General features: G+C 64.2%; 83 protein-coding genes and 3 pseudogenes. 37 read left to right on the forward strand and 49 right to left on the reverse strand.

Annotated features, from left to right (window positions below; all coding sequences use genetic code 11):
• Positions 1-273: 273 nt before the first annotated feature.
• The 7 genes from HV675_RS16590 to HV675_RS16620 all read right to left on the reverse strand — a co-directional run bounded on the left by HV675_RS16590 (position 274) and on the right by HV675_RS16620 (position 6,858).
• Positions 274-525 (reverse strand): hypothetical protein, encoded by a 252-nt coding sequence (locus HV675_RS16590; protein WP_175112017.1) that lies wholly within the window; start codon positions 523-525, stop codon positions 274-276.
• Positions 526-584: 59 nt separating this feature from the next.
• Positions 585-1,520, reverse strand: coding sequence for an electron transfer flavoprotein subunit alpha/FixB family protein (locus tag HV675_RS16595; RefSeq protein WP_175112018.1), 936 nt, complete (start codon positions 1,518-1,520; stop codon positions 585-587).
• A gap of 15 nt (positions 1,521-1,535) precedes the next feature.
• Positions 1,536-2,285, reverse strand: coding sequence for an electron transfer flavoprotein subunit beta/FixA family protein (locus HV675_RS16600; RefSeq protein WP_175112019.1), 750 nt, complete (start codon positions 2,283-2,285; stop codon positions 1,536-1,538).
• Positions 2,286-2,349: 64 nt separating this feature from the next.
• Positions 2,350-3,513 (reverse strand): enoyl-CoA hydratase/isomerase family protein, encoded by a 1,164-nt coding sequence (locus tag HV675_RS16605; protein WP_175112020.1) that lies wholly within the window; start codon positions 3,511-3,513, stop codon positions 2,350-2,352.
• Entirely contained in the window at positions 3,510-4,304 is a 795-nt protein-coding gene (locus HV675_RS16610) for an enoyl-CoA hydratase (protein WP_175112021.1), read from the reverse strand. Before HV675_RS16610 ends, HV675_RS16605 begins: the two co-directional genes overlap by 4 nt.
• A gap of 107 nt (positions 4,305-4,411) precedes the next feature.
• Complete coding sequence (gene mmsB, locus HV675_RS16615; RefSeq protein WP_175112022.1) at positions 4,412-5,308, reverse strand: 3-hydroxyisobutyrate dehydrogenase; 897 nt, start codon at positions 5,306-5,308, stop codon at positions 4,412-4,414.
• Between the two features lie 23 nt (positions 5,309-5,331).
• Positions 5,332-6,858 (reverse strand): CoA-acylating methylmalonate-semialdehyde dehydrogenase, encoded by a 1,527-nt coding sequence (locus HV675_RS16620; RefSeq protein ID WP_175112023.1) that lies wholly within the window; start codon positions 6,856-6,858, stop codon positions 5,332-5,334.
• Positions 6,859-6,997: 139 nt separating this feature from the next.
• Between HV675_RS16620 and HV675_RS16625 the strand changes: the two genes are divergently transcribed.
• On the forward strand, positions 6,998-8,002 hold the full coding sequence (locus HV675_RS16625; protein WP_175112024.1) for a LysR family transcriptional regulator: 1,005 nt from the start codon (positions 6,998-7,000) through the stop codon (positions 8,000-8,002).
• Positions 8,003-8,017: 15 nt separating this feature from the next.
• Positions 8,018-8,971 carry a LysR substrate-binding domain-containing protein gene (locus tag HV675_RS16630; protein WP_175112025.1) on the forward strand — a complete coding sequence of 318 codons (954 nt, stop codon included), beginning with the start codon at positions 8,018-8,020 and terminating at the stop codon, positions 8,969-8,971.
• 18 nt (positions 8,972-8,989) lie between these two features.
• Here the strand turns inward: HV675_RS16630 and HV675_RS16635 are convergent, their stop codons facing one another.
• From HV675_RS16635 to HV675_RS16650, 4 genes are all read right to left on the reverse strand, one after another.
• Positions 8,990-10,237 carry an alpha-hydroxy acid oxidase gene (locus HV675_RS16635; RefSeq protein WP_175112026.1) on the reverse strand — a complete coding sequence of 416 codons (1,248 nt, stop codon included), beginning with the start codon at positions 10,235-10,237 and terminating at the stop codon, positions 8,990-8,992.
• Between the two features lie 59 nt (positions 10,238-10,296).
• The gene (locus HV675_RS16640; RefSeq protein WP_175112027.1) at positions 10,297-13,851 is read right to left on the reverse strand and encodes an indolepyruvate ferredoxin oxidoreductase family protein; all 3,555 of its coding nucleotides are present in this window, start codon (positions 13,849-13,851) and stop codon (positions 10,297-10,299) included.
• Between the two features lie 640 nt (positions 13,852-14,491).
• Complete coding sequence (locus tag HV675_RS16645; RefSeq protein WP_175112028.1) at positions 14,492-15,520, reverse strand: peptidoglycan DD-metalloendopeptidase family protein; 1,029 nt, start codon at positions 15,518-15,520, stop codon at positions 14,492-14,494.
• A gap of 654 nt (positions 15,521-16,174) precedes the next feature.
• Positions 16,175-17,179 (reverse strand): aldo/keto reductase, encoded by a 1,005-nt coding sequence (locus HV675_RS16650; protein ID WP_175112029.1) that lies wholly within the window; start codon positions 17,177-17,179, stop codon positions 16,175-16,177.
• A 203-nt stretch (positions 17,180-17,382) separates the two neighbouring features.
• Here HV675_RS16650 and HV675_RS16655 point away from each other — a divergent pair, with 203 nt between their 5' ends.
• The 3 genes from HV675_RS16655 (at position 17,383) to HV675_RS16665 (ending at position 21,123) form a co-directional block, all read left to right on the forward strand.
• Positions 17,383-18,288 (forward strand): LysR family transcriptional regulator, encoded by a 906-nt coding sequence (locus tag HV675_RS16655; protein ID WP_175112030.1) that lies wholly within the window; start codon positions 17,383-17,385, stop codon positions 18,286-18,288.
• 411 nt (positions 18,289-18,699) lie between these two features.
• Complete coding sequence (locus HV675_RS16660) at positions 18,700-19,683, forward strand: helix-turn-helix domain-containing protein (RefSeq protein ID WP_175112031.1); 984 nt, start codon at positions 18,700-18,702, stop codon at positions 19,681-19,683.
• 81 nt (positions 19,684-19,764) lie between these two features.
• Positions 19,765-21,123 (forward strand): undecaprenyl-phosphate glucose phosphotransferase, encoded by a 1,359-nt coding sequence (locus HV675_RS16665; protein WP_246270325.1) that lies wholly within the window; start codon positions 19,765-19,767, stop codon positions 21,121-21,123.
• 183 nt (positions 21,124-21,306) lie between these two features.
• On the opposite strand, the pseudogene HV675_RS16670 reads toward HV675_RS16665, so the two are convergent.
• The 11 genes and pseudogenes from HV675_RS16670 to HV675_RS16720 all read right to left on the reverse strand — a co-directional run.
• Positions 21,307-21,705, reverse strand: a pseudogene (locus HV675_RS16670) (serine O-acetyltransferase); the annotation flags it as partial.
• A 7-nt stretch (positions 21,706-21,712) separates the two neighbouring features.
• Positions 21,713-22,930, reverse strand: coding sequence for an oligosaccharide repeat unit polymerase (locus HV675_RS16675; protein WP_175112033.1), 1,218 nt, complete (start codon positions 22,928-22,930; stop codon positions 21,713-21,715).
• Between the two features lie 19 nt (positions 22,931-22,949).
• A complete protein-coding gene (locus HV675_RS16680) occupies positions 22,950-23,690 on the reverse strand; it encodes a WecB/TagA/CpsF family glycosyltransferase (RefSeq protein WP_175112034.1) in 741 nt (246 codons plus the stop codon).
• 58 nt (positions 23,691-23,748) lie between these two features.
• Positions 23,749-24,564: a heparin lyase I family protein gene (locus HV675_RS16685; RefSeq protein ID WP_175112035.1), complete on the reverse strand. Its 816-nt coding sequence runs from the start codon at positions 24,562-24,564 to the stop codon at positions 23,749-23,751.
• Positions 24,564-25,739, reverse strand: a complete 1,176-nt coding sequence (locus HV675_RS16690) for a glycosyltransferase family 4 protein (protein WP_175112036.1) — start codon at positions 25,737-25,739, stop codon at positions 24,564-24,566. The genes HV675_RS16685 and HV675_RS16690 overlap by 1 nt, the downstream gene beginning before the upstream one ends.
• Complete coding sequence (locus HV675_RS16695) at positions 25,736-27,094, reverse strand: flippase (RefSeq protein ID WP_246270327.1); 1,359 nt, start codon at positions 27,092-27,094, stop codon at positions 25,736-25,738. The genes HV675_RS16690 and HV675_RS16695 overlap by 4 nt, the downstream gene beginning before the upstream one ends.
• Positions 27,087-28,331, reverse strand: a complete 1,245-nt coding sequence (wecC, locus tag HV675_RS16700; protein WP_175112037.1) for a UDP-N-acetyl-D-mannosamine dehydrogenase — start codon at positions 28,329-28,331, stop codon at positions 27,087-27,089. Before wecC ends, HV675_RS16695 begins: the two co-directional genes overlap by 8 nt.
• Before the next feature lie 46 nt (positions 28,332-28,377).
• The gene (wecB, locus tag HV675_RS16705) at positions 28,378-29,550 is read right to left on the reverse strand and encodes a non-hydrolyzing UDP-N-acetylglucosamine 2-epimerase (protein ID WP_175112038.1); all 1,173 of its coding nucleotides are present in this window, start codon (positions 29,548-29,550) and stop codon (positions 28,378-28,380) included.
• Between the two features lie 68 nt (positions 29,551-29,618).
• Positions 29,619-31,814, reverse strand: a complete 2,196-nt coding sequence (locus tag HV675_RS16710; protein WP_175112039.1) for a polysaccharide biosynthesis tyrosine autokinase — start codon at positions 31,812-31,814, stop codon at positions 29,619-29,621.
• Between the two features lie 3 nt (positions 31,815-31,817).
• Positions 31,818-32,258 carry an arsenate reductase/protein-tyrosine-phosphatase family protein gene (locus tag HV675_RS16715; protein ID WP_175112040.1) on the reverse strand — a complete coding sequence of 147 codons (441 nt, stop codon included), beginning with the start codon at positions 32,256-32,258 and terminating at the stop codon, positions 31,818-31,820.
• On the reverse strand, positions 32,255-33,346 hold the full coding sequence (locus tag HV675_RS16720) for a polysaccharide biosynthesis/export family protein (protein WP_246270328.1): 1,092 nt from the start codon (positions 33,344-33,346) through the stop codon (positions 32,255-32,257). The genes HV675_RS16715 and HV675_RS16720 overlap by 4 nt, the downstream gene beginning before the upstream one ends.
• A 624-nt stretch (positions 33,347-33,970) precedes the next feature.
• On the opposite strand from HV675_RS16720, the gene HV675_RS16725 reads away from it, so the two are divergent.
• Together HV675_RS16725 and HV675_RS16730 are read left to right on the forward strand one after the other, a co-directional pair.
• Positions 33,971-35,071 carry an OpgC domain-containing protein gene (locus HV675_RS16725; RefSeq protein WP_175112042.1) on the forward strand — a complete coding sequence of 367 codons (1,101 nt, stop codon included), beginning with the start codon at positions 33,971-33,973 and terminating at the stop codon, positions 35,069-35,071.
• A gap of 142 nt (positions 35,072-35,213) precedes the next feature.
• Positions 35,214-36,068, forward strand: a complete 855-nt coding sequence (locus tag HV675_RS16730) for an alpha/beta hydrolase (protein ID WP_246270339.1) — start codon at positions 35,214-35,216, stop codon at positions 36,066-36,068.
• 70 nt (positions 36,069-36,138) lie between these two features.
• Here the strand turns inward: HV675_RS16730 and HV675_RS16735 are convergent, their stop codons facing one another.
• Entirely contained in the window at positions 36,139-37,242 is a 1,104-nt protein-coding gene (locus HV675_RS16735; RefSeq protein ID WP_175112044.1) for an AI-2E family transporter, read from the reverse strand.
• 332 nt (positions 37,243-37,574) lie between these two features.
• Between HV675_RS16735 and HV675_RS16740 the strand changes: the two genes are divergently transcribed.
• From HV675_RS16740 to HV675_RS16755, 4 genes are all read left to right on the forward strand, one after another.
• The gene (locus tag HV675_RS16740; RefSeq protein ID WP_175112045.1) at positions 37,575-37,865 is read left to right on the forward strand and encodes a DUF3331 domain-containing protein; all 291 of its coding nucleotides are present in this window, start codon (positions 37,575-37,577) and stop codon (positions 37,863-37,865) included.
• 718 nt (positions 37,866-38,583) lie between these two features.
• A complete protein-coding gene (locus HV675_RS16745; RefSeq protein WP_175112046.1) occupies positions 38,584-39,798 on the forward strand; it encodes a sulfotransferase family protein in 1,215 nt (404 codons plus the stop codon).
• A 430-nt stretch (positions 39,799-40,228) separates the two neighbouring features.
• Positions 40,229-40,561, forward strand: coding sequence for a DUF4148 domain-containing protein (locus HV675_RS16750; RefSeq protein ID WP_175112047.1), 333 nt, complete (start codon positions 40,229-40,231; stop codon positions 40,559-40,561).
• Positions 40,562-40,696: 135 nt separating this feature from the next.
• A complete protein-coding gene (locus HV675_RS16755; protein WP_175112048.1) occupies positions 40,697-41,491 on the forward strand; it encodes an alpha/beta hydrolase in 795 nt (264 codons plus the stop codon).
• 145 nt (positions 41,492-41,636) lie between these two features.
• Here HV675_RS16755 and HV675_RS16760 read toward each other — a convergent pair whose 3' ends face one another.
• Together HV675_RS16760 and HV675_RS16765 are read right to left on the reverse strand one after the other, a co-directional pair.
• The gene (locus tag HV675_RS16760) at positions 41,637-42,401 is read right to left on the reverse strand and encodes a T6SS immunity protein Tli3 family protein (protein ID WP_175112049.1); all 765 of its coding nucleotides are present in this window, start codon (positions 42,399-42,401) and stop codon (positions 41,637-41,639) included.
• A gap of 115 nt (positions 42,402-42,516) precedes the next feature.
• Complete coding sequence (locus HV675_RS16765) at positions 42,517-44,514, reverse strand: T6SS effector phospholipase Tle3 domain-containing protein (RefSeq protein WP_175112050.1); 1,998 nt, start codon at positions 44,512-44,514, stop codon at positions 42,517-42,519.
• On the opposite strand from HV675_RS16765, the gene HV675_RS16770 reads away from it, so the two are divergent.
• Positions 44,513-44,794 carry a hypothetical protein gene (locus tag HV675_RS16770; RefSeq protein WP_175112051.1) on the forward strand — a complete coding sequence of 94 codons (282 nt, stop codon included), beginning with the start codon at positions 44,513-44,515 and terminating at the stop codon, positions 44,792-44,794. The two genes, HV675_RS16765 and HV675_RS16770, sit on opposite strands and share 2 nt — an antisense overlap.
• A gap of 326 nt (positions 44,795-45,120) precedes the next feature.
• On the opposite strand, the pseudogene HV675_RS16775 reads toward HV675_RS16770, so the two are convergent.
• Positions 45,121-45,282: pseudogene (locus tag HV675_RS16775) on the reverse strand (IS5/IS1182 family transposase); the annotation flags it as partial.
• A 260-nt stretch (positions 45,283-45,542) separates the two neighbouring features.
• Here HV675_RS16775 and HV675_RS16780 point away from each other — a divergent pair.
• The 4 genes and pseudogenes from HV675_RS16780 to HV675_RS16795 all read left to right on the forward strand — a co-directional run bounded on the left by HV675_RS16780 (position 45,543) and on the right by HV675_RS16795 (position 52,307).
• Positions 45,543-48,086, forward strand: coding sequence for an adenosylcobalamin-dependent ribonucleoside-diphosphate reductase (locus tag HV675_RS16780; RefSeq protein ID WP_175112052.1), 2,544 nt, complete (start codon positions 45,543-45,545; stop codon positions 48,084-48,086).
• Between the two features lie 343 nt (positions 48,087-48,429).
• Positions 48,430-50,046 carry an EAL domain-containing protein gene (locus HV675_RS16785; RefSeq protein WP_175112053.1) on the forward strand — a complete coding sequence of 539 codons (1,617 nt, stop codon included), beginning with the start codon at positions 48,430-48,432 and terminating at the stop codon, positions 50,044-50,046.
• A gap of 147 nt (positions 50,047-50,193) precedes the next feature.
• Positions 50,194-50,967: pseudogene (locus tag HV675_RS16790) on the forward strand (exodeoxyribonuclease III); the annotation flags it as partial.
• 371 nt (positions 50,968-51,338) lie between these two features.
• On the forward strand, positions 51,339-52,307 hold the full coding sequence (locus tag HV675_RS16795; protein WP_175112055.1) for an alpha/beta fold hydrolase: 969 nt from the start codon (positions 51,339-51,341) through the stop codon (positions 52,305-52,307).
• A gap of 161 nt (positions 52,308-52,468) precedes the next feature.
• On the opposite strand, the gene HV675_RS16800 is transcribed toward HV675_RS16795, so the two are convergent.
• The gene (locus HV675_RS16800; protein ID WP_175112056.1) at positions 52,469-54,427 is read right to left on the reverse strand and encodes an acid phosphatase; all 1,959 of its coding nucleotides are present in this window, start codon (positions 54,425-54,427) and stop codon (positions 52,469-52,471) included.
• Between the two features lie 360 nt (positions 54,428-54,787).
• Positions 54,788-55,123, reverse strand: a complete 336-nt coding sequence (locus tag HV675_RS16805) for a DUF4148 domain-containing protein (RefSeq protein ID WP_175112057.1) — start codon at positions 55,121-55,123, stop codon at positions 54,788-54,790.
• A 321-nt stretch (positions 55,124-55,444) separates the two neighbouring features.
• On the opposite strand from HV675_RS16805, the gene HV675_RS16810 reads away from it, so the two are divergent.
• On the forward strand, positions 55,445-56,023 hold the full coding sequence (locus tag HV675_RS16810) for a DUF4337 domain-containing protein (RefSeq protein ID WP_175112058.1): 579 nt from the start codon (positions 55,445-55,447) through the stop codon (positions 56,021-56,023).
• Between the two features lie 63 nt (positions 56,024-56,086).
• On the opposite strand, the gene treF is transcribed toward HV675_RS16810, so the two are convergent.
• Positions 56,087-57,949 (reverse strand): alpha,alpha-trehalase TreF, encoded by a 1,863-nt coding sequence (gene treF / locus HV675_RS16815; RefSeq protein WP_377700788.1) that lies wholly within the window; start codon positions 57,947-57,949, stop codon positions 56,087-56,089.
• 317 nt (positions 57,950-58,266) lie between these two features.
• On the opposite strand from treF, the gene HV675_RS16820 reads away from it, so the two are divergent.
• Positions 58,267-59,697, forward strand: a complete 1,431-nt coding sequence (locus HV675_RS16820; RefSeq protein ID WP_175112059.1) for an alkaline phosphatase family protein — start codon at positions 58,267-58,269, stop codon at positions 59,695-59,697.
• 24 nt (positions 59,698-59,721) lie between these two features.
• On the opposite strand, the gene hyi is transcribed toward HV675_RS16820, so the two are convergent.
• Positions 59,722-60,489 carry a hydroxypyruvate isomerase gene (gene hyi / locus HV675_RS16825; protein WP_175112060.1) on the reverse strand — a complete coding sequence of 256 codons (768 nt, stop codon included), beginning with the start codon at positions 60,487-60,489 and terminating at the stop codon, positions 59,722-59,724.
• Between the two features lie 218 nt (positions 60,490-60,707).
• Entirely contained in the window at positions 60,708-61,502 is a 795-nt protein-coding gene (locus HV675_RS16830) for a GNAT family N-acetyltransferase (RefSeq protein WP_175112061.1), read from the reverse strand.
• 552 nt (positions 61,503-62,054) lie between these two features.
• Here HV675_RS16830 and HV675_RS16835 point away from each other — a divergent pair.
• Complete coding sequence (locus HV675_RS16835) at positions 62,055-62,690, forward strand: LysE family transporter (RefSeq protein ID WP_246270330.1); 636 nt, start codon at positions 62,055-62,057, stop codon at positions 62,688-62,690.
• Between the two features lie 9 nt (positions 62,691-62,699).
• On the opposite strand, the gene HV675_RS16840 is transcribed toward HV675_RS16835, so the two are convergent.
• From HV675_RS16840 to HV675_RS16850, 3 genes are all read right to left on the reverse strand, one after another.
• Positions 62,700-63,137 (reverse strand): hypothetical protein, encoded by a 438-nt coding sequence (locus tag HV675_RS16840; RefSeq protein WP_246270331.1) that lies wholly within the window; start codon positions 63,135-63,137, stop codon positions 62,700-62,702.
• A 327-nt stretch (positions 63,138-63,464) separates the two neighbouring features.
• On the reverse strand, positions 63,465-63,617 hold the full coding sequence (locus HV675_RS16845; RefSeq protein WP_175112063.1) for a hypothetical protein: 153 nt from the start codon (positions 63,615-63,617) through the stop codon (positions 63,465-63,467).
• Between the two features lie 73 nt (positions 63,618-63,690).
• Complete coding sequence (locus HV675_RS16850; RefSeq protein ID WP_175112064.1) at positions 63,691-64,629, reverse strand: 2-hydroxyacid dehydrogenase; 939 nt, start codon at positions 64,627-64,629, stop codon at positions 63,691-63,693.
• 319 nt (positions 64,630-64,948) lie between these two features.
• Here HV675_RS16850 and HV675_RS16855 point away from each other — a divergent pair, with 319 nt between their 5' ends.
• From HV675_RS16855 to HV675_RS16885, 7 genes are all read left to right on the forward strand, one after another.
• Positions 64,949-65,836, forward strand: a complete 888-nt coding sequence (locus HV675_RS16855) for an isocitrate lyase/PEP mutase family protein (RefSeq protein WP_175112065.1) — start codon at positions 64,949-64,951, stop codon at positions 65,834-65,836.
• A 56-nt stretch (positions 65,837-65,892) separates the two neighbouring features.
• On the forward strand, positions 65,893-66,207 hold the full coding sequence (locus HV675_RS16860; protein WP_175112066.1) for a beta-xylosidase: 315 nt from the start codon (positions 65,893-65,895) through the stop codon (positions 66,205-66,207).
• Between the two features lie 466 nt (positions 66,208-66,673).
• Complete coding sequence (locus HV675_RS16865; RefSeq protein WP_246270332.1) at positions 66,674-67,549, forward strand: ABC transporter ATP-binding protein; 876 nt, start codon at positions 66,674-66,676, stop codon at positions 67,547-67,549.
• On the forward strand, positions 67,546-68,361 hold the full coding sequence (locus HV675_RS16870; RefSeq protein ID WP_175112067.1) for an ABC transporter permease: 816 nt from the start codon (positions 67,546-67,548) through the stop codon (positions 68,359-68,361). Before HV675_RS16865 ends, HV675_RS16870 begins: the two co-directional genes overlap by 4 nt.
• Positions 68,343-69,329: an ABC transporter substrate-binding protein gene (locus HV675_RS16875; protein ID WP_175112068.1), complete on the forward strand. Its 987-nt coding sequence runs from the start codon at positions 68,343-68,345 to the stop codon at positions 69,327-69,329. Before HV675_RS16870 ends, HV675_RS16875 begins: the two co-directional genes overlap by 19 nt.
• A gap of 104 nt (positions 69,330-69,433) precedes the next feature.
• A complete protein-coding gene (locus HV675_RS16880; RefSeq protein ID WP_175112069.1) occupies positions 69,434-70,726 on the forward strand; it encodes an amidase in 1,293 nt (430 codons plus the stop codon).
• Positions 70,727-70,785: 59 nt separating this feature from the next.
• Positions 70,786-71,454 (forward strand): GntR family transcriptional regulator, encoded by a 669-nt coding sequence (locus HV675_RS16885; protein ID WP_175112070.1) that lies wholly within the window; start codon positions 70,786-70,788, stop codon positions 71,452-71,454.
• 102 nt (positions 71,455-71,556) lie between these two features.
• Here the strand turns inward: HV675_RS16885 and HV675_RS16890 are convergent, their stop codons facing one another.
• Complete coding sequence (locus HV675_RS16890) at positions 71,557-72,429, reverse strand: methyltransferase domain-containing protein (RefSeq protein ID WP_175112071.1); 873 nt, start codon at positions 72,427-72,429, stop codon at positions 71,557-71,559.
• Between the two features lie 418 nt (positions 72,430-72,847).
• Between HV675_RS16890 and HV675_RS16895 the strand changes: the two genes are divergently transcribed.
• The 5 genes from HV675_RS16895 to HV675_RS16915 all read left to right on the forward strand — a co-directional run bounded on the left by HV675_RS16895 (position 72,848) and on the right by HV675_RS16915 (position 78,933).
• Entirely contained in the window at positions 72,848-73,570 is a 723-nt protein-coding gene (locus tag HV675_RS16895; RefSeq protein WP_175112072.1) for an alpha/beta fold hydrolase, read from the forward strand.
• Between the two features lie 598 nt (positions 73,571-74,168).
• On the forward strand, positions 74,169-75,359 hold the full coding sequence (locus tag HV675_RS16900; RefSeq protein WP_175112073.1) for an MFS transporter: 1,191 nt from the start codon (positions 74,169-74,171) through the stop codon (positions 75,357-75,359).
• A gap of 118 nt (positions 75,360-75,477) precedes the next feature.
• Positions 75,478-75,897, forward strand: coding sequence for an AtzH-like domain-containing protein (locus HV675_RS16905; RefSeq protein WP_175112074.1), 420 nt, complete (start codon positions 75,478-75,480; stop codon positions 75,895-75,897).
• A gap of 305 nt (positions 75,898-76,202) precedes the next feature.
• Entirely contained in the window at positions 76,203-77,621 is a 1,419-nt protein-coding gene (locus HV675_RS16910; protein ID WP_175112075.1) for an FAD-dependent oxidoreductase, read from the forward strand.
• 277 nt (positions 77,622-77,898) lie between these two features.
• On the forward strand, positions 77,899-78,933 hold the full coding sequence (locus tag HV675_RS16915; protein ID WP_175112076.1) for a GlxA family transcriptional regulator: 1,035 nt from the start codon (positions 77,899-77,901) through the stop codon (positions 78,931-78,933).
• Between the two features lie 69 nt (positions 78,934-79,002).
• Here HV675_RS16915 and HV675_RS16920 read toward each other — a convergent pair whose 3' ends face one another.
• On the reverse strand, positions 79,003-79,998 hold the full coding sequence (locus HV675_RS16920; RefSeq protein WP_175112077.1) for a CobW family GTP-binding protein: 996 nt from the start codon (positions 79,996-79,998) through the stop codon (positions 79,003-79,005).
• A 663-nt stretch (positions 79,999-80,661) separates the two neighbouring features.
• Here HV675_RS16920 and HV675_RS16925 point away from each other — a divergent pair.
• The 4 genes from HV675_RS16925 to HV675_RS16940 are packed head-to-tail and all read left to right on the forward strand — an operon-like array spanning position 80,662 to position 85,757.
• Positions 80,662-82,878, forward strand: coding sequence for a TonB-dependent receptor (locus tag HV675_RS16925; protein WP_175112078.1), 2,217 nt, complete (start codon positions 80,662-80,664; stop codon positions 82,876-82,878).
• 25 nt (positions 82,879-82,903) lie between these two features.
• Positions 82,904-83,710, forward strand: a complete 807-nt coding sequence (locus HV675_RS16930; RefSeq protein ID WP_377700784.1) for an ABC transporter ATP-binding protein — start codon at positions 82,904-82,906, stop codon at positions 83,708-83,710.
• Positions 83,707-84,714 carry an ABC transporter substrate-binding protein gene (locus tag HV675_RS16935; protein WP_175112080.1) on the forward strand — a complete coding sequence of 336 codons (1,008 nt, stop codon included), beginning with the start codon at positions 83,707-83,709 and terminating at the stop codon, positions 84,712-84,714. The genes HV675_RS16930 and HV675_RS16935 overlap by 4 nt, the downstream gene beginning before the upstream one ends.
• On the forward strand, positions 84,714-85,757 hold the full coding sequence (locus HV675_RS16940; protein WP_175112081.1) for a FecCD family ABC transporter permease: 1,044 nt from the start codon (positions 84,714-84,716) through the stop codon (positions 85,755-85,757). The genes HV675_RS16935 and HV675_RS16940 overlap by 1 nt, the downstream gene beginning before the upstream one ends.
• A 111-nt stretch (positions 85,758-85,868) precedes the next feature.
• Here HV675_RS16940 and HV675_RS16945 read toward each other — a convergent pair whose 3' ends face one another.
• The 3 genes from HV675_RS16945 to HV675_RS16955 all read right to left on the reverse strand — a co-directional run bounded on the left by HV675_RS16945 (position 85,869) and on the right by HV675_RS16955 (position 89,845).
• The gene (locus HV675_RS16945) at positions 85,869-86,708 is read right to left on the reverse strand and encodes an alpha/beta hydrolase (RefSeq protein ID WP_246270335.1); all 840 of its coding nucleotides are present in this window, start codon (positions 86,706-86,708) and stop codon (positions 85,869-85,871) included.
• Between the two features lie 657 nt (positions 86,709-87,365).
• Positions 87,366-87,644 carry a hypothetical protein gene (locus HV675_RS16950; protein WP_175112082.1) on the reverse strand — a complete coding sequence of 93 codons (279 nt, stop codon included), beginning with the start codon at positions 87,642-87,644 and terminating at the stop codon, positions 87,366-87,368.
• Positions 87,620-89,845 carry a GNAT family N-acetyltransferase gene (locus HV675_RS16955; protein WP_175112083.1) on the reverse strand — a complete coding sequence of 742 codons (2,226 nt, stop codon included), beginning with the start codon at positions 89,843-89,845 and terminating at the stop codon, positions 87,620-87,622. Before HV675_RS16955 ends, HV675_RS16950 begins: the two co-directional genes overlap by 25 nt.
• Before the next feature lie 179 nt (positions 89,846-90,024).
• Here HV675_RS16955 and HV675_RS16960 point away from each other — a divergent pair, with 179 nt between their 5' ends.
• A complete protein-coding gene (locus HV675_RS16960; protein WP_175112084.1) occupies positions 90,025-90,585 on the forward strand; it encodes an SPOR domain-containing protein in 561 nt (186 codons plus the stop codon).
• A gap of 79 nt (positions 90,586-90,664) precedes the next feature.
• Here the strand turns inward: HV675_RS16960 and HV675_RS16965 are convergent, their stop codons facing one another.
• A complete protein-coding gene (locus HV675_RS16965) occupies positions 90,665-90,943 on the reverse strand; it encodes a 7(1) septoil knot domain-containing protein (RefSeq protein ID WP_175112085.1) in 279 nt (92 codons plus the stop codon).
• Positions 90,944-91,204: 261 nt separating this feature from the next.
• Between HV675_RS16965 and HV675_RS16970 the strand changes: the two genes are divergently transcribed.
• On the forward strand, positions 91,205-91,465 hold the full coding sequence (locus HV675_RS16970; protein WP_175112086.1) for a hypothetical protein: 261 nt from the start codon (positions 91,205-91,207) through the stop codon (positions 91,463-91,465).
• A gap of 46 nt (positions 91,466-91,511) precedes the next feature.
• Here the strand turns inward: HV675_RS16970 and tssA are convergent, their stop codons facing one another.
• From tssA to HV675_RS17015, 9 genes are all read right to left on the reverse strand, one after another.
• Complete coding sequence (tssA, locus tag HV675_RS16975) at positions 91,512-92,720, reverse strand: type VI secretion system protein TssA (RefSeq protein ID WP_175112087.1); 1,209 nt, start codon at positions 92,718-92,720, stop codon at positions 91,512-91,514.
• A 24-nt stretch (positions 92,721-92,744) separates the two neighbouring features.
• Entirely contained in the window at positions 92,745-97,076 is a 4,332-nt protein-coding gene (locus HV675_RS16980) for a type VI secretion system protein (protein ID WP_175112088.1), read from the reverse strand.
• A complete protein-coding gene (locus HV675_RS16985; RefSeq protein WP_175112089.1) occupies positions 97,073-98,170 on the reverse strand; it encodes a DotU family type IV/VI secretion system protein in 1,098 nt (365 codons plus the stop codon). Before HV675_RS16985 ends, HV675_RS16980 begins: the two co-directional genes overlap by 4 nt.
• Positions 98,151-99,638, reverse strand: coding sequence for a type VI secretion system baseplate subunit TssK (tssK, locus tag HV675_RS16990; RefSeq protein ID WP_175112090.1), 1,488 nt, complete (start codon positions 99,636-99,638; stop codon positions 98,151-98,153). Before tssK ends, HV675_RS16985 begins: the two co-directional genes overlap by 20 nt.
• A gap of 65 nt (positions 99,639-99,703) precedes the next feature.
• Positions 99,704-100,222, reverse strand: a complete 519-nt coding sequence (locus tag HV675_RS16995) for a hypothetical protein (RefSeq protein ID WP_175112091.1) — start codon at positions 100,220-100,222, stop codon at positions 99,704-99,706.
• Between the two features lie 8 nt (positions 100,223-100,230).
• Positions 100,231-100,617: a DUF4150 domain-containing protein gene (locus HV675_RS17000; RefSeq protein ID WP_175112092.1), complete on the reverse strand. Its 387-nt coding sequence runs from the start codon at positions 100,615-100,617 to the stop codon at positions 100,231-100,233.
• A 4-nt stretch (positions 100,618-100,621) separates the two neighbouring features.
• Entirely contained in the window at positions 100,622-101,185 is a 564-nt protein-coding gene (locus HV675_RS17005; RefSeq protein ID WP_175112093.1) for a DUF3540 domain-containing protein, read from the reverse strand.
• Complete coding sequence (locus HV675_RS17010; protein WP_175112094.1) at positions 101,182-102,300, reverse strand: pentapeptide repeat-containing protein; 1,119 nt, start codon at positions 102,298-102,300, stop codon at positions 101,182-101,184. The genes HV675_RS17005 and HV675_RS17010 overlap by 4 nt, the downstream gene beginning before the upstream one ends.
• The coding region (locus HV675_RS17015) for a pentapeptide repeat-containing protein (protein ID WP_175112095.1) at positions 102,297-103,327 on the reverse strand (1,031 nt) is incomplete at its 5' end. The genes HV675_RS17015 and HV675_RS17010, both read right to left, overlap by 4 nt.

Raw genomic sequence — 103,327 nt, forward strand, 5'->3', positions numbered from 1 at the left:
GAACCTTGCGCGGCGTTTCCCGGCAAAGCAGCAACAGGCGATCCTCGACGTGTCGCTGGATCAGGCAAAGCTCGAAGCGATGCCGGTCAATGAATACGTCGATCTGTACGTTATTTGAGCAAGGCTCGCGGATCGCGACGACCCCTTCGACATGTTTGTTGGGGTCGTCGGTTTATTGGGCGCAAAGGCTGTCTTCCAACCAGTCTGTTGCCCATGTTTGCTCAGGGTGAATGCGCGATGGAGCCCGGGCGGTAGCTGATCGCTGATGAGCGATCACCTGATTCGCGAGCACCCGATAGTCGATAACCCGAGGCCGCGCCTTGTCGCCGCCTCTTTCGCCATCCTGATCGCATCATAGAAATTCTGTTCAGTCGCGACATGGACTCGATCGACATTCACCACCCAGCGACTAAACATATAACGCCAGCGAACGCGCCGCTCCTCGAGCAATCCGGAAAACCAGCGCCAGACCTCTGCATCTTCGGCATTGGCGGCCGCTGCGGCATCCAGACGGATGCGCTGCATCGTGTCGACCTCCGTTGAGGCAACCGGGCGATTGCCGCTCACAGTCCTGTACGGCACCGTTACGCGATCCGCTCGACGAGTTCCGGCACGAGCGTGAACAGATCGCCGACGATGCCGTAATCGGCCACGCTGAAGATCGGCGCCTCCTCGTCCTTGTTGATCGCGACGATGACCTTCGCGTCCTTCATGCCCGCGAGATGCTGGATCGCGCCGGAAATCCCAACCGCAACATACAGTTGCGGCGCGACGATCTTGCCGGTCTGCCCGACCTGATAGTCGTTCGGCGCGAATCCGGCATCGACGGCCGCGCGCGATGCGCCCAGCGCCGCGCCGAGTTTGTCCGCCAGCGGCTCCAGCACCTTCGTGTAGTTTTCCGCGCTGCCTAGCCCCCGGCCGCCCGACACGATGACGTTCGCGCTCGTCAGCTCCGGACGCTCCAGCTTCGTCAGTTCGCGGCTGACCAGCTGCGAAATGCCAGCGTCGGCGGCCGCGGCGATCGCCTCGATCGATGCGCTCCCGCCTCCCGCCTTCACCGGATCGAAGCCGGTCGCCCGCACGGTGATGACCTTGATCGGGTCACCCGACTGCACGGTCGCAATCGCGTTTCCTGCGTAGATCGGCCGTTCGAACGTGTCGGCCGAAACGACCGCCGTGATCTCCGAGATCTGCGCGACGTCCAGCTTCGCGGCGACGCGTGGCGCAATATTCTTGCCGTACGCGGTCGCCGGCGCGAGGATATGCGAATACGCGCTTGCGACGCTCAACACGGTTGCTTCGATGTTTTCCGCGAGACCATCCGCCAGTTGCGGTGCGTCGGCCAGCAGCACCTTGCTTACACCGGCGATCTTCGCCGCCGCTTCTGCTGCATCCTGTGCGTCGTGGCCTGCAACCAGCAGGTGAATGTCGCCGCCGATTTTCTGCGCGGCCGCCACCGTGTTTAGCGTTGCCGCTTTGACCGACGCGTTGTCGTGTTCGGCAATGATCAGAATCGTCATTTACGTCTACTCCCGTTAGAACACCTTAGCTTCGGTCGTCAGTTTGTCGACCAGCGTCTTCACGTCCGCCACCTTTATACCCGCCACGCGCTTCGGCGGTTCCGCCACCTTCAACGTCTTTAGACGCGGTGTGACGTCGACGCCGAGGTCCTCGGGCTTGAGCGTCTCAAACGGCTTCTTCTTTGCCTTCATGATGTTCGGCAGTGTCACGTGGCGGGGCTCGTTCAGGCGCAGATCGGTCGTCACTACAGCCGGCAGCTTCAGCGAAAGCGTCTGTGCTCCGCCATCGACTTCACGCGCGACGATCGCCTTGCCGTCGGCGATCATCACCTTGCACGCGAATGTCGCCTGCGGCAGGCCTGCCAGCGCGGCCAGCATCTGGCCCGTCTGGTTCGAATCGCCGTCGATGGCCTGCTTGCCGAGCATGACCAGTTGCGGCTGTTCCTTGTCCACCAGCGCCTTAAGGATCTTTGCGACGGCCAGCGGCTCGACACCATGGTGCGACTCAACAAGGATCGCGCGGTCTGCACCGAGCGCCAGCGCCGTGCGCAGCGTTTCCTGCGCCTGCGCAACGCCAACCGACACAACCACCACTTCGGTGGCAACGCCCGCTTCTTTCAGCCGAACCGCTTCCTCCACCGCAATCTCGTCGAACGGGTTCATCGACATCTTCACGTTAGCAATGTCGACACCGGTGCCGTCCGACTTCACGTGGACCTTGATGTTGAAGTCGACCACACGCTTTACACTAACCAGTATTTTCACGGGCACTCCAGATCTGCTTACCGAATCAGCGTATTACGGAGACTCGATATGAAATTTCATGAGTTCAGGGATGCAAAATTTCAATGTCACGCAGCGGATGTTCGTCCACCCGCCATGGCGACGCCAAAAAATACTGGACGCGCTCCGGCCTGACTTCCCATACAGACGCCGGCGCCCACCGAGGCTTACGGTCCTTGTCGACAAGGTGCGCACGGACTCCCTCAACAAAATCGCCGTCGTTGATTGCCTTGCTTACGCATCCCAATTCCATCCGGAAGCAGCTGCCCAGCGACGCACATCGACCCCGTAACATCATCTCTCGCGTCACGTAGAGCATCGTGGGCGAATGCTGCTCCAATGCGGTTACCGTAGTTTCAATCCACTGCGCCGCTTCGCTGCCCTTGTTGATTGCTACCCGGTCCTTCAATTTTCCAACGATATTTTCAATTCTCATGCGCGGATCAAAAAAGCATTTGATCAATGGCGCGAGCGTGCGTGTCGGTGCTCTCCCGGCATGACTGGCGCCTGCGTCGAAGACTTCTCGCAAAGCGCGCTTCAACCTGTCGGGAAACGACGGATCCAGGTTGGATGGCGGCACGGCCATTAGCCGCTCTTCGAATGTCGAAAGCCACTCGGATGACACGTGGAGATCAGCGAGATTCCACATCAGTGCGTCGGCTCCGTTGAGCGAGGCGCCCGTGAGTGCGAAATACAGCGCCACTTCAATGGGCATCTTCGTCATGAAACTGGTGGCCCCGACGTCGGGAATCAGCCCGATGCGGGCCTCCGGCATCGCCATTCTGGTCCGCTCAGTCACGACGCGCAGCCACGCGCCCTGTGCGAGCCCCATGCCGCCGCCCATCGTCACGCCGTCGAGGATCGCGACGACCGGCTTCGGAAATTTATGCAGCGCATAGTCGAGTCGATATTCGTCGACGAAGAACTGGAGCCAGGCCTGATCGTTTTTACGGGCCCGTTGATACAACTCGCGCACATCGCCGCCCGCGCAAAACGCCTTCTCTCCGGCGGCCTCGAGGACGACCGCAACAATGCCGTCGTCGATCCGGCATCGACGCAACAAGTCGGAAAGCGCCTTGACCATGTGGTGGGAAAGCGCATTGAGCGCTTGCGGACGATTCAACGTAATGATGGCCACACGATTGACTATGCGAAGCAAAACCGTCGGCTCTGCATAGACCCATTCCATCTTTTCGATCGCAACTTTCATCGAGCAGGCTCCTCAGGCATCGTCGACCAGCGCGCAGCGCGTTTTTCAAGGAACGCGTTCACGCCTTCCCGTTGATTCGGCCCATCAAAGAGGTCAACAAAGCGGGCTCGCTCGAGTGCCAATGCAGCGTGGCGTGGCACCCCCTGACGGGCTTGATGGATCAGCGCCTTCGAATACGTCACCGCATCCGGACTGAGCGATCTCACCCGGTCCGCCAGCCGTAACGCCGCCTCTCTGGCCGCGCCCGTTTCGACAACCTCTTCCACCAGGCCGATGCGCAGTGCGGTTTGCGCGTCGACGCGCTCGCCGGTCAGGATGATGCGTTTGGCCCATCCCTCCCCGACCAGCCACGGAAGCGTCTGCGTTCCACATCCACACGGCAGGAGACCGACTGCGGTTTCCGGCAAGCCCAGTTGAGCATGCTTCTCCGCAATACGAATATCGGTTGCCAATGCGCACTCCAACCCGCCTCCCAATGCATAACCGTTGATCGCAGCGATCACCACCGCGCGCGCATTCTGCAGCGCTTCGAAAGCCGCACCGAAGCGCGCTGCGGCCAACCGCGCGACTTTGCTGTCTGCGTCGGCGAATGCATTGAGGTCGGCTCCCGCGCTAAAGAACTTCGGACCGTCACCGGACACGACGATTGCCCGGACGTGCTCATCCCGATCCAGCTTCCTGACGGTCTGCGTGAGCTCCAGCAATCCTTCCGGCGTGAATGCGTTCACGGGTGGCCGCTTCAGCGTGAGCAACGCCACTTCCCCATTGTCGCGATAGACAAGGTCAATCATGAAGACCCTCCTTCAATCGTCCATCCTCTGAACATGCGTCTCTTTGAGATTGCGCACGATGTCCGACGCGTTGCGTCAACGGGGTCAGCGGCGCGCGTGTCCCTACGCTAAATCGCTACTTTGATGCCGCGATACAGATTGATTACCGCCGAAAAATCGAGGCGCCCTTCTCCGCGCGCGCTCAACGTCTGATAGAGCTGTTGCGTCAACGCACCAAGGTAGGCAGGCTGCCGCGCAAACTTCGCGGCATCGGTCGCAAGACCCAGATCCTTCAACATCAGATCCGCTCCGAAACCGCCGGTGTAACCACGAGCGGCGGGCGCCGAATCGAGCACACCGGGAAACGGATTGCAGGTATCGGAACTCCAGCAACGGCCGGTCGACGTGTTGATCACCCCTGCCAGCACCGCAGCATCGATTCCCAGCGCCTCCCCGAGCGCCATCGCTTCGGAAACGCCGGCCATGGTGATCCCGAGCACGAGGTTGTTGCAGATCTTCGCCACCTGGCCCGTCGACGTTTCCCCGCAACGAACGATGTTCCTGCCCATGGCCTGAAGCACCGGCCTGATTTTCCTGAAGTCGGCAGCGCTTGCACCGACCATGAAGGTCAGCGTGCCCGCCGTCGCGCCGCCCGTCCCGCCCGACACCGGCGCATCGACAAACGTATTGCCGTTCGCTTTCGCCGCCTCCGCCATCGACTTCACCGTGGCAGGGTCGATCGTGCTGCAATCGATAATGATGGTGCCCTCGGGGACGCCGGCCAGAACACCGTCGTCCGCGGTTAGCACACGCTTCACATGCGCGGCTGCGGGCAGCATCGTGACGACCCATTCGACGCCCGTCGCTGCAGCCTTCGGAGATGCCGCCGCCTTCGCGCCGGCGCCGACCAGCGAATGAACCGCTGCGTCATTCAGATCGAAGACATTCAACGAATGTCCCGCTTTCAGAAGATTGAGCGCCATCGGCGCGCCCATGTTGCCAAGCCCGATAAAGCCGATTTTCATGATGCTGTCTTCCTGATCGAGCGTTAGCGCAGACTGATCGTCGTATTGACGCCGTCGCTTACCGTTGCGTCGTCGAACCAGCGAGCCGTTACGGTTTTGGTCTGCGTGTAGAACTGCACGACCTGCTTGCCGTAAGGACCGAGATCGCCAAGCTTGGAGCCGCGCGAACCGGTGAAGCTGAAGAACGGAACGGGCACTGGAATGGGGATATTGATGCCCACCTGCCCGACGTCGATTTCATTCTGGAATTTGCGCGCGGCAGCGCCGCTTTGCGTAAAGAGGCCGACACCGTTGCCGAACGGATTTGCATTCACGAGCCGGATTGCGTCGTCGAGCGTATCGACGCCCAGCACAACGAGGACAGGACCAAAAATCTCGTTGGTGTAGACGCTCATCTGCGTGGTGACGTCCGTGAAAATGGTCGGTCCGATAAAGTTGCCCTCTTCGTAGCCCGCCACCTTGACCTGTCGGCCATCCAGCACGAGCTTCGCTCCGGCGTTCACGCCTTCTTCGATCAGCTTCAGCACGCGCTCCTTCGCTGCTCGCGATACGACAGGACCGACGTCTGTTTTGGCTTCGTGACCTGCATTGACCTTGAGCGCGTGCGCTTTTTCAACAAGGTCCGGCACCCAGTCCCGCGCCGTTCCGACGAGCACCACCACGGAGGTGGCCATGCATCGCTGGCCTGCCGCGCCGAATCCCGCCCCAACCAGCGCGTTCAAGGTCTGCTGACGATTCGCATCCGGCAACACGACCGCGTGATTTTTGGCGCCCATCATCGACTGAGCGCGCTTTCCGTGCTCGCTAGCGAGCCGGTACACGTGCTCGCCGACCGAAGTCGAGCCGACAAACGACACCGCCTGCACCCGCTTATGCGTGCAGAGCGCGTCCACCACTTCTTTCCCGCCGTGGACCACGTTCAGTACGCCTTTCGGCACGCCTGCGTCGAGCGCCAGTTTCACGAGTTCCATCGTCGACAACGGATCCTGCTCGGACGGCTTCAGCACAAACGTGTTACCGCAAACGATCGCCATCGGAAACATCCAGAGCGGAATCATGGCGGGAAAGTTGAACGGCGTAATGCCGGCGCAAACGCCGATTGGCTGGCGCAGCGTGTACGTATCGACGCCGCCGGCCACGTTCTCCGCGAACTCCCCAAGCTGCAGCGTACCGACGGAGCACGCGTGCTCGACGACCTCGAGGCCGCGGAAGATATCGCCCTCTGCATCCGGCAACGTCTTGCCTTGCTCGGCAGTCAGTACTGCTGCAATGCGCGACATGTTCTCGCGCACGAGCGCCTGAAACTTCAGCATGATCCGCATGCGCGAGCCGATCGACGTATTACGCCATGACGCAAAAGCCGCATGTGCCGTTTCGATGGCGGCGTTCACTTCCGCGGCCGTCGCGAGAGGAACGTGAGCCAGCACCTCCTGCGTCGCCGGATTGATCACGGCCCGCCATTGCGCGGTTTGCGAATCGACCCATTCCCCGTTGATCAACAACGGCACTTTCCCGACTGTTACGTTTTCACTCTGCTTCACTGCATTCATTCTCTGCCTCGCTCCGGTTAGTCGATCCACAGTGCTTTCTTCAGTTTTATAGATTTCATCCTTCATCTATTCACCGAGATTCCACCAGAGTATAGTTGGCTGGAATTGCTCATGAAATGACGTAAATCACCCATCGGATATGCAAAAATCCACCAGCGCGATGCGCGGATTGAACTGGGATGACCTGCGATATTTCCTTGCGGTTGCCAGGACGCAGACCATCACTGCGGCGGCGAAGCGACTCGGCGTCGACCACACGACGGTCGCTCGCAGGGTGCGCGAGCTCGAGAACTCGCTATGCACTGTGCTGTTCGAGAAATCGCGATCACGAGGCTTCGCGCTGACTGCGGAAGGTCTTCGCCTGCTGTCCCACGCGGACAAAGTGGAAAGCGAAGTGCAACTGGCAAGCGAGCAATTTACCGGCGCGGCGCACACGCTGTCCGGGCACGTCAGGATCGGGTCGACCGAAGGATTCGGCTCCTTCTTCCTTGCGCCTCAACTCGCCCATTTTGCGGCAGCGCATCCAGACATCTCGATCGACCTGCTTCCCGTTCCGCACTTCGTCAGCCTGTCGAAACGGGAGGCCGACATCGCGATCATGCTTGAGCGCCCGGAACGCGGGCAGTATGTGCAGACGAGACTGTGCGACTACGCGCTCAGGCTGTACGGAACCGACGAGTATCTTCGCGCGCACCCCGTGTCGGACAACATTCAGGACCTCCGTCAACACAGGTATCTGAACTACGTCACCGATCTCGCCTTTAGTCCGGAACTGCTCTATCTCGAACGAACCATCCCGGGCGCGACAGCGAATCTATCCACGACGAGCATCGTTGCTCAGTACCATGCCGCGTTGCAGAGTCAGTCACTTGCCATCTTGCCCTGTTTCATAGCCGAGTCCGACTCGAGATTGAGCGCCATTTTTCCGCACGAACTCGTCATCACACGTCAGTTCTGGTTGTGCTGCCGGGAGGATCTGCGCAGTCTTCGACGCATCTCGGTGCTCTGGGATTTTTTGCGTGAGGCCGCCGAGCTCAATCGGCCCTTTCTACTCGGTGAGCGTTCAGAGATGCAGTTTCCGTCATTCGCTGACACCCGCGTTCAGGACCGGCCGGGCGACGCGAACCATCCTGTCCCACGTTGATCGCATCTATTTCCAATGGAACTCCGACAGCTCAAATACTTCGTCGCGATCGTCGAGAGCGGCAGCATCTCCAACGCCGCTCAGCGCCTGTTTATTGCGCAGTCCGCACTGAGCAGGCAGATCGCCGAGCTCGAGGAAGAGCTCGGTTCGCCACTATTGGTAAGAACGCGAACGGGCGTACGGGTAACCGAGTCCGGTCAGATCTTCTACGACTATGCAAAGGCCATTCTCAAGCAGCTTGCCGACGCCTGCCATGCCGTTCGGACCTCCACGGATGCCGTTACCGGATCAGTCACGCTGGGTGTCCCACAAAGCGCGTCTGTCGCGCTGGCCTTACCCCTGCTTCAAGCCACGCGAGAGAAACTTCCCGGAATTCTGCTTCATGTGAATGAGGAGCTATCCGGCAATCTTCTCGACCAGCTTAGACAAGGTCTGGTTGACCTCGCCATCTTCACCGCCAACATACCCGTGTCGGCCGATCTGGAATTCAGCCCGGTGCTGCGGGAAGAATTTTTCTGGATCAGGGGCACGCACCACGCGGCGCCGTCCACGTCAGATACGATACGTCTGGAAGATATCTGCAACTATCCGCTGGTGATGGCGGCCGCTCAACACGGCCATTGCACCCGGGCAATCGTCGAGGACCGATTTGCAGCCGAAGGTCTTCCGTCGCCTCCTTTGCTGGCGGAAATCAACTCCGTGCATGTGATGAAAAGCGCCATTCAGGCGGGCCTCGCCACCTCGATACTTCCGCTTGCGCTGGTTAAGGATGAAGTCGACGCGGGCACTCTCTTTGCCCATCGAATCGGCACCACGCCGCTCCAACGCGTGCTCGGCATTTGCCTGTCACGCGAACTGCCACGGACGAACGCCAAACGCGCGGTTAGCATGGTGCTTCGCGAGGTCATGCATTCGTTGTCCGCAAGTGGGCAGTGGCCCGGTACCCAACCCGCTGAAGACACTCCCTGATTCCGCCGCGTCGACACATCAGATACGCTCCTGCTCCAGTTCATGTATTGCCGTGGCGAAGCCGGTGAGCGCCCGGTCATCTTCAACAACGCCGCGGCTATCCGCGCGACGACCGGTCATCGGGACGGTTTTCTCGACAAGAACGGTCCGGTTCACAGCATTGATGTCGGTATGCCCGCAGAAAGCCATCGTCAGATCCAGTTCCTTGCGGATCAATTCCAGCGCAAGCCTGACGCCTTTTTCTCCGAATGCGCCGAGTCCCCAAAGATGAGCCCGCCCGATCAGCGCGCCTCTCGCCCCCAGCGCAATCGCCTTGAGAACGTCTTGCCCGGAGCGAATGCCGCTATCTATCCACACTTCGGTTGAACGACCCACTTTATCCACGATTTCGGGAAGCACCGACACGCTTGCAGGCGCGCCGTCAAGCTGCCGGCCGCCGTGGTTACTGACGATAATGGCGTCGACGCCCGCCGCGACCGCGGTCTGCGCGTCTTCAGGGTCGAGGATTCCCTTGATGATGAGCTTCCCGCCCCAGCGCTCCTTGATCCATTCGACGTCTGTCCAGCTCAGACACGGATTCAGCTGCTGCCCGATCCAGTTCGCAAGCGAATGCACGTCGCCCACCCCTTTCGCGTGACCGATGATATTCCCGAGGTTGCGCCGGTGTGTGCGCAGCATGCCCATGCACCACCTCGGCTTGGTCAGCATGTTCGAGACACTTGAGATGGTGAGTTTCGGCGGTGTCGACAAGCCATTCTTCGCATCCTTGAACCGATTGCCCAATACCGATAAATCAAGCGTCAGGATCAAGGCGTCGCAGCCGGCAGCTTTGGCGCGATCGATCAGCGAAAGCAAAAACTGCTTGTCGCGCATCACGTAAAGCTGGAACCAGAACGGCGCGTTCGTCGCGGCCTGGATGTCCTCAAGCGAAGCGATGCTAAGCGTCGAGAGTGTGTATCGAACGCCGGCGGCCAATGCCGCTTTTGCCGCCAGAATCTCGCCGTCCGGATGAATCATGCCGGCGAGACCGATGGGTGCAATACCCACCGGCATCGATACGTCGATACCGAGCATCGTGGTTTTTAGCGAACGCTCATCGATCGACCTTCCGACCCGCTGACGCAGAAGGATTTCCTTGAAGCATGCCTCATTCGACCGGTACGTCTGCTCGGTCCATGACCCGGAGTCCACGAAATCGTAAAACATCCTGGGAACACGGCGGGCGGCAATCTTTCGAAGATCTTCGATATCGCTAACAATTTTCAATTTGTCTCCGTAGATTTTTCGTCGAGTATTTTCTATGTGCTCATCTGCTTACCTGCGCATCAGCTTGCGAGACGCTGGTCCACCGATTGTCCCTGCGTTCGTGCACGGCTTTCGCGCTGTGCGGTCAGCGCAGCAACGCTGCCTTCTTTCACGTATCCGAATCCGCGCACGCGCTCCGGCCAGCCGGCCTCTTCCACGGCTTGCGCAAGATTCGACTGGCTAAGCTCCGACAACATCCGCTCAATGCCTAGTTGATAGTCGGCAATCAGACGCCGCTCCATTTTGCGTTCGTTCGTATAGCCGAACGGATCAAACAGCGTGCCTCTCAGGAACTTCAGCTTCGCCAGTGCGCGCAAGGCATGCCACATCCATCCACCATATTCCTTCTTGACCGGATGACCCTTTGCGTCGACCTTCGCGAAAAGCGGCGGCGCCAGATTGAACCTGAGCGACACTTTCCCTTCGAACTGCGCATGCAGTTTCTCGAGAAATCTCCCATCGGTATAGAGACGGGCGACCTCGTATTCGTCCTTGTACGCCATCAGCTTGAAGTAGTACCTGGCGACCGTTGCCGTCAGCCTGCTACTGTTCGTGAGCCACTTTTCCTGCGCACGCACCCGCTCGACAAGGTCCCGATACCGCTTCGCATACGCCGGGCTCTGATAAGCGGTCAGTTCGCGCACGCGCTCGTTGATCTGCTGATCGAGGGTCGCGGGAAACGCAATGGTGACCCGTTGCGGCGGCGTCGCAACGGCAGCCACACGTTGCACGTCGACGGCCGCATGGCGGCCCCATGCGAACGCTTTTTTGTTAGCCTCGATCGCCACGCCATTCAGTTCGATCGCCCGATTGATCGCGGCGTCGCCAACGGGGATATAGCCCTTCTGAAACGCAAAGCCGAGCATGAACAGGTTCGTGGCAATGGAATCGCCCAGAAGCGCAGTCGCGATCGTCGTCGCGTCGACAAACTCAGCCTTCTCGCCGACTGAATCGGTGACGAGTTGCATGAGCTCCTGTTCCGGGTACTGCCAGTCAGGATCTTTCGCGAAAGCCCCGGTTGGCTGTTTGTGCCGATTCACGACCGCGGCCGTCCGGCCACGCTTCATCTTCGCGATCGCTTCCTGCCCGCCGGCAGTCAGCAGGTCACAACCGAGAACCAGATCGGCCTCTCCGGCCGGAATACGTGCGGCCATCCGGTTTTCGGGGGACCGCGAAAATCGCACATGCGACGTGACGGCGCCGTTCTTCTGGGACATACCGGTCATATCCAGCACCGACACGCCTTTGCCTTCGAGATGCGCCGCCATGCCCAGCAACGCGCCGATCGTGATGACGCCGGTCCCGCCGATACCATTGACGAGCACGTTGTAGGTGCTCTCGCAAGATGGCAGCGTGACAGCGGGCAGTGTGCCGAAGTCGGCCACGCTCACGCCCTGGGCAACCGCTTTCTTGCGCAGCTTGCCGCCCTTGACGGTTACAAAGCTCGGGCAAAACCCCTTCACGCACGAATAATCCTTGTTGCAGGACGACTGGTCGACGGTGCGCTTGCGGCCGAAGCTCGTCTCGAGCGGCAAGATCGACGTGCAGTTCGACTGCGTCCCGCAGTCGCCGCACCCTTCGCATACGGCATCGTTGATAAAGAGCCGTTTGTCGGGATCGGAAAGCTCTTTCTTCTTGCGACGGCGACGCTTTTCAGCCGCGCATGTCTGATCGTAAACAAGGATCGTCACCCCTTCGGTCTCGCGCAGCTCTCGCTGAATGGCATCGAGATCCGCGCGATCGTTGAACGTGGTGATATCCGGAAAACCGGCTCGCGACTCGTAACGCCCCAGGTCTTCCGTCACGACCGCGATGCGCTTCACCCCTTCGGCCGCAAGCTGACGCACCACACGGTCGACGGAGAGCGTGCCATCGACCGGTTGCCCGCCGGTCATGGCCACCGCATCGTTGTAGAGAATCTTGTAAGTGATATTCACGCGTGCAGCAATAGCGGCCCGAATGGCGAGCGATCCGGAATGAAAATACGTGCCGTCGCCCAGATTCGCGAACACATGACGCACCTTCGAGAACGGAGCCTGGCCTATCCATGGCGCACCTTCGCCTCCCATATGCGTCGTCGTCCTGTTGTGTTCCGGATAGATCGCGGTTGCCATGACGTGGCAGCCGATTCCGGCGAGTGCCAGGCTGCCGTCCGGGACTTTCGTCGATGTGTTGTGCGGACATCCGGAGCAATAGTATGCGGGCCGTGCAGGCGCAACGAACGAGCGCGCAAGCATCTGCTCCTTGTCGTTGATGAACTCGAGGCGCTTTGCAATTGTTTCGCTCGAGTGAAATCTGGCAATGCGGCCCGCAATCACGCGCGCGATCTGGGCCACCGAAAAGTCCGTCTTCGCGCTCAGCAACCACTCGCGACGCGGCCCCGCCCATTCGCCTTTATCGTCGAATTTTCCAACCACGCGCGGACGCACCTCTTCTTTCCAGTTGTAGAGCTGCTCCTTGAGCTGGTACTCCACAATCTGACGCTTTTCCTCCACAACGAGAATTTCTTCGAGCCCATCGGCAAACTCACGCACGCTATCCGGCTCAAGTGGCCAGGGCATCGCCACCTTGAACACCCGGATGCCGATTTGCTCTGCCTTGACGTCGTCGATCCCAAGCTCTTCAAGCGCTTCCATCACGTCGACATACGACTTGCCTGACGCAATAATGCCCAGCCGCGCTCGCGGTGAATCGAGCGTGATGTGGTTGAGGCGATTCGCGCGCGCGTAGGCCAGCGCGGCGTAGATCTTGTAGTCCTGCATCAGCGCTTCCTGCTTGCGCGCCTGAACCCCGAGCGAGTCGGTCGAAAGCCGCGCATGCAAGCCGCCTTCGGGCAACGCAAATCCTTGCGGAATCACGGTGGCCAGCTTGAACGGGTCGGCGTCGACCGTTGCGCTCGATTCGACCGTGTCCGCCAATGCCTTGAATGCGACTGCGCAGCCCGAAAAGCGCGACATCGCCCATCCGTGGAGACCGAGCGTCAGATACTCCTCGACATTGGACGGGTACAGAACAGGAATCATGGCTGCCGAGAATGCGTGTTCCGATTGATTCGGCAGGGTCGAAGAATAGGCGCCGTGATCATCGGCCGCGACAAGCAGCACGCCGCCATGCATGGACGTGCCGGCGTAGTTCATGTGTTTGAACACATCACCGCATCGGTCCACGCCCGGACCCTTGCCGTACCACATCGCGAATACGCCGTCGTAATCGGAATCGCCGAGCAGCTTCACCTGCTGCGTTCCCCAGACGGACGTCGCGGCGAGGTCTTCATTGACGCCCGGCTGGAACCTGACGTGGCTGGCATCAAGGTGTTTTTGTGCTTTCCATAGCGCTTCGTCGAAACCGCCCAAGGGCGAGCCGCGATAGCCGGAAATGAACCCCGCCGTATTCAGGCCATTCGCTTTGTCGCGGAGCCGTTGAATGATCGGAAGGCGAACCAGCGCCTGAACGCCGGACAGGAACACACGCCCCGACATCTTCGTGTACTTGTCTTCAAGTGTTACATCGGCGTGAGCCAAAGTGGCGTTAGACGAGCCGTCATTATCGCGAGACTCGAGCCGAGTGGCTTCCATTTATGTCTCCATCAACCTGGTAGGTTTGGGCGCCCCATCGTTCATCTGCTGGTATGCAGACTCAGGTTGGAGCGAATCGGCCAGCGGTAGCGGCCTGCCAACGCGTCGTCGTTTGACGATTGCGCGTGGAGGAAGTCTAGGCGCGTCTGTTCGCGCACAGGAAATAGAGGTTCGCGATAGCTGCATCTCAAACTGAGATGGTCACGGCCCTGTCTGTGGATCGACTTTAAAAAGCTGAATGATGCTCAGGCGTCGTCGGCCAGCGACGACGAACAACGCGAGCCATTCATGGGTACCGGGTGGGACGTTTGCGCCCGCATGTGACGCGTTGTGCCATAAGGCTATGCGAAGGTGGCCACCGCATGCGCTGGAGCACGCTGCGCGAGTCTGCGCTGCGCGACGGCCCGACGATCTGGAGTTTGTGGCGCGACCCTAACCGGCCAGTCCGTCAACGCGGTGAAGATGCCGGTGCTCGCGAACATCGCCAGGTTCGATTCGACGCCGCGGTTCACGATCGGTGAATTGCGCAGCGCAGACGCTATGTGCGATGTGTTCTATAGACCCTGAGCAACATTCGTTTTGCGCGAATGCCCGGTCGGCCGCCATGCTCTGCTACATTCGCACCGTCAGCGTGGTGCAATTACCCGCGACTGTGCGGCAGATAAGGCATCGGATCGACCGGCTTGCCGTCGCGCCGCACCTCGAAACCGACCGATACGCGCGAGTTGTTCTCGCTGCCCATCTCCGCGATCTGCTGACCCTTGCGGACGATATCGCCCATCTTCACGAGCAGCTTGCGATTGTGCGAATAGGCAGTGAGAAAGTCCTTGTTGTGCTGCACGATGATCAGGCTGCCGTACTCGTTGAGCCCGGTGCCCGCGTACATCACCTTGCCGTCGGCGGCTGCGCGCACCGGGTCGCCGGGCTTGCCGCCGATCTCGATGCCGCGCGTCTCGCCCGGCTGGAAGCCCTCGACCACGCTGCCCTGCGCGGGCCACGCGAGCGCCACGCCGCTCGCATGACGCGATAGCGCGGCGGACACTTCGCGGGCTTCCTCGGGCGTCGGCGGCGGGACGGACGAAGCGCTAGCGAATGACTGCGCGGCAGCGGAAGCCGCATCCGCGGCCGGTGTGCTGCCCGCAGTGGAAGTCGGCGCGCTGGTTGCCGCGCCGGTTGCCGAATTTGGTGCTGCACTCGTTGACGTGCTTGCCGCCGCGCCTGCCGCCACACCTGTCGCGGAACCGGCTGCCGCAACTGAAGCACCGTGTGCCGCGTCCGGCGACGAAACGATCAACGTCTGCCCAGGCTTCACACGCGACGACGCCTTCAGGCGGTTCCACGCGAGCAGTTGTTTGACCGTGATGTCGTGCTTCTGCGCGATCCGCTTGAGCGTGTCGCCGCGCCGCACCTTATAGGTGGCGGGCTTCGCGACGGCCACCTGCGTGGCCGGCTTCGCTGCGGCGGGCGCAGGCGCCGAGGCCGCCCGTGCAATGGCCGCGGCCGCGGCATCGGACGCAGCGGCGGCCGCGTCCGGTGCGGATGCGGCCCGCACCCCGGATACCGCGTCTGCGCCTTGCTGCTGCGCCACATCCACACAGCCGCCCATTGCGACGGCCAGCGCCACCGCTACCAGGCCAACCGCGCCTCTGTCGAAACGACGATTCGACATGTCTTACTCCAGGTTCGTCGGCAAACACGACGTCCGCGGCGATGCCAGCGTGACCATCGGCGTTTGCCGGGCTTGACGAAGCCGCGGCTCGGTGCAGCGATCCCTCGTCAAAAGGGCCAGATTGGCGATTAAAATTCCAGCAGAATTGTAAAGGCAGCGCGCCTCGAAACAGCACACTGCCGAACACTTCGATACAACTGTTTAACGGCTGTATTGTGCGGCGCGGCGCGATGCGCACACCGCGACGCGCGATCACCCACGCCGGCGGGTTCGCGCTGCGGCCTTTAATTCCTAACGGCAGATCGCCGTAAAACTTAAGCGGCATGCGGGTCTTGAGGCGATGGGATGAGAATTGATGAAGAAAGTCGCGCGCTGGGAACCCGATCGAATCGCGCCTGTCAGCGACCTCGCGTCGCATCGGCGTCGCATCGGCGTCGCATCGGCGTCGCATCGGCGTCGCATCGGCGTCGCATCGGCGTCGCATCGGCGTCGCATCGGCGTCGCATCGGCGTCGCATCGGCGTCGCACCTTGCGCTACGGCTTCGCGAGGCGGCCCGAGCCTCGCGCGCAGCAAAGAATTTCTGCAAGAACAGACGGACGACCAAGCGTGACATGGGAGACCACGCTCGCCGGCAATCGCATGCCGCGCCTCGGTCAGTGCGCCGAGCGCCGTTCGCTATCGAGATGCCGCATGCCAATTTCGTTGTAGCGCGTACCCGAAACAGCATCTGCCGGCACCGCGGCCTCGATCTGCGCGAGTTCATCGGCGCTCATCGCGACCTGCAGCGCAGCGAGCGCGTCGTCCAGTTGCGAACGGCGGCGGGCGCCGACCAGCGGCACGATATCGTCGCCACGCGTGAGCACCCAAGCGAGCGCCAGTTGCGCAGGGTTGCCGCCGTGCGCCTGCGCGACCTCACGCAGCTTGTCGACCAGCTGCAGATTGCGCTCGAGATTCTCCCCCTGGAACCGCGGACTCGTGCCACGGAAATCGCGCTCCAGCGTGCGCTCCTTCGACCACCGGCCGCTCAGCAGTCCGCGCGACAGCACGCCGTACGCGCTCACGCCAATGCCGAGCTCACGGCAGGTGCGCAGAATGCCGCTCTCGATGCCGCGCGACATCAGCGAATACTCGATTTGCAGATCGCTGACCGGCGACACCGCATGGGCGCGGCGCAGCGTCTCTTCGCCGACCTCCGACAAGCCGACGTGCCGCACATAACCCTGTCTGACGAGATCCGCGATCGCGCCGACCGTGTCCTCGACCGGCACGTTCGGGTCGAGTCGCGCCGGACGATAAATGTCGATATAGTCGACGCCCAGGCGCTTTAACGAATATGCGAGAAAATTACGCACCGACGCGGGCCGCCCATCGTTGCCCGCCCAGCCGCCGCTCGGGTCGCGCAGCGCGCCGAACTTCACGCTGATCACGACGTTCTCGCGTGTGCGGCCGCGCAATGCTTCGCGAATCAGCATTTCGTTGTCACCCATCCCGTAGAAGTCGCCGGTGTCGAGCAGCGTGATGCCGGCATCGAGCGCGGCATGCAGCGTCGCGATGCTTTCATCGCGATCGGCGTGACCGTACAGGTCGGACATGCCCATGCAGCCGAGGCCGATGGCGGAAACTTGCGGACCTTGCCGGCCCAGTCGACGGGTATTCATGATGTGCTCCGAATGAATGGCTTGCGTGTTTGCGGCCGGCTGCGGGGTCCCGCAGGGCTCGAAGCGAATTCTGCGTGGCGCGCGGCGTGCGATAAACGCCGCGCATTCGACCAGTCTGGTCGAAGCGCGCTAACAATCAAGCAGTCGATCATCTTGGCCACCTTGATGCAGAGGCGGCCGTCAGCGAATCAGGAGTTCCACGGATGGACCACTTGCAGGCAATCAGAGTGTTCGTGCGCGTCGCGCAGCTCGGCAGCTTCACGAAGGCGGCCGAGCAGATGCAATTGCCGCGTCCGACCGTCAGCAATGCGATTCAATATCTGGAAACGCATCTGCGCGTGCGCCTGTTGCAGCGCACGACACGCCGCGTCGCGCTGACCGACGAAGGCGCCGCATACCATGCGCGCTGCATCCGCGTGCTCGCCGATCTCGACGATGCCGAATCGCTATTTGCCGATGCGTCCGCCGGTCCGCGCGGTGCGGTGCGCGTCGATCTGCCCGAGCGGATCGCGTTGCATACGGTGATTCCCGCGCTGCCCGGCTTTTTCGCGCGCTACCCCGATCTGCGCATCGTGCTGAGCGCCACCGATCGCATGGTCGACCTGATCGACGACGGTATCGATTGCGCGCTGCGCGTCGGCGTGCTTCGCGATCAGTCGCTGGTCGCGCGGCGCGTCGGCGAGTTTGCGCAGTTGCACTGCGCAGCGCCGCAGTATCTCGAGCGCCATGGCGTGCCGCAAACGCTCGACGACCTCGCCGACCACGTCGCGGTTGGTTTCTTTTCGAACCGCACCGGCCGCGACCTCGATTGGGAATTCGAGGAAGACGGGGAATTGCGCACAGTCAGCATGAGCAGCGCGGTATCCGTCAATAGTGCGCACGCGTATCTGGGTTGCTGCGTCGCCGGACTCGGTTTGATCCAGGCGCCGCACGCGAGCCTCGAACCGTTGCTCGCGTCGGGGCAACTGGTCGAAGTGCTGCAAGCGTGGAAGGCGCCTCCGCTGCCCGCGTCGATTGTGTTCCCGCAAGGCCGTCATCTGGCGCCGCGTGTGCGGATCGTCATCGACTGGCTCGCGGAACTGCTCGGCGCGGCCTATCCGCAAGGCTGATGCGAATCGCGACGCCGTGCCGGACAGGCCAACTCACGTACGGCACGCGCGCTCACGCCCGACTGCGCCGCCTCATCGCGCCACCTCATCGCGCCACCAGACCGTACCATCCCGCGTAAGCCTGCCCGGCATTCGCCGCGACATTTCGCAAGCTTTTCGCGCGCCTGAGCGCAACAGCCGGCATCGCCTCGACCTGCGCTCACGTTGACGTTTATCAATCTATTCAGCATCTTCGGACTATTCTGCAGACCAAATCAGAGTGATCCTATATTCCGTTCGCATCGCGCTCTTTATGCTCCCCCCTCGACGCTAGAGTCGGCGTTGTGTGCCATGAGACACACCGCCGTCAAGCCGACTGACATCACAGGCGGCTAGCTCAGCGTATCCGTTGTCAAGTGGAGATGCATCAAGATGAGTCTGGTCGAATTCGCTTTTACGCCGGCAGGGCCGCCATCCGGTACCGCACCGCACCTGATCGGCATCGTGCTGTTCGATCAATTCTCGCTGTTGCAGGCCGCCGAAGTCGCCGACGTGTTCGAAAAAGCCAATCGGCTCGATACCGGTGCAGCGGCGCCGCGTTATAAAACGGTCTTTCTGTCGGTGGGCGGCGAGCAGGTGGTCAGCTCGCTGCGCGTCGCGGTCCTCACACAGAAACTTCCCGAACACACGGCCGGAACACGCGGCTTTCGCGCGTTGTTCGTCGCCGGCGGCGAAGGCGCAAGCGGCGCGGCGCGCGAGCGGCTCATCGCGTGGCTGCGCGACGCAAGCGAAGCCGTCGAAACCGTGTGCGCGATCGGCGCCGGCAGCGCGCTCCTCGATGCCGCAAAAGCACGCGTCGCGATGACGCGCCGCGCCGCGCGCATTCCAGCCGCACCAGCCGCCTTGTCCGCGCCGTCGGCACCATCGACACCATCGACACCATCGGCAGTGCAAGCAGTACAGGCCGCGCTCGAAGCGGTGCGTCGCGACCTCGGTGCGGACGCGGCGCGCGACGTGGCCACGCAGCTTTCCTGGTCCAGCCTGCCGAAGCCCGTATCGATCGCGCTCGATACCCACGAACCCGTCGCGCAGAAGATTCGCGATAGCGCGCAGTGGATCGCCCGCAACTGCGACCGGCGTATTTCGATCACGACCGCCGCGCAACACGCGGGCATGAGCGAGCGTTCGTATTTGCGGCATTTCCGCGCGGAGATGGGCATCAAGCCCTCCGAGCATCTGCGCCGCACCCGTGTCGAACTCGCATCGACCTTGCTCGCGCAAAGCGATCTGCCGATCGACAAGATCGCCCGCCGCTGCGGGCTGACGAGCGGCGAGTGCCTCGCACGCCTGTTCCGGCAAGTCGTGCATCTCTCGCCGACCGAATACCGCAGTCGCGCGCGCCGCGCTCGTGTCTGAGCGCACGCGACCGATGCCCGGTCGCGTCACGGCACCGTCGCGACACCCTTCGTATCCTGAACGCTCTTCGTCTCGCGTCCCATGTTTTCTCTCGCATTGAAAATTGGCGATCTGTCGATGATCGTCGCCGGCGCGCTGATCGCGCGATCGCTTGCGTACAGCGACACAGCGCCGCCGTCGCATCTCGACGATCTGTTCGGTCTGCTCGCCCTGCTCGCGTTCCATCTGCTCGGCGTCCGTCGCTCGCGCCACAGCGGCGGCGCGGTGCGCTCCACGTCGCGCGCACTGTTCGCCTGGCTCGCGGCGCAACTGGCGGTCGCACTCGTTTCCAGCAAATATCCGCACGCGGACCTGCGCGGCCACTGGATCGTTTTCTGGACCGGGCTCACCGCCGCGCTGATGCTGATGCTGCGCTTCGTGCTGTACGCCGTTCTGCACGCACTGCGCAATCGCGGCTACGGCCGCACGCCGGTGGCCATCGTCGGGCGTGCCGAACAGGGCCGCGAACTGGCGGCGCGGCTCGCATCGAAACGCGGCGCCGCATTTTCGCTCGAGCTGATCCTCGACACCGCGCTCGAGCGCGATACGCTAGTCGCACAGGTACCCGCGGTGCGGCAACTCGAGCCGTTCGCACAACTGGTGCGCGCGCATCGCGTGAACGAACTGTGGATCATCGACGCGCGTGACGACGCCGCCAGCGTCGAACAGGTCGTCGATATGTTCCGCGACGATTTCGTCAATATCCGCATCGTCCCGGCGCTGGACGGGCGCGCGCTGCCGGAGCCCGCGATTGTCGATTGCCTCGGCATGCCGGTGCTCAATGTGGTCGCGGCGCCCGAACGCGGCTTGCGCGTGCTGCCCAAAGCGGTGTTCGATCGTCTCTTTGCACTGTGCGCGCTGATCGGGCTGGCGCCGCTGATGACCGCGATCGCGCTTGCGGTGAAGTGGTCGTCGCCGGGCCCGGTGTTTTTCCGGCAAAGCCGCAAGGGCATGAATGGCGAGGTGTTCTCGATCTACAAGTTCCGCACCATGTATCAGGGCGCCGACCGGCCCGGCAAAGTCACGCAGGCCAGCCGCAACGACACGCGCATTACGCGTATCGGCCGCTTTCTGCGCAGCACGAGCCTCGACGAGCTGCCGCAGTTCATCAACGTGCTGAAGGGCGAGATGTCGGTGGTCGGTCCGCGGCCGCATGCGGTCGAGCATGACGAGTATTACAAGCATCTCGTCGCGCACTACATGTACCGTTACCGGATCAAGCCAGGCATCACCGGATGGGCGCAGGTGAACGGCTATCGCGGTGAGACCGAACGGGTCGAAAAAATGGCCGCGCGGGTGATGTTCGACATTCACTATATCCAGCACTGGACGCTCGGCTTCGACCTGAAAATCATCGGGATGACGCTCGTGCACGGGTTCGCGGGCAGCAACGCGTACTGACCTTACCGCCGCTTGCCGGCACGCGGCGGCGGCCCCGCCTGTCCACCGTCGCGCCTCTCTCGCCTCTCGCCTCTCGCCTCTCGCCTCTCGCCTCTCGCCTCTCGCCTCTCGCCTCTCGCCTCTCGCCTCGCGCCTCTCGCGCTATGGGCGCGCTGCGGACGCACCACGGCCTCACTACCGGCGCACAATTCGCGCCGGCACGCCGACCGCGGTCGCGCCGGCCGGCACGTCCGCCATCACCACGGCATTCGCGCCGATCTGCGCGCCGCGGCCGACCGTCACCGGGCCGAGCACGCACGCGCCGGCGCCGATCAGCACATCGTCTTCGATCACCGGCGCACCGGCCCGGCCCCGTCCGCCGATCACCACATTCGGCGCGACGATCACGTTGTTGCCGATCACCGCATGCCGGTGCACGACGATGCCAAGTCCCTGATAACCGAACGTCACGTTGCGCCCCACCTCGACCGACGGCGGCAGCGACACCGAAAAGAGGACGCGATTGAGCACCTTGAGCAGCCAGGGCAGGCAAGGCACACGCATGCGGTACAGCAGACGGGACAGGCGGAAGATAACGATCATGGCGCACTCACGAATGGCGGGCGAGCAGTTTCAGATGGTCGAAGATCCTGATCGCGATCAGGAACAGCAGGAAGAACACGCAATTGACGTCCCAGTAACCGGAGTGGATCGACATCAGCACGAGCGTCAGCAGATAGCAGAAGCTGAACCGCGCGACCACCCCGTGCCGCAGCGCGTACGCATGCAGCCGCACGATACAGAACGCGATGCCGAAGAAGCCGGCCAGCACGCCCGCGTAACCGAAGTCGACATAGAGCGCGCCTTGCAGCGTCGGCGTGATGCTCATCGGCCGCCCGGCAATCCAGCGCGCGCCGGTCAGGTCGCCGATGATATTGCGCGCCCCCCAGTGCTTGCCCGGCAGAAAGGTTTCGAAGTTGCTGAGCAGCAGGCGGCCATACAGGTGATCGTGTATCGAACTGCCGAGCGACGCGACGGTGTTCTGGCTCGCATCGAGCATCGATAGCACCGGCACGAACGGCAGCAGGTAGCGATGCTCGCCGATAAACCGGAAGTCGATATTGGTGAAAAAGCGTTCGACATCGTAGCTTTGCGCGACCCGGAACATCGCGAACGTGGCCGCAAAGCCGACCAGCACGCACGCGGCGACGAGACTGAGCAGCAGCGCGCGGCGTGCCGGCACCCTGAAGACCACGAAATACACATAGCCGACGATGACAAACGCCAGCACCGGCGACCGGTAGCCCAGCAGCAGAACGCCCGCGAGATAGATCGCGGGCTGCATGAGGCCAGGCTTACGGCCGGTCTCGAGATCGGAGATCGTGCGCACCAGCAGCCAGAAACCGTAGAGCGGCGCGAGGTTCGACACGAGCGCCGAATTGCCGAAGCGCGATTCGCCCATCAGCAGCGGAATGCCGCGGTTCGCGGCAATTTCGAACGCGACGCAGCCGGCAAAGAGCACGAAGAATACATACGTCAGCTGCTTCGACGTGCGCGGCTGCAACGGGCGCACACGATGCCGCGCACGGTCCGGCGACACGATACCGGCTAGCGCATAGCCAAGCACAAGTCCCAGCAGGCCGAGACCGAACAGGTTCCAGCAAAGATGCTTGTCATACGCGTCCACCTTCGACCACGGCATATCGATCAACCCCGGCAGGTTATACGCGAGGTATACGCACAACACGAGCGTCCACGGCTGCGCATGCCGTCGCGCGCTGCGTGGTGTGCCGCTTACGCTTAACGGCGCGTCCAGCGCATGTTCCACTCTGACCACTCCTGCCGCCTTAGCCACGAGGCATGGTTAGCCACGCCTTGCCGAGCATCAACGCGAAGCGGCTATTGGTGCTGAGATAGCGCCGCCACATACGGCGCGGTTCCTGCTGCACGCGAAACAGCCACTCGAGGCCGCAACGCTGCATCCACAGCGGCGCACGCTTCACTTTGCCGGCCATCACATCGAAGGTGCCGCCGACGCCCATCACGAAATCGACGCCCAGTTCCTGCTTCCAGCGATTGATGAAGTTTTCCTTCTTCGGCGATGTGATCGCGACGAACAGCAAACGCGCGCCGGAGGCGCGGATCGCGTCGGCCACCGCCGCCTCGTCGTGCCAGAAGTACCCGTGGTGGTAACCGGTAATCTTCAGCCCCGCATGACGCTCGCGGCACACCTGCGCCGTTCGCGCCACCACGACCGGGGTGCCGCCCAGCAGAAACACCGGGTAGCCGTGTGCGGCCGCATGCGCAAGCAGCCGGTCGAACAGGTCGACACCAGCCACGCGTTCCGCCACGTCATGCCCGAGCAGACGCGCGCCCCACACGACACCCATACCGTCGATATTGACGATGTCGCACGCGCGCACCGATGCCGCGAGTTCGGCATCGCGCTGCATATGCACGAGCTTCGCGACATTGACCACGACATGCTGCGTAAACTGCCGCGCGGCGATACGCTGTCCGATCCACGCGACGGTTTCGTCCATCGTTGCGACATCCATCTGGCAAGCGAAGAGTTCGATACGTTTCATAAGCGTGCGGGCGGGTGGCGAGCAGGGTCGTCGATGATGGGAGAGGTCATGCTCACGATCAGCGGCGCAATACGGACAACGGCCCGTAGAGAACCGTGCTCGTCGCGACGTCAGACGGCTTGACGTTCCAGTTGGGCTTGTAGAGTCCAAGCTTCAGGTAGGCATCCTGAACGCCCGGGTAAGCATTTGGCACACCGCTCGCCGCAAAGACGCGCTCGCCATCCTTGTACAGTTCAGTGAGCGCGCGTTGGCCGGTCTCATCCGGCACGTAACGGATCGCCCAATGAACCCATCGGCCGCGATCGGTATCCGCACAACACAGCCACTTGCCCGCCGACACCCTGTCGTGCCGCACGCCGCCGTGCCCGGATATCGCATAGCGCGTGCCCTGCAGCGCGAGCGCAAGCGTCGGCGCGCCGATCCACTTGCCCTGGTTGATTTGCGTGATGATCATCAGTTGCTGGGAGTCGAACCGGAAGTCCACCGGCAACCAGGTGCTCCAGCGAATCAGGTAGTCGCGGCCCTGCTCGAACCGCACCGGAGCGGGAAACAGCAACTCCGCGCGCGGCACGCCGTTGGCGACCGCCGCATAGTTTTCGCCGCGCTCGATGTGCGCGCGCAGCGCGTGGCGTGCGGGATCGGCCGGATCGGCAACGATCGCGATGCCGCCCGGGTTCGTCTGCACGCCGACGCGCGAATCCAGACCTTGCCGCCAGTCTGTCTCGTACAGCGTCTCGTATGCGTAGGGGTGCGCATCCATGGCGCCAGGTGCGCGCGATTCATCCGCGTTCACGGATACGGCGCCGGCCGACGCAAGCACACTCAACGTCAGCGCGACACGCGAAAGCCTGCGAACCCAAAACGTGCCGGCCATCACCGTACGTCTCCGCGACGCGCTCGCACGTGCGCATGTGCGATCACCGACCGATAGCAGTGGATATAGCGCTCGACAATCGCTTCGCACGAGTAGCGCTGGCGGGCTCTCGCGAAGGCCGCCTCCCCCATCGACCTGGCCGACTGCGCGTCGCTCATCAGAAGCCTCAAACGCAATGCCAGCGCATGAGGATCGGACGGTTCGACCAGAAAGCCGGACACGCCGTCTTCGATCAGATCCAGAAAACCGCCGACCCGCGTGCCGACCACCGGCACGCGCGAGAACATCGCCTCGAGCGTCGCGATACCGAACGACTCGTAGTGGCTCGGCATGCAGAACACGCGCGCATTCCGATAGAACGCAAGCTTCGCGTCACCGTCGAGCCAGCCGACGAACTGCACGCGATCGTCAATCCGATAGTCGCGCGCGAGCCGTTCCCAGCGCGCGATATCGCCGCCGCCGGCGAAGCGTACCGGCACGCAGTAGCCATCGTCGGCAAGCAGCGCGACGGCGCTCAGCAGGTCGTCGATCCCCTTCTGCTCGGTCAAGCGGCCGGCAAACGCGACATAGCCCGACGCCGCGTCGCCGTGCGCTTCGCGCTGCGCGCTGCATGCGTCCGATGCGGCCTGCGCATCGCGCGCGGAATTGCCGATCACATGCAGCGTACGGCGATCCGCCCCGAGCCGCCGCATCTCGCCGGCGATCGGGCTGGACACCGCGACGGCCGCGTCGCAACCGCGCACGAACCACGCAATCGCGCGACGCGTGAGCGGCCCCGCCTGCGTCGCGAAAGGCTCGAAATTACCCGCATGCAAATGGAAAACCGTTTTCCTGCCGCGCAGTTTCGCCAGCGCCCACAGCACCAGCTTGCGATAAAACGACCCACGCACCGACACATGAAAATGCACGATATCCGCATGCCGGAGCGCGTCGAACACATAGCGCGGCAGATCCGCGAACACGAATGCGCCAAGCGCCGCGATACTTTTGAAGCCGCGCGTCTCGAAGAACGACAGCGCGATCGACGCATCCGCAAAGCGCGCGCGCTGCGTGCCGAGCTCGGCGAGCACGGAGGCGATTCCGCCGCGCTGGCCGCGGCCCGGGCCGACATGCAGCACGCGCAGCGTGCGCGGCACACCGCCGTCCTGCGCGGGCGCGCGTGCGGCGCCGTTCATCCGCGCCTCCACGATGCGGCGACATACGCGCGCCGCTGCGCATTGCCGACAATCGACACCAGATAGAACACGAGCAGCGCCGCTTGCGCGATCAGAAATGCGCTCGCCGCGCCTTGCGCGCCATGGCGCGGCACAAGCCCAACACTCAAGGCGACATTGAGCAGGCCCGCGGCGAGAATCATCCGCGAACGGGCACGGCCGTCGCCAAACGGCATCAACACCTGAAGGCCGATGAAGTACGCGAGGTTGCCGAACAATGTCGATGCACACAGCAGCGCGAGCACCGGCGCGGCGCCGCTGAATTCGCCGCCGAGCACAAGATGCGCGAGCGGCTTCGACCAGACGATAAAGAACGCGGCGCCCGCCGCCGACAGCGCCAGCGTGACGGCTGCGCCGAACGCGGTCAGCCTGGCGGCCGCCGCGCGATCATGCGCGAACAGCGCCGTGATGCGCGGATACAGCACCGCGCAAAGCTGCGCGGGCACCAGATTGCCGACCGTGCGCAGCTTGTCGGCCGCGGCGTACAGACCGGCCTGATAAGTGCCGGCCGATGCTTTGAGCAGAATCGTGTTCGCCGCGCCGAACAGGCTGACCGATGCGCTCGCCACAAACGAGTCGGCCCCGTCCGCGAGTTGCCGGCCAATCGCGCGCCATGACAGTTGCGGCGCGCACAGCACCCCCAGTCGCCAGGCGATAGCCAGCGACAGCAGCGCGGCCACGACCGGCCCCGCCGCCTGAATCGCCGCAGCGAGCGCGACGTCCTGCGGCCCTTTCACGAGCCAGAACGTAAGCGGCAGCGTGACGCCACGATTGATCACGACCATCGCTGCAATCAGACCGAAGCGCTCGAGCCCCTGGAACAGCCAGTACAACGTCAATGCATTGCCGAGCACGCCGAACCACGACAGCAGGATCACCGAGCGGGTCGCCGGATCGTGCGGCGTACAGGCGAGCAGCACCGCGAGCCCGGCAAACGACACGACACACAGACACACTTTGGCGGCGCTCACCGACCAGATCAGCTCATTGAGCGCGGCAGCGCGCCCCGCGCGATCGACCACCGCTTTCGGACCGCTCAGCCCGAAGCCCCATTCGGTCAGCAGGGTGCCGTAGGTGGCGAGCGCGACACCGTACGCGAGCACGCCGAACGGCGCCGGCCCGAGCACGCGCGTCAGGTACGGAAACGTCGCAAACGACGCGACATAGTTCGCCACGAACGACACGATCATGATCGCGACATTGCGGCTCACGCGGGCGCCCGCGGGCGGCACGGCCGCCGCGTCGCAGGTCCGCATCCGCGCCCGCGCGCGACGGCGCAGCCGTTCGGCACGCGCGCCGCGCATCGGCTTATCCATGCGACAGCAAACCGCGCGTATCGATCACGACCTTCGCTTGCAGACGCACCGGATCGATGCGCTTGAACGGCGTGTGATCGACGAGAATCACAACCACGTCCGCCACCGCGACGGCGTCGTGAAGCGCCCGGAGCTCGGCCTTGCCGGCCAGCGCCGGCGGCAGCGCGCCGATGTTCGGTTCGACCACGAGCACGCGCGCCACGCCGCTTTCGGCGAGTTCACGGACAATGCCCAGCGCCGGACTTTCCCGCAGATCATCGATGTCGGCCTTGAACGACAGCCCGAGGCACGCGATCACCGGCTCCTTGAAGCGCGTGGTCGCGCGCGCGATCCGCTCGAGCACATGGCGCGGCTTGTCGTCGTTCACGATACGCGCGGTGCGGATCAGGCGCGCCGCATCGGGCGCCGAATCGACGATAAACCACGGATCGACCGCGATGCAGTGGCCGCCGACACCCGGCCCCGGCTGCAGGATATTCACGCGCGGATGACGGTTGGCGAGGCGGATCAGCTCCCACACATTGATATCGAGCCGCTCGCAGATCAGCGACAGCTCATTCGCGAACGCGATATTCACGTCGCGAAACGCGTTCTCGGTCAGCTTGCACATTTCCGCGGTACGCGCATCGGTCAGCACGCAGTTGCCGGTCACGAAGATCTGATACAGCGCCCGCGCCACTTCGGCGCAGCGCGGCGTCATGCCGCCGATCACGCGGTCGTTCTCCACCAGTTCGCGAATCACATGGCCCGGCAGCACGCGTTCCGGACAGTGCGCGACGCGGATATCCGATGCTTCGCCGGCCTGCTGCGGGAACGTCAGATCGGGCCGCATGTCCGCCATCCAGCGCGCCATCTGCTCGGTCGCGCCGACCGGCGAGGTCGACTCGAGCACCACGAGGTCGCCCTTCTTCAAGACCGGCGCAATCGCGCGGCTCGCCGCCTCGATGTACGCGAGATCAGGCTTGTGATCTTCGGCGAACGGCGTCGGCACGGCGATCAGAAATGCGTCGGCGGGCTCCGGCGTCGCGGTTGCGCGCAAGTATCCTTGTGACACCACCGCGTGCACCAGCATGTCGAGCTCCGGCTCGACGATATGAATCGCGCCGCGATTGATCGTGTCGACGGCGAGCGGATTCACGTCGACGCCGATCACGCGCTTGCGCCGCGCGGCAAATGCGGCGGCGGTCGGCAGGCCAATGTAGCCAAGTCCGATTACTGAAATGACTTCGAAGTCCATACGGTTCCCCTTCCTGGTTGATCTTCGTGAGCGGCCCTGCCGGCCGTCATGGGTGGATTGCCTCGCGCGCCGTGCAAAGACCGGCGTCGCTGCGCCAGACGGCCTGCAGCGCATCGACGATGCGCGCCGCCGCATGACCGTCGCCATATGGATTCGCGACGCGCGTCATCGCCGCGCACGCGTGCGGGTCGTCGAAGAGCGCGAGCACGCCCGCGACGATCGCCGCGTCATCGGTGCCGACGAGCTTGACGACGCCCGCGTCGACCGCTTCCTGGCGCTCGGTGGTATCGCGCATCACGAGCACCGGTTTGCCGAGCGACGGCGCTTCTTCCTGCACGCCGCCCGAGTCGGTCAGAATCACGGTCGCGCGATCCATCAGCCGCACGAACGGCAGGTACTGCAGCGGCTCGATCAGATGCACGTTCGCAATGCCGCCGAGCAGCCGGTTCACCGGCTCGCGGACCGCGGGATTCAGATGCACCGGGTAGACGATCTCGACCTCCGGCCGCGCGTGCGCAATCCGCGCGAGCGCCGCGCAGATCCGCTCGAAACCCGCGCCGAAGCTTTCGCGGCGGTGTCCGGTGACCACCAGCACGCGCCGACCGAACGCAAGACGCGGCAGATCCGCATCCGCCGCGGCCGCCATCGCCGGCTCCCGCGCGAGGCGCGCGCGCACCTCGAGCAACGCGTCGATCACGGTGTTGCCGGTCACGGCGATGCGCGCATCGTCGATGCCCTCCGCGAGCAGGTTCTGCCGCGCGCGCTGGGTCGGCGCGAAATGCAGCGCGGCCAGCGCGCCGGTCAGCTTGCGATTGGCCTCTTCCGGCCACGGCGAGAGCAGATCGCCGGTGCGCAGCCCCGCCTCGACGTGCCCGACCGGCACGCGCTGATAGAACGCCGCGAGCGACGACGCAAGCGTCGTCGTGGTGTCGCCGTGGACCAGCACGAGGTCCGGCCGGCTGTCGCGAATCACGTCGCGCATGCCCTGCATGATCGACGCGGTGATGTCGTACAGATCCTGGCCGCGCTTCATCACGTTCAGGTCGAAGTGCGTGCGAATGTGGAACAGTTCGAGCACCTGATCGAGCATCTCGCGATGCTGCCCGGTCACGCAGACAAAGCAGTCGACGCCGTCCGTCTCATTGAGCCGCCTCACGAGCGGCGCCATCTTGATCGCTTCGGGCCGCGTGCCGAAGGCGAGCAATACTCTCTTGTTCATATCCGCTCCCGTGTGCTCTTCGCTCCGTGCGCGGCGGTCCGCGCTTTTCAAGCCGTTTTGAAGTCGGTTCATTGCGCAACGCTCTCGTACGGCGAAAAGCCGCCGTAAGCAGTCGCGCGTTGCGGCACGTCGCTCAGCACGATGCCGCTGACCGTGACGCCCGCGCTGCCGAGCAGGCGCATCGCATGGCGCAGTTCGGCGGCCGAATGGCGGCCGTGGCGCATCGCGAGCAAGGTCGTCCCGGCGTGTTTGCCGATCAGCATCGAATCGGTCACCGCGAGCACCGGCGGCGTGTCGATAATCACGACGTCGTATTCGCGCGAGAACTGTTCGATCGCCTGCGTGAAGCGCTCGGCCATCAGCAGCTCCGCGGGCGTCGCGGTGCTGGTGCCGCGCGACAGCACGTCGAGTCCCGGCGCCACCGCGCGTTGCACGATGCTGTGTGCGGGCGCGCCCGCGAGCAGGTCGGCGAGGCCCGGCACGCGGGCAATGCCGACATACGCATCGAGGCTGCCGCGCCGCAGATCCGCGTCGATCAGCAGCACGCGCTTGTCTGCCGCGGCCAGCACCGCGGCCAGATTCAGCGACAGAAATGACTTGCCGACGCCGGGCCGCGGCCCGGTGACCATCACGACGTTGTTGATGGCATCGCCGCCCATGCGGAATTGCAGCGCGGTGCGCAGGCTGCGAATGCCCTCGACCGCAATGTCTTGCGGCGCATTGACCGCGAGCACCGCGAGTGCGCCCCGCGCCGCGCGTTGCAGCTTCGCCTGGCGCGCGCTGTGCGAAATCGACGCATAGACCGGGACGCCCGCGACCAGCTCGATATCGCGCGCGTGCTCGAGCCCACGCGTGAGCGAGCGCCGCACGAATGCCGCGCTCACGCCGAGCGCGAGACCGAGCAGCGCCGCCGCGCCGATCACGAGCGCCTTGCGCGGCTTGACCGGCTGCTCGGCGACGACCGCGAAATCGACGATGCGCGCGTTGCCCTGCTGTCCGGCGCGCAGCACGCGCAATTGCTGCGCGCTGTCCATCAGCTTCGTGTACAACTCGGTGTTCACTTCGACGTCGCGCTGCAGGCCGAGCGCGACCTGTTGCATGTCCGGCAGCGCCTTCACCTGCTGCTCGAGGCTGCTCTGCTCGCGCCGCAGGCCGGCCAGTTGCGCATCGAGCGCGACCAGCGACGGATGACCGGGCGCAAAGCGCGGCGCCAGTTCGTCGCGCTGCTGCTGCAGCACAAGCATCTTTTCCTTGCCGTCGACGATCGAGCGCAATAGCAGCCGCGTCTCTTCCTCGAGATCGACGGTGCCATGCTGATTGCGAAACGCGTTATAGCGCTGCTCCGCGTGATCGAGGTCCGCGCGCAGACGCGGCATCTGCAGGTCGAGAAAATCGAGCATCTGCTGCGCCTGGGTGGACTTCTGGTCGACATTTCGCTGCACGTAGCGTTGCGCGATCGTGTTGACGGTCTGCGCGGTGCGTTCGCTGTCCTTGCCTTCCAGCACGATCGAAATCACGCCGGACTGACGCGCCTTTTCCTTGACGTCGAGCGCGTTTTGCAGCGCCTCGGTGGTCAGCTGCCGCGACGCGCGCGCGAGCGTGAACTCGGTGCCCTCGTGCGCCACGAACGCGTCGACCACGAGGCGCACCGGGCCGGCTTGCGTTTGTCCGTTCACCGTGTCGCCGGTCTTGCCGGTCGCGACCACCGCGCCGTCCGGATCGATCAGCGTGTACGCGCCGCCTGCGCCCGCGCGCAGCGTAAAGCGCTGGTCGTACAGCGCCGGCGGCACGTCGAATTGCGCGACACGCAGCACTTCGCCGCCCCAGGCGAAGCGCCGCAGCCCCCATAGCGGCGCGCCGGGCCGGCCGGGCGTCGCGCGCCGCGCGAACCATGTGCCGATCAGCGGCACATAGCGCGGCCGTGCATCGATATCCAGATGCAGCGTGTGCACCGCATACTCGACCACCTGACGCGAACGGATCAGCTCGATCTCGGCCTCGGTGGTCGCCTTGCCGTCGAACAGCGCGGCGAGGTCGCCGAGCTTGTCGTTGACGAGACTTGTGCTGTCGTCCACCTGCACGATCGCGTCGGCGCGATATTTCGGCGACGCGAGCAGCGCATAGCTGGCGCCGAGCACCAGCACAGCCGCGCTCACGCATGCGATCAGCGTGACGTTCTCGCGGATGACTGCCGCGACCATCGACAGATCGACTTCATCGGGCGCTGCGTGCGCGTCCGAACCGTATTGAGCTTGCGTAGACATGAATTAGCGGCACAGTTGGTCGATGGCGCTGTGCCAATCGGCGAGCCCTTGTTCGATCTGTGCGATCGCCAGCTCGAAAATAAAAGGATCGCGGCGGTACGGATCGATCACATCGAAGCCGCCGGCCTCACCAAGACGATGAACCTTGCCGTGCACATCAGGCCAGTCGCCGATCAGCGTCGCGCGTTGCTCGCGCGTCATCGTCAGAATCAGCGCGGCGTCGCGCACGTGCTGTTGCACAAGCGGCGTCGCCGTGTGCGCGCTCAGATCGAGGCCGCGTCTTGCCATCAACTGCACGGCGCGCTCATCGGCGCCGCGGCCCGCGCTCGCACGCAGTCCGGCCGACGCGACCGCGACGCCCGGCATCCGGTTCGCGAGCAGAATCTGCGCGACCGGGCTGCGGCATACGTTCGCGGTACACACGATCAGCACGGCGCCGCTCATTTGCCGACCACCGCGGCCGTCAGGCCGGTATTGATCATCGGCAGCAACTGGGTCAGCACGCGGCTAAAGCGCGCGAGCCCGGTGCTATCGACATAGACGACGTCTTTCGGCTGCAACTCGAACTGATTGGCGAGCAGCATCGCAACCGGCGAACTCGCATCGAGGTGATACACACTGGGTGTGCCGGACAGCGCGCCGCGAATCACGTACATGTGCGCCGCATCCGCGCTCGTCTGGTTCACGCTGCCGGCTTGCGACAACGCATCGCTTAGCGTGAGCCGGCCGGTTTTCATCGGCACCGCGGTCGCCGGATGGTTGATCTCGCCCATCACGAATACGCCGTTCTCGTCGCGCGACACGATACGCAGCAAGTCGCCGTCTTTCAGCACGATCTTCGCGGGGTTCTTCTGCTGCTCGAACAGTTGCGACAGATTGACCGGATACGAACGGCCGTCGCGCACCAGCACCATGCGGCTCTGGTCGGCAGCGGCCGTGAAGCCGCCTGCGCGGCTGACCGCTTCGTAAAGCGTCATCGGAATGTCGTTGATCGGCTGCACGCCGGGCGCGTGCACTTCCCCGTCCACGTAGACCTGCGCGGAACGGAATGACGCCACGCGCACGGTCACCTGCGGGTTGCGAAAGACGCTCGCGAGCCGGCGCGCGAGCAGATCGCGCGCTTCGTCGGTCTTGAGTCCCGCGACATGCACGCTGCCCGCATACGGAAACTGGATGCCACCCGAATCGTCGACGACAAAGCCCGCGGGCGCGTCCGCGGCCCGCACCTGGGCCTGCGTCTGCGCGCCTTGTGCGGCCGCGAGCTCCGGGTGGTCCCACACGGTAATCTGCAACACGTCGCCGGCGCCGAGCGTGTACGGGCGCGCGGTCGAAAAAAGAGCAGGCGCTATCGCATCGGCGGCGCCGGCCCGCATCTGCTCGACCAGCGCTGCGTCGATTTCATGGATCGGCACGCCGCTCGCGCTGCCGGCATCGGCGCGCGTAGCCGTGACGTCGGCCGCGCCTTGCGGCGCCGCCTTATCGCGCTGCATCCGCATGCCGGGCGCAACCGAGCACGCGCACAGCACGGACATGACCACCGCCAGCGCCAGTCCGCAACGGACCGAAGCCGTTGCGCGCGCACCTTTCGATATCCTGCACAACATGGAAATAGATTCAGCCTGCTTTCCACTGCTTGCGGGTTCGCCGGACCGGCGATCAGCCGGCCGTGAACGGACCGGACTGCGCGTAGTGGAAAAACTGAACGCCTCGCTTTAAAGAGCCGCCCATCGTAAAAGCGCGACCGCTGCGCGTTCGGCCAATTTCCGAACCGTTTTCGCCAAATGCCCATCTCTTTTTTATCGATGATGGCAATGCAACGCGCGCGCACATCAGGCGACACGCGTCGACACGTATGCAAGCGCGCTTTGCGTAACCTCCTGAAACACTTTCGAACAATCGCGCGCGCATGCAGCCGGAACTCGCCGTGTCGCTTCGGGGTCTTTCCGTGGGTCGCGACATCGGCGCTCACACGCATTGCGTGCGGGTTGCCGCGTGTCACCCCATGTCGCCGTGTGTCGCTGCGGATGCCGTCCGATCCGCTTTCGAACCTGTAAAGGCGCAGCACAACGGCCGGATCGATTCGGCCGGTTCGTCCCTTGCGTCCCTTGCGTCACTTTCGCCGGCGACGCGCTTCGCCCCGCACCGCCTCGCACACCATGCAAAAAACGTCATCCCGTCTTGTCGAACTCGATTTTTTCCGGGGACTCGTGCTGCTCGTGATCGTCGTCGATCACATCGGCGGCAGCATCCTGTCGCGCTTCACGCTGCACGCGTACGCGCTGTGCGACGCCGCCGAAGTGTTCGTGTTTCTCGGCGGTTTCGCGACGGCCACCGCGTACCGCTCGCTCGCCGAACGGCATACCGAAGCGATCGCGCGGCAACGCTTCCTGTGGCGCGCACTCGAGCTGTACCGCGCGTTTCTCGTGACCGCCGTATTGATGCTGATCGTCACGGCGGTGCTGAGCGCATTGAGCGTCGACGCGCCGAACCTCGCGACCACCGACCTCGACGATCTGCTCGATGCTCCCGCGCCGGTGCTCGGCGACCTGCTGTTGCTCCGGCGTCAGCCCTATCTCGCGTCGGTCCTGCCGATGTACGCGTTTTTCGCGCTGTCGGTGCCGGCCGTGCTGCCGCTTGCGCGCAGCAGGCCGTGGCAGTTGCTCGCGGGCAGTCTCGCGTTATGGGCCGTCGCGCCGTTGCTTGCCGGCGGTCTGCCGATCGTCGACGGCACGCAGTGGGACTTCAACCCGTGCGCATGGCAATTGATGTTCGTGCTCGGCGTGCTGGCGCGTTGCCAGCCGGTGTACGAGCGCACGCGTGCGCACCGTCTCGGCTGGCTCGTCACCGTACTGGCGGTCGGCGCGGTCGCGGCCGGCGCGTATTACAAGCTCTTTATCGAAACCGCGCCGCTTGCCGGCAGCCTCAAGCAGAATCTGTCGTCGCTGCGCGTGGCGAACTTTGTCGCGATCGCATGGCTCGCCGCGCACCTGATCCGCACCGGCTGGGTCGGCAAGCTCGCGCAACGCGCGCCGTGGGTCGGTCAGGTGGGACGCAAGGGACTGCTATGCTTCGTCGCGGGCACGGTGATTTCCCTTATCGTCGATTCGCTGTTGTACAAGGCGACCGACGGCTACCTCAACGTGCCGCTCGGCCTCGTGGCGGACGCCGTGGCGATCGGTGCGCTGATCGCGGTGGCGAAGGCCTCGGCGCCGATTTCACGGGTCTTCGCGCCGCGGCTCGGCAATTCGTCGGGCTAACGCGCGACCTTCACTACCGCTCGCGTCGTTTGCTTTTCTTTCGTCCATGCGCAGACTGGTTCGGTTATCGAAGAAGTTCATCTGTTGTGCAACCGCACTGGCCGCCGCCTCAAACGCGGCCGCCGCGGTGAGCCACGACGTCATGACGCGCGCTGCGCCAGGCAGCGCGGCGGGCGCCACAAGCAACGTCAACACCGCGGGCCATGTCGCGGCGCCCGGCAGCACGGTCGACGCCCGTGTACTCCATTCGAATGCGCTGCAGCGCGACTGGGGCTACGTGGTTTATCTGCCGCCAGGGTATCGCGCCGATGGCGCGCGCTACCCGGTGCTGTATCTGCTGCACGGCAACGACGACGATGCGCGGCACTGGATCACGCAGGGCCGCCTGCAAACCACCGCCGATACATTGATCGCACGCGGCGAGATCGCGCCGGTGGTGATCGTGATGCCGCAAGGCGGCACCGACTGGTATGTCGATCGCAAGGAGAAAATCGAAACCGCGTTCTTCAGCGAACTGCTGCCATATATCGAAGCGCACTACGCGGTGTCGGCCGACCGCAAGAGCCGCGTGATCGGCGGCGTATCGATGGGCGGCTTCGGCGCGTTGCGCTACGCGATGCTCGAGCCCGACCGCTTTTGCAGCGCGCTGCTGCTGAGCCCGGCGATCTACGCGACCGAGCCGCCGCCACAGTCGGCCGCGCGGCGCGTCGGCGTGTTCGGCGAGCGGCGCTTCGATATCGACGTCTGGCACGCGCTGAACTACCCCGCGCTCTGGCAACGCTATATGAGCCAGCCCTACCGGCTGCCGATGTTCATCGCATCAGGCGATGACGACCTTGTCATTCAGGCGGAAGCCTCCGCGCTCTACACGCATTTGCGCGAGGCGGGCAACCCGGCCGCGTTAAGAATTATCGGCGGCGGACATAACTGGGATGTGTGGGCGGCGCTGCTGCCCGCCGCGCTTAAATATGCGCTGTCGTGCATAAAGGCGGCCTGACGGCACGTTTGCTGACAGGCAGCCAACCGTCAGCGGGAATCAGTAAGCGCACCGAATGGCTGGATCGCGCCTACCGGACGAAGTCGGTCCACAGCACCATCAGCACCGTCATCAGCGCGGGCCCGATGAAAATGCCGAGCAGCCCGAAGGTTTCCGCGCCGCCCAGGATGCCGAACAGGACGAGCAGGAATGGCAGCCGCGTCGAGTTGCCGATCAGCACCGGCCGCACGAAGTGCTCCGCGACGAACACCAGCACGAAGCCGAACACCACGAGGCCGATCGCGGCCGCCGTGCCGCCTTCGATAAACAGCCATAAGCCCGCGCCGCAGAACACGACCGGCGCGCAGAACGGCAGCATCGCGGCGACCGCGGTGATGAGGCCGAGCAGCGCCGCGTGCGGCACGCCGGTCATCGCGTAGGCGACGCCAAGCAGTACGCCTTCGCCGATCCCGACCACCACCAGCCCGGACACCGTGCCGCGCACCGCCGCGGCCATCCGTTCGGCAAGCTGCGCGCTGTCTGTGCCGAACGCGCGCCGCATGCCCTTGAGCAGCGCGCCTGACAGGCTCGGTCCGGCCTGAAAGATGACGAACAGCGTGACGAGCGTAAAGCCGAACAGCATCAATGCATGGGCGGCACGCACGCCGAAGTGCCGGCCGAACGTGACGACCGCGTTGCCGTGCAGTCCCTTCATCGCCGGCGACGCCTTCAGCGGCTGTCCTAAGTTCATGTTCCACCAGTTCATGACCTGTTCGGACCCGAACGGCAGATGCGTGATGAAGTCCGGCATCGAAATGCCGTTCTGCTCGACATTGCGCAACCAGAGGGTCACGTCGTGCGCCTCCGCGGCGGCCTGCGCGATGCCGATGCCGATCGGCAGCACGAGCACGATCGCTATCACGACCGTCAGGAGTGTCGCGATGACCGTGGTTCGCCCGTTGAGCACAGGCTGACGTTCAAGCTTGCGAAAGGCTGGCCACAGCGAGATGGCGATCACACAGGCCCATGCGACGGCAGGGATGAAATCGCGCACGATCCATAACGCAAGCAACACCAGTGCGGTATAGAGCGCCGCCGCCGCGAAGTGCTGCATCTTGCGGCGACCCGGTAAATCGCCGCCGGGCGGCACACGCGACGGGTGCCCCGGCGGAACGGCGGGCGGGCGTGGAATCATATGGCCTCTTCATGTGTTATGGGGGGGCGAGGACTGTTCGCCACGCACGCGCATCAAGCGCGCCGCGCGTCGCGCAGTCCGCCGGTCTGCACATCTTAAAGGACGGGAGTGCCCCGCCCGGCGGCTTGTGCAGGCGCGCACGGGATACAAGAACGTGTTGCGGGAATGGGATCGATCGGGCGCCGCGCAGCGCACAGCCCCATATTGCCGTTCCGTGACACGCTTTCATCCTCATTATTTCGAATCAGGCAACAGTATTTCAACGCCCGCACAATGGCGCAGCCGCGCCGACGGGACTACATTCGGGCACACCCGAATTTACGGAGCCGGCCATGACGACGTTAGAGTGCGTACCACTGATCGGTGCCAACGGCTTGCGCATCGAGATTCTCGAGCGCTCCGAAAACACGCTGGTGATTCGCTGGGTCGAACCCGGCAAATGCCACTATGGCGAACAGCGTTGGCGCCGCCGCTCGGCGCACACTTCAGGAACGTGTGCGGTATCGCGCCGCAAGATCCGCCGGGGCGACGCGGTGTTCAAGCCGGCCGAGCGGCCCGCGCCGCTGAATGCGGCAGCCATGATAGCCGCGGACATCCTCACCGGCCTGATCAACGGCATCTAGCTGGCCGCGCGTGGCGCTGGTCCGCGCTGGCCGAGGCTGACGCTCGCCGGTTCATTACCGTTCATTACCGGAGACGGCCTGCATCGCGGCGCTCGCATTCCGGTCACCACGCATCGTCTTCGCGCAGCATGCCATCAGGCAAATGACCGGCGCGGTGCGCAACGCCGGTGGCCGGTCATCGCTGGCGTTTGCGGTGCGGCCAATGCGCCGAGGTGCACGCAAGATGCACCGGCTGACACCCTCACGCTCGTGATGTGTGCATGCACGGCGCCGATACGCGTGGCTCCCCATACCGATTCGCGATGTCACTTCCGCGGGCGGCGCCCGGTACCCGAACCGGTCGTACGCTTGACCGCTCCGCACAGCGGATAGATGTGTAGCACCTGCGCCGCGCCGGCAAGACAACCTGCACGGCCGCCTTTGCGGCCACGAATCCCTACACACCATTCGCATCGAGCCGGCCATGCACGGCCTGCCGCTCCCTTTCCGCGCGCACCGTTCGCCACCGCGAGCCGCGTCGCACAAGCGATTTCGCCTGATATCGAAGCGCAACCAATCGATGCACTAGAATGGATCGCGATGCTGCACGTCAAGCGACGCGGCTCCAATCGACATGATTGCAGACCGAGCCCAGCCGACGCGCGACGATTGCAAGCGACTTGCATAACCAGTCCCGAAACACTCGACAGGTCAAACCGGCAGGATGCGGGAGGGTACCGTGTTCAAGGAATGGATAAACAACACGCATGGCATCGCGCGGCTCGCATCGAGCCATGCCCCGCTGTCCGCGGCGGAACTGCTGTCGAGTGCGCGCGCGAAGACGCGACTGCACGATTTCGGTCCTGAGCCGATCGAAGACGCATTGGCCCAGTTGCAGCGGGCGGTCCACGAGGAAGCCGATCTCAACCTGTTCGGCCGCGTGTCGACGCATTGGGACATCCTGCGGCTGCTGACCAATCTGCTGATTCTGCGCGACCGCGAACTCGCGGACCCGGCCATCCTGCAGCGGCCGGTCACGCAGCCGATCTTCGTGCTCGGCATGCCACGCAGCGGCTCGTCGTTTCTCCACTCGCTGCTCGCCGAAGACGAGACGAGCTTCGCGCCGCGTTGCTGGCAAGCCATCTACCCGTACCCGGATCACCCTGCCGCCGGGCGCCACGCCGGACCGCGCAAGGTGCAGCGACAGTTCGATTTTTTTCACCGGCTCGCGCCGGAATTGCGCGACGTCCATCCGTTCAATGCGCTGACGCCGCAGGAGTGCACCGAGTTCACCGCCCATAGCTTCCGCAGCCTGCGCTTCGAGACGATCTACCACGTGCCGTCGTACAAGCGCTGGGTCAAACAGGCCGGACACGCGCAGGGACATCGCACGCACCGGCGGTTCTTGCAGCATCTGCAAGACACGCGCGCGACGCGCTGCGTGCTGAAGTCTCCAGACCACGTGTTCGCGATGGACGCGCTGCGCGAGGTCTACCCGGATGCGCGCGTGATCTTCACGCATCGCGATCCGCTGAAGGTGCTGCCGTCGGTCGCGAGATTGACGGAAGTGCTGCGACGGCCGTTTGCAAAGCACATCGACAAGGATGTGATCGGAGCGCAAATCAGTGCCGACTGGGCGTATGGCGCACAACAGATCGTCGCGGCCGACACCGACGGCCTGTGGCCTGGACAGCACGTATTCCACGTGCACTACAAGACGCTCACCGCGGCGCCGCTCGACACGATACGGCAGATTTACGATCACTTCGAGCTCGAGTTCACGCCGGCGTTCCGCGCACGGCTACAGGAGCAGATCGACCGCAAGCCGACTGGCGGATACGGCAAGAACGTCTACCCGTTCGCGGACTTCGGCCTGCGGCCCGAGGAAGAGCGCGAACGATATCGCGGCTATATGGCGCATTTCGGCATTGCCGAGGAAGTCGTTATTCAGTGAGCGGGTGTGCCGCGCGCCGCATGACGCGGCCGGCGCATTGCCTGCTATCACCTGCGGGCGCCCGCTGTTCCCATATTCGTGAATGTCCGGTAGTCCAGGTGCGTTGTGCGAACGAATAGTCGCGGACCCTGCCGGTTATCCGTTGGTATAGGTCACCGCATGCGCGGCGGCGCCGCCCTCTTTTCCTCTATCCGAAGGTATCGACCGGTTCGACGAACGTCCCGTTGAAGCGGTCGCGCGTATCTCTTTACGCATCTGCGCGCCAAAACTACAGTTCAACCCATCGCAAATGCAGTAGCGCGAATGTGCAAGCAACACCGAGTCGGCACAGAGGTGCGAACCCATTTCCGATGATCGAATTGAACATGCTTTCGCCGTCCCGGTTGCTGACTTCCGTTTTCTCATTCATCTTTTTTTAGGAGTACCACTCATGAACAAGTTCACTCTCGCCGCGATTCTCGCGGTTGGCCTGCTTGCGGGCCCGGTTGCCAGCTACGCGCAAACGAACGATCCCGTTACCCGTGCGGAAGTACGCGCCGATCTGATCAGCGTCGAACAGGCGGGGTACAGCCCGTCGGCCGGCGAAAACGTCTACTACCCGGCCGATATCCAGGCTGCGGAAGCTAAAGCCGCGACGCGCAACGACAGCGCCTACGGTGGTGTCGCGCAAGGCACGTCGGCGTCGGGCACGAAGATGCGTGCGCCGATGCATTCGAACTGCGTCGGGCCGGTCAGCTTCTGCAATATCTACTTCGGCAGCTGAGCATGCGATGCGAGGGGTCCTGTGCGTTGCGCACGGCACAGGTCCCCCTTCTTCATGCGTTGACCCGACTCTCGAACTGTGCGCTTGCGGTGGCTCTATCTCTGCCATCCCATCTTTTCTGAAACGGATTGACTCATGAAGCTTTCTTCTTTCGCGGCATCGGTTGTCGCGCTGTCCGCCTGTCTGTTTGCATCGACCGCGGCAAACGCGCAAGATGCCCAACCGGCCAGGGGCCCGGTCAAAAATATCGTGCTGGTGCATGGCGCGTGGGTCGACGGCTCAGGCTGGCAACCTGTCTACGACATTCTGAAGAAGGACGGTTATCACGTGACGCTCGTCCAGGAACCGCTGACCTCTCTCGAAGACGATGTGAGCGCAACCAGACGCGTGCTCGATCTGCAGAACGGGCCGACGATTCTGGTCGGCCATAGCTACGGCGGTTCGATCATCACGGAAGCCGGTGTGCATCCGAACGTGGTCGGACTCGTGTATGTGGCCGCGCATGCACCGAACGTCGGCGAAGACGAAGGCGCGCTCGGCAAAGGCACGCCGAGCTTTACGGCGCAGCAAGCCGGTGCGATCGAAAAGACCGGCGACGGGTATACGTACCTGAACCCTGCAGATTTTCCGAAGGACTTCGCCGCGGATTTGCCGATCAAACAGGCCCGGTTCGAGGCCCATGCGCAGATGCTGACCGCGGCCAAAGTCTTTACGACGCCGTTGACCGCCGCCGCCTGGACATCGAAGCCGAGCTGGGGCATCGTGGCCGGCGACGACAAGATCATCAACCCGGACCTGGAGCGGTGGTATTACGCGCGCGCCCATAGCCACACGACCGTGATTCCCGGCGCCAGCCACTCGGTTTATGAATCGCGGCCGCAGCAGGTGGCGGCGGTGATCGAGGATGCGGCACAGCATGCGCAGCAGTAAACGCGACGTGGGAAGCGATGCTTCGCGTGCTTCCTTCTGCTTGCATGCGGAGTGAACGATGCGCGACGGTCAGCGACCGTCGCGCATCGGTTTTGGTCGGCGGACAACCGACCCACACGGTACGTCGTCGCTTGCAGGCGACCGTTCACTGATTGCCCGATTGATCGTCGGCCAACTTGTGCCCGCGTCTGTATAAACGCCATGCGAAGTATACCGGTGCGCCAATCGTGTACGCCTCTGCCGAATAGATCAGTCCCGGTATCCCGGCAAGGCTCGTTTTCGGCGGTACAACCCCGACGTTCGGATCGCATTTCATATGCGTCCAGCCCGTGTAGTTCTTAACCTCCGGCACCTTGCTCTTCATGTCCCGAAACTCCGGACGGTCGTAGTAATTCAGACGAACATCTCCCGGTGCCAGGTAATCAATATACTGGCCACCCCAATACTCGCCTATTGGAAGCGAACTCTGTATTACCCGCCCGTCCTTTGTTTCGAGATAGCCACGGTCGTCGGTCACTACAAACCGTTTGATTGCGTCAGCAGTCGGAATCGTGTGATTGTGAGGGCTATCATCCGCCACGTGAATATATGCATCAGGCCCGAATGTTCGACCGCCATCGCGCGAGACCAGCATGACGAGATCCTCAAGCGGAATCGCAATGTAGCGTTCCGACGGGTGGATATACGGGAAGAACACGATCCGGTAGAACTGGGGGGCAGCCACCGTCCGAATGCCCTGTTTCGCATCCACAAAGGTCAATGCCCCTTCGCACATCCAGCCCGTCAGTTCCAGCCAGCGGTGATCGTCAAACCGGTACACCACCTGGCTCGGCGGTGCCTGGATACGCTGGGCCGCCAGAGCCGGAAACAACGGGATTGCGGCAATGACCGCCAGCAATGCCAGGATCATGGCCCAACGTCCGCCCCGTGCGCGCTTTCGCACTCTCGTGGCGATGCACACAATCAGACACGTGCTCCAGAGCGGAACCAGCCACCACACGGCTGACCAGAGAGGTTCTCCCATTTCAGCCCCTCACGTCCGGTTGCGGTAGCGGCCACAACCCCGTGCCACCGACAGGCGTCGTCGCCGCTTCCCATGCCTCGATCAGTGCACTGCCCGGCAGCGCATGCAGGAGGTCGCCCACTATGTCCCCGCTGGCCGTCACGACCTTGCTGACCACGTCTTTCGGCAGACCCGGCTTGCTCATCCGCAGCTTGATTTCAGGCGGCAAAATCCCGCTCGTGTAATACGTCTTCGCAGCCTGGTCGGGATTCTTCGGGCTGCGCCAGTCCGCGCGACGCAACAGGTCCCACCACAGCTTGTCATTGTCGAAGGCCGCACACAGCCCGATTGCCAGGTCATAGGCCATACATTTCTCTATCGTTTCGGTATGCAGCGTGATGGCCGAATGCTGGCTCCATGTCGCTGTTCTCTTTCCAAGTCGCGCTACGGCTTCATCCGACGTCTCATAGCGCTCAACAAGATATTGCTGCGAACCGGAGGCGGGAATGCCCACGTACCAAGCCTTGAGCAATGGGTTCCTGTAGCCGGTAGCCGCAAGTTGCGTCTGCACCTGCGACGTATTGGCCTCCGGGCCTCTGGCCGGATAGGCCACTACGGGAACCGATTCGGTTCCCGTACGCACATCCACCAGCCTCAATAGCTTCTCGCCGCCTTCCTGAGCGAGCGCGGTTCCCGCGAGATGCTCGCCGAGATGGTCCGCATGTGGCGGGTCATTCGACTGCGTATGGAAGATGTACGTCTCGGGCAATTTCGGACCGTCAATCTCTCTGCTCCTGTCTCGGCCCGTGAACATCCCCGCGACCAGAGCTTCTCCTGACCCACCGAACCGAAACGTCTCCGGTCCTTTCCCGACCACATGCCCGTCAGAGAACACCCGCTGGAAGAAACCGGGCGCCTTGACCACATCGTCGATTGCCTGTTTCGCCTCGGCGTCCACGCCTTGCCAGCCAATACCCTGAATGTTCGGCAAGGACACCACCGTGTCCTGCGGACAGAAATAGTTGTACACGTGACCGAAGTTGTCCCGAGCGTGATCCGGGTTATCCCACGCCGCACGCTTCGCCACCGCGGTGGCCACCACACGCTCTGGACTCGCCGGGCGCCGGTTCTCGTACATCAGCCTGACGAAATTCGCCAGCGTTTGAACCCTTGCCTCGCGCGACTGGTGCTTGCCAGGCAGACGCAGTTCCATCTGCGTCGGATCGAGGCCATACGGCGAGTTGCACATGATCACGCAGTCGGCTGGACGCAGCGTGGCCTCGCTCACCAGAAAATTCGCCAGCATGGCGATCTCTGTGCCCTGGCTGTGCGCGATGATGTTGATCGTGTCGGGACCCACGTGCTCATGCTGTCGAATCTGGATAATCAGATCCGCCAGCCGCCGCGCTGCGTGCACGTAATAGATGCGATGCGGACTGGGATACATCGGACTCGACGTATCGCCGAACGTTCTCTTGCCCATTGCGGCGGCATCGAATAACGCCCCGTTCGCACCGGGCCCCCACATGTCGACAAGATTTGTCGTCGCATTTGCGAATGGGCCGCCTTCCTTCGCTTGCGCCTCGTCCAGCCAGTTGCCGAGGTTGTCCCGGTTCTTGAACCTGGCCTGCTGTTCCCGGTAATACGTGCTGTAGGGCAGATCCGGATTGCGATTGTGCGCATCAAGCTGAGCCAGATAGCGCTGCTGGTCCTGCTGGTAGGTTGGGTGATCAACGGGCCGATAGCCCCAGTGAAACGGAATCAGCGGGGAACGGCCTTCCTCCGCGATCCGTGTCAAACACGCCGACGCTGACGCCGGCTCGAGCAATGGCACCTTGCTCTCCGGCGTCCAGGTTTCCCACTCGTGCGGAAACAGGTCATCGCGCCCAAGTCGTTTCTTCAAGCCCTCGCAGATATGCCGATCGAGGACGGGGAAAAACTGCCCATCGTCGTTGACACCGTGAATCGCTATCACGATGCAGGGCAGCGGTCGCTTGACCGGCACCTTGCAGATCAGCATGGCGCCGCTGTCCGCTGGCATCGGCATGGCGAATATCGGATCTTTTGAATTGCGCAACGTGCTGCGCTTCGAGTCTGAACTGGACATCTGGATGATCTTCTATACTTCTATGTCGAACCATTCGCAAAGTGCTCGTCCGCATCGCGAACAGGCGACTGCGATAAAGCATTGCCGTTGCAAACAGGCACGCGAGATGAAAGGCGGACGCGTCGGCAACCTCACTCAGGCCGCGGCGCGTGTGAAGCGCATGAGCAGTCCGTCTCGCTCGAATCTGTCGTGACCGGAAAACCGCAGCGTCTCCGCTCGGCAAGATCGAATATGTCGCATTGTGCCGAGTCGCTCAATATGGAACGTCGTGAGCATTCCTTTTTATGACAGAGCAACGAACCTAACTGATTCCCTCGAAAACCGCCAGATGAAAAATCCGATTTCCATTGGCTTTGACAATAGTTCACAGTCTCGAGGTGATGTCGGTGATAACCGACGTGAACGGAGCGATGCGCTGACATGACGTCGTGTGACCATCGATCGCACGACCGCCGTAGCAATCATGGTTGCGGGCAACATGCGGCATCACATCGCGAGTCTCGCAATCGCTCACGAAATGAAGAACGCTGCGACCGCACCATGTTTCTGCAGGCAGTCGCGGTTCTTCGAAAATACCGAGTGGTCCCGCGCGGTGTCCTCGATCGCCGGCCAGACAAACTGGCGAAACAGCAGGTTGTAATGCATCTGCTCCATCGACATAAACTCGCTTCGCACCAGGTAAACACCGGTAACGGACCTGTCAAACATACCTGCACAATCGCGGCTTGAATTCCTCAAGCCCGGCCATTGATCCGCCGCAATTTCCGCGCTGCATTCCAGTCCCACGACCGCACCAGCGGCTCGCCTTCCGAACAGCCCCAATTGCAGTGGCCCCTTGTCTGCGATACTGTGAGCTTCATCGCGCCGCTGCCGCCCCGCCGTACGCAGCGGCAATCGCGCCCGCACCCGCCGCCCAGCCCGTCCGCGCTTGGAGACTGCCCATGGCCGACACCGACAACGACCTCCCCCCGTTTGCGCACGCCATTGCGCCCCAGCAGTTTTCGCTCGATGTGCTGCTCGAGAAATATGCGAAAGGCGATGAACGCACCGCCGACGACGTCTATCGACGCGTCGCACGCGGCGTCGCGATGGCGGAGCCCGAAGCCTTGCGCGCGGAAGTCGAGGCACGCTTCGTCGACAACCTGCGGCATGGCGCGCTCGGCGCCGGCCGCATCATGAGCGCGGCGGGCGCCGATATCGCGGCCACGCTGATCAACTGTTTCGTGCAGCCGGTCGGCGACAGCATCCAGCACGTCGACGACGACGGCCTGCCCGGCATCTACGTCGCGTTGCTGCAAGCGGCTGAGACGATGCGCCGCGGCGGCGGCGTCGGCTACAACTTCTCGGCGATCCGCCCACACGGCGCGCGCGTGCACACGACGAGTTCGTCGGCCTCCGGCCCGTGCAGCTATATCGACGTATTCGACGCTTCGTGCCGCACGGTCGAAAGCGCCGGCTCGCGGCGCGGCGCGCAGATGGCGGTGCTCGACTGCACGCATCCGGATCTGATCGAATTTATCGAAGCGAAGCATTCGAAGGGCCGCTGGAACAACTTCAACGTTTCGGTGGCCGTCACCGACGAATTCATGCAGGCAGTCGAGAACGACTTGCCGTGGCCGCTCGTGCACCGCGCGGAGCCGTCGCCGTCGATGCGCGCGGCGGGCGACCTGCGCCAGCGCGAAGACGGCCTGTGGGTGTACAGCGAACACCGTGCGCGCGACATCTGGAACAGAATCATGCGCTCGACCTACGATGTCGCCGAACCCGGCATCGTGTTCATGTCGCGGATGAACGACGACAACAACCTGCGCGCGGTCGAACGGATCCGCGCCACCAATCCGTGCGGCGAACAGCCGTTGCCGGCATACGGCTGCTGCAATCTCGGGCCGCTCAATCTGACCCGCTTCGTGACCGATCCGTTCGCGCAGATGAAAGGCGGCACGCCGTCGTTCGACTGGGACGCGCTCGCGCGCAGCACGCGCATCCAGGTGCGTTTTCTCGACGACGTGCTCGACGTCACGCTGTGGCCGCTTCCCGAGCAATACGACGAGTCGCGCGCGAAACGGCGCATCGGCGTCGGCTTCACCGGTCTGGGCGACACGCTCGTGATGCTCGGCCTGCGCTACGACTCGGCGCCGGGCCGCGAATTCGCCGCGCAGGTCGCGCGCCTGATGCGCGACGAAGCGTATCGCGCGTCGGTGGAGCTGGCGCGCGAGCGCGGCGCGTTCCCGCTCTTCAACGCGGCGCAATATCTCGAAGCCGGCACCTTCGCGTCGCGCCTGCCCGACGACGTGAAGGACGCGATCCGCAAGCACGGCATCCGCAACAGCCATCTGCTGTCGATCGCGCCAACCGGCACCGTGAGCCTCGCGTTCGCGGACAACGCATCGAACGGCATCGAACCGGCGTTCTCATGGACCTACTCGCGGATGAAAGTGATGGCCGACGGCAGCCGCGCATCGTTTTCGGTCGAAGACCACGCGTACCGTCTGTATCGCGAACTCGGCGGCGACGTCGAACGGCTGCCCGATTACTTCGTCAGCGCACTCGAGATGTCCGCGCGCGATCACCTCGACATGATGGCCGCGGTGCAGCCGTATATCGACACGTCGATTTCGAAAACCGTCAACGTGCCGGCCGATTACCCGTTCGAGGCATTCGAAAGCCTGTACTTCGACGCGTGGAAAGGCGGCCTCAAAGGCCTCGCAACCTACCGCCCGAATGAAACGCTCGGCGCCGTGCTGAGCGTCGACACGCCGCAACCGGCCGATGCGCTCGCCGAAACCGATCTCGACCCGTTGCGGATCGCGATCGATCATCGGCCGAAGGGCGAGATGCCGGCGATCATCGAAAAGGTCGAGTACCTGACGCAGGCCGGCAAGAAGTCGCTCTACCTCGCGGTCTCGTTCATGCAGGTGACCGGCCGCATCGGCGGCGAAGACGTGACGATCGAGCGGCCCATCGAGTTCTTTATCCCGGCCGGGCAGCGCGACGAGTCGCAGCAATGGATCACCGCGACGATGCGTTCGCTGTCGCTCGCCGCGCGCGGCGGCTTCGTCGCGCGCAATCTGCAGGACTTGCGCAAGGTGTCGTGGGACCGCGGCCAGGTGCGCCTCGGCGACGTGCAGCGGCTCGACGGCACACGCTCGCCGCGCTGGCACGATTCGGAGGTCGCGGCGCTCGCGTATGCGTTGCAGCAGATCCTGCACCGCCGAGGTTTTCTCGATGCCGAAGGCAATCAGGTGCCGTCACGCGTGCTTGCGCGCATGCCGCGTTCGCACGCCATGCTGCTGCCTATTTCAGCCAACCTGAACGACGCCTGGCAAAGCACGGCATCGGACGATGCGTCGCAAGACGAACCCGCGTTGCACGCGTCGCCGACGATGCATGGGCGCAAGTGCGGCACATGCGGCGCCAACGCGGTGATCCGCAAGGACGGCTGCGACTTCTGCACCGCGTGCGGCGAGATCGGCGCGTGCGGGTGAAGCGCGGGTAGCCGGCCGGCGGCCCGCGCTTTGTTTGTCGACCCGCTCGTTAAGCCATTCGCTGGCCATTCGTCGAGCGGTTCGTCCTGCCGCCGGTCCAGCACAGGCACCGGCCCTGGCACGCGCCGTCAGCGGCACGCTGCCGCGTCATCGAACCGGCGCTCCACCCTCATCCATCCGGACGCCGCACCGACCGGATCCTTCCCATCCTGTCGCGCTGTTGTCGAAGCGGTACATCGCGGTCTAGCCGTCAGCTTGCGCGGGTACAATACCGCGTCGTCTCCACTCAACGGACAACGGCCCGCCGTGACAGGTGCGGGCCAAGCCTTCTCGTCAAGCGCTCATGTACGATCCGTCGAATTCCGCTGGGGGGAAACTTTCGGCTCTGCACGGCCCGGCAGGCGCCCGGCGCAGTTTCGCGCCGCGGCTGACGCTTGCCATTGCCGCGCTCTGCTGCGCCGCTGTCACAACCGGCGCCGTGCTGTGGGGCGAACGGTATGCGGACCACGAAGTCGAGGCGCGTGAAAGCCTGATCGGTCACGACATGGTCGAGTCGCTCGACCGCATGCTGACCAACGTGCGCACGCAGCGCCGCGACGCACTGCTCGAAATGGTCGGGCAAAACTGCCGGGACATCGCGCTGCCCCTTGCCGAACTGGAAACGTACGTGCAATACGTGCGCGGCATCAATCTCGTCGATCACCATCAGCTCTACTGCTCATCCGCGCTCGGCCCATTGAGCATGCCGCTCGCCTCGTACGTGCCGCGCGGCACGCCCGGCTCGCACGGCGTGATCGTCAACCTGCTGGCCGGAACACCGTTCCAACCCGGCACGCCGGTCATTTCGATGTACGAGCCTTCCGGCGACGGCAAGGGCGTCGAATACACCATCGAAGGCGTCTATGTCACCGACACGCTCGCGCACGGCATTCGTTACGGCGCGCAGCAGGTCATTCTGTCGATGCCGGGCTCCGGCGTGCTGACCGACAAGGGCGACTTCGTCCCGTCGATCAAGACTCCGACCGACGTCGGCACCCGCGTGTATTCGACGCAATGGCCGTTTTCGGTGGCCGTGCTCGCGTCCGCGACGCTCGCAACCGAAATGCACTGGCGCTACGGCCTGCTGTTCGGCGCACTCGCGATCCTCTTCGATCTGCTGATCGTGGCGCTTGCGCTGCTCGCGCTGGCGCCGCATCGGCAGTTGCTGGCCGCCGTCCGGCGCGGCCTGCGGCTTGGGCAACTGCATGTGGTCTATCAGCCGGTGGTCGAGATCGCGACGCGGCAAATCGTCGGCGTCGAAGCGCTGATCCGCTGGACCCATCCGCGCTGGGGCTCGGTCAGCCCATCGGTATTCATGGCGCAGGTCGAACGCAGTCCGCTGATTTCGCGCGTCACCCGTTTCGCGCTGCACTCCGCCGCCGCCGACATCGCGCAGAAAACCACGATCCGGCCGTTGCGCGTCGCCGTGAACATCGCGCCGCTCGACTTGCAGCGCAAGGACTTCGTCGCGGACGTGCTCGCCGTCAACGACACGCTGCCGCCCGGCGTCACGCTGGTGCTCGAACTCACCGAGCGTTTCCTGCTGGAAAAACAGCCGCGCACGCAAGCCATTTTCGATGTGCTGAAGGCACGCGGCGTGCAGTTCGCGATCGACGACTTCGGCACGCAGCACAGCAACCTCGATCTGCTCGGCCGTTTTCCGTTCGACTATGTGAAGATCGACGGCCAGTTCGTGCGCCAGGTCGATCGAGGCGGCGCGGCGCTGATCAGGGCGATCGCCGCGGTCGCGAAACATTACGGCATGGAAATCATCGCGGAAGGCGTCGAGAGCGAGGCCCAGCATGCGGCGTTGCGCGAACTCGGCATTCCGTTCGGTCAGGGCTTTCTTTATCAACGTCCGACCAGCGCGCGCGAGCTCCACGTCGAGCCGGAACCCGGCATGGCCGCGACGCGACCGTAGCCGCATTTTTTCTGGCGGGATTCATCGCTCATCGGCCGGGCGCTGCGCGTCGCCGTCTTGTGCGATGGCGCGTGCAGCGTAGCGCCGCCCGCCTCCCTTCACGCCGGCCCGTTCGCGCGGGCATGGCGTTTGCGAATCCGCGCCCATATGAAGCTCGCCACCTTCAACATCAACGGCATACGCTCGCGCCTGCCCTCGCTGCTGCACTGGCTGGAACGCGAGCAGCCCGATATCGCCTGCCTGCAGGAACTCAAGGCGTCCGACGACGCGTTTCCCGCGGACGCGTTGCGCGAGGCGGGTTATGGCGCCATCTGGCACGGACAGACGGCGTGGAACGGCGTCGCCATTCTGGCCAAAGGCACGACGCCGACCGAAACGCGGCGCGGCCTGCCCGGCGGCGACGCCGATACGCACAGCCGGTATATCGAGGCGGCCGTCGACGGGCTGCTGGTCGGCTGCCTGTATCTGCCCAACGGCAATCCGCAGCCGGGTCCGAAGTTCGACTACAAGCTCGCCTGGTTCGAACGCCTGATCGCTTATGCGCAGACGCTTCATGACAGCGGCCACCCGGTCGTCCTCGCAGGCGACTATAACGTCGTGCCGACCGATTTCGACATCTACAACCCGCGCTCGTGGTTAAAGGATGCGCTGCTGCAGCCGGAAAGCCGCGCATGCTACGCGCGGCTGCTCGAACAGGGATGGACCGATGCGCTGCGCAGCCGCTTTCCCGATCAGAAAGTGTTTACCTTCTGGGATTATTTCCGGCGGCATTGGGACACCAATTCGGGGCTGCGCATCGATCATCTGCTGCTGAGCGAACAGGTGGCGGCCGGATTGCGCAATGCAGGCGTCGACACCTGGGTGCGCGGCGAGCCGCATGCGAGCGACCATGCGCCGACGTGGATCGAACTGGAGTTCGGCAAGCACACCGGACGCACGGGTTCAACGACGGCCGCGACAATTCGCACGGCGGCAAAGAGCGGCGTTGCGAAGAACGTTACGAAGGACGTTACGAAGGGCATCACCAAAGGCGCCACGAAAAGCGCGGCAACGTCCGCGAAAAGCCGCACGAAGCCAGCCGGGCGCAGCACTGCCGCCGCGCATGCCGACCCGGCGCCGTCGACCACGACCGTGCCCCGCGCGCGCAAAACGGCGGCCGTCGAATCGAGCGGCCGCGCGAAACTCGCTAAAGCAAGCCGTAAGACTCGCAAGTAACGGGCGGCCGGCGAGCGCGAAGTCCGCCCGGATATGGTATTCATGCAGCGTGCCCACCCGCCCGACCACGCTACGTCATGACCGCCCGCACGACTCGCAGCCGCCTGCCGGACAGACCGATCCAACGCCATACGCTGCGCACGCACGATGGGCACCGCATCGCCTTCGCTGTCGCGGGTGCCGCGACCGGCATGCCGGTCGTGGTCGTGCATGGCGGACCGGGCGGCGGAACCGACCGCAGCGTGCTCGATGTGTTCGATCTGAACCGCTTTCGGGTCGTCATGATCGATCAGCGCGGCGCGGGCGCTTCGCGTCCCGCGGGCAGCCTGCGGCGCAACCACACCGGATCGCTGATCGACGATATCGAAGCCGTGCGCGCGCAACTCGGCATCGAACGCTGGGGTGTGCTCGGCGGATCGTGGGGCGCGGCGCTCGCGCTGGCTTATGCGGGCAGTCATCCGCAAGCGGTGCTCGGCGTCGTGCTGCGCGCGATGTTCCTCACCACGGCGCGCGAGATCGACGGCCTCTTTCTCGCGTCACGCAAGCGTGCGCCGCGCGAATGGCAGGCGCTCGTGAATGCCGCTCGCTGCACGCATCGTTCGCGGCTCTTCGACGCGTGCGCGAGCGCGCTGCTCGAGTCGCGCAGCAACGCGATGCAACGGGCGGTCGCTCTCGCGTGGTCGCGATACGCCAATGCGGTGCTATCGTCCGCGCATCGTCTGCGCCGTAGCCGCTCGACCCGTCCCAAGCCCGCGACCGTGCGCAAGCAGATTGCGATGTACCAGATCCAGTCGCACTTTCTGCGGCATCGCTGCTGGCTCGGCGAGCCGCGCCTGATGTCGCTTGCCAGACGCGCCGCGCAAGCCGGTGTGCCGATGGCCGCCGCGCACGGCACGCGCGATCCGCTCTGTCCGCCCGGCAACGTCGACCGCCTGGTGCGCGCGGTGCCGCATGCGCGCATCGAGCGGGTCAACGCCGGGCATCTCGGCAGCGAACCGGCCTTGCGTGATGCGGTGAGACGTCTGGTCGATTCGCTCTGGCGCTGACGCGGCAGCCGCGCTTGTGTGCCCTTGCGTGCCCTTGTGCGCGCTTGCGACATCTTCGTGCCCCCATCCTGCGGATGTGAGCGCGCCTGTCGCATCCCCTGCCTGCAACGCGACACCCGTTTCCTCGATGAACCGATGGATCCGGGTTCCTCGTGCGCGCCTTATGAATCGAGGCGAACCGACACCGTTCCATTCGAATAGACCGCCGACGCATGAAACCCGTCGACCGTCACGTTCGAGAACTGCTGCTGGCCGACGCCGCCGCTAATCAGCTGGATCGTGTCGCCGACCTTCGGCGTGAAGCCGCTGGCGAACTTCACATGCAACGCACTGCCCGAAAAGAACAGCTGACCGCCGACCGCCAGTTGCCCGCCGCCCGTTCCATTGACGTCGAGTTCGAGCGTCGCGGCGGGCAGCACCGTGAACTTGCCGCCCACCTTGACCGCCGAACTCGCGCCGATAATGGCCGAACCCGCGCCGACAAACACGTCGCCGCTGCCGAATGCAGTCGTCGAACCGGCTTCGAGCGCGCCGCCTTTGACCTGCGTGCCGCCCGAATAGCTGTTATTGCCGGACAGCTGCAAGGTGCCGGTGCCGTTGAAGGTCAGCTTTCCGCTGCCCGAGATGTCGTTGCTCCAGGTGTCGTTTGCGTTGAATCCGCCTTGCGCCGCATCCATCGATACCACCACGTCGCCGACGAACCCGCCGTATCCGCCGAAAGCGGCGAACATGTCCATGCGGCCATATCCTTCGGCGTCGTCCATCACCGGATAGCCTGACGGAAACTCCGTCGTCTTGATCACGACCCGGCGCTGGTCCGCGCTGAGATACGGAAAGCGCGTTTCGAGCAGGACCTCAGCGCCTTTAGGGACCACCGGCGGCATATCGGTCGCCTCGATTTGCGGAAAGCCGAACGTCATCCAGCTGATGTCGTTGGCTTTGTTGGTCGCAGGGTCGGCAAAGCGGTCCGTGCTCGCCGGCTGCGAATGGGCGAAGGCGAGAAACGTCGCCGGCGTGGTGCCCGTCGCCGCCATCAATGCGGTATGCGCCTGCTGGAATGCTTCGGTTTTCAGCGTCGCGTTGGCCGGATCGCTCAGATTGGCAACCGTTGCCGCGGTCGCAAACATCCGGCCTGCAATCACGTCGAGCGGCGAATGCATGCCCGCCTCGATCCGGTTGAAGCCGAGCTCCATGCCGCGCATCGTCATCTCCTGCGCACGCTCGGGCACACAGTACGCCATCGTCAGCGCATCTCTCATGGCCTCGGCTTCGTGGCCGCTGATATACCCGCCGTCGGTGGTCGGATCCGTACTTTCCGCCGGCACCAGCGTCGGATCGACGGCGACCTGCGCGCTCCAGCGGAATGGCCGCGCATACTTGTAGAAGCGCTTGGCCGGTTCGGTCGATGCGTTATTGCCCATGGCCGACAGCAGATCCACGACATGACCGAAGGTCGCATTCGATGCGCTGCCCACCCCGATGTTGTTGCCCGTGTCGTTGAACAGCACGGTCGTCGCATTGGCGGGAATGGTCGTGATCGTCGTGGTCTGTTGCGCGGCAGTGCGCCATGCATCGGCCAGCGGGCCCATGCCGTCGGTCACGCTAAAGCCTTTACCGCGGCGGTCGTCGAAATAGGCGGCATCGGCCTGCGCCTGCGTGCGATGAGTCGTCGTGTCGACCACGAACTGGATGTTTTCGTTCAGCACCGCGGTATTCAGTATCGTGCCGCCCGGCGTGCCGTCGTTCGGCAAGCCGGTCCATGAGGACGGCACGATGGCCGGAAACGACCCGACCGCGGGCGCCGACACGCCTGCGTCGACAATCTCGGTGAGCGGCTTCCACAGATTGAGGTACTTCGAGACGAGACGCACACCCGCATTCGTATCCAGCGTGGCGAAGCGAGCGTCGCCGCGTTGGTTCGTCGCGATGTTGTCGACGAATGCCGGTACATTGGGAACCGGTGCGCTGTCGGTGAAGTTTTTATCTGCCGGCGGCGCAGGCGGCATGGATGCAATGACGGCCATGCTGCCATTGCCACCGTTGCCGTCGCATGCGGCAAGTGAAAGCACGCTCGACATCAGCGCTACCCATAGCGTCGGACGTGTCTTGTAAGAACGCATATGCGTGAGACTCCGGGTTTGTTAGCTGAATTAAAGAAACCCGGAGTCTAGGTATGCCGCGTGACCAGCGCGTTACTAATTTGTGGCGTCGATTAATACTCACGACCCTGAATGAAACGGTAAGCAAGGCTTCCTGATTGGCTAATAAACGGCACCGCCGACGCTGGCGCACAGCCCCACGGGCGACGTTTTCTCGCCATTTTTATTTTTCAGGCATGAAGCGAGCGCGTCGCATAAAAAAGACCGCAAGGCGCCATGAAAAACACCCCAAAGGTTGGATCGGTGTCCAACTTTCGGGGTGCAGTTCAGCCAGGCCTACGGTCTTTATCAGCAATGTCCAGAATGGACCGGCGAATCGACTTACGGACGTGCGTACGCCGAACCCAGCCAATCGTTACCGGTATGCGCGTTCGATGCACCGGATTGCGACGTGCCGTTCGTCGCCGGGCCATAAGCAGTCGTCTGGGCAGCCGCTTGCGCGGTCGCATTCTGCGCATTCGCACGCTGCTCGGCGTGCTGGATGCCGTCCGGATAATGGGCATCGCCTGCGTCATACAGGCTTTGAGTTTGTTCCGCCTTTTGCACCTGCGCCAACTCCGCGCGCACCTGATCGCGCGTCACCGACGATTGAGCGAAAGACACCACAGGGGTAGCGAGCACCGCAGCGAGTGCAACAGCCTTGATAAGCGATTTCATGAAGACACCTCCCGAATCTGTTGATCTGTCACACACAGGCTTGTCTGTGACCGTTGAAGAGAGTCTAGTGGTTGAGGCGTCCAGGGTAAACCCTGATATTGAGAAAGGACCTTTGTGTATTTCGAACCTAATTGTTTCCATTCCAGACGTACTCGTGAGCTTAGCGGGTCGCAAGCACCGGAGGGTTCGATAGATATGAACGTTCCTTATGCCGGCGGAGAAACCCTTCGTTCAAACGCAACGTGTTCGCAGGTTTCAAACCTGCAATCGGGTGCACCGGTTACGGTATGCTGACGCCTTTTTGCCCCGAGAGCCGTCACGATGTCCGACGAATTCGAAGTCCACGGCCCGCACGATCACGCGGTCGAACATGCGGGCGCGCATACCGCGGAGCCCAGCGCGTCACGTATTGCGGTGATGACCGCGATCCTCGCCAGCATCGGCGCCATCGCGTCGTACCAGAGCGGCGCGAACGAAAACCTCGCGCTTTTCTACAAGAACGAAGCCGCGATCCAGAAGACCGAAGCGTCGGATCAATGGGCGTACTACCAGGCCAAAGGCGAAAAGCAGAACCTCGCCGAACTCGGCGCCGCATTGAGCGATCCTTCGTCGGCCGCGCACGCGAAATTCGTCGCCGACGAAAAACGCTACAACGACCAGAAGGAGCCGATTCGCGCGAAGGCGGAAGCACTTGAAAGCGAAACGAAAAAATATAACGACCTCAGCGAGTCGCTGCAGCATCAGCATCACCGGTGGGCACAAGCGACGACGTTGATCCAGATTTCCATCGCGCTCGCCGCCATTACGCTGCTCACCAGAAAGAAATGGCTGCAGACCATGACAGCGGGCGTCGCGCTCGTCGGCCTCGGGTTTTTCGTGGCGGCCTGGTTCGCCGTGTAAGCGCGAGCGACGCGCTTACACGCGTTCCCGCTTCGTTCTCACTTCGTTCCCGCTTCTTTCCCGCTACTTGCCCGGCGTGTCCTGCAGACGATGCGTCGTTTGCGGCGCCGCGGCCGCGGCCGACGCCGCTTCGGATACACCGCGCGGCCCTTCGGGCACATCGGCCGGACGCGTCGGGCCGCCCGCCGCGGACGGATACATCGCCATCAAGGTGCGCAGCACGCCGTTCGTCCAGCCGAAGCCGTCCTGCAACGGATATTCGCCGCCGCCCGCCGCGCTCGCGCCCGCCTTCGCGTCGATGTCGTATTTTTCGACCAGCTTGCCGGTGCGCTGGTAGTACGCGACATTCGTTTGAATCCAGCGCGTCGCGATCTCGCCGGCGAGCGCCGACTGGCCATAACGCCGCAAGCCGGCTACCGCGAGATATTGCAACGGCGCCCAGCCGTTCGGCTCGTCCCATTGCTGACCGGTACGCTCGGTGGTCGTCGCGAGTCCGCCGGCGCGCAATAGCTGCGCACGCACCGTCGCGGCGACCGCCGCGGCCTGCGCCTTATCTGCAATGCCGAAGTAAAGCGGATAGACGGTTGCCGCGCTCAGCCGATGTGTCAGGCGCCGCGCAACGAAATCGTAATCGCCGAACGCGTGCATCTGCGGATCCCACAGCACCTGGCGAATCGCAGCGGTCCGCGCGGACGCGCGCTGCTCGAACTGCGCGGCCTCAGCCGCATTGCCTTGCAGACGATACGCATGCGCGATCGTGCGTTCGAGATCGGCGAGCAGGCTGTTCAGATCGACGGGAATCAGCGACGTCACGTCGATTGTGCCGAGCGTCTTGCCGTCGGCAAACCAGCGCGAGCTGAAATCCCAACCGGTCTCGCCGCCCGCGCGCAGATTGCGCCACAGGTCGGCCGCGTTGCGTTGCGGCGTCTGCGACGCGGTCGCGACGTCCTCGCGATACGATTCGTCGCGCGGCGTATCGCGCTCGTCCCAGTAGCGATTGAGCAGCGTGCCGTCCGGCAGCCGCACGAGATGCCGGTAAGCGTTGCCGCGTGCGATATGGTTCTCGCCGTCCATCCAGTAACGGTATTCGCTCAGCAGTTCGGGCAGGTAGCGCAGATAGACGCGCTCGCCTTCGCGCTCGGCGGCTAGCCGCACCATCTGCGCAAAAAACGGCGGCTGCGAACGGCTCAGGTAATAAGTGCGGTTGCCGTTCGGGATATGCCCGTAACGGTCGATCAGCGTCGAGAAATTATTGAGCTCGTCGTCCAGCAGATCTTCACGGCCGCTTTGCTCGAGGCCGAGCATGATAAAAAACGAATCCCAGTAGTAGATCTCGTCGAAGCGATCGCCGGGCACGATATACGCGTACGGCAGCGGCAACAGCGACGACCACTGGCTCGCGCTCTGGTCCGGGTCGCGCTTGAGCACGTCCCACAGCGTATCGATATGCGCGGTCACGCTCTGGTTCGGATCGGATACATAGCGCTTCGTTTCGCGCGCCGGCAGCGTGAAGTGCGCGGCGACGAACGCCTTCAGATCGAATCCGGCACGCGATTTCTGTTGCGTGTACTCGTCGACGATGCGCGACGGCGCGTCGTTCGGAATCATGTCCGCGAAGGTTTTGCTATCCGGATACAGATGCGCGAGTTCGACGTCGCGATAGAGCGCGCCGTAAAGCTCCGATGGCGGCACCGGCACCACGGGTGACGGGCCGCTGCGACCCGCTGCGCCCTTGGCCGTGTCCGCCGCGCCGGTCGCGCTCGACGCGCCTCGCGTATTCGCAGACCCATCGGTATTCGCGGCGGCCTGCGCTTTGCCTTCGGCGGCAGACTGTACCGGCGTCCCGCCGTTGGGCACCGCGCTTTGCGCGGCCGAAGCGATCGGTATCAGCGCAGCCGAGCCGAAAGCGAACAGCAGCAGATACATCGAAGTGGCGGCGGCACGTGTGCGGCGAGACAGGGCTTGCAGCATGGATCGAGGTCCTCGGAGTCGTGGTCATGGCTGATGAAAGACGTCGGTCAGCAAGCAATGTTCCCCAACTCGCGCATTTCCCGCCATGCGGCCGAAGCTGTCACGGACCCAACCGGCATCGCATTGCATCGCGTCACCGCACGCGCCACCGATGCCCGCCGCAGCGCGCGCACACCGGAATTTCCTTCCTTTGCCGCGTGTTCTAGCTAGTGCAAAGCGTCACCACCGGGCCGGGCCCAACCGGTCATCACTCGCAAAACGCGTCCAATCTCATGGCGAACATCCTTCCCAACATCAAGCATGTCGTTGTCGTGATGCTCGAGAATCGCTCGTTCGACACGATACTCGGCTGGCTTTATCCGGACGGCACGGCACCGGGTGTCATGCTGCCGGCAGGCAGTTCACCGCACTTCGACGGCGTGCATGCCGACATGTCGAATCCGTCGAAGTCGGGCGAGCGCATTCATGTCACGCGCGAAGTAAGCAGCTTCACGATGCCGTCGCCCGCGCCGCAAGACAGATTCGCCAACGTCAATGTGCAGCTCGGCCTCACGGACGGCGGCAGCGCACCGTCGATGCAGGGTTTCGTGCTCAACTATCAGGCCGTGTCGGACGCGGATCCCTCACAGGTCATGCAGTGTCACAGCCCCGCGCAATTGCCGGTGCTCTCGACGCTGGCGCGCGCCTATGCGGTCTGCGATGCATGGTTCTCTTCGGTGCCGACCGATACGCTGCCCAATCGTGCGTTTGCACTGGCCGGCACATCGAATGCACGCGTGAACGACGGCATGTTCGACCCGTTTCAATGGACCATGCCGACGATTTTCAACGTGCTTTCGTCGATCGACGCGAGCTGGAACGTCTATATCGACTCGCAGCGGTTGCCCTCGGTCACGCGCACGACGCTGCCGAGGCTGTGGGATCCGTTGCTGTCGCATCACTTCAAACGGCTGCCCGAATTCAGCGCCGATTGCGCGAACGGCACGTTGCCGCAGTATTCGTTTATCGAGCCGAATTTCTTTTCCGGGGCGACCGACCAGCATCCGCCGCACGATATGCGCGCCGGCGAGAAGCTGCTTTATGACGTGTGGACCGCGGTCAGCACATCGCCCGCCTGGAACGAGACATTGATGATCGTGCTCTACGACGAGCACGGCGGCTGTTTCGACCATGTGCCGCCGCCGTCGGGCGCGCTCGCGCCCGATGCGCGCAGCGCGCAAGGCGACCCCGACACCGGCTTCACCTTCGATCGCTTCGGCATACGTGTGCCGGCCGTGGTCATCTCGCCGTATATCGCAGCGGGCACGGTATTCCGCTCACCGACCGACACACCATACGACCACACGTCGATACTGTCCACGCTGCGCGACTGGCTGGACATTCCCGCGCACAAGATGCTGCCGAGCGCACGCATCGCGCAGGCGCCGACGCTCGAACACGTACTCACGCTGAAGACGCCGCGCGACGACCTCCCGCAGATCGCTGCGCCCGCAACGAATTTCGCGCCCCCGCCGCCCGATCATCCGCTGCACGATCTGCAAAAGCTCTTTGTCTCAGCGCTCGAGCATCGCTTCGGGCTCAATCGCGCGGCCGCCGCGCCCGCGCCATCCTCACCCGATGCAGCCTCCGCTTCCCCACCGATGACGACGCTGCAGCACGCGCTCGATTTCTTCACGAAGCACCTGCCGCATCTCGAACCCTAGGCGCAGGCCGCGCGCAGGCGAACCTTACCGGCACCAGTCGAGACCGCTTTCGGTTGCGCCTTGCGGGTTGTATTCGCCCGCGACCCAGCCGTCGTAACCGAGGCGGTCGAGCGTGCGGAACAGGAACGGAAAATTGATCTCGCCGGTGCCCGGTTGATGCCGGCCCGGATTGTCCGCCACCTGAATGTGCCCGATACGCGGCAACAGCCGCTCGATGGTCGCCGCGAGTTCGCCCTCGCTGCGCTGCATATGGTAGATGTCGTATTGCAGCCAGAGGTTGTGCTTGCCTGCATCGTCGAGCGCGCGAATCGTGACGGCCGACGTGTTCAGCATGAAGCCTGGAATGTCGTAGCGGTTGCAGGCTTCGACCATCAAACGGATGCCGGCCTGCGCCGTTTCATCGGCCGCATAGCGCAGATTGCCGGTCAGCGTGCGCCATACGAGGTCCGGATCTTCATCGGCCGGCGCGATGCCTGCGAGGCAGTTGAGGCGCTCGACGCCGAGCGTGCGCGCATAGTCGATCGCCTTTGCGACACCCGCACGAAATTCATCGACGCGACCCGGCAGGCATGCGAGCCCGCGTTCACCCGCGTTCCAGTCGCCGGCCGGCAGGTTGTGCAACAGCGGCGTCAGCTGGTGTTCGTCGATGCGGCTTTTGATTTCCGCTACATCGAACGCATACGGAAACTGGAATTCAACGGCGTGAAAGCCCGCTTGCGCGGCAGCCGCGAAACGATCGAGAAACGGAACTTCGGGGAACATCATCGTCAGATTGGCGGCAAAGCGAGGCATGGCTCTTCCCTGGTTCAGAACGAAAAAGAAGGACGGTGGAAACGATGCAGCCGCCATGATATGACAAGGCGTTGTCGGCGCAGATGACAGATCGGATCAGGTATCGTCCGTGCAGGTAATGCACCAGGTAACGCACCAGGCAATGCACGCCGTGCAAAACACGCATGCTGCGCACACACCGCTTACGGCTCCCGCGGCCGCGCCGCAGCCGCCGCGAATCAGTCGGCGAGCCTGAAGGTCAGGAACAGCGTGGTACGGCGATAACCGGCGCGCTGATACACCGGAAAGCCTGCTTGAGTCGCGTGCAAGATCGTGCGCGTCAGCCCGGTTGCATCGTACGCGGCCTGCAACACGTGGCGCACCGTCGCGAGGCCGTACCCTTTGCGCTGCGCATGCGGGCGGGTCGCGACGAGCGCCAGATAGATCTGCCCTTCATTGACGATCGCCGCCGCGGTCGATACGGGTTGCCCCGCTTCATAACCGATAAAGGCGAGCGCGGTCGACTTCCAGAACGTCGACCCGCGCAGCGCTTCCTGCCCCGCTTCGGGCGGAAAACCATAGCCTTCCGCATTGATTTCGCCATATACGCGCAACGCGGCGTCGTCGCTCACGCGTACGAATTCGAGCGGCGTCGCCGCTTGCGGCCGACCAACCGGAATCTCGCCGGCCATGCCGAATATGTCGACCGCGTATGCGAGGCCTGCATCCTTCGCAAGCGCATCGATACGGCTGCGCACGCCCGGGCTCAGAAAATCTTCGCTCACGTAGACGAGCCCCGGATGCCGTTTCGCGCGCATATAGGCGGCGGCATCCTGCAAGCGCGCGGCGAGCGCGTCCGCGCTGCCCATCCGCTCCGGAATAAACAGCGCGTTCCAGAACGGAAACGCGCTGTCGGCCCAGCAAACCGACAGACCCGGGCGATCGACCAGGTCGGCAACCGGCCGGTCGCCGGACAACACCTTCCACATCGACACGTACTGAAAATTCGATTCGACAGCTTCTGGAATGACCATTCGGTGGCCTCTCGAGGATCCGCTCACGCGCGGACAAAACCGGGTTGCGCAGCCGCCGCGTTGCGCCGTGCGCAACAGACAGCGCGTGCGCGTCAGGCGTGCGTCGGGCGGCAACATCGGGCGCTGGCTTACTTAGTAGAACATTCTGTTTGCCCGCTTATTCCATGACTTCGATCGCTCGCTCGACGTTCGCTTAACGGATAACCGGACACGACGGACGGTGACCCTTATAGATAAAGCAGGAATGCAATGAATGGCGCGGTGAAATAGCCTTGTTGCGGATACGGTCTTGCCCCCGGGGGCAGCTTCTGTCACCAGACAAATCCTGCACGCAAGCCGCGCGATGCGATGCACGACGCGAAGCGATAATCTGCAACGCGAAACAAAACCCCGCGCAAAGCGGCCGGGTTCGGCCAAATGAATCGATTGATGCCCAAGCGGCCTTTTCCCGTTATAGACTCGCCGGGGCAATCGCTTCGCATCGACGGCTGCCGCAGCGGCGCGCTGCCGGCATTCATCCGCTTTGGCCCATTCACAATCAGGAATACCGCTGTGGAACTTCACGTCTGGATCACCTACGCGCTCACCTGTTGCGCCATCGCGCTGTCGCCGGGGCCCGGCGCGGTGCTTGCCATGAGTCACGGCCTGTCGTACGGCGGCCGGAAAACCGGCGCGACAATCGTCGGGCAGGAAATCGGCCTCGCATTCGTGCTGATCGTGGCCGGCGCCGGTGTCGGCTCGCTGCTGATGGCTTCGCTGTGGGCGTTCAGCGCGGTCAAGATCGGCGGCGCCGCGTATCTGATCTATCTGGGTATCGCGCAATGGCGCTCCAGGAAAGCGCCGTCCGAAACCGGCGCGCTTGCCGCGCCGAACGCGTCGTGGCGCAAGCGCTGCGCGACCGGTGTGCTGACCAATGCGACTAACCCGAAGGCGATCGTGCTGTTCGTCGCGGTGCTGCCGCAGTTTATTGCGGCCCATGCGCCACTCGTGCCGCAACTGGCGGTGATGGCCATCACGATGAGCGTCGTCGATACGACCATCATGTATGGCTACGCATACGGCGCGAGTGCGTTTCGCCGCCTGCTGCACAGCGAACGCGCGGTCCGCGTGCAGAATCGTTTCTTCGGCGGTTTGTTGATGGGACTGGGCGCCGCGCTCTTTTTCGTGCGTCGCAGCCCGACCGCCTGAGCGAAGTGCTCAGCGCCGCTCGGTAATCGGCCCGTCGACGTCGATCCGCCCGACCGCGCCAGCCGGCCCTTCGACAGTCAGCGGGCCGCGCACTTCAAGGTCGCCGTGCACGACGAGCGGGCCGCGTACCGTAAGCGGCCCGTAAAAGTTGTTGTCGCCTGCGCGCCGGTCGGCATCGTCCGGTTGCAACTGGGCGACATGCTGCGCGGTCAGCGGACCGTGAACATCCAGATTTCCTCCGACGGTAAGCGGCCCTTCAACCGTCACCGGCCCGCGCACGACCGCCGAACCGATGATGCTGAGCGGCCCGGTCGTGACCGGCTCCGCTCCGGCCGGAACGCACATGGCGATTGAAATGAATCCGCAAGCGGCCGCGCACAGCCACGAACTGGCGCGCGCGGGCTGCGCCGCGCTACGAGCGATTGAGCCGATCACGGTGCCTCCCATTGCAACTCGGTTGTGCGACGCTGGGCCATGCGGCGCCCGGCCGGCGTCTGTTGTCTTTCTGTCAGTTCAGTCTAGTTGCGTGAAAGATGAATGACAAACCGTGTTGCATGCGCAAGCGCACGGGTGCGAACAGCCACGACTCAGCGCAATCATTGTGACGATTGAACGCGCCCCGTTGCCCCCGCCGCCGATAGACCTACCAGGTCGCGACCAGCGAATCGACGCCACGCAGATTGCCGCGCTGATTCCAGGCAAGCCTGTCGAGTTCGGGCAGTTCCAGGTCGGACAAGCGCTCCGATAGCACGCTCAATGCCGATTCGAGTTCGATCAGCGAGAGCCGGTCACCGGTTCTTCGACCGTCAACAACAGCGAAACGAGATCGTTGCCTGGACGCGCGCGGCGTGCGTCGACTACGCGGTTGAAGTAGCGCTCCATTTCTTCGTAGGCCGCGCTCGCGTATTCGATGCCTTCGGCATTCATCGGTGCAGGATCGAGCGCCCTGACGATGACCGCGTCTTTGCTTCCCGCGCTGTCCGCCACACCAACCGCTGCGTCAGATCGGCGTCAACACCGCATTGCCTGCGAAATGACGCGTCCCATTGTCGATGAAGTTCCGCACCGATGCCGCGATCGCCTCGGGCGACGTGCCGGCCACATGCGGCGTCAGCACGACGTTCTGTAAATGCAGCAGCGCCTGCGGCGGCTGCGGTTCACCCTCATACACATCGAGTCCCGCGCCCGCGAGCGTTCCGCTCGCAAGCGCGTGCGCGAGCGCCGCCGTATCGACGACACTGCCGCGCGACACATTGACGAGAAACCCGCGCGGCCCGAGCGCGTCGAGCACCGCGCGCCCCACCATATGATGCGTGGCCGGGCCGCCGGGTGTCGCAATGACCAGGTAGTCGCTCCAGCGCGCAAGTTCGACAACGTTGTCGAAATAGCGAAACGCGGTGTCGGCGCGCGGCGTGCGATTGTGATACGCGGTTTCCATCTCGAAGCCCGCGGCGCGGCGCGCAACCTTCAGGCCGATATTGCCGAGCCCGACGATGCCAAGCCGCTTGCCGGACACGGTCGGGCGCATCGGCAGTTGATCGCGCCACACGCCTGCGCGCGTGGCGCGGTCGCGCTGCGCAATATCGCGCACGGCCGCAAGCAGCAATGCAAACGCGTGATCGGCCACACAATCGTCGTTGGTGCCCGTGCCGTTGCACAACACGATGCCGCGTGCGCGCGCGTGATCGATCGCAATGTTCTCGTAGCCCGCGCCCAGCGCGCTGACCAGTTCCACGTTCGGCAGCCGGTCGATTTCCGCGGCCGTGAGGCCGGTCGTGCCATTGGTCAGCACCGCGCGTATCGCGGCGCCGTGCGCATCGATTGCCGCGCCGCGCTCGGCCGGCGTGGGCGCATACACGATGTCGAAATGAGCGGCGACTTGCGAATAGCTGTCGTCGTCCTTGAGCGGAATCAGCACTAGCAGCGTAGGTTTTGACATGACCGTGAACAGATTCGAAGCGGTGTTGATAAAGACAACGGAAATGGCGCACTGGACACCTGAAACACGCGAAGTGTAACAGCGCATCATGCGGCGCCGTACCGTGCAGCCACACCACATACGTCCTGTGTGTTTGCGGTCAAAACAGATTTCAACAGCTTCGCCCGTAACAATCTGTTGTCAATCGAATCTCACAAAATCACCGCAATCGGGATATCGCCACGCGGCCGGTTTGTCCAAACTTGCGCTGAAGCCATCGGGCACATGCATTGCAACCGTCGTTTCCCGATTGTGCGTATTCATCCATCGAGGTTTTTCCATGGCTGATCTTCTCTCCCACGCCGGCCGTTCGCGTCGACGTCTGCGCGAACTGCTCGAGCGCAGCCGGCCGCTGCTCGCGCCCGGCAGTCACGACGCGCTGTCGGCACGCCTCGTCGAGCAGGCCGGCTTCGACGCGGTTTACATGGGCGGTTTCGCGACGACCGCGTCGCTGCTCGGCAGGCCCGACATCGGTCTGCTCGGCGAATCCGAAATGATCGACAACGCACGCCGCATCGTGCAGACGGTCGGTCTGCCGGTCATTGCCGATGCGGACACCGGTTACGGCAATCCGCTCAACGTGATCCGCACCGTACGCGACTATGAACAGGCGGGTGTCGCCGCGATTCATCTCGAAGACCAGGTGAGCCCGAAACGCTGCGGCCATATGCAGGGCAAAAGCGTCATTCCGGTCGACGAGATGCTGGCGAAATTGCACGCAGCCGTCGACGCGCGTACCGATCCCGACTTCGTGCTGATCGCACGCACCGACGCACTTGCGGTCGAAGGCGTCGATGCCGCGATCGAGCGCGCAAGACGTTACGCGGAAGCAGGTGCCGATGTGCTGTGGATCGAAGCGCCGGACACCGAGCAGGAACTGGAAAAGATCGCGGCCGAGCTCGAGGGTCATACGCTGCTGCTGAATTGGCTCGAAGGCGGCCGCACGCCTGCAATCGACATCGATCGCATTCGCAAGATGAAATTCGCGCTGGTGCTGTTCCCGATCGGTTCGGTGCTCGCGATGGCGTCCGGGCTGCGTGAACACCTTGCGTATATGAAAACGCATGGCACGCCGGCCGGACGCCTCGACAAGCTGCCGAGCTTCGACGACTTCACCGATACGGTGGGCTTGCGCGAAATCGGCGCATTGGAGCAACGCTACCGTTAGCGCATGGGCACGCGCGATGCTGCTTCGATCGGCAACAGTCGAACCAGGGGAGCGCGATGAACATGCCGATACACAGCACCGGCCTGACGGCGATCGTCACTGCAATCGGTGGCGTGCTGGTTGTCGTTTCAACCGGCAGTTACGCGCAACTGCCGTCGCCGAGCGGGCCGCATGCGCCTGAGAATCGAAGCGCGTCGGCGGCCGAACAGTCCGGTCAGGCCGATACCACCGTGCATGAATCGTATGCGCCGCAGGCCCAGGATGCGAAGGGCGCGAAGAAAGGCCCGACCGCCGGTCAGAAAAGCAAACCCGAAGGCGCGGGTGGTTTCGACAACGGTTTGTATGGAACCGGCGCGGGCAGCAACAAATAGATCGGCGTCGAGTCACCTTGGGCACGTGGCGCACATCGGGACCTCGGCACGCTCGTCGCGCACCGGCAATGTGCAGTGCAACGCAAGCTATTGAACGCCGACCACATCGCGCGACGTACGAGGTATGCACTCGCGTCAGCGTGCGCGCCGTTTCGCACGCATCTGGCCGCGCGAGCTGGGCGCACCGGAACCGCGCATGTCCATTTCGACCCGCCGCCCTGATTCAGGGCACGGCCGTTCGCAGCCGCGCCTGCCCTCCCGGTGTGACGCGCGCCAAGCGCGCCTTTCACGTTCCTGTCTTCATCCGTCGTGGCACGAACCCCACGTCATAATTTTTTTTGACCTGCTTGCCCGGTTATTTTGAGCCGTGCATTGTGCATTGTGCATCGCGTCATCCCAGATACCGGGGACGCCGTTGCTGCTGCCGCTTGCGCATGTGCGCGTGCGGAATCGATGAACTCGCCCGATGCCGATCACGATGCCGACCCCTGCTCTCTCTTCCACTTCGCCGGCTGCCGCGCGCGATGGCGCCGCACCGCCCGCGCGTCTGCACGTCGCGGATCTGACCCACACCTTCGAAGCCGAAGACGGCGCGCCGGTGCCGATCTTCGCCGGCCTCGACTTCAGCGTCGGCAGCGGCGAGATCGTTTCGATTGTCGGCCGCAGCGGCGCCGGCAAGAGCACGCTGTTCAATCTGATCTCGGGGCTGCTGCCGCCTCAGTCGGGCCGCATCGCGGTCGGCGCGCGCGCCGACGGCACGCCCGGGCGCATTGCGTACATGCTGCAGAAGGACCTGCTGCTGCCGTGGCGTTCGGTGCTGCAAAACGCGGTGCTCGGCATCGAGCTGTTTCGCAAGGTCACGCGCAACGACCTCGAGCGCGCGCGCCATATGCTCGCGCGCTACGGCCTCGGCACAGTCGCCGACGCGTATCCGCACGCGTTATCGGGGGGCATGCGCCAGCGCGTCGCGTTGACGCGCACGCTGCTGGTCGAACCGACGCTCGTGCTGCTCGACGAACCGTTCTCGGCACTCGACTATGAAACCCGCCTCGCGCTCGAAGACGACGTGATGGCGCTGCGCGAGACGAACGGCACGAGCGTCGTGCTCGTCACGCACGACATCGAGGAAGCGATTGCGATGAGCGACCGCGTGATCATTCTCGGCGGCCGACCGGCGCGCATCGAACAGGCGCTCGATATCGAGTTGACTGTCGAGGGTGCGCGCAGCGCGATCAGCGCACGCGAAGCGCCGGAGTTTCGCAAATGGCACGCGCGCATCTGGGGTGCGCTGCGTGGGCAGACCGGGCAACCAGGCAGTCAATTCGGAGGACTAGCGGCATGAGCGAAGCGATTCTTTCCAACCCGCCCGCGCGGGCGCGCGTGAAGCGCCGTCCGTCGCGCGATTTCACCAGCACCGCGGCAGTCGCCGCGATCATGATCGCGCTCGTCGCGCTGTGGCAACTGGCCGCCGCGCGCGGCTGGATCAACGGGCGGCTGTTCGGCTCGCCGGCCGGCATCTACCAGACCGCGCAAATCGGCCTCGCGCAAGGCACGCTGATTCCCGACACGCTGACCACGTTGTACGAAACCGTCGTCGGCCTTGTGGTCGGCAGCGGCCTCGGCATCGCACTGGGCTTGCTGCTGTGGTTCGTGCCGCGCGTGTCCGGCGTCGCCGAAGGCTTTTCGGTGCTGCTCAACAGCATTCCGAAGATCGCGCTCGGGCCGCTGATCATTATCTGGTTCGGTTCGGACATGACGTCGAAAGTGTGGCTGGCCGGCATCTCGACGTTTGCGGTCGCGATGATTTCGTCGTGCGCGGCCGCGCGCGAAGTGGACCGCGACCTGCTGAACCTGTTCCGCTCGTTCAACGCGCGGCCGTCGATGATCTTCCGCAAGCTGATCGTGCCCAGCGCGCTGCCGTGGATTTTCTCGACGCTGCGCGTCAACATCGGCTTCGCGCTGATCGGCGCGGTGGTCGGCGAATACATCGCATCGCAAGCGGGACTCGGCCATGCGGTGTTCGTCGCCGGTTCGCTGTTCGACCTCAATAGTGTCTGGCTCGGCATCGTCGTGCTGACGCTGATGGCTACCTTGCTCACCTGGATCGTTCAATTCGCTGAAAAGAGGATCGTCACATGGAAAACAAAACGATGAAGCGGCTCGCCAGCTTCACCATCGCACTACTCGCTACGGGACTTGGACTGCAGGCGGCACATGCCGCGCCGCCGGACAAGGTGGTCGTGTATCAGGCGTTTCAGTCGATTCAATACCTGCCGCTGTATGTGGGCATCGATAAAGGCATTTTTGCGAAGCATGGCCTCGATGTGCAAAAGGTGACGGCCGCCAACGGCGCGGCGGGCGTCGCGGCGGTGATCGGCGGCCATGCGGATTTTTCGCTGCAGGACCCGATGACCGCCATCCTCGCGAACCTGAAAGGCGCGACGCTCGTGAATGTCGCGAACGTGGTCGCAGGCGTGCCGGTCTGGGTGATCGCGCCGGGCGATTCGCCGCTGAAAAGCGCGGGCGACCTCGCCGGCAAGAACGTCGCGACGGCGCTGCCGCCGACCACCAGCACGTACCTGCTGCAACGTCTGATCAAGCAGCAGAACATCGGCGACGTGAAGCTCAATACCGTGCAGATCGGCACCGAACTGTCGCCGGTCAGCGCCGGCCGGTCCGACGCCGCTGCCCTGTACGAACCGCAGGCCGACGAAGGGCTCGCGTCCGGTTACAAGATTCTTTACGCATTCCCGAAGGCTTATCCGGGCGGTTACGCGTTCTCGACGATCGACACGCTCACGTCGACCGTCAAGGAGAAACCGCAGATGGTCGCGGCGTTCGTCAAGGCCGTCGGCGAAGCGGAAGCGTTGATCCAGTCGTCGCCTGAAACCGCCAGGGCCGTCGCCGAAGCCGAGTTCCCGACGCTTCCCAAAGCGGTGGTCGATAATGCTGTGACACGCCTGATCGCGCAGAAAATCTACGCGCCGACACCGGAGATTTCCGAACAGGCGTTCCGCAACGCGCTCGACTTGCAGGAATATATCGGCAATATCAAGCCCGGCACGGTCACATACGCAAGCGCAGTCGACAATTCGTTTGCGAAGGCGGCCGCCGGCAAGTAGGCGCGCAAGATCGGCCGTGCGGCCGCGTGCGGGGCCGGTCTGCGCTCGCCGATCGACCGCCGCGCCGCGCGTGCCTATCCATTCACTCCGTAGACCGACCGCTTATGAATCTCGACAACCAGCCTTGGGTCACGACGCTGATCGCCAGCCGCGGCGATGCGCAAGCAAGCGCATCGCGGCTCGATCTCGCACGTGCACGCGCCGACGAGCGCGAACCGCAGTTGAAGGCCTTCACTTTCCGGCCCGATCATTACGACGGCATCGGCGGCGCCGCGGCCAAACCGCTCGCCGGCTTGCCGATCGCGGTGAAAGATCTGATCGCGACTGCCGACATGCCGACCACATACGGCTCGCCGGTCTACGCGGGCTATATGCCGGCGGAAGACGCGGCGATCGTCGCGCGGATTCGCGCATACGGCGGCATTGTGTTCGGCAAGACCGTGACGACCGAATTCGCATGGCGCCAGCCGGGCCCGACCGTCAACCCGTGGAACGCGCGGCATACGCCGGGCGGTTCGTCGAGCGGTTCGGCCGCCGCGGTCGCCGCAGGCATCGTGCCGCTTGCGGTCGGCACGCAGACGCTCGGCTCGGTGATCCGCCCGGCCGCGTACTGCGGTGTGGTCGGCTACAAGCCGACGCACGGCCGCGTGCCGACCGCGGGCGCGCATCCGCTGTCGCAATCGCTCGACCATATCGGGTTCTTTGCCAACCGTGTCGATGATGTGGCGCTCGCCCATGCGCTTTTCGTCGAAGAAAAACCGGACGCGCTCGCATCGATCGATGCGTGGCGCGCGTATTTCACGCCGCGCCGCCCGGAATCGATCGGCGTAATCCGCACGTCGATGTGGTCGCGCGCCGACGACGAGCAGAGAGCGAACTTCGACGCATCGATCAAACACCTGCAAGAGACAGGCGCGCAGGTGTTCGAGCTCGATCTGCAAGTGGACCTGCCGGTGATAGTCGATGCGCTGCAAACCATTTTGCAGGTCGAAGCACATCGCAATATCGGACCGGTCGCAGCCGAACATCCGGACAAGGTCAGCGAAAAGATGAAGGCGCTGGTCACGGCCGGCGCGGCGGTGCCGGCCGCGAAGTACGAAGAAGCCCGTGCGTTGCAGAAGGAACTTTCCGCGCAATCCGCGGCGTTTGCGGGCGGCTGCGACGTGCTGGTGTCGCCGCCCGCGACCGGCGCCGCGCCGCTCGGGCTCGACGATACCGGCGACGCGACATTCTGCGCGGCATGGAGTTTTCTGGGCATGCCGGCGGTGACGATTCCTTCCGGCCGTGCCGCGAACGGGTTGCCGCTCGGCTTCCAGCTGATCGGCGAACGCGATGCGGACTTGCGCGTGCTGCAGTTCGCGGCATGGGCGCAACAGACGTTGCCGGCATTTCGTTAGGCACGCGCCGGCGTTGTTATCGCTGCACTCATCGACAGAAATCGACAGAAGGGCGAGCCTTGGCCAGACACTTTCAGACAGCGCAGCAATATGTGCTCAATACGCTGCGCGCGGAGATTCTGAGCGGACGTCATCCGGCGAATACGCGGCTGCGGCAGGAGGAAGTCGCGGCGCGGCTCGATGTGAGCACGACGCCGGTGCGCGAAGCGTTTCGCGACTTGCGCGCGGAAGGACTGGTGTCGATCGATCCGAACAAGGGCGTCGTCACGCGCGGACTGACGGCGGACGACGTCGACGAGATTTACGCATTGCGGATCGTGCTCGAACCGATGCTCGCGCAGCGGGCCTGCCGGCGTGCGAGCGTCGCGCAGTTCGACGCGGCCGCAGCGTGCCACCAGACGATGCTCGATACGGCGACGCCGGAAGCGTGGTCGGTGCTCAATGAGACGTTTCACGAGCATCTGGTTGCGTGCGAGGCGGACACCCGGCTCTTTGCGATGGTCGGCGCGCTGCTCAGCGTCGCGAGGCCCTATGTCGCGCTGGCGATGCATGTGCAGCAGGACATCATGGCGAGCAACAACGCGGAGCACGCGGCGTTGCTCGCGGCTTATCGGGCGCGCGATGAGAAAGCGGTGTATGACCAGACGCGCGAGCATTTGCGCAATACGCTTGCTGCAGTGGTGAGGTGTGTGAGCCGCGGAGCGCAGGGGATTGCTGCGGTGGCGTAGGGTTGGGTTTGCAGTACGTTTTACGATGCGTTTTCTTCTTCCGGTTTCGGCGCCGGTCTGCTAACCCTGTCATCGTGCCCGCTCACCACCGCTTGCAATCCGCTACTGTCGATCAAGCCGCCGCGCCATATACGTATAGAAGTTACACGAAGCAAAGAACTCATTGTTCCTTGACGCAAGCTCCAGCTTGTCGACGAACTCGTTCGCGTCCGCCTCCGGCATCACGCCGGCTTTTGGCAGCAACACACGGAAAGCCGGCAGAATCGAAGAGAAGAAATCCGCCCGCCCAATGTCGGCTGCAACATAGCCTCGTGACCACGCCAGCTCAAAGCCGCCTTTAGCGAGCAACCGAGGCATCTGCCGCATCACTGTGCTTTGCGCCGTCATACGCAGAATCAGTCTGTCCATCTCCGCGCCACCGTCGGGCGCATCGGTTGCACACACGCGCGACGCAAAGTCGCCGTCGAAGATCACGATCCGGCCCTGCGGACGAAGCAGACGCCGTGCCTCTTCGATGACCGCGGCAGGGTCCACCACATGACTCACGAGCGTATGCATCACGACAACGTCGAATTTGCCTTCCGGTTCGATGACCGAATGAGCGTCGCCCGTCAGGAAGTCGATCCGGCCCGCGACGCCTTCTTCGGACGCGAAGCGCTTTCCTAACCCGATCAGATACGGGCTGATGTCCATCGCGACGATACGTCCTTTGACATCGCCGCGCCTCGCGATCGTACGGGCAACTACGCCGGTGCCGCAGCCGAGGTCGAGAATGGTCTCGTCCCGGCTCAACGCCAGCGCGTTCATGTAGTCGTCGATGACCTGAGAGAAGAACGCGTGCTTGCCGCGTGCTTCAAGTCTTGCCGCCATGACCTCGAGCGACTGCTCATCCATATCGAAGGTCCGACCGAAGAGATCCTGGCCAGTCAACTGTGTCTGGGAAACCATGCTATTCCAATAGGTCGAGGTAAACATACGACCGCCTTAGGGGCAATGGCACGAATTGAACCCACCAGCGCGGGTGTGCCCACAGACGGATCTCCAGGAGCATTGATTCACTCGAAAACTTAACAACCGAATTGACGGTTTATTCCCCTTGTATAAGGCTCGACCTTTTTCTGGCATCGGGATCAAACACGCCCTCTCTCGCGTTTCTCATGTTTTTCGCTTTGTCCCGAAATGTCGAATAAACGACATTTGCAATGCACCGGACAAAAACTATGCTTCGCTCACGCTCGCAGGGGTCACCCTCCCGGCTTGCTGCCAGGCCGCGCGGATTGATGTCACACCCGCACCTGCAGCGTGCCGGGAGATCGCACGATCCTCTCATTGCTTAACGATTCGAGGCGCGTGACGCGAGACAGAAACCGACTCATAGGAAATCGCTTCAAGAATGAATTCCGGTTCCACGCATACTTATGTATTGGTCACGGGCGCATGGCACGGTGAATGGGTGTGGCGCGATGTGATGCCCGGCCTGCACGCACGCGGACACGCGGCTACGGCACCCGCCTTGACTGGACTTGGCGAACGTCGCCACCATGGCACCGCGGACACCGACCTCAGCGCTCATATCGGTGACGTGATTGCCCATATCGAATCGGAAGGCCTGCAGTCCGTCACGCTGGTCGGCTGGAGTTACGGCGGTATGGTGGTGGCCGGCGTGGCGGCGCGCATTCCCGACAGGATCCGCTCGCTGATCTACCTCGACGCTTTTGTACCTGAGGACGGCGTAGCGCTGATTGACTATATGCCGTTGGAAGTGCGCGCGCGTCTCGACGAACTGACGAACGAGGGCAAACCCGTTCCGCCTGTCCCGCTCGATGTGTTTGGCCTGACGGACCCGTCGCTCGTCGAATTCGTGACGCCTCTGCTTGTGCACCAACCGTGGAGAACTTTCTATGAGCCGGCGCAGGTGCGGCCTTTGCCCGCTGATATCCCGATGACGTACGTCTATTGCACGGGGTATCCGGCGACGCCGATCGCGCCGTTCTCCGTGTTCTATGAAAAATTCAAGGCCGATCCGCGCGTTCGAACGGTCGTGATGGAGACCGGCCATCACTGTATGCTCAGCGAGCCGGTGAAAACCATCGACATACTCGAGCGCTTTGGCTGAGCGAGTGTCTTGCCTTAAGCACGGTTGAACATCGAGATGTCCATGCGCGTGAACTTTGTCTGCTGAACCATGGTGTTTCGCTAGCAACCGTCAGATCGCGTGTGTTGCGAAATCACGCGGCGTCGAGACCACGGACGCGGGCCGGCCGTATTGTTGAAATTGCCGGAAGATGTGCCACCCGCAACGATCGCAACAGGACATGCCGGCGGCCGCTCTCGCAGCCGCGCCATTTTTGCTTTGATATCATCGGCCGGTGCCTGCACGCTCCGGGCTGCTATTTCGCGTCGCGTCTGCACCCAAAAATCAAATACTGACGCGCTGCGACCGATTGTGTGAAGTATCGCCGCGCACCTAAAGAACCGCTAGACGCCGCTATCCCCGCGTGCTCATGAAGCGCCCTATCACCGCAATAGCCGCCTGGCGAAGTTGCGCGTGTCATGAACCTACCGTAAATACGTCATTTTCAGTGACGGTCCGCCGAGACTATTCTTTGGGCATTGAAAACGCTCGCTTGCGCAGCGCATAGGCAGGAACACCAGGTGCCCGCAGCGATCACGGTGGGGCACGGGTAGACATTCCGTGTTCGCAAGGAATCGATATGGAACGTCAACTACTTGTGCTCGCGCTCGGCATGTTCGCGATGGGTACCGACAACTTCGTTGTCGCAGGCATTCTTCCTGGCGTCGCCGGGTCCCTCCACACCTCCGTCAGCCTCGCAGGGCAGATGGTCACGCTCTATGCATTGACCTATGCCGTCATGGCGCCGGTTATGGCTGCGATGATGGGCACATGGCCGCGCAAGGTCGTCCTTGTTGTCGCGCTGGCCTTCTTTGTCGCCGGCAATGTGATGAGCGCCTCTGCGAACGATATCTACACCGTACTGTTTAGCCGGGTGCTTGCCGGGTTCGGCGCGGCGCTGTTTTCCCCTACCGCTTTAGGTGTGGCCTCATCGATTGCAACGCCCGGAAAGAGAGGGCGCGCGCTCGCGACCGTCACGGCCGGTCTCACCGCGGCCACGGCACTGGGGTCTCCAATCGGCACCGTGATAGGCGGATTGGGAAGCTGGAGGACTACGCTCTGGTTTGTGGCCTTGCTGGGACTCGCCGCCATGATCGGTGTGGGCACGATGATGAACACGATTCCCCGTGCCACCCCGGTGTCGCTTCGCGACAGGCTCACGCCGCTTGGCAACGTCAGTATCTCGCTGACCCTGCTCACCTCGCTATTTGCGTTTGGCGGCTTCCTGATGGTCTATACGTATGCCGGTCTCGTGCTGGACCGCGTGACCGGAGGCGACGGACGCGTTCTTGCCGGCATGCTGCTTTTTTGGGGTGTCGCGGGAACCGTCGGCAATCTGTTGTGCGGTTGGCTCGTCGATCGCTTTTCGAGCCGGCACATTGTCGCTGTTGGCCTGATTCTAGCCATTCTTAATTTCTGTGCACTACCGTGGTTATCGACCCATCCGGTCACGTCCGCCATCTCACTGGTGATCTGGGGCATATGCGGATGGGGACTGATTGTGCCGCAACAACACAGACTGGTTGAAATCGCCCCAAGCGCCGCGCCTCTCGTACTCGCGCTCAACAATACCGCCACCTATGGCGGGCTGGCCTGCTCCGCGGTGCTGGGCGGACTCGCGCTCCTCTGGATCGATCCGCACTATCTCAGCATCGCGGGAGCCGGTCTTATTGTCGTCGCATTGGCGTTTTCCCAGGCGGCATCCCGCTACGCGCACAAGCCAAACCGCCGGGCGGCGAATCAACGCACGGCAGCCGCTTCGCGACCGTGACTGGAAAAGTACAACGACGCATCGAGTGCATGCTGACGCGTAGCCGGACGCGAGGCCAGCCATTCCGCAAGTCAAACGGCAAGCACACGAATGCTTTATCGATAGCATGATCTCGTTCATGAACATCAACCTTCCCCATGTTCTTGCTGAAGTTTCCGCCGCCTTCTCCGCCTACGAGCGGGCGCTAGCGGACAACGACACTTTTCTGCTCAACGCTTTAGTCTGGGAAAGCCCCCAGACGGTTCGTTACCGTCTGGACGACATGCAGCACGGCAGCGAGAAAGTCCGCGAATTTCACGCGAGCCGACATTCGGCCGGCACCCGAATCATAGCGACATGCACGACCATCACAACATTCGGCTTCGACTATGCGACGGTGAACATGGAGTTCGTCATCGACCATGCCGAGCTTCATGGACGTAAGACCGCGGTCTGGGCGCGTGTCGGTCCCGACTCGCAACCGGAAGCGGGTTTGCATCGAGGCTGGAGGATCGTCGCGCTCCATGAGAGCGCTATTTCCCGTCGCGAGACTCCTTGAACTGCGATCGCCTGCCTATAAAACGTCCAGGCAAAAACCGCTTCACGATGGCTGGATTCCGCCGCCTGATAAACACGCGCCTCTTCACGCATATCGCTCTTGATGGACAATCAATCAGGATAACGACTTTAACAAGTCATACCGATCCGGATGCTTCCGGCTGCCTGATTCAGTGCGAAAGAACTTTGCTTATTTACGTAATATCGCATCGCCTTCTCCGTGGAATAATCGCGCCTTCCGCGCGTTTCACTTAGTGTGTACAACGATCGAATCTCTTTGTCGACACCCTTAACCGATATCAAGAGATGGCGTACTACACAGCTCTAAAAAACAGGAGAAGGTTTATGCATATCGGAAAACGCGCGATAGTGATCGGCGCAGGAATCGGTGGACTATCCGCTGCCCGGTCGCTAGTCGGCAGCTTCGAGGAGATTCTTGTATTTGAACGAGAGGTACTCACGAATGTCATCGCACCGCGCGCCGGGATTCCACAAGGCCGGCATCCGCATTCGCTCTTGCCGGGTGGCACCCAGGCGCTGAGTGAACTGTTTGACAATTTTCCGATGAAGCTCCGCAATGCGGGCGCAAAGGTAACGGATTACGCAAAGAGAATGCGCTTCGAGTTTCCAGGGCAACGCGCACTGCCCGAGCGCGAAGTGGGGATAGACATCCACATCTGCACGCGGCCGCTTGTCGAATCCGTTGTGCGTCGCTGCGTCGAGCGTTACGAGGACATCGTCATTCTCGATGGGCGGCGTGTCACCGAACTTCTATCGTCCGCGGACCACCTCGCGGTTGACGGTGTGCGCTGCGAGACGCGCAACGGCACTGTCGAAACTTTTGCGGCGGATCTGGTAGTCGACGCATCCAGCCGTGGCGAATTGACGCTCGAATTCCTGAAGCGCAGCGGCCGGTCGCAACCGCGCGAAACCACCATTGGCGTCGACTACAACTACGCGACGTCGATCGTCGAGTTCCCTGACGGGCCGCCCGACGAGTTGACCATATTGACCTTCCCGAATGCGCCCACCAGCACCCGGATGGGCGTACTCGTCAAACGTGAAGACGATCGCTTTTTTGTGACCCTGTGCGGCCGGGGCGTCGACTCACCGCCCAACGAATGGGAAGCATTCGTCGAGTTCGCGTCGACGCTGCCGACCGATTCGCTCTACCGCGCACTCAGGCAAGCGAAATTGCACGGAAAAATAGTGCAATTCGCCTTTCAGGAAAGCCGGCGGCGGCATCTCGACGAGGTTGAAAAATGGCCGCGCGGCCTGATTGCCGTGGCCGATGCGGTCTGCCGTTTCAATCCCGTGCATGCGCAAGGTATGACGGTAGCGGCAAAGGAAGCCGTTATTCTGAACGACCTGCTGGCCGCCCGTTGGGGCTGCGCCGATCCGCTCGCAGGATTGATGGAAGAGTGGATGTTCAGGATCAACCCGTTGATCGACAACGTATGGGGACTCGCCGCACTGCCCGACCTCGCGTTCCCCGATGCGCGAGGTCAGCGTCCGCCGGACCTGGATGAGGCGCTGGAATACCAGCGGCAACTTATCGAAGCAGCAGTGCTGGACCACGGTATCCATTCATTGTTTCTCGAGGTGATCGGGTTGATCACGCCCGCCGACGCGCTTCGAACGCCGGAGGTGGTCGACAGGGTCCGGCGTCTGACCGGCAAGTCGGGCGCGCCGGGTAAGACCGCCCCCAACCACTTGCTGATCTGATCGGTATGCCGTCGACGAGGCGGCATGCCGCTATTGCGTCATCAACCCTCGCCTGTTTTAACGGATCCTGCGTCCGTCAACGCAAGCAGGATCCACGCAACGCCGCCAGGAATTCGAAACGACGCAAAGTGAATTGCGTCGCTGTCATCGCCAGAGATGTTGGACAAGGTAAGGAATTGCTGCGGCATGTGGACGCGTTCGATAAGCACAACCCAGAAAGAACAAGGCGCAATGTCATATAAACGAACCATTCTGGACCGCCATTCGGGAGAGGCCGATGCATAGAATCGGCCTCGTCGTCTTCCCCAATTTCAATCTGATGGGATTCGCGGCGATCACAGCGTTCGAACTCGTCAATCTCGTGCTCGGCGAACCGGCTTACACCGCGACGGTCCTGTCCGAGACGGGTGGCATGGTGATGTCGTCCGCGGGCGTGCGCGTGGAGTCGCAGCCCTTCGGAGAGGACGTCTTTGACACCGTCATGTTCGCTTCCGGCGCGGAAAACGACGCGTCTTCGCCCGCGCTCGACGCCTTCGTCAAACGCTCGATGCGGACCGCGAGGCGGGTTGCCGCGCCGTGCTCGGGCGCATTTGTGCTGGCCCGCGCGGGCGTCCTCGACGGCCGGCGCGCCACGACTCACTGGCGGTATGCACGCGACCTGCAACGCCGGTTTCCGAAGGTGAGCGTCGAAGAAGATCAGATCTACATCGTGGACGGTTCCGTGTGGACGTCCGCAGGGATGCTGGCCACGGTCGACATGGTGCTTGCCATGATCGAGAAAGATTGCGGCCGTGACGTTTCGCGCATGGTCGCGCGCAAACTCGTGGTGTACCACCAGCGCTCGGGCGGTCAATCGCAGTTTTCCGCGCTGCTTGAGCTGGAGCCGAAATCCGACCGGATCCAGAAGGCCGTCGACTACGCCAATGCGAATCTGCGCAACGGCCTGTCGGTCGAGGAACTCGCGGAGGTCGCGCATCTCAGCCCACGCCAGTTCAGCCGGGCCTTTAGCGCCGAGACAGGTTATCCCCCCGCCAAGGCTGTGGAGCGTCTGCGGATTGAAGCGGCTCGCCTGATGCTCGAGCAAGGCAGGCACTCAATGGATGTGATTGCAGAGCAGGTCGGCTTTCTCAACCGGGACCGGATGCGACGCAGCTTCCTGCGTGTTCTGGGTCAAACGCCGCAGGACATCAGGCGCTCGGGCAGAGCGTCGCGAACTTCACTAGCGAATGCGGCGGCCGGGGCGCCCGCCCGCCCTTTCCGGCTCACGGCCGACGACATCGATCGAACCAGCAACGGCACCGACGACGGATGACCGACAACGGGCCGCACGCTGAACTTTCCCGCAATCCGCAATCTGCCGCACGGCGGCACCTGCCTGTCTTCAGCTCGCCAATACGCAGTTATCCAGCCCGGACTTGAAGAGTTCAACCGGCAACTGCTTGCCGATAAACACGATCTTCGTTTCCGGCACTTCATTTGCCGACCAGGGCTTGCCGAGGTCGGAACCGAAGATCATATGCACGCCCTGGAACACCGAACGCCGCTCCACCCCGGCGATGTGCAGCACACCCTTGTAGCGCAGCATCGACGCGCCGTAGATCGCAACCGTCGCGCTGAAGAAATCTTCAAGCCGGTCGCGATCGAACGGTTTCGTATTGCGGTAGACGAACGACGTCACGTCGTCGTCATGTTCATGCGACACGTCGTCGAGGAAATCCGGTTCAATTTCGACAATCGCGTCAAGATTGAAGCTGCGAATGTCGAGCAGCTGCGTGAGGTCGGTTTCGCCGAAATGCGCCGGCTTGATCGGCGCGCGCGGATTCATCTGCCGCAAGCGCCGCATCAGTTGCTCAGCGCGCGCCTCGCCGGCCAGATCGACCTTTGACACCAGAATCCGGTCCGCAAACCCGACCTGCTCCTGCGCTTCGTGATGTTCGTCCAGCTGGTCGCCGCCATGGCAGGCGTCGACCACCGTCACGATCGCATCGAGGATGTAATTGTCCTGCACCGCGTCGTCGACAAAAAAGGTTTGCGCGACGGGTGCCGGGTCGGCCAGCCCGGTCGTCTCGATGATGACCCGGTCGAATGTCAATTCACCCGCGTCCCGCCGTTGCGCGAGCGTCGACAGAATGCGCACGAGATCGCCGCGCACCGTGCAGCAGATGCACCCATTGTTCATCTCGATGATCTGCTCGTTGCCGTCCTGAACCAGCAGCTCGTTATCGATGCCCGTTTCGCCGAACTCGTTTTCGATGACGGCGATCCGGGCGCCATGCTGTTCACCCAGGATGCGGTTCAGGAGCGTCGTTTTTCCTGCCCCCAGAAAACCGGTCAGGATGGTAGTCGGAATGCGTGTCGGCTCGGCGGGATTGGACATGGGGCGTGTTCTGGCAAACAGAAACGTTCGACTGCAAGAAACCTGCATGGGGTGCAGGCGGCGTTGCGCAGTGAACCACAGCACTGAATCACAGCACTGAGCCACACCGCGCGATTGTTATAATATATCATTTACAAAGCACGTCAATTCTTGCAGGCCGCTGTCGGAAGCGACAGGTCGGTCGCGTCACGTCGCCGTGCATCCCGATCCTCGCAACGCATGTACAATCGCGCTGCAAAATCCGGAAGCTGGTGCAAATCCAGCGCGGTCGCGCCACTGTGATCGGTTCGTCGATGCGTCGATGTTGTCGTTGCTTCGTTACCGAAAGTCAGACCTGGGCTTTGCTTTCTTCCATTTATTTCTTTCTGGGGCGCGCAACCCCTGGAGACCGCGATATGACTGAACCCGTCAGCACCCGGCACGCATTGCCCACCCTGCGCCGGCTTTTCCATTCGATCCGCCATCGCACACTTGCGCTGAGTTCATAGCGGCGCTCGTCTGCCGTTCACGCGCCACACGCCAGACGCCCCCCGCCATTACCGGACGCACGACATGCCCAGACCGGGTCGGCCCTCGCCAACCCGGGTGGATTCGTTCGTCCCGCGCGAGCAGCACCGCGATATCGCGGATGAACCCAACCCACCACACGCATCACACCAGAGAATGGACCTATCCCCTTCGCTCGCATCTGCCGGGCGACACGCGGCACGCCGCCTGTTACACGGCGGTGCGCTTGCCTGTGCATGGCTGATTCACGCGACGCCGGCGATCGCCGATGACGTGGCGCCGCCCGATCAGCAAAGCGGTCAGCCGGCCGCGACGGACAATCACACGTTGCCGGCCGTGCAGGTTCAGAGCACGGCGCCCGCCGCATCGGACACGCCCAACCTCGGCACGCCGATCCAGACCGGCAGCCGGCTCGGTCTGTCGAGTCTCGATACGCCGGCGAGCGTCGAAACAATCAATAGCGAACAGATCGACGAACGGGGCGACAGGAGCGTGACGCAGGCAGTGACGCGCGCCACCGGTTTTGTGACGGATGCCGCACCGGGCAACGGCGGCACGTCGGTCTCCGTGCGCGGCTTCAGCGGACCGGAGTCGATCACGACGCTGTACGACGGCGTGCGCATGTTTCCGGGCGCCGGCACCGTGACGTTTCCGTTCGATACCTGGTCGGTCGATCGCATCGAAGTGCTGCGTGGCCCCGCATCGGTGCTGTACGGCGAAGGCGGGATCGGCGGCGTGATCAACGTCGTGCCGAAAGAGCCGCAGCGCGACTACGCGACGACCATCCAGCTTGGCGCGGGCTCGTACGGAGAGAAACGCGTCGCGCTCGATACGACCGGCGCGCTCGGGCCGATGCTGTCCTACCGCTTCTACGTCAGCGACGACCGCTCGAACGGCTGGGTGCCGCGCGGCAATTCGCATACGACTGCGCTAGGCGGATCGCTGCGCCTCGACGTCGATCCCACGCTGTCCTTCACGCTCGACTACGACTATGGCCGGCAGGAGCCGGCGCGCTACTTCGGCGTACCGGTCGAGAACGGACAGCTGAATCCGGCGCTGCGTTTCCAGAACTACAACGTCGCGAACGCGTCGATCGCCTATTACGATCAGTGGACGCGACTGAATACGACATGGCGTGCGGCGCCCGGCATCACCTTGCACAATCAGCTGTACTACCTGCTGACCAACCGCCATTGGCACGATAGCGAAAGCTACTCGCTGCTGCCCGACGGCAATGTGCTGCGCAGCGACTACATCGAGATCCTGCACCACGAAAAGCAGATCGGCGACACGCTCGATGCGACCTTCGACGGCCATCTGCTTGGGCATCAGAACCGCGTCGTCGTCGGCGCCGACTTCAACGTGATCTCGTTTCTCGATACCAGCAATTCGCCATTCGACGGCTCGTCGATCGTGCCGGCGTTCAACTTCGATCCGGGTGTGTTCATGAGCCCGGACCCGACGGTGCCGGCGTTCCGCACCATCACGCATCAGGCGTCGCTGTTCGCCGAAGACCGGCTCGAACTGACCGACAGGCTCGCGTGGGTCAGCGGACTGCGCTACGACCATATCGATTTTCATCGGGACACGTTCGCCACCGCGACCACCGCTGCGTCGTCGTTCGACAAGACGTTTGCGCATACCGGCTGGCGCACCGGCCTCGTGTTTTCGCTTACGCCGGATCTGTCGATCTACGCGCAGTACACGACCGGCACCGATGGCGTCGGCTCGCTGATTACGCTGTCGCAGTCCGAGAGCGCGTTTACGCTGTCGACCGGACAACAATGGGAAGCGGGCATCAAGCAGCAGGTGCTGGGCGGCCGCGGTTCATGGACACTGGCGTTCTACCAGATCGTCAAACGCGACCTGCTCACCACCGATCCTCTGAATCCGGATCTGAGCGAGCAGGTCGGCAAGCAGTCGTCGCGCGGCGTCGAGTGGTCCGGCGCACTGCAACTCGGCGGCGGCTGGTCGATCAACGCGAATGCCGCGCTGCTGCGCGCACGGTATGACAACTTCAGCGAAGAGGAAAACGGGCAAAGCGTATCGCGTGCGGGAAACGTGCCGTTCAACATTCCGGAGCAGACCGCGAACGCATGGCTCGAATGGGCATTTGCGCCGGGCTGGAAGGCGGGCGCCGGCGTGCAATACGTCGGGCGGCGTTTCGGCGACAACGCGAATACCGTGCCGATTCCGTCGTATACGTTGTTCGATGCGTCCGCGTCGTGGCGGGTGACGCGCAATCTCACGCTAGCGTTATATCTGCGCAATCTGACCAACCGCGTGTATGCGGTCACAACGCAAAACGACGGCACCGAGTGGCTGCTTGGAGCGCCGCGTTCGGGCTGGGTCACCGCGACGATCAATTTCTAAACATCTTCATCCACGGAGCCGCCTCGTGACGTCACTGCTGATCGACGGACTGAACTGGTCGCCGCCACAAGTCGAGCGTCGCCGCGACGATGCGGACCTGCTGCGCGAGATTGTGCTGCACGCCCGCAGCGGCGAATTCGTCGGGCTGATCGGTCCGAACGGCAGCGGCAAGACCAGCCTGTTGCGCTGCGCGTTCCGCTACGCGAGGCCGCGGCTCGGCACCGTGACGCTCGACGCAGACGATGTCTGGTCCCATCGCGCACGCTGGGCGGCGCAGCGCATCGCGGTGCTGCTGCAAGATGCGCCGGACGACTTCGGACTGAGTGTGGCGGAAGTCGTCGCGATGGGGCGCACGCCGCACAAGCGGCTGCTTGAAGGCGCCACACCCGGTGACGCGGCACAGGTCGATCGCGCGCTGCGCGATGTCGAACTCGAACCGGCACGCGACCGGTTATTCGCATCGCTGTCCGGTGGCGAAAAGCAACGTGCGTTGCTGGCGCGCGCGCTCGTTCAACAACCACAAGTGCTGATGCTCGACGAACCGACCAATCATCTCGACCCGCGCCACCAGATTGAAATACTCGGACTGGTCAAACGCCAGCGGATCACGACGATCGCCGCGATTCACGACCTGAACCTGGCTGCCGCGTTCTGCGACCGGATCTATGTGATCGCGGCGGGTGAAATCGCCGGTTGCGGCACGCCCGACGAGGTGCTGACCGAGCACATGCTGAAAACCGTGTACGGCGTCAACGCATTGGTGGACAAACACCCTGTGTCGTCGCGTCCGCGCATCACGCTGATTGCGGGCGATGGAGCGACGCTGTCATGACCGCACGAATTGCGCGCTTCTTCTTCACCGCGCTGGCGTTCGCGGCGCTTACGCCGGTCGCGTATGCCGGCCACTATCCGGTCACCGTGCGCAGTTGCAATCGCAATGTGACGTTCACACACGCGCCGTCGCGCGCGGTCAGCAACGACGTGAACCTGACCGAGATGATGCTGCGTCTGGGGCTGCGTTCGCGCATGGCGGGCTACACCGGCATCGACGGCTGGAAGACTGCGCAGCCGTCGCTGCATGACGAACTGAGCGGACTGCCCGAACTGGCGCTGCGCTATCCGTCGCTTGAAACGCTGGTGGCGTCAGGCGCCGATCTGTATGTTGCAGGCTGGAATTATGGCATGCGTGTCGGCGGTCCTATCACACCCACCACGTTGGCCCGTTTCGGCATCGCAAGCTACGAATTGACCGAATCGTGCGCACACGTGATGCCTCGCCCCGCTGCATCGTTCGATGATGTCTACAACGACTTGCGCAATCTCGGCGCGATCTTCGACGTCGACGCGCGTGCACATGCGTTGATCGCAGCCATGCAGGCGCGCATCGATGCGGTCTCGCGCACGCTCGGCCCGCAGGTGGAACGCACGCGGGTATTCGTCTACGACAGCGGCGAAGACAAGCCGTTTACCGCGGGCGCACTGGCGATGCCGAGCGCGCTGATCCGCGCGGCGGGTGGCAAAAACGTGATGGACGATATCGCGCAGAGCTGGACCCAGGTGAGTTGGGAAAGCGTCGTCGCACGCAATCCACAGGCGATTGTGATCGTCGACTATGGCGCGGTGACGGCGGACCAGAAGATCCAGTTTCTCATTGGCAATCCGGCATTGGCGAACGTGGACGCAGTGCGATCGCGCCACTTTATCGTCGTGCATTACGATGCCGCGACGCCTGGCGTACGCAATGCCGACGCGGTCGAGACGATTGCGCATGGATTGCATCTGGCTGCGTTCGCGCCGAGGCCGGCGGCGGCCGAGCAAGCCGCACAAGGACGGTGATGGATACGATGCAAGCAATCTCCGTCGCACGAGCGACCCGCAAAAGCCATCTTCCGATCGTTACGCTGGTCTTGCTGTTAGCGGTGTCAATTGTGATTGCGACAGGCGTGGGGCCCGCTTACGTCGCACCCGACATGACGGCGCGCATCGTATTCGCGCACCTGTTCGGCGGTCCGGCGGGCGCCGCCGCCGGACCGCAAGACAGCATCGTCTGGCTGATCCGCCTGCCTCGCGTGCTGCTGGGCGCGCTGGTCGGCGCGTCGCTTGCGGTCGCCGGCACGGCGCTGCAGGCGGCCACCGCCAATCGTCTCGCCGACCCGCATCTGCTCGGCGTGAGTTCCGGCGCGAGCGTCGGCGCCGTGGCCGCGACGTTGTGGATCGGCGCCGCATTCGGGCCGCTTACGCTGCCCGTGCTTGCCTTCGCCGGCGCGCTGGCCGCCACGTCACTGGTCGTCGTGCTCGGCGCGCGCGGCGGCCGGCTCGACTCGCAACGATTGTTGCTATCGGGCATCGCGGTGTCGTTCGTCATGATGGCGTGCGCGAATCTGATGCTTTACCTCGGCGACCAACGCGCGGCCGCGTCGGTGCTGTTCTGGATGCTCGGCGGGCTCGGTCTTGCGCAGTGGGGCGTGCTCGGCGTGCCGGCCTGCTTCGCCGCCGGCGGCCTGCTGTTGCTGATCGGCTGGCGACGCGAACTGAATGCGTTGATGAGCGGCGATATCGTTGCCACGACACTCGGCGTCGATGTCGCGCGAACCCGCCGCCAGGTGTTCGCCGTGAGTTCGCTGCTGACTGCCGCAATGGTGGCCGTGAGCGGCGCGATCGGCTTTGTGGGACTGGTCGCGCCGCATGTCTGCCGGCGCCTCGTCGGCGCCGATCATGCGCGTCTGCTGCCGGCCTCGGCGTTGTTCGGCGCCATCCTGCTGATCTGGGCGGACGTCGCCGCGCGCATGCTTGTCGCGCCGGATGAACTGCCGATCGGCGTGCTGACGGCGCTGCTGGGCGGGGCATTCTTCGCGCTGCTGGTTCGGCACGGACGGTAACGAGCGCGGTTTCGCGCGATGGCTGCGGCCGTTTGAACGACCGGCCCGCGCAAGATGCGTCGAACAGCGGCGGTTACGGCGGCGCCGCCAGCGGCATGGCCTTCGGCCCGTTCAATCCGCATGCGGTCTTTGCGCCGCGCTATGGGCGGTGGTGGGCGACACGTCCTGCATCCATCGATCGATGTCGTTCACCACCTTCTCGTCGATGCCCCAATAGCCGTGCGGCGATCGCGAACCGCAATCGTTCGACGACCGCGCCACGCCGCCCTGTTCGAACAGCACCGTGGGCTGCGCGTTACGCATTGCGTGCGCGATCTCGTTCGCCATCGAAGGCGGCGCGACCCAGCATCGGTCGTCGCGATTCGCGACGATCAGCGCGGGCGCGCGAACGTCCTGCGGTTGCGCATCGAACACGGTCTCGCGAGATTTGCCGACAACGGAAACGGATTCGGTCAGGACCACGCCGGCCAGTTCGCCTGGTCCCGCATGCGACGCGGCATTCATCGCCGCGATCGACCCCTGGCTCGTGCCCATCACCCATACCGGTACATTCGATAGCGAATGCGCGAAGCCAAGGATTGTCTGCGTAACGGCTGCGTATTCCGCGGTACTGCGCTGTCCGCGCATCGACCGATGGTCGATCGCATCGACGATCACCACGCCGTACTTGCGACGAGCCCACAACTCGCGCGTCCGCACGACGAAGTTGTCGCCGCTGCGGATTGCGCCGTCGCGCTCGATACCGATTTCGTCGGCTCCGCCCGGAAACATCACGATGATGCCGCGCATGCCGGCTTTCGGACCGTAAAACAATACACGCTGATAGCCGCCGCCATCGAGCGGCAGATCGCGCACGAGCGTGTCGCGCGCGTCGGCACTGGCAATCGAACCCGGATTTTCGTCATGCGCCGGCGGCTCTTGCGCATACGCGCCGGCGCATTGACATGACATGCCTATCGCGACCCACGCGATAGGCGCGCACAAGCGACGGCCAACCTTACCCAATAGCATCGATGTCCTCATATTTCGTCAGCAGACTGAATCTTGCGAAGCCGCCGGCAGCCGTCATTCGAACGGCTTACGCGTCGCGATTCCGCAAGCGTTGGAGCAGTTTAGAGCGGGAGAAAATATGCGTCCAATATATCCGGACGAATCGAGCCCTATCCGTCGGATAGGGCTCAACCGGCGCGAGCGCGCGACGCGCGGCGGCGTGTCTGTCCAGCAGGCAGCGCGCAACCGCGCTGCCTGCCGCACTGTCATCAGGGCGTGCCCTTGCGCCGAGGTGAATCCGGTTCGTTGACCACTTGTGAAGCTCTTACGCCAGTTCGTTTCAATGCGCTGGCGGGCACATTGGCCGGGTCGATCGGGAACGAGGTCGGTCCGTCCGTTCCGCCGCCACCCGTCTTGGTCCCGATCGCGCGAAATTGGGTCGGGTCGCTTCGCCTCGGTACAAGGCTCACCTGGACGTCCCCTCCGCCGAATTTTGTGGTCCCGCCGTCGAGGGAACGGCTTCGATTGCGTAGCTCATTGACCGATGTCACCGCCGACGGACGTATCTCCGTTTTGCCGCGTTTAGGTCCACGCTCTCCGGCGTGGGCGCCATGCCCCTTACTGAAGCGGAACTCGGAAAGCGTGCGTGTGCCCGATGACGACGGCGCCGGAGTTGGCGGCATCGGAGAGAGAGTCGACGATGAGGACGACGACCGGGACCGGGACGACGACGAGGACGACGTTGACGACAACGCCGACGAGGGCCGAGGCCGAGGAGGCGTAGGTGTTGGCGTTGACGGCGCCGTCGATGAGGATGGCGACGGCGCAGATGGGGCTTTTCGTTTGGTCATTTATCTTTTCCTGAAAGGAGGTCAAACTGCGGCGGGGGTCATGCAATCCAATCCATCGTTTAAAGCACGCGGGTTCGACGGCTGCTGCGGCGCATTCATGGCCTCATCGAAGCGCTTGAACAGTGCCAACGTGTCAGCCACTGGCACAGGCGTTTCCACTAACGACCGGTGATAGTGAAGCTGACCATCATCGACAGTGGTGACAATCAACCGTTCAAAGCCGATCCGACCCAGTGTGCGAATTGAACGAACATTGTCGGCATAGGCGGACGCGAACAGGTCGGTGACACCTTCCGCCGCGGCTTGGGCGACGAGCAGTCTTGCGGCACGCGAGCCCAAACCCGCACCCTGTGCGTGCCCGCCGATCCAGAAGTAAATCTCCGCAGCTACGCCGCTGCGCCGATAACTCACGACGCCAACCGGCCCCCACTCGCCGCTCACGACCGCGTAGCTGCAACGTCCCACGTCGCGCCACTCGTTGCCGATCCATTCCAGCACCTGCTCGCGGCTTGCCAGCGCGGGCAGATTCGTCATCGGAGCAATGTGAGGATCGCTACAAAACTGGCGCAACAGGCCATCCGCGTGTCCGCCGGAAAGCGGCTCGATGCATACGTCCCGATCGCGCGCGAGCGCAGGCCGGTATCCGCCGCGCGATCGCCAGCGCACATCGCGCCTGCGCAGCGCGCGATACAGCGCGGCGCAGGTGCGATTGGACGGCTCCAGTTCGAGCGCCGTTGAAACATGTGCGATCGCATCGTCCGGATATCCGGCAGCCGACAGGCAACACGCGACGTAATAGTGCGCGGCGACGTCTTCGTGACCGGATGCGAGCGCACCGTTGAATACATCGCGAGCAAGGGCCCAATGTCCTGCATGCATCGCCATCAGGCCCAGTTGCTGATCCACGGACGGATTCCGCCTATCGGGCAGATGACGTTGTGCGACACGCAGCAGTGCAGCCCGCCATGCGTAAAGCGCCGTGTCCGTCAAATGCAGCGGTCGGCTGCCGTAGCCGGACACCAGCCGCGCCAGGACGCGTGAATCATGGTGGGAGAGCCGCAGCAACGCGAGCAGCGTGTCGGGCGGCGCGATTGCCGCCAGCGCTTCAGCGGACGCCGCGAGCGACGCGCTGTCGTCCGGGTGATGCGCGTCGAGACTCGCGCGCAGCGCGGCGACGCGCTCATCGAGCGGCGGTTCGCCCGCGCGCCACCACACCGCATGCACGACCAGGCCGTCGTCGGCGAGCTGCCGCTGATAGACGGTCGCCGCGTACGCGGCGTGATACATCGCGAGCGCATGAAAATTCACCGGCAGCGGCGCGTCGTGTTGCAGCCACGCGGATTTCGGCCATAACATGCCGGCCCGCAATTGCTGTTCGCTGCATACGCCATGGGCCGCCGCCAGCAACAGATAACCGGCGCGGCTGCAGAACCGGTCGAGCGCATCGAGCATGGCGAGCGTCTCGACGGGCAGCAGCAGCGGCGCGCTCGGCAACTGCGCGACATAATGCGCGGCCAGCGGCTCGCAGTGCGCGTCCATGGCGTGAACGGGCATCGCGTGCCATGCGCAGTTCAGCATGTCGCCGTCCTGCTCACCCGACAGCTGCGTATCAGGCCGATACGCATAGCGACCCTGCATCCACTCGCCCCGATGCGCGGCCCAAAGGCTCGATGACTGCCGCTCGAACAAGCCGGCGGCGAGCAGCACAACCGGGTTCCTCGGGCAAGCGATCACCAGTCCGCTATGCGCGATCTGCAAACCCGAACCGATCGCACCGCGCCATTGCCCCCATGCGAAGCCGTGCTTCGTTGCAAGCCGGGTCCACGGTCCATGCATCGCACTCGGCGCTGCGCCGCCCTCGCTGTCGCCGCTCTCGCAAACCACGTAGCAGTAGTCGAGCGTCGCGGCCGGACTGCCCGGCAGCCGTTCTTCCAGGGCTTGCAGAAGCAGCCATGCGAGCCGCCCCTGCGCCGGCGCGAGATCGAGCAGATAAAGCGGCTCGTGCGGATCGATACGGCCGGCCGCCAGTTCTGCCTCCCAATAGCCGACGACCGCATTCGCCCATGCCGCGGCCAAGGCCGGATTCGCGAGCGCATCGGCAAGCTGATCGACGAACTGCGCGCTCGCGGCAAACCCGCTGCGCATGTCGCGCTCCCCGCTCGCGAACGGTTCCATCGTATGCACGCCGCGCGCCGTAGCGACGCCGCGCTCTGCCTCCACCTCTACCTGTACCTGCAATGCGGACATGCTCGCTTCCTCGTCGACGACTGCTTTCCATCGGGACCCGCACGCCCTTTTCTCGCAAACGGCAGGCGCCTGATACACGTCCCGGTTCGCCGTGAATTCCACCCTTGCCTATCGCCACGGCAAGCCGCACAATCCATCGGCCCGTTGTCATTCGGCTGCTTATTCAGCCTCGATAGCCCATGCTCAAAACCCTGTTCCTACTGCTGCTGCTCGCGTTCGGCACGGCGATGTTCGCTGCCGGTGCGCTTGCGCCGCCCGCGGTCAAAACGCCGCTCGCCGCACTCGCCGCTCGCGCGGCGACCCTGTTGCACGCGCCGTCCGATGCACGCGCCGCACCGCATGCCGCCGCGCCGGCGGCGGCGCCCGCTCATGCGCAAGCCGCCGAAGCCGCTTCGACGCCGCTCGCCAGCCTGCTGGTGCCGGTGCCCCCGCCGCCTCACGGCCGCTATGCGTTGCAGGCGGCGAGCTTCGCGTCGCGCGATGCGGCCACCTCGTTCGCTGCCTCGGCCATCGCACAGGACTACAAGGCGCTCGTCGTGCCGGTCAGCGATGCGGGTCAGCCGTTTATCGTCGCGGTCGGCGACTATCCGTCGCCTGACGCGGCGCGCGCCGATCAACTCGTCGTTCAGCGCCAGTTGCAGGCGGGCGTGCTGCCTCCGGTGATCCTGCTGCCCGCCGCGGCGGCATCGGCCGGCGCGTCCAGCACGAAAACAGCAGCGGCCATACCGGACGCGCAATGACGTGCAATAACCTGCACTAACGCGCAGGCCGCCAGTCCCGCGAAGCGTCCCGTCTGTCGCCATCCGCATAGCCCGCGCATCACCCGAGTCTCCCCTTCATTCGATGGGCGACACGCCAGCCCGCTGCGCCGCGCGCGTCGACAAAACACACCTTCAGTTGCGCCATCCCCTCGTCGCAGAAATACGCGAGGACCGTCGCGTCGTCACGGCTACGCGTGATGAACCACAACGCGTCGCCATACGCCGCACCCCAGCTATCGACGCGGCAAGCGAGCAGATCCGCGCGCCCGCGGTCGCGAATCAGCGCAATGCGCACTTGCGCTTCGCCTAACGTCGCCGTCTGATAGATGCGCGCCATCAGACACTCCCGCGTATCCGCGCGGCGCGGTCACCGCGCAAGGGACGCCGTACCTGTGCGATTCCATGAAACACAACTGCGCGCGGCAATGCGTTTATGCGCCGCATACTTGCGCAATCCGCGGCGAGCGCCGATACTCGCGCCTGCCTTGTGATGTGGAGCAAGCCCTTGAACGATCGCCGATTCTCCTCGCCTGCCTCGTCGCCTGACTCGCCGCCTGACTCACCGCCGCGCCGCACCGAACCGGCCGACGAAACCCTCATGCGGTTGCCCGACGGCACGCCCGTCACGCTCGTGCAACCGAACGGCATGACGCGCCCCGTGCTCGGCACGCGCGAGCCGGCCGACGCCGGCGATACGGCGCGGCGCGCACGCGCGCTCGCCGCGTGGGGTGTCGCGCCCCGCACGCCACGCCAACCCGTCGCCGCCGCAATCGAAACGCCGTTGCCGCTGCGCACCCGCACCGCCCTGGCGTACGAACTGCCGCCGGAAATCGCGGCGCAATTGCGCCGCCGCGGCTGAGTCGCCGCCTGCCACGCGGGTTGTCGCAAAGTCTGCCGATGCGCGCTCATGCGTTTTCCGCTGAAGGCATCGTGAGCCCTACCAGTTCGAAGATATTCAGTTGCCCCTGGCGTTTGATAAACAACTCCTCGTATAGCTGCGTGGTGTTCAACTCGCCCCATTCGATCGCGCACCGAATCAGATACGGCACCGGACTGTGCGGCTCGAGCTTCACGAGCTCGGCGGCCGCCACCGCCAGTTGCGCGTACACGCCGGCCCGGCCGAGCGGCGCGGCGTGCGCGGACAGCGCGCCACGGTCGTCCGCCCAGACCGGCGGGTCACGCCGTTCCGGCTGATCGTCGCGCGATAACGGCGGCGCGCCGCCGCTTTCGTAACCGATTTCCGGCGCCTCGTGCGTCGCTTCAGGTGTGGCTTCATCCTCGTCTGCGACAAGCGGCACGCCGCGCTGATGCAATTCGCCCGCGATAAAACCGCGAATCTGTTCGAGCTGGCCGCGCAGCGCACCGACGCCCGGTCCGTCTTCGTCGAAGCACGCGTCGAGCGTCGCGGCGAGATGCAGCAACGCGTCAATCGCCTCGCCGAGCGCGATGTGTGAGCGCAGTAACGCATCGTCGGCAGTCGCGCGCCATGCACGCGTGAAATCGTCCGCGTCGAAATCGTTGTCCGCGCCCGGCATCTGACCGCGCTCGTGCATACCGTGCACATCGGCCGTCGCAGGCTGACGCCGCTGCCGTTCGCAATCGGCCCACGCGTAGACACGCCCCGCATCGCTCGTCCCCGTAATCGGCACGAGATTCACCGGCACGACCAGCTTGTCGTTGAGCCAGCGAAACAGGTTCGCGCGATGTTCGAAGCCGCCATCCGCCGGCAGCGGATAAGCGGCCTCCCAATAGCGTTCCGTGAGCGCGTCGAGCACCGCGATGCCGGCCGCCAGCCCCGCGAAGCCGTGCTCATGCAGCAACGCTTCGGCAAGCCAGACCGCCAGTTGCAGATCCTTGCTGCGGCGCGCGAGCGCATCGAGCGTTGCATGGGCCACCTGGTCCCACGCGGCGCGTTTCAGATCGTGCGTCCATGCGCCGAGCGGCAGCGTCGCGTCGTCGTGTTCGCGCGCGCGCCGGATGGCCAGCCACTCGGGCGTGCCGCGCAGCGGATCGCCGGCCGGCCGCGCCGGATCGATCGGCGCAAGCAGCGTATCGCCGTGCACACCGTAGTGCCCGGCAAGGAATTCGTTTGCATTGCGAAGAGCGTGGGACATCGTGCTTCCTTCAAGGTCGTTGCTTCAGTTTTTCTCCGGCGCGGCGTCGCCTCCGCCCCCGCCGGCCCCGCCGGCTTCGGCGGGCGAGCCCGGCTCAGGCAGCGGCGGCAAGGTCGGAATCGGCGGTACGTCCGGCAGCAGCGCGGTCGAAAAGCGCGCCGCGCGGTTCGCGAGCGGCGCATCGAGCGACGGCGCGCGCGTCGGGAACATCGGCAGCTTCAGCAGAACCGCGCTGCGGCTCGTCGGGTCCGTGCCCTGCAACTGCAGATTGATCAGCAGCCGCGCGATTTTCGTGATCGCCGCCGGCTGCGACGCCGACGCCGTCGCGGTGGTGGCCGCGGTGGTGGCCGTGGCCGCCGCCGTCACGACCGGCACGTCGTAGCGCAGCGTCACACCATCCGCCGGCGTGGCGCCGCTGTCGCTCGCGTGCTGCTGCACCATGCGCAGCAGCGCCCACGTGCCGGTCGTCGTGAAGGTGGCGGTCAAGCCGTCGACCTCCGGCTCGCCGGGCCGCGCCGGATCGCCGCGCGGCGTCCATGCGGACAGGTCGGCCCAGGTGAGATCGAGCGCAAGCGGCTGGCTTGCCGACCAGTCGAGACTGCTGGGCCGGTTCGGATAGCCGGCCGCATGATCGCCGGACGTCAGCGCCCAGTTGACCACCTGGTCCGCGCCCCGCTCCGCCGCTGGCCGCACATTGAACGTTGCGTTCAGATGCACGGCGAGCGTGCCGTCGGCGCGCAAGGTTGCATCGAAGAAGGTCTGCGCGGCGTCGAGCTGATCCAGGAATTTCACGACCACCACGCGCTGCGCTTTCGGCAGCGCGGCCGCCTGCGCGCGCAATGCGGTGCGCTGCTGCGCATAAGCGCCGAAGAAATCGCGCACCGCGCCGGGCGACGCGTCGCGCGCATCGAGCGAAGCAAATGGGAAACGCCCGGCGAGCGCCGCATCGAAACTCATAAACAACTGGCCGAACGCGTCGGCATTGGTGCCTGCGCAACGCAGATTCGTATCGGCCACGAGCGTGCGGCGCAGCGACGCGAACAGGTTGTTCGCCTCTTCGTCCGCGGGCTGATAACCCTGCAGCCGCACATGACAGTTGGCCGCCTCCATGCCGTTGAGCCGGTCGACGAACAGCGACGCGAGCTGACCCAGCTGTCCCGACGGATCGTTGGCCGGCACATAGCGGTTCACTTCCGCGATCGAGTTGTTCCAGAACGCGACGGTCTGCTCGTTCGGCTGCGCGCTGCCGCTATTCACGACGGCCACGTTCTGCGCGAGCGCGGTAAATGGCGCCGCATAGCCGGCCAGCACCTGCGCGCGCGCCACCTGGCGCGACAGGTAGTCGCGCGTGACGGCCACTGTGCCGAGATCGTAGAAGTCCGGTCCCGCGGGGTCCGCCTGCGGCATATACAGACGGCTTTGCAGCGCGAGGCCGGTGACTTGCGACAGATGATTCGACGCGAACTGCTGCAGGCAGCCCGATAGCGACGCGTAGCCGCCGGTAAAGCCGAATTCCGCGTAGCTGCGCTCGACCGCCACCAGCGAGCCGAGCGTCTGCACGAGATCGCGGCTCGCCTGCGCGAGCGCGTCTTCGTCGGACGACACCGGGGCAAGCATGCCGGCATCGGCCGCCGCCGAAGCCACCGCGCGCTCCACGCCGGTGCGCGGCGGCGTGCGCTGCGCTTCGTTGAGCGCGTGGTTCAACGCGTTCTCGAGTTGCTTGAGCGCGATCCGTCCGAACAGCGGCCGCGCGCCCGGCGCATTCGCCGGCTGCAGATGAAAGCGCCGCGCGTAAGCGCGATACTGGTCCGCATACTTGAGCGCGCCGGCCAGCGCCTCGGCATTCCACGCACCGGGCGCCGCGCCATCCGCCTGGCACACCAGCGGCTCCGGGCGCTGCGTGACCTGCAGATAAGGCAGGCTGCTCAGTTCGGTCAGACCGTCAAACTCTGCGGCAAACGCCGGATTGAATGCGCGTCCGCCCCGGGTCGTCTCGATCAGCGGGTCGTACGGCGGCACCGCGAGCGCGTCGAGCGCCGCATAGACCTTGTCGTCGCACTGCTCGCTCGAAAAAAGACGCTGCGTCGCGTCCGGCAGATCGCCATATGCCATGTTCGATTCGCCGGCCGCGACCGGCGCGCCCGCGGCGATCACCGAGCCCGCGCGCTTGAGCGCCAGCGTCTGCGCGACGAGATCGGTGCGGATCTGCTCGCACAGGTTGCGGCGCCCGCCGGCCGCCGTCGAGCCGAACCAGTTGTCGCGCACCCAGCCGAGCCACCAGACCAGATAGCTTGCCTGCGCGGCCGAGTCGCCTTCGTTGCCGTTCAGTTGCGCCAGCAACCGTTTACCGGCCGACGCCTCGTAGATCAGTTCGTCGTGCAGCACCTGTTCGTCATGCAGAATGTCGGCCGAGTAGATCTGCGGCAGACGGTCGGGCAGATTCGGCTGATAGTCGGTCGATCCCCACCAGACCGCGCGCGCCAGCACGCTGTCGTCGCTGTTCTGCATCACGAGCGCAGTCGGCAGTCCGTACGCGAAATTGACGAGATGCGCGAAGTTCTCGAGTCCGGCGCGCGTCTCGCCGCCGGACAGCGGGCGCACGATTTCCCGATACGTCGTAAGCGCATGTTCGAGATCGGTGATCGCGCGCAAATGCGCGTTGAGATCGTTGCGCGCCTGCAGCAGCCGCTGCTGTCCTTCCGCGGCGACCGGCCCGACGTCTTCGCCGTGCGCGATCAGCTGGTGCGCGCGATTGGTCAGCTGGCAGCCGAGCCCGGGCAGGATCACGCCGTTGAACGCGTGCGCGGTCGCAACGCGGATCGCGCCGTCGCGCAACGGATGCAGCGGCCACGGCCACGACCATGACCACGGGTTCGCGAGATCGAACGAGCGCGTGTCGAGATCGTGCAGCGCGACCAGCAGCGTCGAGATATCGGTCGCGCTCGGGCACACGCCGCCCTGGTACGGCGTCAGGTTCTGCAATTGCACGAGCGAGCGGTCCAGCGTGGCGACTGTCGAGTACAGGCGATAGCCGGCGAACGACAGCGCAATCGCGAACGCCGCGCCGCACACCACCGCGCCGAGCTGGAAGCTGCGCAAAAAGCGGTTGCGCGACCACACCGACGAGCGGCTCGCGCGCGCGCCGCCCCATTCGGCGAAGATCTTGTCGTCGATCAGACCGTCGACGAACGACAGGTCGTGACGCGCCGCGCCGGTCGAGATCATGCCGTCGCCGTCGGTGTCGCCGATGAAATAGATGCCGCGGCACACATACCCCGGGCGGTCGACAGTCGCGCGAAAACTCAGCGAGAGCCAGCGCGACAGGCTGTCGCGCAATGCGTGCAGCCGCGACGGAAACAGCACCGCGCCTTCGCGTTCGCTCATCTCGAGTTCGGCGACCGAACGCGCGGCGGCTTCGGTCTGGATCGTGCGCAACTGTTCGAGCACCGCGGCCAGCGCGGCCTCGCCCCATTCGGCCGGCGTGTCGTTCGACGCGTTCAGCGGCGCCGACCAGCCGAACATCTGTTTGCTGTACGCGGCCGGCTGCTGACGCCAGAACGCGCCGAAACCGCTGACGGCGTCGCACTGCGTGACCACCACATACACGGGCAGCACGAACTGGAACGCGTCCTGCACGTCGCACAGCTGGCGGTACGCATCCGCGCCGGCACGCGCCGCTGCCTGCGGGTCCGCCTCGAGCAACGTGCGCGCGGAAATGGTCAGCACGATCCCGTCGACGGGCCGCTCAGGGCGCAGATCGACGAGCGTCGAGAGCAGCGCGAGCCAGCGCGACGGCGCCTTCGGCGCCACGGCGCCGGCCGCATTCGCGGCGCCGTTCGCCGCGCCATTCGCGGCACCATTCGCGGCACCATTCGCGAGTGCCGGCGCGCCGGCCGCTTTCGCCGCGCCATTGACGAGTGCGGCCGCGCCGGTCGCTTTCGCGGCGCCGTTGGCCGATGCGGCGGCGGATATCGCGCCATCGATATCGATCAGCACGCCGCGATTCATCACCGCCCAGCTGGCGCCTGACGCGCGCAGCGACGCATAGCGCCGGTCCGGATGCGGCTGCTGCAGTTCCGGGCCGGAACGCGAAAAGCTGGTCTTGCCTGACTGGCGCTCGCCGAGCAACACCAACCACGGCAGCCGGTAGCGCCACGCGCGGCGGGTGCGCGCATAGTCGATCGCTTCGAAGACCTTGGCCACCCAGCGGCCAGCGCCGCGCGGCGGCGCGTCCGCGCTTTCCGGTTGCGCGGGGGCCGACGCATGCGCGCCGCCGCGCGCACGCCAGATCAGCACGCCGGCGAGCACGCCGAGCAGAATGCCGATACCAAGCAGAATCTCGAAAGCGAGCGTCACAGCGCGTCTCCTTTGCGCTTGCCGAGCGCGCCATCGCGCACGCGTCCGCTTGCCTGCGTGCTCGTCTGGCCGCTTGTGGTGCGGCCGGGTGAGCGGCGCGGTTGCGCCGTCCCGCCGCTTGCACTGCTTGCATCGCTTGCATCGATTGCGCCGCTTTGAACCGGACCGCTCGCCTGCGTGCCGACGTTGCCGCCGGCCGCGGCTTGCTGCACCGTGTGCGGGTTTTCCAGTTCATTGCCGGACTGCGCCGCATCGAAACGCCCGGTGCCGACGCCTCGCAGGCTTGCCTGCTGCGCGGCGGCATCGTTCGCGAGCAGTTCTTCGAACGGGCTGAGCGCGGTAAACCAGATCGCGCCGGCCACGATCAGGTAGGCCGCCAGCGCGAGCCGCGCGCCGTAGAACCACGGCGACAGCGGCGCGAGGCGGCTGCCGTTCGACTCCGGGTCCGCGAGCCGCACCGTATGCTCGTAGGCCTGTTCGAATGCGCGGCCGGTGTCGTGCGTGCCACGCACGCCGCGCACGAAAGCGGCGAGTTCGAGGCGGCGGCGCGCGAGCCTGTCCGCTTCGCGATCGCCGCGCAGCCCGCCGCGAAAACCGAGTTCCAGCGCCGCCAGCAGCACGAGACCGAGTTCCGCGTGCAGCAGCGTCGGCGCCTGCGTCGCCAGCAGCTGATCGACAATCCGATAGAAACCGACACCCGCCGCGCGCGTATCGAACAGCGCGCCTTCGAGCGTCAACCCGAGCCATTCGGCGCGACCGTTCCAGCGCACCTCGAGCAGGATCTGCTCGTCCGCGAGCGCCGCCATTGCATACTGCGCATCGCGATAGAGCGCGCATTCATCCGGCGAGCCGTCGTGTTCGACCGCGCTTCGTTGCGCGCGCAACTGTTCGAGCAGACGCTCGTGCGCGCGCCTCGCGGGCGATTCCGACTCGGCCCACGCACTGCCGCCCGGCTGCGCACCGGCAGGCGCGCCTGCACCCGCGCGCAACAACGTCGGCTTCACGTCCGCGAGCGTTTCGTAGAAGTCGCAGAAGTACGCGTAAAGCGGCAGCCGCTGACGCGCACCGGCGCCATCAGCGGAGAGCCGCACCATTGCCACCCTCCGCGCTGTGCGTACCCGCCGCCGTCGACGCCGTGTCCGCCAACGCCGGCTCCTGCCGCGGCGGCTCGGCCGGATGCCGGCTCGGCGCCCGATACAGCACGATCGCCGCCGGCGCATGCACGCCGGCGAGGCGGCCGAAGCCCCGGATCGCGAGCGGCCGTCCCGGTGCGAACATCGGCTCGAGCGCGCCGTCGAATTCGAATGCGCTGTTGCGGATCTCGTAGTAAAGCGCGCCAGGGTTCAGCCCCTCGTGCCGTCCGACCGCCGGCACCGGCACAGCCGTCGCGCCCGGGATGCGGCGCTGCTCGAGCGCCTGCAGCAGCGCGGGTTGCGCGATCGTGCAGTTGTCGAACCAGTGCTCGAGGTCGGCACGGCTTTGCGCGGCCGCCGGCATCACCTCGATCAACAGCGTGTCGCCCGCATCGGCCGGCAGCGCGCGCGTAAATTCGCCAGGTCCGATCTGTTCGAACGGCAGGCGCTCGTACATCGGGCGAATCGCCGCCAGCCGCATTTCGATAAACGACAGCGCGATGTCGAAACCGGTCTGGCAGTCGAGATGATCGTACGGCGGCAGCACCGGCGGGTCCGGCGGCATATCCAGCGACGCGAGGCCGCCCACCGTCTGCGCGAGCGCGAGGTAAAGCTGGCGCGGCGCGACATCGGCGCCGGGCACGAGCACGTCGAGCGCCGGCAGCACCGTCGACAGCCGCCGCGCCGCCAGCGTCAGAAAGCTGTCGCCGTCCGCGCCGCGCGTCGACGCGGCGGCCGCTTCCTGCGCGATCTGCCGCAGCTTCATGCGCAGCGTGTCGCGCACCGCGTCGACGCGCGCATGCAGCGCCTTGTCCTTCATCAACGCCGACGCGGCGATCGACGTGAGCGGCGGATGGTAGGCGGTACGGCGGAACGTGCCTAGCACGGTGCGTTCAAGTTCGAGCAGCGGACAGCCGCAGAGCAGGTTCGCCCCGGGCGCCCAGCCGGTCGCGAGGCGGAAGGCGGGCTTGAGCCGCGCGATCGGCACCGGATTCGCGCCGGTGTTCTCGTCGACCGCAGAGCCGCCCGCCACCGACTCGAAGCGCCGGTTCATGGTGCCCGGTGCTGCCGCCGCATCGCCGCGCGTCGGCAGCACCAGTGCGATGCGCCGGCGGCTGCCGGCCTCCTGCATCTCGCCCGTCACGTCCAGTTCGAGCGCGGCGTCGGTCTGGCGATCGAGCAGCACGGGCGTGCCGTCGTCGAGCACGCATTCGACCGAGCGCACGACGACGCGGCCACGCTCGAGCAGCCCCTCGTCGAGTTCGAGCGACAGCACCCCCCAATAGTCGGGGTTCGCGCGCGCGCTCAGATAGCGCACATGCGCCTGCCAGAAGCGCTCATTCTGCTGCAGGTGCTGCGGCGACAGCATCAGCCCTTCCGACCACTGGATGCCGTACGGAACCTCGGGAAAGCCGTTAGACCGGTTCATTTGATCCTCTTCACTGCATGTTTGGCAGGTGTGTCACACATGGTGCGGCCCTTCATTGCAGCCATTCAGCGCGTGCCGTCGTAAGCGACGCTGCCGGGCGACAAGGTGATGCGCATCCGTTTGTATGGCGTCAGGTCCGCTACGCCCTGGCCCGCCGGCACCACGAAATTCACATAGCAATAGACGGTCAGCGCATCCTTCTCGCGCGAACTCAGCTTCAGGGGCCCAAGCGACTGATTCGGCGGCAACTGCACCGAGCGCACGCTGATCTTCGGGCCAAGCGCGGTTTCGAGTTCCGCCCGGTGCGCGAACCAGTCGGGCCCGCTGCGCGGCAGCGCGCTCGCCGTCGGACGGTCGTAGACGAACACGAGATCGAGCGCGGTCGCGCTCGAACGATTCGCGTCGGTGGTGGCGACGATCGTCAGTTCGCGCAGCTTCGCGGTCGGCGGACCGAACCAGCCGCAGCCGGCGGTCAGCGACGCCGCCGCGGCGAGCATCGCGAGCACGGCCCGCGCGGCCACGTGCCGCCTGCCGCGCGCACGCGCGCCGTCCAGCCTGTGCCCAGCCGCCCGGACCCGATTCATGACGCCCCTCATCCCAGCGTGAGCACGCGAAACTGCGCGGGCGTCAGCGACAACCCGACTGCGTTCGGCGGCATGCCGTTCTGCATCGTCAGCGACGTCAGGCGCGTGGCGAACATCACGCCGACCATCACCTTGAAGCTGCCGAGCACCGGGCGGTCCGGGCCCATTTCGATCTGCGACACGACGCCGCCCGCCGAAATGTCGCCGAGGCTCACCGTGCCTTGCGTCATCAGGTTTTCCGCGAGGCCGCCGCCGAAGATCACGTTGAACACCGTCGGGATATGCGTAAACGACAGCGCGAAATTCGGAAACGGAAACGGGATCGGCACCGGCAACAGCTTGCAGACGTCCGGAAACGCAAGATTGAGCACACCGAGATTGGTATTCGCGAACATATCGTCAGCCCATCGAGATGCGGTCGGCGTCGACCTTGACGTCTTTCTCCGCGGTCACCATCACCTGCGCGCCGTGCTGCCGCAGCAGTTGCTCGACGTCGAGCAGGTAGTGCTCCGCGTTGCCGACGTAATGCCGCATCGTGTCGACCACCGTTTGCAGCACGGTGCGAAACAGATCGTGCGCGCTCACGCTCAAGGTGCCGGCAGCGGCGACGATGTCGATGTCCTTCAGCGAGCGCAGCGCCACCCGTTCGGTCGCGACCAGCTCGAGCGACGCTTGCCGGACCGACAGATGCGCGACACCGGGCGCACTGAGCGTCGCATCGGCGACGCTCGTGCCGGCCGGGCGCGCGACGATATGAACGATATAGTTGAGCGCGTCGGCACAAGTCGCGACCAGCACGCGATCGCCGACACGCGGTTCGATCAGACACGACAGCGCCGTCTGCGCAAGACGGCCGTCGTCGAGCAGAAAACGGTGCTCGCCGAGTTCGACCGCGAGCTTCGATTCATGCCATAGCGGGCTCGTGGTGCAAACCTCGCGTTGCGTCACCCCTTGCCGGGTCATCGTAGTTTCTCCTTCGCGAGCGAGCCGCGTTGCGCGGCCAGCAGCTTTGCATCGGTGGATCGGGTCCGGTACCGGCGTGCGCCGGCAAACGACGAATCGCGGAATTGCGCGTCGTGCAGGCTGACGCGTTCGAGCTGTGCGCGCTCGAACGACACCCGCTCGCCGCGCGCGTGATCGAACTGCGCATAGTTGAGGCTCGCGTGCGCGAACGACACATCGGTCAGCCGGCTGTGATGCCAGATGGTCTGTTCGATACGCGCCCGATCGAAACGCACGCGGGCGAGCGTCGCATTGCCGAACAGCGCGCCGGTGAGCGTGGTTTCCGACAGATCGAGGTCGGTCAGTTGCGCATCGATCAGCAGCGCGCATTCGGCGCGCAGGCCGCCGACTTTGGCCCGCGCGATCGTCGCGCCACGGCAGTTCGCCTCGGTCAGCACCGCATCGCTCAGGTCCGCATCGCTGAAGTCGCAGTGTTGCAGCGTGCAGCGCGCGAGGCGGATGCCGGCAAGCGGCAGGCCGGCGAAGTTGCAGTCCATGAACACCGATGTGTTCGCGTCGAGCCGCGTCAGGTTGGCGCGGCGCAAGTCGGTGCCGCTCAATGCGCACTGATCGAAACGCGCGTGCATAAAGTCGGCGCCCGCGACGTCGCAACCGAACAGCACGCTGCGGGTCCATGACGCGGCGGCGAATTGCGCGCCCGTGAGCGCGCAGCGCGTCAGCGTCGACAGGTGCAGCGCGGCGTCGCGCCAGATCGACGCGGACGCGTCGCATTGCAGCAGCGACAGGTACGACGCGCGCACCGCGGACAGATCCGCGCGCGGCATCCGGCATTCGACCCACGCCGAGCGGTCCAGCACCGCGCCGCGCAAATCGGCGCCGGACAGGTCGCACTGCACGAAGCGCGTACCGCTCAGGTCGACATCGATAAATTGCGCACCGGCAAACGCCGCGTCCTTGAACACCGCGCCGGCCCAGTTCAGGCGGCGCAACGGCACGCCGGACAGATCGATGCCGGTGACCGGCCGGCCAAGGCGAAGCTGCGCGTCGATCTGCGCGAGCGTCGCGGCGGCAGTCGCCGACGGCCCATGTGCGATAGCGCCGAGAGCGGCATTCATGCGACCGCCCTCCGCCCCGCCTCGAGCGCGACGCCGCGCAGGTCGGCGCGCGCGAACACCGCATCGCTCGTATCGGCCTGGTAGAGACTCGCGTCACGCAGCATCGCGTCGCTGAAGTCGGCCGAGCGGCACACCGCGCGAAACAGGTCCACCCGTTGCGCATGCACGCCGGCGAGTTTCGCGGCAGTCAGCAGGCAGCCGGCGAACGATGCATCATCGAGCACCGCATGCGAAAAATCCGCGCGCCCGAAATCGCACTGCGCGGCCGACGCGCCGCGCCAGTCGGATGCCGCCAGCGTCGCCTGATGCCAGCTGCAGTGTTGCGCGCGCAGGCCCGTTGCAACCACGTGCGACCAGTCGGCGAGCTTGCCGCCGGCCGCCACGTCGGCGAGCATCGCGTCGGCAAAGCGGCCGTTCGCGAGCACCGCGTCCATCAGCACGACCTTGCGCAGCGTCGCCGCGCCGAAGTCGGCGCCGGACAGTTGCGCGCGCAACAACACGGTCGAGGTCAGCTGCGCGCCGCGCCAATGGCTGCCGGGCGCGCGCGCATTGAGCAGCAGCGAGCGCGCCGCCGTCACGCGCTCGAGGTGCGCGCCCGCGAGTTCGATCTCCGGCGCGACACAATCGTCGAGGCGCGCGTCGCTCAGGTTCGCTTCCGGCCAGTGCGCATGGAATGCCCATGCGCGGCTCAGATTCGCGCCCGCGAAGCCGGCGCCTCGGCCGCTGCTATGGCTCAGGTTCGCGTCCACGAGACTCGCGCCCGAGAAGTCCGCGCCATCGAGACGCGCGCCCGTCAGCACTGCGCGATCGAGCTGTGCGCCGGTAAAGCGCGTGTTGCGCAGGTCGGCGTTTTCGAGCTGCACTTCGCGCAGATCCGCGCGCGACAGGTCGAAGCCGGACAGATCGATGCCGGCGAGATCGCGGCCCGCGAGCAGCACGCCGGCGCGCAGCCATTGCTCGACCTGGGCGCCAAGCCAGCGCGCCGCGGCGGGTGGCAGCGCGCCGTCGGGGTCGGTGTAGCGCATGC

The organism is Paraburkholderia solisilvae (assembly GCF_902859875.1).
Lineage (GTDB): Bacteria > Pseudomonadota > Gammaproteobacteria > Burkholderiales > Burkholderiaceae > Paraburkholderia > Paraburkholderia solisilvae.

Coding starts and splice junctions, on each gene's coding strand:
- HV675_RS16590 (WP_175112017.1), bottom strand. CDS start 525: ATGCAGCGCATCCGTCTGGATGCCGCAGCGGCCGCCAATGCCGAAGAT.
- HV675_RS16595 (WP_175112018.1), bottom strand. CDS start 1,520: ATGACGATTCTGATCATTGCCGAACACGACAACGCGTCGGTCAAAGCG.
- HV675_RS16605 (WP_175112020.1), bottom strand. CDS start 3,513: ATGAAAGTTGCGATCGAAAAGATGGAATGGGTCTATGCAGAGCCGACG.
- HV675_RS16610 (WP_175112021.1), bottom strand. CDS start 4,304: ATGATTGACCTTGTCTATCGCGACAATGGGGAAGTGGCGTTGCTCACG.
- mmsB (WP_175112022.1), bottom strand. CDS start 5,308: ATGAAAATCGGCTTTATCGGGCTTGGCAACATGGGCGCGCCGATGGCG.
- HV675_RS16620 (WP_175112023.1), bottom strand. CDS start 6,858: ATGAATGCAGTGAAGCAGAGTGAAAACGTAACAGTCGGGAAAGTGCCG.
- HV675_RS16625 (WP_175112024.1), top strand. CDS start 6,998: ATGCAAAAATCCACCAGCGCGATGCGCGGATTGAACTGGGATGACCTG.
- HV675_RS16630 (WP_175112025.1), top strand. CDS start 8,018: ATGGAACTCCGACAGCTCAAATACTTCGTCGCGATCGTCGAGAGCGGC.
- HV675_RS16640 (WP_175112027.1), bottom strand. CDS start 13,851: ATGGAAGCCACTCGGCTCGAGTCTCGCGATAATGACGGCTCGTCTAAC.
- HV675_RS16645 (WP_175112028.1), bottom strand. CDS start 15,520: ATGTCGAATCGTCGTTTCGACAGAGGCGCGGTTGGCCTGGTAGCGGTG.
- HV675_RS16650 (WP_175112029.1), bottom strand. CDS start 17,179: ATGAATACCCGTCGACTGGGCCGGCAAGGTCCGCAAGTTTCCGCCATC.
- HV675_RS16655 (WP_175112030.1), top strand. CDS start 17,383: ATGGACCACTTGCAGGCAATCAGAGTGTTCGTGCGCGTCGCGCAGCTC.
- HV675_RS16660 (WP_175112031.1), top strand. CDS start 18,700: ATGAGTCTGGTCGAATTCGCTTTTACGCCGGCAGGGCCGCCATCCGGT.
- HV675_RS16665 (WP_246270325.1), top strand. CDS start 19,765: ATGTTTTCTCTCGCATTGAAAATTGGCGATCTGTCGATGATCGTCGCC.
- HV675_RS16680 (WP_175112034.1), bottom strand. CDS start 23,690: ATGAAACGTATCGAACTCTTCGCTTGCCAGATGGATGTCGCAACGATG.
- HV675_RS16685 (WP_175112035.1), bottom strand. CDS start 24,564: ATGGCCGGCACGTTTTGGGTTCGCAGGCTTTCGCGTGTCGCGCTGACG.
- HV675_RS16690 (WP_175112036.1), bottom strand. CDS start 25,739: ATGAACGGCGCCGCACGCGCGCCCGCGCAGGACGGCGGTGTGCCGCGC.
- HV675_RS16695 (WP_246270327.1), bottom strand. CDS start 27,094: ATGGATAAGCCGATGCGCGGCGCGCGTGCCGAACGGCTGCGCCGTCGC.
- wecC (WP_175112037.1), bottom strand. CDS start 28,331: ATGGACTTCGAAGTCATTTCAGTAATCGGACTTGGCTACATTGGCCTG.
- wecB (WP_175112038.1), bottom strand. CDS start 29,550: ATGAACAAGAGAGTATTGCTCGCCTTCGGCACGCGGCCCGAAGCGATC.
- HV675_RS16710 (WP_175112039.1), bottom strand. CDS start 31,814: ATGTCTACGCAAGCTCAATACGGTTCGGACGCGCACGCAGCGCCCGAT.
- HV675_RS16715 (WP_175112040.1), bottom strand. CDS start 32,258: ATGAGCGGCGCCGTGCTGATCGTGTGTACCGCGAACGTATGCCGCAGC.
- HV675_RS16720 (WP_246270328.1), bottom strand. CDS start 33,346: ATGTCCGTGCTGTGCGCGTGCTCGGTTGCGCCCGGCATGCGGATGCAG.
- HV675_RS16725 (WP_175112042.1), top strand. CDS start 33,971: ATGCAAAAAACGTCATCCCGTCTTGTCGAACTCGATTTTTTCCGGGGA.
- HV675_RS16730 (WP_246270339.1), top strand. CDS start 35,214: ATGACGCGCGCTGCGCCAGGCAGCGCGGCGGGCGCCACAAGCAACGTC.
- HV675_RS16735 (WP_175112044.1), bottom strand. CDS start 37,242: ATGATTCCACGCCCGCCCGCCGTTCCGCCGGGGCACCCGTCGCGTGTG.
- HV675_RS16740 (WP_175112045.1), top strand. CDS start 37,575: ATGACGACGTTAGAGTGCGTACCACTGATCGGTGCCAACGGCTTGCGC.
- HV675_RS16750 (WP_175112047.1), top strand. CDS start 40,229: ATGAACAAGTTCACTCTCGCCGCGATTCTCGCGGTTGGCCTGCTTGCG.
- HV675_RS16755 (WP_175112048.1), top strand. CDS start 40,697: ATGAAGCTTTCTTCTTTCGCGGCATCGGTTGTCGCGCTGTCCGCCTGT.
- HV675_RS16760 (WP_175112049.1), bottom strand. CDS start 42,401: ATGATCCTGGCATTGCTGGCGGTCATTGCCGCAATCCCGTTGTTTCCG.
- HV675_RS16770 (WP_175112051.1), top strand. CDS start 44,513: ATGGCGCCGCTGTCCGCTGGCATCGGCATGGCGAATATCGGATCTTTT.
- HV675_RS16765 (WP_175112050.1), bottom strand. CDS start 44,514: ATGCTGATCTGCAAGGTGCCGGTCAAGCGACCGCTGCCCTGCATCGTG.
- HV675_RS16780 (WP_175112052.1), top strand. CDS start 45,543: ATGGCCGACACCGACAACGACCTCCCCCCGTTTGCGCACGCCATTGCG.
- HV675_RS16785 (WP_175112053.1), top strand. CDS start 48,430: ATGTACGATCCGTCGAATTCCGCTGGGGGGAAACTTTCGGCTCTGCAC.
- HV675_RS16795 (WP_175112055.1), top strand. CDS start 51,339: ATGACCGCCCGCACGACTCGCAGCCGCCTGCCGGACAGACCGATCCAA.
- HV675_RS16800 (WP_175112056.1), bottom strand. CDS start 54,427: ATGCGTTCTTACAAGACACGTCCGACGCTATGGGTAGCGCTGATGTCG.
- HV675_RS16805 (WP_175112057.1), bottom strand. CDS start 55,123: ATGAAATCGCTTATCAAGGCTGTTGCACTCGCTGCGGTGCTCGCTACC.
- HV675_RS16810 (WP_175112058.1), top strand. CDS start 55,445: ATGTCCGACGAATTCGAAGTCCACGGCCCGCACGATCACGCGGTCGAA.
- treF (WP_377700788.1), bottom strand. CDS start 57,949: ATGTATCTGCTGCTGTTCGCTTTCGGCTCGGCTGCGCTGATACCGATC.
- HV675_RS16820 (WP_175112059.1), top strand. CDS start 58,267: ATGGCGAACATCCTTCCCAACATCAAGCATGTCGTTGTCGTGATGCTC.
- hyi (WP_175112060.1), bottom strand. CDS start 60,489: ATGCCTCGCTTTGCCGCCAATCTGACGATGATGTTCCCCGAAGTTCCG.
- HV675_RS16830 (WP_175112061.1), bottom strand. CDS start 61,502: ATGGTCATTCCAGAAGCTGTCGAATCGAATTTTCAGTACGTGTCGATG.
- HV675_RS16840 (WP_246270331.1), bottom strand. CDS start 63,137: ATGGGAGGCACCGTGATCGGCTCAATCGCTCGTAGCGCGGCGCAGCCC.
- HV675_RS16845 (WP_175112063.1), bottom strand. CDS start 63,617: ATGAATGCCGAAGGCATCGAATACGCGAGCGCGGCCTACGAAGAAATG.
- HV675_RS16850 (WP_175112064.1), bottom strand. CDS start 64,629: ATGTCAAAACCTACGCTGCTAGTGCTGATTCCGCTCAAGGACGACGAC.
- HV675_RS16855 (WP_175112065.1), top strand. CDS start 64,949: ATGGCTGATCTTCTCTCCCACGCCGGCCGTTCGCGTCGACGTCTGCGC.
- HV675_RS16860 (WP_175112066.1), top strand. CDS start 65,893: ATGAACATGCCGATACACAGCACCGGCCTGACGGCGATCGTCACTGCA.
- HV675_RS16865 (WP_246270332.1), top strand. CDS start 66,674: ATGCCGATCACGATGCCGACCCCTGCTCTCTCTTCCACTTCGCCGGCT.
- HV675_RS16870 (WP_175112067.1), top strand. CDS start 67,546: ATGAGCGAAGCGATTCTTTCCAACCCGCCCGCGCGGGCGCGCGTGAAG.
- HV675_RS16875 (WP_175112068.1), top strand. CDS start 68,343: ATGGAAAACAAAACGATGAAGCGGCTCGCCAGCTTCACCATCGCACTA.
- HV675_RS16880 (WP_175112069.1), top strand. CDS start 69,434: ATGAATCTCGACAACCAGCCTTGGGTCACGACGCTGATCGCCAGCCGC.
- HV675_RS16890 (WP_175112071.1), bottom strand. CDS start 72,429: ATGTTTACCTCGACCTATTGGAATAGCATGGTTTCCCAGACACAGTTG.
- HV675_RS16895 (WP_175112072.1), top strand. CDS start 72,848: ATGAATTCCGGTTCCACGCATACTTATGTATTGGTCACGGGCGCATGG.
- HV675_RS16900 (WP_175112073.1), top strand. CDS start 74,169: ATGGAACGTCAACTACTTGTGCTCGCGCTCGGCATGTTCGCGATGGGT.
- HV675_RS16905 (WP_175112074.1), top strand. CDS start 75,478: ATGAACATCAACCTTCCCCATGTTCTTGCTGAAGTTTCCGCCGCCTTC.
- HV675_RS16910 (WP_175112075.1), top strand. CDS start 76,203: ATGGCGTACTACACAGCTCTAAAAAACAGGAGAAGGTTTATGCATATC.
- HV675_RS16915 (WP_175112076.1), top strand. CDS start 77,899: ATGCATAGAATCGGCCTCGTCGTCTTCCCCAATTTCAATCTGATGGGA.
- HV675_RS16920 (WP_175112077.1), bottom strand. CDS start 79,998: ATGTCCAATCCCGCCGAGCCGACACGCATTCCGACTACCATCCTGACC.
- HV675_RS16925 (WP_175112078.1), top strand. CDS start 80,662: ATGGACCTATCCCCTTCGCTCGCATCTGCCGGGCGACACGCGGCACGC.
- HV675_RS16935 (WP_175112080.1), top strand. CDS start 83,707: ATGACCGCACGAATTGCGCGCTTCTTCTTCACCGCGCTGGCGTTCGCG.
- HV675_RS16940 (WP_175112081.1), top strand. CDS start 84,714: ATGGATACGATGCAAGCAATCTCCGTCGCACGAGCGACCCGCAAAAGC.
- HV675_RS16945 (WP_246270335.1), bottom strand. CDS start 86,708: ATGTCATGTCAATGCGCCGGCGCGTATGCGCAAGAGCCGCCGGCGCAT.
- HV675_RS16955 (WP_175112083.1), bottom strand. CDS start 89,845: ATGTCCGCATTGCAGGTACAGGTAGAGGTGGAGGCAGAGCGCGGCGTC.
- HV675_RS16960 (WP_175112084.1), top strand. CDS start 90,025: ATGCTCAAAACCCTGTTCCTACTGCTGCTGCTCGCGTTCGGCACGGCG.
- HV675_RS16965 (WP_175112085.1), bottom strand. CDS start 90,943: ATGGCGCGCATCTATCAGACGGCGACGTTAGGCGAAGCGCAAGTGCGC.
- HV675_RS16970 (WP_175112086.1), top strand. CDS start 91,205: ATGCGGTTGCCCGACGGCACGCCCGTCACGCTCGTGCAACCGAACGGC.
- tssA (WP_175112087.1), bottom strand. CDS start 92,720: ATGTCCCACGCTCTTCGCAATGCAAACGAATTCCTTGCCGGGCACTAC.
- HV675_RS16985 (WP_175112089.1), bottom strand. CDS start 98,170: ATGGTGCGGCTCTCCGCTGATGGCGCCGGTGCGCGTCAGCGGCTGCCG.
- tssK (WP_175112090.1), bottom strand. CDS start 99,638: ATGAACCGGTCTAACGGCTTTCCCGAGGTTCCGTACGGCATCCAGTGG.
- HV675_RS16995 (WP_175112091.1), bottom strand. CDS start 100,222: ATGAATCGGGTCCGGGCGGCTGGGCACAGGCTGGACGGCGCGCGTGCG.
- HV675_RS17000 (WP_175112092.1), bottom strand. CDS start 100,617: ATGTTCGCGAATACCAATCTCGGTGTGCTCAATCTTGCGTTTCCGGAC.
- HV675_RS17005 (WP_175112093.1), bottom strand. CDS start 101,185: ATGACCCGGCAAGGGGTGACGCAACGCGAGGTTTGCACCACGAGCCCG.
- HV675_RS17010 (WP_175112094.1), bottom strand. CDS start 102,300: ATGAATGCCGCTCTCGGCGCTATCGCACATGGGCCGTCGGCGACTGCC.